This window comes from Nocardia sp. NPDC088792 (assembly GCF_044750615.1).
Classification (GTDB): Bacteria; Actinomycetota; Actinomycetes; order Mycobacteriales; family Mycobacteriaceae; genus Nocardia.
Map to the genome: position 1 here is coordinate 1 of NZ_JBIVKC010000009.1, position 115,343 is coordinate 115,343.

At 68.1% G+C, this 115,343-nt stretch carries 99 protein-coding genes, 1 pseudogene and 2 riboswitches; of the genes and pseudogenes, 43 read left to right on the forward strand and 57 right to left on the reverse strand.

The window, feature by feature from the left end; all coding sequences use genetic code 11:
• The first annotated feature begins 382 nt into the window (after positions 1 to 382).
• Positions 383 to 553 (forward strand): hypothetical protein, encoded by a 171-nt coding sequence (locus tag ACIP5Y_RS44910; protein ID WP_400359814.1) that lies wholly within the window; start codon positions 383 to 385, stop codon positions 551 to 553.
• A gap of 52 nt (positions 554 to 605) precedes the next feature.
• Here ACIP5Y_RS44910 and ACIP5Y_RS44915 read toward each other — a convergent pair whose 3' ends face one another.
• Positions 606 to 1,550: a hypothetical protein gene (locus tag ACIP5Y_RS44915; RefSeq protein WP_400359816.1), complete on the reverse strand. Its 945-nt coding sequence runs from the start codon at positions 1,548 to 1,550 to the stop codon at positions 606 to 608.
• 190 nt (positions 1,551 to 1,740) lie between these two features.
• Between ACIP5Y_RS44915 and ACIP5Y_RS44920 the strand changes: the two genes are divergently transcribed.
• Positions 1,741 to 3,597 carry an ArnT family glycosyltransferase gene (locus ACIP5Y_RS44920; RefSeq protein ID WP_400359818.1) on the forward strand — a complete coding sequence of 619 codons (1,857 nt, stop codon included), beginning with the start codon at positions 1,741 to 1,743 and terminating at the stop codon, positions 3,595 to 3,597.
• Between the two features lie 57 nt (positions 3,598 to 3,654).
• Here the strand turns inward: ACIP5Y_RS44920 and ACIP5Y_RS44925 are convergent, their stop codons facing one another.
• The 10 genes from ACIP5Y_RS44925 to ACIP5Y_RS44970 all read right to left on the reverse strand — a co-directional run bounded on the left by ACIP5Y_RS44925 (position 3,655) and on the right by ACIP5Y_RS44970 (position 13,652).
• A complete protein-coding gene (locus tag ACIP5Y_RS44925) occupies positions 3,655 to 4,041 on the reverse strand; it encodes a hypothetical protein (protein WP_400359820.1) in 387 nt (128 codons plus the stop codon).
• A gap of 182 nt (positions 4,042 to 4,223) precedes the next feature.
• Positions 4,224 to 5,846 carry a chaperonin GroEL gene (groL, locus tag ACIP5Y_RS44930; protein ID WP_400359822.1) on the reverse strand — a complete coding sequence of 541 codons (1,623 nt, stop codon included), beginning with the start codon at positions 5,844 to 5,846 and terminating at the stop codon, positions 4,224 to 4,226.
• A 294-nt stretch (positions 5,847 to 6,140) separates the two neighbouring features.
• Positions 6,141 to 6,446 (reverse strand): hypothetical protein, encoded by a 306-nt coding sequence (locus ACIP5Y_RS44935; RefSeq protein ID WP_400359824.1) that lies wholly within the window; start codon positions 6,444 to 6,446, stop codon positions 6,141 to 6,143.
• Positions 6,447 to 6,499: 53 nt separating this feature from the next.
• On the reverse strand, positions 6,500 to 7,261 hold the full coding sequence (locus ACIP5Y_RS44940) for a Clp protease N-terminal domain-containing protein (protein WP_400359826.1): 762 nt from the start codon (positions 7,259 to 7,261) through the stop codon (positions 6,500 to 6,502).
• A gap of 98 nt (positions 7,262 to 7,359) precedes the next feature.
• Entirely contained in the window at positions 7,360 to 8,463 is a 1,104-nt protein-coding gene (locus ACIP5Y_RS44945; protein ID WP_400359828.1) for an NAD(P)/FAD-dependent oxidoreductase, read from the reverse strand.
• Between the two features lie 105 nt (positions 8,464 to 8,568).
• Positions 8,569 to 9,474: an RNA polymerase sigma-70 factor gene (locus ACIP5Y_RS44950; RefSeq protein WP_400359830.1), complete on the reverse strand. Its 906-nt coding sequence runs from the start codon at positions 9,472 to 9,474 to the stop codon at positions 8,569 to 8,571.
• Positions 9,475 to 9,573: 99 nt separating this feature from the next.
• Positions 9,574 to 10,035, reverse strand: coding sequence for a hypothetical protein (locus ACIP5Y_RS44955; RefSeq protein WP_400359832.1), 462 nt, complete (start codon positions 10,033 to 10,035; stop codon positions 9,574 to 9,576).
• A 106-nt stretch (positions 10,036 to 10,141) separates the two neighbouring features.
• On the reverse strand, positions 10,142 to 10,492 hold the full coding sequence (locus tag ACIP5Y_RS44960; RefSeq protein WP_400359833.1) for a UBP-type zinc finger domain-containing protein: 351 nt from the start codon (positions 10,490 to 10,492) through the stop codon (positions 10,142 to 10,144).
• A complete protein-coding gene (locus ACIP5Y_RS44965) occupies positions 10,492 to 11,967 on the reverse strand; it encodes an ATP-binding protein (protein WP_400359835.1) in 1,476 nt (491 codons plus the stop codon). Before ACIP5Y_RS44965 ends, ACIP5Y_RS44960 begins: the two co-directional genes overlap by 1 nt.
• Positions 11,968 to 11,978: 11 nt before the next feature.
• A complete protein-coding gene (locus tag ACIP5Y_RS44970; protein WP_400359837.1) occupies positions 11,979 to 13,652 on the reverse strand; it encodes an FAD-dependent oxidoreductase in 1,674 nt (557 codons plus the stop codon).
• Between the two features lie 450 nt (positions 13,653 to 14,102).
• On the opposite strand from ACIP5Y_RS44970, the gene ACIP5Y_RS44975 reads away from it, so the two are divergent.
• A complete protein-coding gene (locus ACIP5Y_RS44975) occupies positions 14,103 to 14,555 on the forward strand; it encodes an SRPBCC family protein (RefSeq protein WP_400359839.1) in 453 nt (150 codons plus the stop codon).
• 17 nt (positions 14,556 to 14,572) lie between these two features.
• Positions 14,573 to 15,271 (forward strand): SIMPL domain-containing protein, encoded by a 699-nt coding sequence (locus ACIP5Y_RS44980; RefSeq protein WP_400359841.1) that lies wholly within the window; start codon positions 14,573 to 14,575, stop codon positions 15,269 to 15,271.
• Here ACIP5Y_RS44980 and ACIP5Y_RS44985 read toward each other — a convergent pair whose 3' ends face one another.
• The gene (locus ACIP5Y_RS44985) at positions 15,272 to 16,300 is read right to left on the reverse strand and encodes a beta-ketoacyl-ACP synthase III (RefSeq protein WP_400359843.1); all 1,029 of its coding nucleotides are present in this window, start codon (positions 16,298 to 16,300) and stop codon (positions 15,272 to 15,274) included.
• Between the two features lie 261 nt (positions 16,301 to 16,561).
• Here ACIP5Y_RS44985 and ACIP5Y_RS44990 point away from each other — a divergent pair, with 261 nt between their 5' ends.
• From ACIP5Y_RS44990 to ACIP5Y_RS45005, 4 genes are all read left to right on the forward strand, one after another.
• Complete coding sequence (locus ACIP5Y_RS44990; RefSeq protein WP_400360277.1) at positions 16,562 to 17,278, forward strand: phosphatidylserine decarboxylase; 717 nt, start codon at positions 16,562 to 16,564, stop codon at positions 17,276 to 17,278.
• A complete protein-coding gene (pssA, locus tag ACIP5Y_RS44995; RefSeq protein ID WP_400359845.1) occupies positions 17,278 to 18,189 on the forward strand; it encodes a CDP-diacylglycerol--serine O-phosphatidyltransferase in 912 nt (303 codons plus the stop codon). The genes ACIP5Y_RS44990 and pssA overlap by 1 nt, the downstream gene beginning before the upstream one ends.
• A 194-nt stretch (positions 18,190 to 18,383) precedes the next feature.
• A complete protein-coding gene (locus ACIP5Y_RS45000) occupies positions 18,384 to 20,654 on the forward strand; it encodes an AAA family ATPase (protein ID WP_400359847.1) in 2,271 nt (756 codons plus the stop codon).
• Positions 20,655 to 20,844: 190 nt separating this feature from the next.
• Complete coding sequence (locus ACIP5Y_RS45005; RefSeq protein WP_400359849.1) at positions 20,845 to 22,185, forward strand: hypothetical protein; 1,341 nt, start codon at positions 20,845 to 20,847, stop codon at positions 22,183 to 22,185.
• A 20-nt stretch (positions 22,186 to 22,205) separates the two neighbouring features.
• Here ACIP5Y_RS45005 and ACIP5Y_RS45010 read toward each other — a convergent pair whose 3' ends face one another.
• The 5 genes from ACIP5Y_RS45010 to ACIP5Y_RS45030 form a co-directional block, all read right to left on the reverse strand.
• Positions 22,206 to 23,552, reverse strand: coding sequence for a DUF5933 domain-containing protein (locus ACIP5Y_RS45010; protein ID WP_400359851.1), 1,347 nt, complete (start codon positions 23,550 to 23,552; stop codon positions 22,206 to 22,208).
• A 222-nt stretch (positions 23,553 to 23,774) separates the two neighbouring features.
• A complete protein-coding gene (locus ACIP5Y_RS45015; RefSeq protein ID WP_400359853.1) occupies positions 23,775 to 24,920 on the reverse strand; it encodes a glutamate--cysteine ligase in 1,146 nt (381 codons plus the stop codon).
• A 22-nt stretch (positions 24,921 to 24,942) separates the two neighbouring features.
• Complete coding sequence (sodC, locus tag ACIP5Y_RS45020) at positions 24,943 to 25,605, reverse strand: superoxide dismutase[Cu-Zn] (protein WP_400359855.1); 663 nt, start codon at positions 25,603 to 25,605, stop codon at positions 24,943 to 24,945.
• A 130-nt stretch (positions 25,606 to 25,735) separates the two neighbouring features.
• Positions 25,736 to 26,320: a LytR C-terminal domain-containing protein gene (locus ACIP5Y_RS45025; RefSeq protein WP_400359857.1), complete on the reverse strand. Its 585-nt coding sequence runs from the start codon at positions 26,318 to 26,320 to the stop codon at positions 25,736 to 25,738.
• Positions 26,321 to 26,348: 28 nt separating this feature from the next.
• Positions 26,349 to 26,690 carry a DUF3263 domain-containing protein gene (locus tag ACIP5Y_RS45030; protein ID WP_400359858.1) on the reverse strand — a complete coding sequence of 114 codons (342 nt, stop codon included), beginning with the start codon at positions 26,688 to 26,690 and terminating at the stop codon, positions 26,349 to 26,351.
• A gap of 183 nt (positions 26,691 to 26,873) precedes the next feature.
• On the opposite strand from ACIP5Y_RS45030, the gene ACIP5Y_RS45035 reads away from it, so the two are divergent.
• Genes ACIP5Y_RS45035 through ACIP5Y_RS45045 form a run of 3 tightly spaced genes read left to right on the forward strand, consistent with a single transcriptional unit; the run spans position 26,874 to position 29,312 of the window.
• Positions 26,874 to 27,476 (forward strand): peptide deformylase, encoded by a 603-nt coding sequence (locus ACIP5Y_RS45035; protein WP_400359860.1) that lies wholly within the window; start codon positions 26,874 to 26,876, stop codon positions 27,474 to 27,476.
• Positions 27,477 to 27,485: 9 nt separating this feature from the next.
• Positions 27,486 to 28,439: a GNAT family N-acetyltransferase gene (locus ACIP5Y_RS45040; RefSeq protein ID WP_400359862.1), complete on the forward strand. Its 954-nt coding sequence runs from the start codon at positions 27,486 to 27,488 to the stop codon at positions 28,437 to 28,439.
• A 57-nt stretch (positions 28,440 to 28,496) separates the two neighbouring features.
• Positions 28,497 to 29,312, forward strand: a complete 816-nt coding sequence (locus ACIP5Y_RS45045) for an exodeoxyribonuclease III (RefSeq protein ID WP_400359864.1) — start codon at positions 28,497 to 28,499, stop codon at positions 29,310 to 29,312.
• 71 nt (positions 29,313 to 29,383) lie between these two features.
• Here the strand turns inward: ACIP5Y_RS45045 and ACIP5Y_RS45050 are convergent, their stop codons facing one another.
• From ACIP5Y_RS45050 to ACIP5Y_RS45065, 4 genes are all read right to left on the reverse strand, one after another.
• Positions 29,384 to 30,022 (reverse strand): hypothetical protein, encoded by a 639-nt coding sequence (locus ACIP5Y_RS45050; RefSeq protein ID WP_400359866.1) that lies wholly within the window; start codon positions 30,020 to 30,022, stop codon positions 29,384 to 29,386.
• 164 nt (positions 30,023 to 30,186) lie between these two features.
• A complete protein-coding gene (locus ACIP5Y_RS45055) occupies positions 30,187 to 32,013 on the reverse strand; it encodes an acyl-CoA dehydrogenase (RefSeq protein WP_400359868.1) in 1,827 nt (608 codons plus the stop codon).
• A 128-nt stretch (positions 32,014 to 32,141) separates the two neighbouring features.
• Positions 32,142 to 33,095: an oxygenase MpaB family protein gene (locus ACIP5Y_RS45060; RefSeq protein ID WP_400359870.1), complete on the reverse strand. Its 954-nt coding sequence runs from the start codon at positions 33,093 to 33,095 to the stop codon at positions 32,142 to 32,144.
• Between the two features lie 88 nt (positions 33,096 to 33,183).
• Entirely contained in the window at positions 33,184 to 35,103 is a 1,920-nt protein-coding gene (locus tag ACIP5Y_RS45065; RefSeq protein ID WP_400359872.1) for an acyl-CoA dehydrogenase family protein, read from the reverse strand.
• Between the two features lie 155 nt (positions 35,104 to 35,258).
• Here ACIP5Y_RS45065 and ACIP5Y_RS45070 point away from each other — a divergent pair, with 155 nt between their 5' ends.
• The 4 genes from ACIP5Y_RS45070 (at position 35,259) to ACIP5Y_RS45085 (ending at position 40,889) form a co-directional block, all read left to right on the forward strand.
• Positions 35,259 to 35,885 carry a TetR/AcrR family transcriptional regulator gene (locus tag ACIP5Y_RS45070; RefSeq protein WP_400359874.1) on the forward strand — a complete coding sequence of 209 codons (627 nt, stop codon included), beginning with the start codon at positions 35,259 to 35,261 and terminating at the stop codon, positions 35,883 to 35,885.
• An 89-nt stretch (positions 35,886 to 35,974) separates the two neighbouring features.
• Positions 35,975 to 37,180, forward strand: a complete 1,206-nt coding sequence (locus tag ACIP5Y_RS45075) for a homogentisate 1,2-dioxygenase (RefSeq protein ID WP_400359876.1) — start codon at positions 35,975 to 35,977, stop codon at positions 37,178 to 37,180.
• A gap of 39 nt (positions 37,181 to 37,219) precedes the next feature.
• Positions 37,220 to 38,395, forward strand: a complete 1,176-nt coding sequence (fahA, locus tag ACIP5Y_RS45080) for a fumarylacetoacetase (protein WP_400359878.1) — start codon at positions 37,220 to 37,222, stop codon at positions 38,393 to 38,395.
• A 154-nt stretch (positions 38,396 to 38,549) separates the two neighbouring features.
• Positions 38,550 to 40,889, forward strand: coding sequence for an MMPL family transporter (locus ACIP5Y_RS45085; protein WP_400359880.1), 2,340 nt, complete (start codon positions 38,550 to 38,552; stop codon positions 40,887 to 40,889).
• Between the two features lie 35 nt (positions 40,890 to 40,924).
• Here the strand turns inward: ACIP5Y_RS45085 and ACIP5Y_RS45090 are convergent, their stop codons facing one another.
• On the reverse strand, positions 40,925 to 41,599 hold the full coding sequence (locus ACIP5Y_RS45090) for a TetR/AcrR family transcriptional regulator (RefSeq protein ID WP_400359882.1): 675 nt from the start codon (positions 41,597 to 41,599) through the stop codon (positions 40,925 to 40,927).
• 96 nt (positions 41,600 to 41,695) lie between these two features.
• On the opposite strand from ACIP5Y_RS45090, the gene ACIP5Y_RS45095 reads away from it, so the two are divergent.
• Both ACIP5Y_RS45095 and thiC read left to right on the forward strand, forming a co-directional pair.
• Positions 41,696 to 43,093 carry a lipase family protein gene (locus ACIP5Y_RS45095; RefSeq protein WP_400359884.1) on the forward strand — a complete coding sequence of 466 codons (1,398 nt, stop codon included), beginning with the start codon at positions 41,696 to 41,698 and terminating at the stop codon, positions 43,091 to 43,093.
• A gap of 72 nt (positions 43,094 to 43,165) precedes the next feature.
• A riboswitch (TPP riboswitch) is annotated at positions 43,166 to 43,274 on the forward strand.
• Complete coding sequence (gene thiC / locus ACIP5Y_RS45100) at positions 43,267 to 44,925, forward strand: phosphomethylpyrimidine synthase ThiC (protein WP_400359886.1); 1,659 nt, start codon at positions 43,267 to 43,269, stop codon at positions 44,923 to 44,925. It overlaps the preceding riboswitch by 8 nt.
• Before the next feature lie 66 nt (positions 44,926 to 44,991).
• Here thiC and cynS read toward each other — a convergent pair whose 3' ends face one another.
• Together cynS and ACIP5Y_RS45110 are read right to left on the reverse strand one after the other, a co-directional pair.
• The gene (gene cynS, locus ACIP5Y_RS45105; RefSeq protein ID WP_400359887.1) at positions 44,992 to 45,462 is read right to left on the reverse strand and encodes a cyanase; all 471 of its coding nucleotides are present in this window, start codon (positions 45,460 to 45,462) and stop codon (positions 44,992 to 44,994) included.
• 5 nt (positions 45,463 to 45,467) lie between these two features.
• Positions 45,468 to 46,079, reverse strand: coding sequence for a carbonic anhydrase (locus tag ACIP5Y_RS45110; protein ID WP_400359889.1), 612 nt, complete (start codon positions 46,077 to 46,079; stop codon positions 45,468 to 45,470).
• 125 nt (positions 46,080 to 46,204) lie between these two features.
• On the opposite strand from ACIP5Y_RS45110, the gene cynR reads away from it, so the two are divergent.
• Complete coding sequence (cynR, locus tag ACIP5Y_RS45115) at positions 46,205 to 47,098, forward strand: transcriptional regulator CynR (RefSeq protein WP_400359891.1); 894 nt, start codon at positions 46,205 to 46,207, stop codon at positions 47,096 to 47,098.
• Positions 47,099 to 47,110: 12 nt separating this feature from the next.
• On the opposite strand, the gene dmpI is transcribed toward cynR, so the two are convergent.
• Both dmpI and ACIP5Y_RS45125 read right to left on the reverse strand, forming a co-directional pair.
• Entirely contained in the window at positions 47,111 to 47,293 is a 183-nt protein-coding gene (dmpI, locus tag ACIP5Y_RS45120; RefSeq protein WP_397007250.1) for a 4-oxalocrotonate tautomerase DmpI, read from the reverse strand.
• A 178-nt stretch (positions 47,294 to 47,471) separates the two neighbouring features.
• Positions 47,472 to 48,353, reverse strand: coding sequence for a LysR substrate-binding domain-containing protein (locus tag ACIP5Y_RS45125; RefSeq protein ID WP_400359893.1), 882 nt, complete (start codon positions 48,351 to 48,353; stop codon positions 47,472 to 47,474).
• Between the two features lie 252 nt (positions 48,354 to 48,605).
• On the opposite strand from ACIP5Y_RS45125, the gene ACIP5Y_RS45130 reads away from it, so the two are divergent.
• A complete protein-coding gene (locus ACIP5Y_RS45130; protein ID WP_400359895.1) occupies positions 48,606 to 48,911 on the forward strand; it encodes a hypothetical protein in 306 nt (101 codons plus the stop codon).
• Positions 48,912 to 48,920: 9 nt separating this feature from the next.
• Here ACIP5Y_RS45130 and ACIP5Y_RS45135 read toward each other — a convergent pair whose 3' ends face one another.
• On the reverse strand, positions 48,921 to 50,069 hold the full coding sequence (locus ACIP5Y_RS45135) for a GTP-binding protein (protein WP_400359897.1): 1,149 nt from the start codon (positions 50,067 to 50,069) through the stop codon (positions 48,921 to 48,923).
• 78 nt (positions 50,070 to 50,147) lie between these two features.
• Here ACIP5Y_RS45135 and thiD point away from each other — a divergent pair, with 78 nt between their 5' ends.
• From thiD to ACIP5Y_RS45155, 4 genes are all read left to right on the forward strand, one after another.
• Positions 50,148 to 51,005 (forward strand): bifunctional hydroxymethylpyrimidine kinase/phosphomethylpyrimidine kinase, encoded by an 858-nt coding sequence (gene thiD / locus ACIP5Y_RS45140; RefSeq protein WP_400359899.1) that lies wholly within the window; start codon positions 50,148 to 50,150, stop codon positions 51,003 to 51,005.
• A 90-nt stretch (positions 51,006 to 51,095) separates the two neighbouring features.
• Positions 51,096 to 52,349: a glycosyltransferase gene (locus ACIP5Y_RS45145; protein WP_400359901.1), complete on the forward strand. Its 1,254-nt coding sequence runs from the start codon at positions 51,096 to 51,098 to the stop codon at positions 52,347 to 52,349.
• A gap of 154 nt (positions 52,350 to 52,503) precedes the next feature.
• On the forward strand, positions 52,504 to 54,525 hold the full coding sequence (locus ACIP5Y_RS45150; protein ID WP_400359903.1) for an ArnT family glycosyltransferase: 2,022 nt from the start codon (positions 52,504 to 52,506) through the stop codon (positions 54,523 to 54,525).
• A 95-nt stretch (positions 54,526 to 54,620) separates the two neighbouring features.
• A complete protein-coding gene (locus ACIP5Y_RS45155; RefSeq protein ID WP_397007266.1) occupies positions 54,621 to 54,776 on the forward strand; it encodes a hypothetical protein in 156 nt (51 codons plus the stop codon).
• On the opposite strand, the gene ACIP5Y_RS45160 is transcribed toward ACIP5Y_RS45155, so the two are convergent.
• The 7 genes from ACIP5Y_RS45160 to ACIP5Y_RS45190 are packed head-to-tail and all read right to left on the reverse strand — an operon-like array spanning position 54,777 to position 63,966.
• A complete protein-coding gene (locus ACIP5Y_RS45160) occupies positions 54,777 to 55,391 on the reverse strand; it encodes a TetR/AcrR family transcriptional regulator (protein ID WP_400359906.1) in 615 nt (204 codons plus the stop codon).
• Between the two features lie 6 nt (positions 55,392 to 55,397).
• Positions 55,398 to 56,180 carry an enoyl-CoA hydratase family protein gene (locus ACIP5Y_RS45165; protein WP_400359908.1) on the reverse strand — a complete coding sequence of 261 codons (783 nt, stop codon included), beginning with the start codon at positions 56,178 to 56,180 and terminating at the stop codon, positions 55,398 to 55,400.
• Complete coding sequence (locus ACIP5Y_RS45170; protein ID WP_400359910.1) at positions 56,180 to 57,343, reverse strand: acyl-CoA dehydrogenase family protein; 1,164 nt, start codon at positions 57,341 to 57,343, stop codon at positions 56,180 to 56,182. The genes ACIP5Y_RS45165 and ACIP5Y_RS45170 overlap by 1 nt, the downstream gene beginning before the upstream one ends.
• A 4-nt stretch (positions 57,344 to 57,347) precedes the next feature.
• Entirely contained in the window at positions 57,348 to 59,408 is a 2,061-nt protein-coding gene (locus ACIP5Y_RS45175) for an acetyl/propionyl/methylcrotonyl-CoA carboxylase subunit alpha (protein ID WP_400359911.1), read from the reverse strand.
• A gap of 9 nt (positions 59,409 to 59,417) precedes the next feature.
• A complete protein-coding gene (locus ACIP5Y_RS45180) occupies positions 59,418 to 61,022 on the reverse strand; it encodes an acyl-CoA carboxylase subunit beta (RefSeq protein WP_400359913.1) in 1,605 nt (534 codons plus the stop codon).
• Entirely contained in the window at positions 61,019 to 62,167 is a 1,149-nt protein-coding gene (locus tag ACIP5Y_RS45185) for an acyl-CoA dehydrogenase family protein (RefSeq protein WP_400360278.1), read from the reverse strand. The genes ACIP5Y_RS45180 and ACIP5Y_RS45185 overlap by 4 nt, the downstream gene beginning before the upstream one ends.
• 5 nt (positions 62,168 to 62,172) lie before the next feature.
• A complete protein-coding gene (locus tag ACIP5Y_RS45190) occupies positions 62,173 to 63,966 on the reverse strand; it encodes an acyclic terpene utilization AtuA family protein (RefSeq protein WP_400359914.1) in 1,794 nt (597 codons plus the stop codon).
• Positions 63,967 to 64,078: 112 nt separating this feature from the next.
• On the opposite strand from ACIP5Y_RS45190, the gene ACIP5Y_RS45195 reads away from it, so the two are divergent.
• A complete protein-coding gene (locus ACIP5Y_RS45195) occupies positions 64,079 to 64,231 on the forward strand; it encodes a hypothetical protein (RefSeq protein ID WP_400359916.1) in 153 nt (50 codons plus the stop codon).
• A 1-nt stretch (position 64,232) separates the two neighbouring features.
• Here ACIP5Y_RS45195 and ACIP5Y_RS45200 read toward each other — a convergent pair whose 3' ends face one another.
• The 6 genes and pseudogenes from ACIP5Y_RS45200 to ACIP5Y_RS45225 form a co-directional block, all read right to left on the reverse strand.
• Positions 64,233 to 64,997: an adenylate/guanylate cyclase domain-containing protein gene (locus ACIP5Y_RS45200; RefSeq protein WP_400360279.1), complete on the reverse strand. Its 765-nt coding sequence runs from the start codon at positions 64,995 to 64,997 to the stop codon at positions 64,233 to 64,235.
• 534 nt (positions 64,998 to 65,531) lie between these two features.
• Positions 65,532 to 66,287 carry an ABC transporter permease gene (locus ACIP5Y_RS45205; protein WP_400359918.1) on the reverse strand — a complete coding sequence of 252 codons (756 nt, stop codon included), beginning with the start codon at positions 66,285 to 66,287 and terminating at the stop codon, positions 65,532 to 65,534.
• On the reverse strand, positions 66,287 to 67,231 hold the full coding sequence (locus tag ACIP5Y_RS45210; RefSeq protein WP_400359920.1) for an ABC transporter ATP-binding protein: 945 nt from the start codon (positions 67,229 to 67,231) through the stop codon (positions 66,287 to 66,289). Before ACIP5Y_RS45210 ends, ACIP5Y_RS45205 begins: the two co-directional genes overlap by 1 nt.
• A gap of 171 nt (positions 67,232 to 67,402) precedes the next feature.
• On the reverse strand, positions 67,403 to 68,173 hold the full coding sequence (locus ACIP5Y_RS45215) for a thiazole synthase (RefSeq protein WP_400359922.1): 771 nt from the start codon (positions 68,171 to 68,173) through the stop codon (positions 67,403 to 67,405).
• A complete protein-coding gene (gene thiS / locus ACIP5Y_RS45220; RefSeq protein WP_400359924.1) occupies positions 68,166 to 68,378 on the reverse strand; it encodes a sulfur carrier protein ThiS in 213 nt (70 codons plus the stop codon). Before thiS ends, ACIP5Y_RS45215 begins: the two co-directional genes overlap by 8 nt.
• Positions 68,379 to 68,737: 359 nt before the next feature.
• Positions 68,738 to 69,925: pseudogene (locus tag ACIP5Y_RS45225) on the reverse strand (FAD-dependent oxidoreductase); the annotation flags it as partial.
• Between the two features lie 129 nt (positions 69,926 to 70,054).
• Here ACIP5Y_RS45225 and thiE point away from each other — a divergent pair.
• Positions 70,055 to 70,756 carry a thiamine phosphate synthase gene (thiE, locus tag ACIP5Y_RS45230; protein ID WP_400359926.1) on the forward strand — a complete coding sequence of 234 codons (702 nt, stop codon included), beginning with the start codon at positions 70,055 to 70,057 and terminating at the stop codon, positions 70,754 to 70,756.
• A 230-nt stretch (positions 70,757 to 70,986) separates the two neighbouring features.
• Here the strand turns inward: thiE and ACIP5Y_RS45235 are convergent, their stop codons facing one another.
• Together ACIP5Y_RS45235 and ACIP5Y_RS45240 are read right to left on the reverse strand one after the other, a co-directional pair.
• Entirely contained in the window at positions 70,987 to 73,161 is a 2,175-nt protein-coding gene (locus ACIP5Y_RS45235; RefSeq protein ID WP_400359928.1) for a molybdopterin-dependent oxidoreductase, read from the reverse strand.
• A 4-nt stretch (positions 73,162 to 73,165) separates the two neighbouring features.
• The gene (locus ACIP5Y_RS45240) at positions 73,166 to 73,840 is read right to left on the reverse strand and encodes an NUDIX domain-containing protein (RefSeq protein ID WP_400359929.1); all 675 of its coding nucleotides are present in this window, start codon (positions 73,838 to 73,840) and stop codon (positions 73,166 to 73,168) included.
• A 155-nt stretch (positions 73,841 to 73,995) separates the two neighbouring features.
• Between ACIP5Y_RS45240 and ACIP5Y_RS45245 the strand changes: the two genes are divergently transcribed.
• The 3 genes from ACIP5Y_RS45245 to ACIP5Y_RS45255 are packed head-to-tail and all read left to right on the forward strand — an operon-like array spanning position 73,996 to position 78,705.
• The gene (locus ACIP5Y_RS45245; protein ID WP_400359931.1) at positions 73,996 to 75,327 is read left to right on the forward strand and encodes a hypothetical protein; all 1,332 of its coding nucleotides are present in this window, start codon (positions 73,996 to 73,998) and stop codon (positions 75,325 to 75,327) included.
• Positions 75,324 to 76,343 carry a glutamate ABC transporter substrate-binding protein gene (locus tag ACIP5Y_RS45250; protein WP_400359933.1) on the forward strand — a complete coding sequence of 340 codons (1,020 nt, stop codon included), beginning with the start codon at positions 75,324 to 75,326 and terminating at the stop codon, positions 76,341 to 76,343. Before ACIP5Y_RS45245 ends, ACIP5Y_RS45250 begins: the two co-directional genes overlap by 4 nt.
• 1 nt (position 76,344) lies before the next feature.
• Positions 76,345 to 78,705 (forward strand): tetratricopeptide repeat protein, encoded by a 2,361-nt coding sequence (locus ACIP5Y_RS45255; RefSeq protein WP_400359935.1) that lies wholly within the window; start codon positions 76,345 to 76,347, stop codon positions 78,703 to 78,705.
• 21 nt (positions 78,706 to 78,726) lie between these two features.
• On the opposite strand, the gene ACIP5Y_RS45260 is transcribed toward ACIP5Y_RS45255, so the two are convergent.
• Positions 78,727 to 80,259, reverse strand: coding sequence for an FAD-dependent oxidoreductase (locus ACIP5Y_RS45260; RefSeq protein ID WP_400359937.1), 1,533 nt, complete (start codon positions 80,257 to 80,259; stop codon positions 78,727 to 78,729).
• A 103-nt stretch (positions 80,260 to 80,362) separates the two neighbouring features.
• Between ACIP5Y_RS45260 and ACIP5Y_RS45265 the strand changes: the two genes are divergently transcribed.
• Complete coding sequence (locus ACIP5Y_RS45265; RefSeq protein WP_400359939.1) at positions 80,363 to 83,941, forward strand: AfsR/SARP family transcriptional regulator; 3,579 nt, start codon at positions 80,363 to 80,365, stop codon at positions 83,939 to 83,941.
• Positions 83,942 to 84,280: 339 nt separating this feature from the next.
• On the opposite strand, the gene ACIP5Y_RS45270 is transcribed toward ACIP5Y_RS45265, so the two are convergent.
• Together ACIP5Y_RS45270 and pta are read right to left on the reverse strand one after the other, a co-directional pair.
• Positions 84,281 to 85,477 carry an acetate kinase gene (locus ACIP5Y_RS45270; RefSeq protein WP_400359941.1) on the reverse strand — a complete coding sequence of 399 codons (1,197 nt, stop codon included), beginning with the start codon at positions 85,475 to 85,477 and terminating at the stop codon, positions 84,281 to 84,283.
• Positions 85,477 to 87,552, reverse strand: a complete 2,076-nt coding sequence (pta, locus tag ACIP5Y_RS45275) for a phosphate acetyltransferase (RefSeq protein WP_400359943.1) — start codon at positions 87,550 to 87,552, stop codon at positions 85,477 to 85,479. Before pta ends, ACIP5Y_RS45270 begins: the two co-directional genes overlap by 1 nt.
• A 143-nt stretch (positions 87,553 to 87,695) precedes the next feature.
• On the opposite strand from pta, the gene ACIP5Y_RS45280 reads away from it, so the two are divergent.
• Positions 87,696 to 89,594, forward strand: a complete 1,899-nt coding sequence (locus tag ACIP5Y_RS45280; RefSeq protein WP_400359945.1) for an ABC transporter ATP-binding protein/permease — start codon at positions 87,696 to 87,698, stop codon at positions 89,592 to 89,594.
• A 59-nt stretch (positions 89,595 to 89,653) separates the two neighbouring features.
• On the opposite strand, the gene fgd is transcribed toward ACIP5Y_RS45280, so the two are convergent.
• Positions 89,654 to 90,664: a glucose-6-phosphate dehydrogenase (coenzyme-F420) gene (fgd, locus tag ACIP5Y_RS45285; protein ID WP_400359946.1), complete on the reverse strand. Its 1,011-nt coding sequence runs from the start codon at positions 90,662 to 90,664 to the stop codon at positions 89,654 to 89,656.
• Between the two features lie 166 nt (positions 90,665 to 90,830).
• Between fgd and ACIP5Y_RS45290 the strand changes: the two genes are divergently transcribed.
• Entirely contained in the window at positions 90,831 to 91,589 is a 759-nt protein-coding gene (locus tag ACIP5Y_RS45290) for an HAD-IIA family hydrolase (RefSeq protein ID WP_400360280.1), read from the forward strand.
• A 1-nt stretch (position 91,590) separates the two neighbouring features.
• On the opposite strand, the gene ACIP5Y_RS45295 is transcribed toward ACIP5Y_RS45290, so the two are convergent.
• From ACIP5Y_RS45295 to ACIP5Y_RS45315, 5 genes are all read right to left on the reverse strand, one after another.
• A complete protein-coding gene (locus ACIP5Y_RS45295) occupies positions 91,591 to 92,037 on the reverse strand; it encodes a MarR family winged helix-turn-helix transcriptional regulator (RefSeq protein WP_400359948.1) in 447 nt (148 codons plus the stop codon).
• Positions 92,034 to 92,672: a type 1 glutamine amidotransferase family protein gene (locus tag ACIP5Y_RS45300; RefSeq protein ID WP_400360281.1), complete on the reverse strand. Its 639-nt coding sequence runs from the start codon at positions 92,670 to 92,672 to the stop codon at positions 92,034 to 92,036. Before ACIP5Y_RS45300 ends, ACIP5Y_RS45295 begins: the two co-directional genes overlap by 4 nt.
• A gap of 96 nt (positions 92,673 to 92,768) precedes the next feature.
• Positions 92,769 to 93,983, reverse strand: coding sequence for an O-succinylhomoserine sulfhydrylase (locus ACIP5Y_RS45305; protein WP_400359950.1), 1,215 nt, complete (start codon positions 93,981 to 93,983; stop codon positions 92,769 to 92,771).
• A gap of 43 nt (positions 93,984 to 94,026) precedes the next feature.
• Entirely contained in the window at positions 94,027 to 94,449 is a 423-nt protein-coding gene (locus ACIP5Y_RS45310) for a rhodanese-like domain-containing protein (protein WP_400359952.1), read from the reverse strand.
• 15 nt (positions 94,450 to 94,464) lie between these two features.
• Positions 94,465 to 94,580: riboswitch (SAM riboswitch) on the reverse strand.
• A gap of 48 nt (positions 94,581 to 94,628) precedes the next feature.
• Entirely contained in the window at positions 94,629 to 95,066 is a 438-nt protein-coding gene (locus tag ACIP5Y_RS45315; RefSeq protein WP_400359954.1) for a hypothetical protein, read from the reverse strand.
• 258 nt (positions 95,067 to 95,324) lie between these two features.
• On the opposite strand from ACIP5Y_RS45315, the gene ACIP5Y_RS45320 reads away from it, so the two are divergent.
• From ACIP5Y_RS45320 to ACIP5Y_RS45335, 4 genes are all read left to right on the forward strand, one after another.
• On the forward strand, positions 95,325 to 96,737 hold the full coding sequence (locus tag ACIP5Y_RS45320) for an FAD-dependent oxidoreductase (protein ID WP_400359956.1): 1,413 nt from the start codon (positions 95,325 to 95,327) through the stop codon (positions 96,735 to 96,737).
• A 73-nt stretch (positions 96,738 to 96,810) separates the two neighbouring features.
• Positions 96,811 to 97,680 carry an amidohydrolase family protein gene (locus ACIP5Y_RS45325; protein ID WP_400359958.1) on the forward strand — a complete coding sequence of 290 codons (870 nt, stop codon included), beginning with the start codon at positions 96,811 to 96,813 and terminating at the stop codon, positions 97,678 to 97,680.
• Between the two features lie 199 nt (positions 97,681 to 97,879).
• Positions 97,880 to 98,683, forward strand: coding sequence for an LLM class flavin-dependent oxidoreductase (locus ACIP5Y_RS45330; RefSeq protein ID WP_400359960.1), 804 nt, complete (start codon positions 97,880 to 97,882; stop codon positions 98,681 to 98,683).
• Between the two features lie 132 nt (positions 98,684 to 98,815).
• On the forward strand, positions 98,816 to 99,913 hold the full coding sequence (locus ACIP5Y_RS45335; protein ID WP_400359962.1) for a CaiB/BaiF CoA transferase family protein: 1,098 nt from the start codon (positions 98,816 to 98,818) through the stop codon (positions 99,911 to 99,913).
• Between the two features lie 94 nt (positions 99,914 to 100,007).
• Here ACIP5Y_RS45335 and ACIP5Y_RS45340 read toward each other — a convergent pair whose 3' ends face one another.
• Complete coding sequence (locus ACIP5Y_RS45340) at positions 100,008 to 100,544, reverse strand: YceI family protein (protein WP_400359964.1); 537 nt, start codon at positions 100,542 to 100,544, stop codon at positions 100,008 to 100,010.
• A 101-nt stretch (positions 100,545 to 100,645) separates the two neighbouring features.
• On the opposite strand from ACIP5Y_RS45340, the gene ACIP5Y_RS45345 reads away from it, so the two are divergent.
• The 4 genes from ACIP5Y_RS45345 to ACIP5Y_RS45360 all read left to right on the forward strand — a co-directional run bounded on the left by ACIP5Y_RS45345 (position 100,646) and on the right by ACIP5Y_RS45360 (position 105,780).
• Positions 100,646 to 101,467, forward strand: coding sequence for a helix-turn-helix domain-containing protein (locus ACIP5Y_RS45345; RefSeq protein WP_400359965.1), 822 nt, complete (start codon positions 100,646 to 100,648; stop codon positions 101,465 to 101,467).
• Positions 101,468 to 101,557: 90 nt separating this feature from the next.
• Complete coding sequence (locus tag ACIP5Y_RS45350; RefSeq protein WP_400359967.1) at positions 101,558 to 104,173, forward strand: LuxR C-terminal-related transcriptional regulator; 2,616 nt, start codon at positions 101,558 to 101,560, stop codon at positions 104,171 to 104,173.
• A gap of 229 nt (positions 104,174 to 104,402) precedes the next feature.
• On the forward strand, positions 104,403 to 105,431 hold the full coding sequence (locus tag ACIP5Y_RS45355; protein ID WP_400359969.1) for a hypothetical protein: 1,029 nt from the start codon (positions 104,403 to 104,405) through the stop codon (positions 105,429 to 105,431).
• A 16-nt stretch (positions 105,432 to 105,447) separates the two neighbouring features.
• A complete protein-coding gene (locus tag ACIP5Y_RS45360) occupies positions 105,448 to 105,780 on the forward strand; it encodes a hypothetical protein (RefSeq protein ID WP_400359971.1) in 333 nt (110 codons plus the stop codon).
• A 74-nt stretch (positions 105,781 to 105,854) separates the two neighbouring features.
• Here the strand turns inward: ACIP5Y_RS45360 and ACIP5Y_RS45365 are convergent, their stop codons facing one another.
• Both ACIP5Y_RS45365 and ACIP5Y_RS45370 read right to left on the reverse strand, forming a co-directional pair.
• Positions 105,855 to 106,415, reverse strand: coding sequence for a methylated-DNA--[protein]-cysteine S-methyltransferase (locus ACIP5Y_RS45365; protein WP_400359972.1), 561 nt, complete (start codon positions 106,413 to 106,415; stop codon positions 105,855 to 105,857).
• A gap of 78 nt (positions 106,416 to 106,493) precedes the next feature.
• Positions 106,494 to 106,796 carry a hypothetical protein gene (locus ACIP5Y_RS45370; RefSeq protein ID WP_400359974.1) on the reverse strand — a complete coding sequence of 101 codons (303 nt, stop codon included), beginning with the start codon at positions 106,794 to 106,796 and terminating at the stop codon, positions 106,494 to 106,496.
• 61 nt (positions 106,797 to 106,857) lie between these two features.
• On the opposite strand from ACIP5Y_RS45370, the gene ACIP5Y_RS45375 reads away from it, so the two are divergent.
• Positions 106,858 to 108,351 (forward strand): PLP-dependent aminotransferase family protein, encoded by a 1,494-nt coding sequence (locus ACIP5Y_RS45375; protein WP_400359976.1) that lies wholly within the window; start codon positions 106,858 to 106,860, stop codon positions 108,349 to 108,351.
• Positions 108,352 to 108,429: 78 nt separating this feature from the next.
• Here the strand turns inward: ACIP5Y_RS45375 and ACIP5Y_RS45380 are convergent, their stop codons facing one another.
• Positions 108,430 to 109,719, reverse strand: a complete 1,290-nt coding sequence (locus ACIP5Y_RS45380) for an adenylosuccinate synthase (RefSeq protein ID WP_400359978.1) — start codon at positions 109,717 to 109,719, stop codon at positions 108,430 to 108,432.
• A gap of 274 nt (positions 109,720 to 109,993) precedes the next feature.
• Between ACIP5Y_RS45380 and ACIP5Y_RS45385 the strand changes: the two genes are divergently transcribed.
• Together ACIP5Y_RS45385 and ACIP5Y_RS45390 are read left to right on the forward strand one after the other, a co-directional pair.
• Complete coding sequence (locus ACIP5Y_RS45385; RefSeq protein ID WP_400359980.1) at positions 109,994 to 110,653, forward strand: hypothetical protein; 660 nt, start codon at positions 109,994 to 109,996, stop codon at positions 110,651 to 110,653.
• A gap of 85 nt (positions 110,654 to 110,738) precedes the next feature.
• Positions 110,739 to 111,524 carry a site-2 protease family protein gene (locus tag ACIP5Y_RS45390; protein ID WP_400359982.1) on the forward strand — a complete coding sequence of 262 codons (786 nt, stop codon included), beginning with the start codon at positions 110,739 to 110,741 and terminating at the stop codon, positions 111,522 to 111,524.
• Positions 111,525 to 111,635: 111 nt separating this feature from the next.
• Here ACIP5Y_RS45390 and ACIP5Y_RS45395 read toward each other — a convergent pair whose 3' ends face one another.
• Entirely contained in the window at positions 111,636 to 112,730 is a 1,095-nt protein-coding gene (locus tag ACIP5Y_RS45395; protein WP_400360282.1) for an aromatic acid exporter family protein, read from the reverse strand.
• Positions 112,731 to 112,797: 67 nt separating this feature from the next.
• The gene (locus ACIP5Y_RS45400; RefSeq protein ID WP_400359984.1) at positions 112,798 to 113,232 is read right to left on the reverse strand and encodes a DUF3151 domain-containing protein; all 435 of its coding nucleotides are present in this window, start codon (positions 113,230 to 113,232) and stop codon (positions 112,798 to 112,800) included.
• Between the two features lie 874 nt (positions 113,233 to 114,106).
• On the opposite strand from ACIP5Y_RS45400, the gene ACIP5Y_RS45405 reads away from it, so the two are divergent.
• Positions 114,107 to 114,556, forward strand: a complete 450-nt coding sequence (locus tag ACIP5Y_RS45405; RefSeq protein ID WP_400359985.1) for a hypothetical protein — start codon at positions 114,107 to 114,109, stop codon at positions 114,554 to 114,556.
• The last annotated feature ends 787 nt before the right edge of the window (positions 114,557 to 115,343 follow it).

Here is a 115,343-nt window from a genome sequence, read left to right on the forward strand (position 1 = left end):
GAGTTCTCAAAGAACACACGCACAAACGAACTCCCGGGCGCTTGTCCCGTTCGTATCGTGAGGCAACTTTTACAGCTTAGACCAGCCCTCACAGCGGAACCAAATCCGCTGGTCAAGGTGGAACCAGTGTGATCATCAGGCGCTCCTCGTCCAACCTCGTTTCCCAGGCCCTTGGGGCTCCGGGTCGGTGTCCGTGTCGCTCTGACCTGGAATAAGTTACGTGTCGCCGCGAACCAATGTCAAATCGGCTGGTCAGCGGTCTAATTGGGGGGTGTACGTCTGCGATGGGTCGATAACGAGTGCAGTCGTCGGCGAGTTCGCGGAGCGACTTCCCGGCCACAAAGAAACCGACTGGCGCGTTAGCTGGTTGCCGGGTCGGCTCGTGACCAAGGAACAAGCCATTGCCGCCATCGAACTCGTCGAACTCCTCTACGACCCGAGCCGATCGAACGACGCCGATACCCGAGCGGTCGTAGCCGCCACCGCCGCACGCCTCGGCATCCGGCCCATCGACGCCGCCATCACCCTCTCCGAACGACATCCCCACCCCTGAGTACAGCGAAGGCCGGTCCACCAGCGGTGGACCGGCCTTCGCGCGTCGAACGTCAGAATCCGGCGCGCTGCATGAACTGCCGTACTGCGTCGACACTCTGGAACTGGTTGATCTCGAAATAGAGGTTCGAGGCCGGGACGAAGATCTCCAGGGTGGCGGTGTTCTCCGAATACTGGTTGCCCGGATCGATATGAACCACCCGCGCACCCTCGTCCGTCGTCATCTGCGGATCCACCGTCTGCCAGATGTGCTCGAGTTGAGCCGGGTCCTTCACGAGGTACGCCTCGGGGAAGTAGTCGTTGTCCGGATAGTGCATCAGTCCCTGCAACAGCGGATCGTGCGCGTTGAGCGTGAACTGGGCCTTGGCGTCGTACCCGCCGTTCAACGTGGCATCGCCCGGCCGATCCCGTATATCCCGCTTCAGCACAGATTTCCGCAGCGCGGCGGGCAGTGCGTCGACCGTCGGCTGCAGATCCGCCGGCACCGCGGCCGGCGCCTTCGTCGTCGTGGTCGCCTTGGCGGAACTCGTCGTGGCCGAGGCACGCGTGCTGGTCGCGGCGCTCGGCGTCGTGGTCGGCGCGGACGCGCTGGAATTCTTGGAGTCGCCACCGCGAGTCGCGAGCACGATGCCGAGCACGATCACCAGCACCAGCACGACCGCACCGGCACCCAGCACAATCGGCGACTTCCAGACCGGCCGCTGCTGCCCGGGGCCACCGGGACCCTGCGGCGGCATATCTCCCGGCTGCGGATACCCACCTTGCTGCGGGTACCCCTGGACCGGTGCGCCAGGAAGGAAGCCCGGACCGCCCTGCGGCGCGAATCCCTGCTGCGGCGGGTAGGGCTGCGACTGATACGGCTGCGGCTGCTGAGGTGAAAAACCTTGCGGCGCTTGTGGTTGCGACGAGTACTGCGGTGGCGGGGCACCGTAGCCGGGTGGTGGCGGGCCCTGCGGGCCGGAAGCGCCCGGGTTCGGGCCGTGCGGTGGATAGGTCATCAGGTATGTCCCCTCACTGTCTCGAGCCGGACCCCCGTCACGACTCGCACGGGTGACGGTACCGAGCGCCGGGATCCATCTCCGACCCCGGGATGACGGCAGCGCCGAAAGCTTCACCCCGCGAGGGAAATCCGTCCGCCACGAGTGGAATTCCTTTGACAGCGCCCGCGTCGAAGCTCAGATTGGGGCTGTGACAGGTGCACTCGCAGGAGAAGTCACCCTCCTCGCACACTCGCGCACCGAGCGCCCGCGGTGGCGGCAAGGGCTGCGGTGGCTGCGCGGGCCCGCCGGCCAGCCGGCCTGGGCGCGCCCCGCGCTCCTCGGGATCGCCGGACTCGCCGGAGTGCTCTACGCGTGGGGCATCGCGAGCCAGGTTCCGCACCTCTACTACTCGGCCGCCGTGCGCTCGATGTCGATGAGCTGGCACAACGCCTTCTTCGCCGCCTTCGACCCCGACGCCACCATCAGCATCGACAAACTGCCCGGCGCGTTCTGGGTGCAGGCACTGTCGGTGCGGATCTTCGGGCCGCACGTCTGGGCATTCATCCTGCCGCAGGTCATCGAGGGTGTACTGACCGTACTGGTGCTGTACCGGGCAGTTCGCAGGCTGTCGGGTCCGGGCGCGGCCCTCATCGCGGCCGCGGTGGCGGCGGTGACGCCCGCGACCGTCGCGCTGAATCGGGGCAATATCTCGGACACGCTGCTCGTACTGCTGCTGGTGCTGGCCGCGGATCAGGCGGCGGCCGCCGTACAGACCGGTCGCCACCGGCACCTGCTGTACTCCGGACTCTGGATAGGGCTCGCCTTCCAGGCCAAGATGGTGCAGGCCTGGTTCGTCGTGCCGGCCGTCGCGGCGGCAGTACTCCTCGCGACGCCACGAAACCTGTTGCGGCAGCGCATCATCGGCGTCCTCGGCTTCGGAGCCGTCACCGTCGCCGTGTCACTGAGCTGGATGACCATCGTCAGCCTGCTCCCCGCCGGACATCGGCCCTACGTGGACGGCAGCCGGGACAACTCACTGTTCGCGCAGGTCTTCGTCTACAACGCGGCCAGCCGGACCGATAGCGGATTCAGCGTCGGCGCGGCCAATTTCGCCACCACCTCCAGCGGACCCGGATACCGGAACTCGCTCGTACTCGGACCGGACAATCACTTCGACCACCTCTTCGGCGGCGGTGGCGGCCGCGAGGCCGGCTGGCTCGTCCCCCTCGCACTGCTCTGCCTCGCCGCCCTCGCCTGGGCCGGCCGCCGGCGCCCGCGCACCGATCCCGGCACCGCCGCACTCACGCTGTGGGGCGGATGGCTGCTCATCCACCTGGCCGTCTTCCTGGCCATCGGTACGGTCAACCCCTACTACCTCGCGGTACTCACCCCGGCCACCGCGGCACTGATCGGCATGGGCGCCATGGCATTCCGGCACTCCACCGATCGACGCGTGCGCATCGGCGGCACGATCGCCATCGCCGCCACGGCCGGTTATGGCTGGTGGCTGCTCACCCCCGCACCGGGCTGGGTGCGCGTCACGGTGGCCGTCCTCACCCTCGTGGCCGGGCTGCTCGCGGTGTGGGCCCGAGGCACCCGGGCACTGGCGCTGCTGCTCGCCACGGCCCTCACCGCGCCGGCGGCGGCCGCCCTGTCACTCGTCGCCGACGGGTACGGGCCGCTGGACATGCCCTTCGAATCCGCGCAGACCCGGCAGGTCACCCAGGTCTTCATGCGCGCGGGCCTCACCTCGGCCGGGCAGTTGAACGCACAACTCGCGAAAATGCCGAGCCACCCACGGTATCCGCTGGTCACCTACACCTCGGTGCTCGCCGGACCGTTCATCCTCGACAGCGGGCAAGAGGTGCCCAGCATCGGCGGATTCACCGGCATGGCGCCCGTACCCACCACCGCCGACATCGCCCGGCTGGTCGAGACCGGGCAGATCGGGATCGTCCTGGCCAGCCCGGCCGACGACGAGCGCCTCACCTGGATCCAGCGGCACTGCCGCAAACTACCCAACGACGATTCGGCCATCGCCGTCTACGACTGCAGCCGCCACTGACACCCGCCGGAACACGACGGCGACCTGCTCACCGAATTCGGCCTGCCCGCTCGACGATCAGGCGATGGGCTCGTCGGTGGAGCAGACCTTCCAGACGCCCTCCGAACGGGCGAGGCGGAACCGGACCTGCTGCGGCGCAGGGGAATCCGCGCGGGACAGCACGGCCTCGATCGTCGCGGTATCGCCGTCCATCCGGGTGGCCGCGAAACCGTCCACGCTGAGGCGGGCGCGCCGGGACGGCTTGCCGCGCACCAGGGTGACCGCGACCAGCGGACCCAGGGTCTCCAATTCCTCGACCATGCAGCCACACTCGCTGTTGCGGTGCCGCGCGCGGTCGACGGCGTTCGCGGCGGCGACGTAATCGCGCACGGCCTGTTCGACGATCGGCGGGCGGCGGCGCGCCGCAACCCCGGTGTGAGCACGCTTTCTACTGATCAACCTCATGGATGCATCCGCCCCTGCACTCGAGCAAATAATTGGCTACTCGAGAATTCTGCGGGGTGCCGACAGGCCCGCGCAAACGGATGCGACCACCATCACAACCCCCGGCCGCGGAAACGCCGGAAGCCGGCCCACCCGCAGGTGAACCGGCTTCCGGTGCGAAAAGAGTTGCCTGGAGGCAGGACTCAGAAGTCCATGCCACCCATGCCACCGGTCGGGTCGCCCGCGGGGGCGGCCTTCTCCGGCTTGTCGGCGACAACAGCCTCGGTGGTGAGGAACAGAGCCGCGATGGAGGCCGCGTTCTGCAGGGCCGAGCGGGTGACCTTGACCGGGTCGGCAACGCCGGCGGCCAGCAGGTCGACGTACTCGCCCGAATCGGCGTTCAGGCCGTGGCCGGCGGGAAGGTTCGAAACCTTCTCGGCCACAACGCCCGGCTCCAGGCCGGCGTTGAAGGCGATCTGCTTCAGCGGAGCCGAGAGCGCGACGCGCACGATGTTCGCGCCGGTGGCCTCGTCACCGGTCAGGGACAGCTCGTCCAGGGCCGGAGCCGACTGCAGCAGGGCCACGCCACCACCGGCGACGATGCCCTCTTCGACGGCAGCCTTGGCGTTACGCACGGCATCTTCGATGCGGTGCTTGCGCTCCTTCAGCTCGACCTCGGTCGCGGCGCCGGCCTTGATGACCGCAACACCGCCGGCCAGCTTGGCCAGACGCTCCTGCAGCTTCTCACGGTCGTAATCCGAGTCCGAGTTCTCGATCTCGGTGCGGATCTGCGCGACACGGCCCTTGATGGCCTCCGGGTCGCCCGCGCCCTCGACGATGGTGGTCTCGTCCTTGGTGACGACGACCTTGCGGGCCTGGCCCAGCAGCTCCAGACCGGCGGTCTCCAGGGAGAGGCCGACCTCTTCGCTGATGACCTCGCCACCGGTCAGGATGGCGATATCGGCCAGCATGGCCTTGCGACGGTCACCGAAGCCCGGGGCCTTGACGGCGATGGACTTGAAGGTGCCACGGATCTTGTTCACGACCAGAGTCGAAAGCGCTTCGCCCTCAACGTCTTCCGCGATGATCAGCAGCGGCTTGCCGGCCTGGATGACCTTCTCCAGCAGCGGCAGCAGGTCCTTGACGGTGGAGATCTTGGAACCGACCAGGAGGATGTAGGGATCCTCCATGACCGCTTCCTGACGCTCCGGGTCGGTCACGAAGTAACCGGAGATGTAGCCCTTGTCGAAGCGCATGCCCTCGGTCAGCTCCAGCTGGAGACCGAAGGTGTTGCTCTCCTCGACGGTGATGACGCCTTCCTTGCCGACCTTGTCCATGGCCTCGGCGATCAGCTCACCGATGGACGAGTCGCCCGCCGAGATACCGGCGGTGGCAGCGATCTGCTCCTTGGTCTCGACCTCCTTGGCGGTCGCAAGCAGCTTGGTGGTGACGGCCTCGACGGCCTTCTCGATGCCGCGCTTCAGGCCCAGCGGGTTGGCGCCGGCGGCCACGTTGCGCAGGCCCTCGCGCACGAGCGCCTGGGCGAGCACGGTCGCGGTGGTGGTGCCGTCACCCGCGACGTCGTCGGTCTTCTTCGCAACTTCCTTGACGAGCTCCGCGCCGATCTTCTCGTACGGGTCCTCGAGCTCGATTTCCTTCGCGATGGAGACACCATCGTTGGTGATGGTGGGGGCGCCCCACTTCTTCTCCAGCACGACATTGCGGCCCTTGGGGCCAAGGGTCACCTTGACAGCGTCGGCGAGGCTGTTCAGGCCACGCTCGAGTCCGCGGCGAGCCTCTTCGTCGTACGCAATTGTCTTGGCCATTGCGTTGAGATCCTCCAGATCAGGGGATTGACATGATCTGGTCAGGTTCGGTGCCCGCGACGGACGACCGGTTGACCGGTCTCACCGTTCCGACCTAGCACTCAGGGGTCCGGAGTGCCAAACCCCTTTCTAGCACTCCCCACCAGGGAGTGCAAGGTTGGGGCTGCGCCCTGAAGCCCGAAAAAGGAGGCGGGGCCAAGCCCCCGAAACCCCTCAGGGCTACACCCGTCCATAGCCCGGCGACGGAATCATGGCCGCGCGAGTCCCTTCTCGGCGGCCGGGTAGGACGGGCTTCTATAAGCCGAAGCCGGCGCGGTCGTCGACGCGTAGCAGGAGGGCGATCAGGGCGTCGGTGCGGCGTTCCTCCGGGGTGCGCGGCTCGCCGTGTTCGATATTGACGAGTTCGGCGTCCTGGAGGAGGAGTTCCGCTTCGATGCGCATGATGGCCCGGACGAACGGCGGCGCTACCTCGGGAGGCAGGTCGCCGTTCACTATGTAGCCGCCGTCCGGCGTGTCCTCGGTAGTGACATAACTCAGCGCGCGCAGCAGGTCAGCGCGCAGTTCCCCCGCTATTAGGTCGGAACCTTCGTCGTCCGCCATGCCGATATCGTATCGGGCGCTCGCTCCGGAACGCGGGAGCTGTGCGCGCAGAACTACTGCGGATCCGCAGATTCCGAGGTGGGGGCCGCTTTCTGGGCGACAATCGACGCGAGCAGGGTGGTCAGATCGGCCGACAACTCATCCTTGTCGAGGCCCAGACCGGACAGCACGCCGGTACCGGCCTCGAGATCCAGCAGGGCAAGCAGGATGTGCTCGGTGCCGATGTAGTTGTGACCCAGCCGCAGCGCCTCACGGAAGGTCAGCTCGAGGGCCTTGCGGGACTGGCCGTCGAACGGGATGAGCGCGGGTACGGCCTCGCCCGAGGCGAGTGGCAGGGCGTTCACGGCGACGCGGCGGACGGCCTCGTCGGAGACGCCCTTGGCATTGATGAGCTTCACGGCCAAGGAATCCGGCTCGGCCAGCAGGCCGAGGATCAGGTGCTCGGGCGTGATCTCGAGATTGCCGACCGAACGCGCCTCCTCCTGCGCGGCCACCACCACATTGCGAGCACGTGGGGTGAAGCGGGCGAAGCCGTCCTTGGGATCCATGATCGCGGCTTCCAGATTGCTGGAGGACTTGGCGACGAAGCGCTTCTGGGCGGCCTGCTTGGTGACGCCCATACTCTGGCCGATCTCGGTCCAGGACGCGCCGGAACGGCGGGCCTGGTCGACGAAGTGGCCGATCAGGTGATCGGCCACCTCGCCCAGATGGTTGGCGGCGACGACGGCGGCGTTGAGCTGTTCCAGGACATCGTCGGGGAGGGCCTTCTTGATGCCGTCGATCAGGTCATCGAGGCGGATATGCGGGTTCGTCATATCGTCAACGATAGGTTGACCACACTACGATGGTCAACCATTAGTTGACGATAGTTCCACTTCCGAGACCCTCCGGGGCAAGCCCCTGAAACCCCTGATCAGAGCTTGGCGACGCGACCGACGCCGCGGACGATCTGCTCTTTCACGAAGACCGCCGGACGGCCGGTGAGGACCAGGCGGGCCATGGAGTCGTCCGCGTGGACGTGCTGGATGACGGCGTCGCGGCGGCCGAGGCTGATGCACTGCAGGATGTACCAGCCCTTGTGCGGGGCGGGGGTCTTGCCGCGGAGGCGGGTGGCGACGGCCTTGCCGAGGTAGGCGCCGGCGGGCATGGCGGTGGCGCAGGCCATGCGGAGTTCGCGGCCGTCGGGGCCGTGCATGGCGGCGGCGTCGCCCACCGCGTAGATGTTCTCGCGGTCGAGGACGCGCAGGTCGGGGCCGACCAGCAGGCGGCCGTGCGCGTCGACGGGGAGACCCGAGCGAGCCGCCACATCGGGCACCGCGAAACCTGCTGTCCAGAGCACGATGTCGGCCGGTATGTGCTCGCCGCCGACCAGTTCGAGACCCGCGGCGGTCACCTCCGCCACCTTGACATCGGCGTGCACCTGCACGCCGAGCCGCTGCAGGGTGACGCGAATGTGGTTGCACGCCTTGGCCGTCAGCCAGCTGCCCGGCTCGTTCGAACTCACCAGGATCACGTCCAGGTCCGGCCGGGATTCGGCGAGTTCGGCGGCGGTCTCGATGCCGGTCGGGCCGCCGCCGACCACGGCGACCCGGCCGGCGAGGGCGGGCATGGCGGGCAGATCCTCGGGAGTTGCCACGGCATGGGCGAATTCGGCCGCGCCCGGCACCGCGGTGCGGTCGCCGCGGCTGCCGAGCGCGTAGATCAGGGTGTCGTATTCGATGCAGTCGGGTGTGGCCCCGGCGTTCGCGGCGGCGGTCAGTTCGATGCGGCGGGCATCGGGGTCGATGCGGGTCGCGTACGCGTTGACGAAGTGGATTCCCTTGGGCTCCAGCGCGTTTCGAAGATCGATGCGCTCGACGGGCTGGCCCGCGATGACCTGGTGGAGGCGGACGCGGGAGAGGAATTCGGTGCGGGCGTCGATCACGGTGACCTGTGCGCCCTGCGCCTTGGCCGCTTCCTTGGCGGCCGAGAGTCCGGCGTACCCCGCGCCCAGGATGACGATGCGATGTGCGGTCATGAGAGTGGTCCTTCCAAGCTGTCCGACACCCTCTAGACCGGACAGCCGCGCGATCCCTGACAGCTCCGCGCTGTGTCCTGCGTCACCCCCGTCGGGAGGCGCGGTTCAGCCGGCGATCTCGCCGGCGCGCGCCTGCTCGACGCGCCGGAAATACACCAGCTTGTCCGGGTTCACGACCACCTGTGCCGCCGCGATCGAATCGCCGATGAACTCGGCGAACACGACCCCGACCACCTGACCGCCGGCCCGGGCCACCACCGCCGGCGCGCCGTTGATCTCCTCGATACCGAGGGCGAAGCCCGGCAGGTCGACGGTGCAGAGCTTGACGAGGTAGTGGGCCACCCGGCCCAGGCCCACGATCGGACGGCGCGCCGCATTGAGCTTGCCGCCGCCGTCGGCGGTCGCCATGATGTCGGCGGTGAACATCGCCTCCAGGGAGGCCACATCACCGGATTGCGCGGCGTTCAGGAACTTTTCGAGCAAGGCGAACGAGTGCGCGGGCGCCGGATCGAAGCGGGCGCGATCCTCGCGGACCCGCTGGCCGGCGCGGCGGTAGAGCTGCTGGGAGTTGGCCTCGGTGAACCCGAGCATGTCGGCGATCTCGCGGTGGGCGTAACCGAACGCCTCGCGCAGTACGAAGACCGCGCGTTCGGCGGGGGTCAGGCGTTCCGACAGGGCCAGGAACGCGATGGACACCATTTCGCGCTGTTCGGCGGATTCCAGCGGGCCGAGTTCGCCACGGCCGGTGGGGACGGGCTCGGGTAGCCAAGGGCCGACGTAGGTTTCGCGGCGGGCGCGGGCCGACTCCAGCCAGGTGCGGCACAGGTTCACCAGCACGGTGGTCAACCAGGCTTCGGCGGAACGGATTTCGGTGCGGACGGTGGCGTCCCAGCGCAGGTAGGTTTCCTGCACGGCGTCCTCGGCCTCGCTCGCCGAACCCAGCATCCGGTAGGCGAGCGCGAACAGGCGCGGGCGGTGCCGCTCGAATTCCACCAGCCCGTCGGCGTCCATGGCCTCCACCCCGTTCTCGCGTCACATGATCGGCGCCATGTCACATAGTCGTTCCGCGACAATACGCCTGGGCGTGAGGTGGGCGAATGCGCGCCCGGGCTATTTCGCGGCGCCGATGGCCACGGCGACAGGGCTTTTCGCGTAGTCGGCGACGGTGCAGGCGAGCCGGGCAGTGCCGAGCGCCACATTCGGGCTGCCGTCGAACTTGGAACCCGGGTTGGCGGCGAGGATCTGGCCGATCACCTGCTTCTCGGTGTCCTCGGTCAGCTGGAGGAAGTCGTGGCAGTCGGTCTGCGCGCCGTTCGGGGCGGTGGTCTGCTGCGCCACGGACGCGGTGACGGGCGCGGCGGCGGGCGGTTCGATCAGGGGCGCCGCCGATGTGGTGGCCGCGGCGGTGGTGGGGAGGACCGGGGCCGAGTTCGCGGTCGAGGCCGTTTTCGCGGCGGTGGTCGAGGTGGCCTGCCGGACCCCATCGGCCGGGGTGGATTTGCCCGACCCGCAGCCGGCGAGACTCAACACCATCGCGCCTGCCGCGAGGGCGACGATCGAAGAACGTTTCATACCCTGCTTCCCGAACTCTTTCCGCTACTGCAGGCGCGGGGCGGGCCCGGCGCTCGCAGCAGCGTACCCGGGCTCGCCGAGTCCCGGAAGAGCTCGTTCGCAGAGGTCAGTGAACGTGCTGCTGCCAGTCGGCAGGCACCCGCTCCCGCGGGCCCGGCACCGTCTGATTCAGCGGGTGATGCTGCGGCGGCGCCAATTCCGGGCCCTCGTACATGCCCTCGTCCTGGAAGTTGTAGAACCAGTCCTCCCCCGGCTCGAAGCTCTGCACGAAGGGATGACCGGAGCTCTTGAAGTGCTTGGTGGCGTGCTGGGACGGGGAACTGTCACAACAGCCGACGTGCCCGCACTCGGCGCATCGGCGCAGATGCACCCACCAGCCCTCGGCCGCTTCGCATTCCACGCAACCGGTGCCGCTGGGGGCGACGCTCGGATCGATTCCGGGAATCTGCTCGGACATCAATTACCTCCTGTATTCGATTGTGCTGCTTCGCCTTCGGCGACCTCCGGGCTCTCCAGCGGCAGGCGAACGATGAAACGCGTATTGCCGGGCTCGGATTCGACACGGATATCGCCGTGATGCTTGTTCACCACGATGCGGAACGAGATGTCCAGGCCCAGACCGGTGCCCTCGCCGACCGGCTTGGTGGTGAAGAACGGCTCGAAGATGCGATTGCGGATCTCCGCGGGCACGCCCGGGCCGGTGTCACCGATCTCCACCGCGACGCATTCGTTCTCGCGGTAGGTGCGGATGGTGAGAACGCCGTGCCCGCCCATGGCGGAGACCGCATTGTCGATCAGGTTGGTCCACACCTGATTCAGTTCGGCGGCGAAGCAGGGCACGGGCGCCAGCCCGCGGTCGTACTCCTTGACCACCTCGATATCGTCGCCGATCTTGCGGGCCAGCATGACCAGGGTGCTGTCCAGCAGTTCGTGGATGTCGACCACCTGGAAGGGCGCGCGATCCATCTGCGAATACTGCTTGGCCGCGTTCACCAGCGAGGAGATGCGGTTGGTCGAGTCGGTGATCTCGTTCATCAGCAACTCGGTCTCGACCGTGTAGTTGAGCCAGCGGATGGCGCCCTCGAAAACATCGGGGCCGCAACCGGACAGGGTGCCGTGCACCTTCTCCATCCAGTCGATATCGAAGCCGGCCTGCACGAAGTTGGGCGCCAGGTCCCAGCCGTTGTCGATGGCGTGGTCCGCCAGCCAGTCGCCGATCTCGTCCTCGCGGTCGGCGGCCTCCATCGAGGTCAGGGTGGGGGCCTTGAGCACCTGCGCGGCGGCCTCCTCCTGCAGCTGGGCCAGGGCCTCCATGGTGTTGGAGTCGAACTTGCCGTGCGCCATCATCTTCAGCTTGTGCCGCATGCCCGCGACGCGGTCCCGCAGCGAGGAGGTGGCGCGCACCGCGGCGGCGGCCGGATTGTTCAGCTCGTGCGTGAGGCCCGCCGACAGCGAACCCAGCGCGAGCAATCGCTCACGCTGACCGAGGATCTCGTTGGTATTGCGATTGCCGAAGAACAGGCCCTCCAGCAGGTGCAGGGCCATCGGGAACCATTCCTTCATCATCTTCGCGAAGGAGGCGGCATCCAGGACGAAGAAGGTGGCCGGCGTGACGACGTTCATGGAACCGGCGTAGTGCTGGTCCACCTTGTCGCCCATGTAGGCGGTCCACGCGCCGGAGTACGAACCGCGGTGCGTGGTGCGCACCAGTTCGATCTGCTCGCCGCCGGAGTTCTTGGTGAGCACCAGCTCACCCTCCATCAGCACATAGAAGCAGGTGGCCGGTTCGCCCTCGGCGTAGACGGGCCCGGGTTCGAACCGCTCCACCCGGCCGTCCCTGCAGAGCCACGCCAGCTGTTCGTCGTTCAGCTTCTCGAACAGGAACAGCGTGCGCAGTTCATTGGGATCACAGATCAATCGGGTATTGCCCATTCCGGCCACTCCTACTGTTTCGCCAGGTAGCGGTGCACGAGCATGACGGCCATGGCGCCCTCGCCGACCGCCGACGCCACCCGCTTCGCGGATTCCGACCGCACGTCGCCCGCCACGAACACGCCGGGCACGCTGGTCTCCAAATGCTGTGGCGGCCGCGGCAATTCCCAGCCCGCCGGGCGCTCGCCGTCCACCATGAGGTCGGGGCCGGCGAGCACGAAACCCTTGTCGTCGCGGTGCACCTGATCGTCCAGCCAATCGGTTTCCGGTGCGGCGCCGATGAACAGGAACAGGCGTTCCGTGTCCACCTTCTCCTCGGCACCGGTCTTGTTGTCGCGCAGCACGATTCGCTCCAGATGATCGTCGCCGTCGGCCGCGACCACCTCGGTGCCGGTGTGCACGGTGATATTCGGGATCTGCTCGATCTGCTGAATCAGGTAGTGCGACATGGACGCTTCCAGCGAGGCGCCGCGCACCAGGATGTGCACCGAGCGCGCGTTCCGGGACAGGAACACCGCCGCCTGGCCCGCCGAGTTGGCGCCGCCCACGATGTAGACATCGCGTTCGGCGCAGTCGCTGGCCTCGGTCATGGCCGAGCCGTAGTAGACGCCGCGGCCGGTGTAGTCGTCCACGCCCGGCGCCGGATGGTGCCGGTAGTTGACGCCGGTCGCGATGAGCACCGAATGCGCGGCGATACTGCCGCCGTCGGCGAACTTCACCACGCGCGCCGAACCGCACTGCTCCAGCGCCACCACTTCACGGGCGGTGATCAGTTCGGCCCCGAATTTCACGGCCTGCCGCCGCGCCCGATCCGCCAGCTGGGCGCCCGAGAGACCGTCCGGGAAGCCCAGATAGTTCTCGATCCGCGAACTCTGACCCGCCTGCCCGCCGGTCGCGGTGCGCTCGACGAGCACGGTGCGCAGCCCCTCCGACGCGCCGTAGACCGCCGCGCCCAAACCGGCCGGGCCGCCGCCCACCACGATGAGGTCGTAGAAGTCTTCCGCCGGTGCGGTGTTCAGGCCCACGCTCACCGCGAGTTCCGCGTCGGTGGGCATGATCAGCACGTCACCGGTCGAGCTGATGATGACCGGGCACTGATCCTCGTTCGCGCCGGCCGCGGTGAGCAGGCGGGCGCCCTCCGGCTCGTCGAACTGATACCAGCGGTAGGGCAACTGATTGCGCGCCAGGAATTCCCGCACCTCCGAGCAGCGCGCCGACCAGCGGTGCCCCACCACCTTGGTCTCGGTGACCGGCTTGTGCGCGTCGCCGCGCCACGCCTCCAGCAGGGAGTCGACGACCGGATACAGCTTCTCCTCCGGCGGATCCCACGGCTTGAGCAGGTAATGGTCGAGGTCGACCACATTGATGGCCTCGATGGCCGCATTGGTGTCGGCGTAGGCGGTCAGCAGCACGCGCCGCGCGTACGGGTGCAGGTCCATGGCCTGCTCCAGGAATTCGACGCCGTTCATACCGGGCATCCGGTAGTCGGCGATCAGCACCGCGACCGGCTGGCCGCGCAGTTTCATTTCCCGCAAAGCCTCGAGCGCGTCCGCCCCCGACTCCGCCCGCAAGATCCGGTAGTCCGCGCCGTACCGGCGGCGCAGGTCGCGGACGACGGCGCGCGAGACACCCGGATCGTCGTCGACGCTGAGGATGGCCGGTTTGGCGGCAGCTGGTGAAGTCACCTAAGCAGTATGAAGTGGGTTGGCAACCTGGCGCATGACCTGTTCGCCACGGGCATACCTCCGGGGGCCTCAAATTCGATGATGCTGAACCAGGTCGAGCTCACTCGGGGTCAGCAGGCGTTCCAGCTTCTCTTCCAGCGCACCGTTCGGCTTGCGCCGGGCTTTGCGGGGATGCCGGAGAGGGACTGCGGAATCGCCGGACTCTGCAGGGGGGAGGAGCGGAACAGCTCTTGCCTTGCGATGCAGGAGCGAGCGCAGGTTCACGGCCGATCACCTCACGTTTCCCGGTCAATCGGAAGTTGGTGGCGGTGTCTGTTGCTTCGTCTATCCCTTATTGTGCGCCGCTCATTACATTTGGCCCATCGACATCACCGGAATGTGATCTAGTTGATTTTCACCCCCCGGAACTAGGATTCCTCGTAGAACACAGGTCCGAACCCGGAGGCAGCGTTGCCGAAACCCCTCGAAGCCAGCATCGATATCGCTGCGACACCCGAACAGGTCTGGGGCATCGTCTCCGATCTGAAACGTATCCCGGAGTTCAGTCCCGCCACGCTGCGGATGCAACCGCTCGGGCGGGTGCACACCGGCACCTGGACGGTCCACCTGAATCGCGCCCAGCACTACGTGTACCCGACCACCGGCCGGGTCGTGCGGTACGAGCCCAACCGGGCGATCGCCTTCCGGATCAACGAGAACCGGACCATCTGGAGCTACACGCTCGAACCCACCGCCGACGGCGGCACCCATGTCGTGCAACGCCGCGACATTCCGCGGGGCGTCAGCTGGTTCTCCCGCAAGGCCACCGACGCGGCACTGGGCGGGGAACAGCCGTTCGAGGCGGCATTGATCGCCGGAATGGAAGAGACTCTCCGCAATATCAAGGCCGCACTCGAACACTGAGCGCGTAGGTTCGGGCCATGGGACGACTGACAGGGATCTGTGCCGTGGCCGCCGGTGTCGCGCTGCTGCTGACCGGATGCGGCAGCTCCGACTCCTCCGGCGATCGGACCGTGACCGTGACCGGCACCGGGAAGGTGCAGGGCACGCCCGATGTGCTCAATGCCGACCTCGGCACCGACGTGAACGCCGCCGACGTGTCCAGCGCGGTGGATCAGGCCAACAGCAAGGCCAAGGCGATCAGTGACGCCATGGTCGCTGCGGGCGCGAAACAGGCGGACATCAAGACCAGCGACCTGTCCGTGCAGCCCACCTACGGCCCGGACGGGCAGAACGTCACCGGTTATCGCGCAACCAATTCCATGCAGGTGGCGGTGCGGGAGCTGCCGAAGGCGTCGGCGATTCTGTCGGCCGCGGTGCAAGCCGGCGGCAATGACACCCGGATCAACTCGGTGTCCTTCGCGCTGGAGGACAACACCAAGCTGCTGTCGGACGCGCGGGCGCGGGCTTTCGATGACGCGAAGAGCCGTGCGCAGCAGTACGCGGATCTATCCGGCCTGAAGTTGAAGACCGTCAAGACGATCAGCGAAAACGGCAGCGACACAACGCCGCCGCCGACTTTCCGTCAGAATGCGCCGTCCGCCGCGCCGAACATCAATCTCGAACCAGGCCAGCAGACGGTCACTTTCACCGTGACCGTCGCATGGGACCTCGGTTAGTCACTTCCAGTTGGGCAGGGTGACGCACTGGGCGGCGTAGGACAGGCCCGCGCCGAAGGCGATGAGCAGGGCCGTGCCACCGGGTTTGGCGTCGCCCTTGCGCATCATGGCCTCCATGGCGAGTGGGATCGACGCGGCGGAGGTATTGCCGGTCTCCTCGATGTCATTGGCGAGGGCGCAGCTCTCCGGGAGTTTCAGGACCCGGGCCATGATGTCGATGATGCGGCCGTTGGCCTGGTGCGGCACCATGGCGTCGAGATCCTCGGGGGTGAGGCCGGCGCGTTCGATGGCATCGCGGCACACCGTCTCCAGAGAGTGTGCGGCCCAGCGGAATACGGCCGTGCCCTCCATGGCGAGATAGGGGCGGACCGCGTCGAGCCCCTTCTCCTCGATCTCGGCGAAGAACTGCATCCAGTCCTTGTCCTGGCGGATGGCGTGATGCTGGGTGCCGTCGGAACCCCAGACGGTGGGGCCGATTCCGGGTTCGTCGGAGGGGCCGACCACCACCGCGCCCGCGCCGTCGGCGAAGAGGAAGGCGGTGCCGCGGTCCTTCGGGTTGACGGTGTCGGTGAGGCGTTCGACGCCGATCACCAGGACATGCCGGGCGGTGCCGCCCTTGACCAGGTCGGAGGCGAGCGCGACGCCGTGGCAGAAGCCCGCGCAGCCGGCCGAGATATCGAAGGCCGCAACGTTTTTCAGGCCCAGCTCGGTCGCGATCTGGGGTGCGGCGGCCGGGGTGAGCAGCAGCCAGGTGGAGGTGGCGACGATGACGCAGTCGATCGCACCGGCTTCGATCTCGGCGGCTTCGATGGCATCGCGGGCGGCGGCCGCGCTCATGCTGATGATGGTTTCCCGCGGCGAGGCGAAGCGCCGGGTGCGGATGCCGGAGCGGGTGCGGATCCATTCGTCGCTGGAATCGATCGCCCCCGCGACCTCATCATTGGTGACGACTCGCTCCGGGCGGTACACGCCGAGCCCGAGCATTGCCGTGTGCTCTGCCCCAGTGATCGAGGCAAGTCGAGCAGCCATGGTGCTTCTCCTATGTACTGCGCGTCGAACGTGACCTTCATCGGGTTCCTCACCCCCACGGACCGAGCCCGCCACAGACATGAGGCTGCCTCATATTAATCGAGATACCGTGCCGTCCGAGTGCTTATGCTCACAATCGAACCGGCCTGCCAGACGGATCACCACCGCTTCCGGTCACCGAGAGCGCGAGCCCCGCGCCGCATTCCCGTATCGTGTGATCGCGGTCCTGACCGCACTTACCCGCGCATGAAAGAGGAGCTTGTGGCCCGCCGTCCCACCCCGCCCGGCACCCCCGAACGCACCGGTCTCGGCCATGTGGCCGACCTGGTTCGCAAAGCCGTTCCTCCGCTGCATCCGGCCGGACTGCCGTTCGTCGCGGCGCCGTTGACCGTTGCCGCACTCGGCATCCGGCACAAATGGGTACGCCGCGCGGGTCTGCTCGCAGCCGCGGCCACCGCAACCTTCTTCCGGCATCCGCATCGGGTGCCGCCGAATCGCGCCGGTGTCGTGGTCGCGCCCGCCGATGGTGAGGTGGCACTCGTGGATACCGCGGTGCCGCCGGCCGAGCTGGCGCTGGGCGATCAGCCGCTGCCGCGCGTGAGCATCTTCCTGAGCGTGCTGGACGTGCACGTGCAGCGCACGCCGGTGTCGGGTCTGGTGACCGAGATCGTCTACAAGAAGGGCGAATTCCTCTCGGCCGACCTACCCGAGGCGAGCGACGCGAACGAACGCAACAGCATGGTCCTCGAGACCGAGACCGGCCGCCGGATCGTGGTGGTGCAGATCGCCGGCCTGCTGGCGCGCCGGATCGTGTGCGAGGCCAAGGTCGGCGACAAGCTGACCATCGGAGATACCTACGGCCTCATCCGATTCGGATCGCGGGTCGACACCTACTTCCCCGTGGGCACCAAGCTGCTGGTCGCGCCGGGACAGCGCACCATCGGCGCGGAAACGGTGCTGGCCGAACTGGATTCGTGATGGAGCAACTCGCGCCCGCGGAGTCCGAGCGCCGCCGTAATCGCACCATCCGGCTGTTGCCGAGCATGGTGACCATCCTGGGCCTGTGCTCCGGATTGTCGTCGGTCAAGTTCGCCATGGAGGGCACGCTGGGGGTGTCGCTGGCGTTGATCGCCGCGGCCGCCGTCTTCGACATGCTGGACGGCCGCATCGCCCGCATGCTGGATGCCACCACCAAGATGGGCGCGGAACTGGATTCGCTGTCCGACGCCATCGCCTTCGGCGTCGCGCCGGCGCTGGTGCTGTACGTGACCTTCCTGCACTCCGACAGCGTGGGCTGGATTCTGGCGCTGATGTTCGCGGTGTGCATGGTGTTGCGGCTGGCCCGCTTCAACACCCTCATGGACAACGACAACACGCCGGATTGGCAGCGTGAGTACTTCGTCGGCGTCCCGGCGCCGGCGGGCGCGCTGATCGTGCTGCTGCCCATCGCGCTGTCCGAGCAGTTCCACGACGGCTGGTGGGTGAGCTTCCCGGCGGTGGCCACCTGGACGGTGCTGACCGGGCTGCTGTGTGTGAGCACGCTGCCGACGCTGGCGGTCAAGTCGGTGTCGGTGGCCCCGCGCACCGCGCCGATCCTGCTGGTGCTGGTCGGCCTGGCCGCCGCGCTGCTGGTCACCTACCCGCTGATCCTGATGATCGCCCTGGTGACGCTGTACCTGATCCACATCCCGTTCGCCGTGCACTCGGCCCGCTGGGTGGCCGCGCGACCGGAGACCTGGAACCACAAGCCCGCCGAACGCCGCGCGCAGCGCCGGGCCCAGCGCCGGCAGCGGCCGCCGCTGGCCCGCGTCCCGCGGGTCTCCACCGCCCGGCTGCGGCTGCGCCGGCCCGGCTCCCGGGATCGCTACATCGAGAACATCAAGCGCTGAAATCGGCTGCCTCAGCGGCTCTACCGGCCGCTGGGTGATCACCACGATCCGACGGGTCGTCACCGCTGAACGAGGCCGCCGCCGGGATATCCGGCGGCGGCCTCGCTGCTCTTGCCCGGTGATGTGTTCGCCGGTGCGGCCCTTTTCCCCGGCGGCCCGGTCGTGGACCGGGCGGTCCGGGCAGAATTGACTGCGTGCCGGAACTCGCGCTGACCGCGCAACGCAATACCTCGTCCGCCGACGCCCGCTGGGGGCTGGTGCGGTTGCATCCGAAGGCGCTGGCCGCGCTGGGGTTGCAACCGGGGGACGGGGTCACGCTGACCGGCACGCGCCGGACGGCGGCAGTGGTGGCGGCCTTCACGCCCGCGCATCGGGTGGGGGCCGCCGCCGATCCGACCAAGGTGGCCTTGCTGGACGAGGTGACGCTCGGGAACGCGCGGGTGCGCGAGGGTTCGGAGGTGCGCATCGAGCCGGCCGTCGAGGCTCCGGCGCAACGCATTTCGCTGATCGGATCGGCGCTGGCCACCGCCCATATTCCGGAAGCCACGCTGCGGCAGGCACTGCTCGGGAAGGTGGTCACCGCCGGGGACACGGTGACCCTGCTGCCGCGCGATCTGCGGCCGAACGAACCGTGGTCGGCGATCAGCCCGTCGGTGGCCCGGAAGGCCTTGTCGGGACTGGGGATCGCGTGGACGTCGGAGGTGCTCACGGTGACGGGCACGCATCCGAACGGACCGGTGACCATCCTGCCCAGCACCTCGGTGGTGTGGGATACGGGCGCGGCCCTGTCGGATATCCCGCAGTCGCAGTTCGAGCAGACCGCGCCCGCGGGGCCGGCCCTGCGGGAGCGGCCGATGTCACCGGCGCCCATGACTGCGGTGGCGGTGGCGGATCTGGCCGGGGTGCAGGCGCAGGCCGCGAAGCTCACCGAGTGGCTGAATCTCGCATTGGACGAGCCGGAACTGCTGAAAACCCTTGGCGCGACCTCACAATTGGGCGTGCTGGTCACCGGCCCGGCGGGAGTCGGGAAGGCGACGCTGGTGCGGGCGGTGGCCGGGCAGCGGCGCCTGGTGGAGCTGGACGGTCCCTCGACGGGCGCCCGCGAGGCCGGGACCCGGCTGAACGAGGTGCACCGGGTGGTGGGCGAGATCTGTTCGGGCGCGGGCGGAATCCTGCTGATCACCGATGTCGACGCGCTGCTGCCCGCCGAGGCGGAGCCGGTGGCGACGATGATCCTGGACCAATTGCGTGCGGCGGTGGCCAGTCCCGCGGTGGCGATGATCGCGACCACGTCGAACGCGGTGGGTGTGGATCCGCGGCTGCGGGGACCGGACCTGTGTGATCGCGAGGTATCGCTGCCGTTGCCGACGGGACGGGTGCGCGCCGCGCTGCTGGAGCAGTTGCTGCGGAAAGCTCCGGCGGACGAGCTGAAGCTGGACGAGATCGGCGCGCGGACACCGGGATTCGTGGTGTCGGATCTCGCGGCGCTGGTGCGGGAGGCGGCGCTGCGGGCGGCCGCGCGGGCCAGCCGGGAGCACAGCGAACCGAGGCTGCGGCAGGAGGATCTGACGGGTGCGCTGGAAGTGATTCGGCCACTGTCGCGTTCGGGATCGGCGGAGCTGGCCGTCGGGAATCTGAGCCTGGACGATGTGGGCGATATGACCGAGACCAAGCAGGCGCTGACCGAGGCGGTGCTGTGGCCGCTGCAGCATCCGGATTCGTTCGCGCGACTGGGTATCGAGCCGCCGCGTGGAGTGCTGCTGTACGGGCCGCCCGGATGCGGGAAGACGTACCTGGTGCGCGCGCTGGCGGGTTCGGGGCAGTTGAGTGTGCACGCGGTGAAGGGCGCGGAGCTGATGGACAAGTGGGTGGGTTCGTCGGAGCGGGCGGTGCGGGAATTGTTCCAGCGCGCACGCGATTCCGCGCCGTCGCTGATCTTCCTGGACGAGGTGGACGCGCTGGCGCCGCGGCGCGGGCAGTCGAGTGATTCGGGTGTGTCGGATCGGGTGGTGGCGGCGCTGCTGACCGAACTGGACGGGGTGGAGCCGCTGCGGGATGTGGTGGTGGTCGCCGCGACCAACCGGCCGGAATTGATCGACCCGGCCCTGACCCGCCCCGGCCGTTTGGAGCGCATGGTCTTCGTACCGCCGCCGGATGCCGCCGCACGGGCCGAAATCCTGCGCACCGCAGCCAAATCCGTGCCGCTGGCCAAGGATGTGAATCTGCGCAAGCTGGCGCAGGGCCTGGACGGCTACTCGGCCGCCGACTGTTCGGCGCTGCTGCGCGAGGCGGCCCTCGCCGCCATGCGCCGGGATGTGGACGCCGCGGATGTGACCGCGGCTGATGTCGCGGCCGCGCGGGCCGCGGTCCGGCCGTCGCTGGATCCGATGCAGGTGGAGTCGCTGTGCCTGTATGCCGAGCAGCGGGTGCCGGGCCCGGCGGGCACCGCGGAGGGCTATGTCTGACCGGGAATCGGAACGCAACGGCTGATTTCGCGAGGCTCCGGGTAACTCCCCGGGGACGCCCGAAATCGGTTCGGCACCCGACCGCAGGTGCCTGGCCAGCGCAGACGGCACTCCGCCTGGCGCTTAAGTTTCGGGGAGGCGGCAGAGTGTCGGACTGGTCGGTACGGCTTCCGGCGGTATTTTCACCCAGGTGAAGTCGTATCAGATCGCCGCCGAGACGATCACGGCTCTGGTCACAGCCACGGTTGCTGGACTGGCGCTGGCCTTGCCGATCGACTTCGGCTGGACCTCACAGACTTCCGCCCTGCAACTCGACCTGCTCGCCTACAGCCTGCCCCGCGCGGTGGCCGCCGGCGTCATCATCGCCATGATCGTGGCGGTGCTGATCACCACGCTGGCCAGTACCGTCGCGGCCTGGGGCACCACCCTGGGCGGGCTGCTGGTGCTGCTGATCAATCACGTCTTCGGGCATGCGGCGGATCCGGCGTCCTCACTGTCCACCATGAACTTCATCGACTCCTTCGCGGGCGGGGTCATTCTGGGCGCGCTGGGCGCGGCCGTGCTGCATCACAAGTTGTCCGCCTATGCCTGGACCCTCGGCGTCCTGATCAGCCTGCTGCTGGGTTCGGTGAACCCGCTGCCGCACGTGGGCGGCGGCACCCTGGACGAGACGCTGCCGGACCATTGGCAGGCCACCGATATGCCGCCCATGTGGATGATCGAGGTGTCCCTGGTGCTGGTGGTGGCCGGGCTGCTGTGGAATCGCAATCGCCCGCCGGCGGATCGCCCCTCGATCGAACTGCCCATGGCCCCGATCCTGGCGGGCGTGGTGCTGGTGCTGGTGACGCTGGCCAGCGCGGAATGGCTGGCGCGGCACGGGGACTCGCTGGCCGGGATCGTGCTCGCGGTGACCACCGCGGTGGTGACCGCGTTCATCGCGGCCATGCTGCTGCCGGGTCGCGACGGCGAACTCGTGCTGACGACCACGGCCGTGAGCTCGGTGGGCGCGGCCACGCTGGCGGTGGCCTTGCCGGCCTGGGCGATTCCGGTTTCGGTGGCGATCGCGGCGGTGGGCATGTGGTACGGCAGCCGGCGGCATGCGCCCATCGCCTGCCTGGCGCTGTTGATGGTGCTCGGCCTGGTCACCGCCTGCACCTCGGATACCGGGCGGGCCTGGATCATCGTGGGCAGCACCATGGTGCTGGCCTGGCTCTACGGTTTCGGGCTCACCGCGGCGCGGACGCGCTATGTGCCGAGCCGGGTGCTGGGCAGCATGGTGGTGTTCGTGCCGTCCGCGGTGCTGGGCATGCGGGATTACGTGGCGCGCGGGCATTACGCGCTGCAGACCTCGGATCATTCGGTGGTGTGCACGGTGGCCACCGAGGCCACCTCCTCGCCCGCGTGGACCGCGTTGCTGGTCACGGCGGGCTGTCTGGGCGGAATTCTGGTGCTGCGCAGGAACCGTCCGCTGCCGGATCCGGCCGAGTCGGAAGGCGGCGAATCCGGGAGCGGCGCAGGGCTTTCCGCGTAACGCTCGGATCCGTGTGACGCTCAGACGCGGGCCGGGAGCTCCGGTGTAGCCGGGGCGGGCAGCTGCGCGAACCAGGTGCGGTAGAACGCCGTGACGAAGGCGGCCAGCAGGCCGAGCACGATGAATCCGGCGGGCAGCGGGTGCGCGGCGTAGAAGTCCGAGACGTACCGGTAGGACAGCAGCAGCGCGCCGAACAGCACGGCCCCGGCGCCGACCAGCCGGATGCGGGCCGGGTCCCAGCCGCGTTCGGGCGCCCGCAGCGCGGATTCGATGGTCAGGCACAGCACCGCGCCCGCGACCAGGTCGGCGCCGTAGTGGTAGCCGAAGCCGAGGGTGGCGGACAGGGTGGCGAGCAGCCAGAACGCGCCGCCCCAGCGCAGCCAGCGGGGTGCGGGATTGCCTTCGGTGTCGCGGCGGGAGTGGATGAAGATCGACAGCGCCCACGCGGTGTGCAGGGACGGCATGCAGTTGCGCGGCGTGTAGTGGTCGAACGGCAGCGCGCCCGGATTCGGGTTCACCGGCGGCACGACGTTCGGCCAGTAGTCGCCGAGGGAGAAGGCGCCGCCGTCATGGCCGAACGCGAACATGGGCCCGACGACCGGGAACACGATGTAGAAGATGGGCCCGATCAGCCCGATGGTGAGGAAGGTGCGGACCAGGTAGTGCCGCGGCCACTCCCCCGTCTTGACCACGTTCCGCAGCTGCCAGATGGTCACGATCATGGCGCCCATGGGTAGCTCGATGTAGACCCAGTGCAGGACGGCGGACGGCGCCGAGCCGAGCCAGGCGAGCAGCTGCCCCATCATCCAGGAGGGGTCGCCGAGGGCGTGGTCGACGAGCACGATGTGCTGGTCGAGGACCTTGGGTCCGGCGAGCACGGTGATGCCGAGCCAGACGTCGGCGATCTTGCTGGACAGCACCAGCAGAATGCCCAGTGCCGCAGCGTGAACGGCGTTGCCGCGGTCCTTGCCGTCCCATTTCCAGGCGGCCAGCACGATGAGGCCGGTGAGCACGATGACCGGGCCGTTGCCCATGGCCAGCGGTCCGCCGTCGAGGGATCGGAAGGCCTGATAGATCAGGTCGATGCCGAGTGCGGCGCCGGCGGCGAGGAAGCGCCGCCGCCAGGACAGCCCGATGAGGGCGAGCCCGAGCCCGGCCCACGGCACGGTGAAGGATTTGGGGGTGCCCGTGTAGTCGGCCCAGAGGCTTTCCAGGGGCCCGGTGAAGTGGTGGCGGGCGGCGACGATCTGCAGTGCGATGAGTACGACGGCACCGGCGGACAGCACGGCGGTGGTCCGGACGCGTGTCGACGACCTCGGACTCCGGCGTGCCCCACCTACGCCGGAACGCGGATCGTCGAGCAACACCCCGCCATAGTAAACGCAGCATGAACGCCAACCTGGTGAGCAGTTGAACGAGACCCCCGTCACCGTGTGAACAGGTCCCGCTCAGCCGCATGTAGGCGCTGGCCAGGCCGTACGCCGTACGCACAGGCGGGTAACCGAAATCACACAGCGGGCGCCCAGGAAAAGTCCGGAATCCGCGACCGATCGGTTTCCAGCGAACCGGCGCGAGCAAGCCGGGCGCGGCTAGTTCTCGAGTTCGTGCACCAGCGAGTCGACGACGGCCACCAGATCGCCCTGCGCGGCCGCGGCCACCCGCCGCTGCCGTTGGTAGGAAGCCCCGCGCTTCGGGATCTCGGCGACGAGGGCGAGTTCGTTCTCGCAGCCGAGGCTCTTGGCGGTGGGTTCGAGGCGGTTGAGCATCTCGGACAGGTCGTCGGTGATGAGCCGCTCGTTGCTGTCGGCGTCGGTGATGACGATGGCGTCCAGCCCGTATCGCGCTGCCCGCCATTTGTTTTCCTGCACATGCCACGGGGGCAGCGGCGCGGGTAGCGCTTCTCCGGATTCCACGCGGCGGTCGAGATCGACTATGAGGCAATGGATCAGCGCCACGATGGCGGCGAGTTCGGTCTTGGTGGGCGTGCCGTCGCACACCCGGACCTCGATGGTGCCCCATTTGGGGGCGGGCCGGATGTCCCAGTGCATGCCGCCGAGTTGTTCGAACACACCGGTTTTGATCTGGTCGTGCGCGAAAGCCTCGAACTGCCGCCAGTTTTCGAATTGGAAGGGCAGTCCGGCGGTGGGCAGCTGCTGGAACATGAGCGCCCGGTTGGAGGCATATCCGGTGTCGACGCCGGCCCACATGGGTGAGGAGGCGGACAGCGCCAGCAGGTGCGGGTAGCTGGTCAGCAGCCTGTTGAGGATCGGGAAGACCTTCTCCGGATGCGAGATGCCGACGTGCACGTGCACGCCCCAGATGAGCATCTGCCGGCCCCACCACTGGGTGCGTTCGATGAGTTCGTCGTAGTGCTCGCTGCGCGTGAGCAGCTGCGTCGACCATTGCGCGAAGGGATGCGTTCCGGCGCAGAAGATGTCGACGCCGAGCCGGTCGGCGGCGCGGCGCACGGCGTCCTGGGTGGCCCGCAGTTCGTCGACCGCTTCACCGACATTGTCGTGCTTGCCGGACACCAGTTCCACGGTGTTGCGGAGCAGTTCCTTGGTGATCTGCGGGGTGCCGTCCCAGGCGCGCAGATCACCGACTTCCTCGAAAACCGCTGCGGCGGTGTTGGAGAGGTCGCGTGTCTGCTTGTCGACGAGCGCGACCTCCCATTCCACGCCGAGCGTGGGCCGGGGCGAGGAGTTGAAGGGGACCTTCCGGATTGCCCCGGCCATGGCTCACCTCTGGTTAGGAGGGTCAGGAAATAACGCCGCAGGCGACCCGCGCGCCGGCGTCACCGGTTGCGAGGGTCTCCGCGTCCGGTGCGGGCGCGTAGCGGGTGGGGATATTGCCGAAGTTGTCGGCGCCGGCGTGGATGATCAGGGACTTGTCCTTGATCTGGTCCACGGTGAAGGCGTCGGTGGTGGTGACCAGCTTGGCGGTGCCGTCGGAACGCACCTCCAGGGAGGTCAGGTCGCCGCTCTGCGGGTGCATGCTCATATCGCCGGCCTCGAAGTGACCGCCCGCGGAGAGGAAGTCACCGGGCGCGCCGCCCGCGGGTGCGACCGAGTTGGCCTCGCACTTGCCGACCGAGTGGATGTGCAGGCCGTGGAAGCCGGGCTTGAGGCCGTGGGCGTCGACGGTGACCTGCACGAAGTTGCCGGACTTGGCGAAGGTGGCGGTGCCGACGGGCTGCCCGTTGGAGTCCTTCAGCGTGGCGCTGACGGAGTCGCTGGGCGGGTTGGCGAGACCGCTCTCCTGACCGGCGGGCGCGCCGGAGCTGGTGAACACCGGCGGGGTGGTTCCCTTGACGTCACTCGACGATTGACCGTTGGAGCACGCCGCGAGGCCGAGCGCCGCGACCGCGAGCACCGGGGCGACGATCCGCCAGGACGGGCGACGTGTGGGGGACGGGGCCATCGGGGAACTCCTTTACGAGTACCGAGTTTACGGGTAAAGCCGGTTGGACATAGTTCGTACCGGACAAGATGATGCCAGAGGCACCGGTGCGTTCCGTGGAGGGGCCGCCCGGGGTGTTCGGGAAGTGCTTTCAGTTACCGGTGACGATGACGACGACGCCCGGGGACGAGTCGCCGAGTCCGGAGAACTTGGGTTCGGCCGCGCAGCCGAGTTCGGCGGCGATGGCCTGCGCGACCGCCTGCTCCTGCGGCGAACTGCCGTAGTACACGGTCGTTTTGGGGATGACGCCGTTCGGGTAGTTACCGGTTCCGGTCACATTGAATCCGTCGGCGGTGAGCTGGCTGCCGGTCTTGGCGGCCAGGCCGGAGACGGTGCTGTTGTTGAGGACCTGCACGGGAACGGTTTTGTCGAGGGCGGCCGAGGTGGTGGTGGGTGCGGCGGTCGTGGTCGGCGCTGCCGTGGTGGTGGGCGCTGCCGTACTGGACGGTGCCGTGGTGGCGGCCGGGGCCGTGGCCGGGGCGGGCGAAACCGGCTGCGCCGCAGTCGTGGTGGGCGCGGCGGCGGGGCTGGAGGTGGTGCTGCCGGAGGCCGAGCTGGAGTCCGAACTCGACAGGGACATCGCGCCCAGGCCGGCGAACACGATGGCCAGGGCGATCAGGACCATCGCCAGCGCGCGCAGTGGCGGGCCGCCGGACGGCGAATTCGGATTGCTCACGGCCTGCAGCCTAGTGGGTACCGGTTGCTCACACCTGGAAGCCGAGTCGGCGTGCGGCCCTGGTCTTCTGGCGGCTGGCTCGCAGCCGGCGCAGGCGCTTGACGAGCATCGGGTCGGCCGAGAGGGCTTCGGGCTTGTCGACGACCGCGTTCAGGACCTGGTAGTAGCGGGTGGGTGAGAGGTCGAACAGTTCCCGGATGGCTTCCTCTTTGGCGCCGGCGTATTTCCACCATTTGCGCTCGAAGTCCAGGATGTCGAGTTCCCGGCGGGAAAGGCCGTGTGCGCCTTCACCCTCGTGTGCGGCGGACCCCTCGCTCGCGGCAGATCCGTCCTCGCTTGCGGAAATGTTCCAGGCCGCTGCGCCGTCCATAATGCTCCCTCGCCGAGTTACCACCAGACGAATATGGTGCTTGTACGTCGCCGATCATTCAACCACGGGCCGCGACCTTCCCGATGCGTACCGCTCGGCGTGTTTCCACCCCGATCGTCCGGCGTGTCGCAGCGCCCACGGGGTGTGATCGGTGCCCCGCAATCACCCAGTAGGCTGCTCAGCATGGCTATTCTCCCGATCGTCATCGTCGGCGACCCGGTTCTGCACAATCCGACCGAAAAGGTCACGCAGACTCCTGAGGAACTGGCCGGGCTGATCGCCGATATGTTCGAGACCCTCGACGCCGCCAATGGGGTGGGCCTGGCCGCCAATCAGGTGGGTAAGTCCCTGCGGCTGTTCGTGTACGACTGCCCCGACGAGACCGGGGACGGCAGCAAGATGGTGCGCCGCCGCGGCGTCGTGGTCAATCCGGTGCTGGAGACCTCGAAGCTGCCGGAGACCATGCCGGATCCGGAGGATGACGAGGAGGGCTGCCTGTCCGTGCCGGGCGAGCAGTTCCCGACCGGGCGCGCGGAGTGGGCCCGGGTGACCGGCACCGACGAGAAGGGTGAGCCGGTCGAGCTGGAGGGCGAGGGTTTCTTCGCCCGCATGCTGCAGCACGAGGTGGGCCATCTGGACGGCTTTCTCTATACAGATGTGCTGATCGGCCGGAATGCGCGCGCGGCCAAGAAGGCCATCAAGCGGAACGGCTGGGGCACACCGGGACAAAGCTGGATTCCGGGCACGGTGCCGGACCCGTTCGGGCACGACGACTTCGAGGACTGATCACCGACCGTGACCGCTGACTCCGGGCTGCCGCCGATCGGGCAGCGGGTGGTGGTGCGCTACCGCCTGCCCGAAAGCTATCCGCAGCCGCTCACCGACGTGATCGGCGAACTCCTGGCGACCGATCCGCTGACCGTGCGCACCGGCGACGGTCAGGTGCTGTCGATCGCCCTGGATCGCGTCGTCGCATGTAAAGCGGTGGGCCCCAGGCCGATTCGCACCAGCGAGATCCGCGCCCTGGAGGCGGCCGCCGCCGACGGCTGGCCCGGCCTGCAACGTTCCTGGGTGGACGGCTGGCTGCTGCGCGCCGGGCAGGGCTACACCAATCGCGCGAATTCGGCTGTGCCGCTGGGCGGCCCGGACGGCCACGCGCTGCTGTCCGATGACGCCCTGCAGGGGATCGCCGAATGGTATGCGGCACAGGGACTGCCGTTGCAGCTGATGCTGCCGGACCGGCTGGCGCCGGTGCCGCCGGGCTGGCGTACCTGGAGCGAAACCCTGGTGCTGGCAGTGGATATCGAGAATGTGGTGCTGCCGCAGGGCCCGCCCATGGTGCGGTTCACGACCGAACCGGATGGCGGCTGGCTGTCGGTGTACCGGCATCGCGGCGGCGATTCGGATGTGGCGCCGATGCCGGTGGTGGACGTGCTGACGGCGGTCCGGGACGGCGAGGTCGGTTTCGCGGCGCTGGGTTTGCCCACTCCCCTGGCCATCGGCCGGGCGGCGGTGACGACCGCGCCGGGTGGCCTGCGCTGGGTGGGTCTCACCTGTGTGGCGGTGATGGCCGGGCATCGCCGGCACGGACTGGGTTCGCTGGTGTGCGCGGAGATGCTGCGCTGGGGTCGGGCCCGCGCGGCGACGCACGCCTACGTCCAGGTGCAGGCGGACAATGAGGCGGCGCTGGCGCTGTACCGCGAGCTGGGTTTCGTGGAACACCATGCCTATCGGTACGCGGCGCCTTGACATCCCGCGCCTGACTGCTGATTACCCTGAAAGACACTATTGCTGAAAGGTTCTCCCGTGCGGCTCGCTACCTGGAACGTGAACTCCATCCGGACCCGAGTCGATCGGGTGGTGTCCTGGCTGGACCGCTCCGACATCGATGTGCTGGCCATGCAGGAAACCAAGTGCAAGGACGAGCAGTTCCCGTTCGAAGCGTTCGAGGCGGCCGGGTACGAGGTCGCGCACGTCGGCTACAACCAGTGGAACGGTGTGGCCATCGCGTCCCGGGTGGGTATCGAGGATGTGGAACTGTCGTTCCCGGATCAGCCGGGCTTCGACAAGGACGCGGGTGAATCACTGCTCAGCACACCGGTTGTGGAGGCGCGGGCGCTCGGCGCGACCTGCGGCGGGGTGCGGGTGTGGAGCCTGTACGTGCCGAACGGCCGGGCCCTGGACGATCCGCACTACACCTACAAGCTGGAGTGGCTCGCGAACCTGCGTACGGCGGGTGCGAAGTGGTTGTCCGAGGACCCGAATGCGCAGATCGCCTTGGTCGGCGACTGGAATATCGCGCCGACCGACGTGGACGTGTGGTCCCCCGAGTTCTTCGAGGGCAAGACCCATGTCTCCGAGCCGGAGCGAAATGCCTTCGACGCCTTCGGCGAAACGGGTTTCTCGGACGTGATGCGGCCCTTCCATCCCGGGCCGGGCGTCTACACCTACTGGGACTACACCCAGCTGCGTTTCCCCCGCAAGGAAGGCATGCGCATCGACTTCATCCTCGCCTCCCCCGACCTCGCGGCCCGCGTCACCGAGGCGAATGTGGACCGCGAGGAGCGAAAGGGCAAGGGCGCCAGCGATCACGCACCGGTGTTCGCCGAGATCGCGGACTAGCACCCCGATCACATCAGCACAGCAGCCCCCGCACTACAGTGCGGGGGCTGCTGGTTTGTTTTCAGTGGCCGTTATGTCGGCCGCGCCTTGATGGCGTCGCGGGAGATGAAGACGTCGTAGCTGCCGTTGATGGCGATGACGGCATTGCCGTAGGCGGACTTCACGAATGGCTTGGTGTACCAGGACTGGTCCTTCATGTCCTTGAAGAAGTCGCCGTCGCCGCCATTGAGGAAGATCTGATTCTGCTTGGTGGCGATGCCGTCCAGGCGCTGCCCGTACAAGCGGGTGATCTTGTATCCGGAGTTGAATCCCAGTGCGTTGACCCAGGGTTCGAGTTCGACGATATCGGCCTGCAGGACCCACATATCGCCCTCGACCTTGTAGGTCAGGTGCTGTTCGCCGTGGTCCTTGTCGCCGTAGAGGGTGAGGTCCACGTTCATCTCGTGGTCCTGGCCCGCAATGGGTGTCGCGACGATGTGCGCGGCTTTCACCTCGCCGGTGAGTCCGAGGAATGTTTGCAGCAGTGTGGTGATCCAGAGGATCACCACAGCGACGAGCACGAGCCCGACCGCCCCGGCGCCGCGGCCCGCGAGTACTCGCAGACCGACCTTGCGCGCCTTGAACACCGCGGTCACCAGCAGCGCGAGAGCGCCGACAGCGAGCACGATCAGCAGGATCTGTATCCAGCCGAATGTCACCGGGAAGACCATGCGGTAGTTGTACCCGGTACGACCGTCACAATTCGCGAGGTCGCAAACAGAAGCCGCGTGTCACACCGGCGCGCCTCCAAACACGCCGACCGCCACCACTTCTCTGAAAAAACAATCCGGCCCCCGCACCTTTGGTGCGGGGGCCGGGAGGCCGGGAGAGAAGGTCAGAAGGCGGCTTCGTCCAGCTTCATGATGTCGTTGTCGATGTTCTCGACGACCGAACGCACGCCGCTGATCAGCGGCAGCTTGTTCTTCGCGAACCAGGACGCGACACCGACCTTGCCGACGTAGAAGTTCTTGTCCTTCTCGGCGGCGCCGTTGTCCAGGGCGGCCTGGGCGATGGTGGCCTGTTCCAGCAGTCGCCAGGCGATGACGAGATCGCCGACGGCGTACAGGAATCGGACCGACCCGAGGCCGACCTTGTAGATCTCGTCGACCTGTTGCTGCGAGGCCATCAGGTAGCCGGTGAGGGTGGCCGCCATGGCCTGCACGTCGGCGAGGGCCGCGCCGAGCAGTCCACGCTCGGCCTTGAACTGGTCCGGTCCGGAGTCGACGAACTTCTGGATCAGCCCGGCGACGTGGGCCAGCGCCGCGCCCTTGTCGCGAATGATCTTGCGGAAGAAGAAGTCCTGCGCCTGGATGGCGGTGGTGCCCTCGTACAGCGAGTCGATCTTGCAGTCGCGGATGTACTGCTCGATCGGGTAGTCCTGCAGGTAGCCGGAACCGCCCAGGGTCTGTAGCGATTCGGTCAGGCTCTCGTAGGCCCGGTCCGAGCCGCAGCCCTTGACGATCGGCAGCAGCAGGTCGTTGACCCGCTCGGCCAGCTCGGCGTCGATACCGTAATTGGCCTGCGCCACATCGGCGTTCTGGTGCGAGGCGCAGTACATGTACAGCGCGCGCAGACCCTCGGCGTACGCCTTCTGGGTGGCCAGCGAACGCCGCACGTCCGGGTGGTGGGTGATGGTGACGCGCGGGGCGGCCTTGTCGGTCATCTGTGTCAGGTCCGCGCCCTGCACGCGCTGCTTGGCGTATTCGAGGGCGTTCAGGTAACCGGTGGACAGCGCGCCGGTGGCCTTGGTGCCCACCATCATCCGCGCGTTCTCGATGACCTTGAACATCTGCGCGATGCCGTTGTGCACATTGCCGACCAGGTAGCCGATGGCGGGCTTGTCGCCGCCGAAGGTGATCTCGCAGGTGGGCGAGGACTTGATGCCCATCTTGTGCTCGACGCCGGTGACCAGCGCGCCGTTCTTCTCGCCGAGTTCCATTGTCTCGGAGTCGAACAGGAAGCGCGGCACCACGAACAGCGACAGGCCCTTGGTGCCGGGTCCGGCGCCCTCGGGGCGGGCCAGCACCAGGTGGAAGATATTGGCGGCGGTATCGCCGACGTCGCCGCCGGAGATGAAGCGCTTCACGCCTTCGATGTGCCAGTCGCCGTTGGGCTGCTGCACGGCCTTGGTGCGGCCCATGCCGACATCGGAGCCGGCGTCGGGTTCGGTGAGCACCATCGTGCCGCCCCAGCGGTTCTCCCAGGCGTGCGCGGCCCAGCGCTGCTGCTCTTCGGTGCCCTCGTCGAAGAGGACCTTGTGCATGAGCGGGCCCATATTGAAGAAGGAGGCCGAGTTGTTGGCGGCCACGATCATTTCCTGGATGCCCCAGATGACGGCGTTGGGTGCGGGCACGCCACCCATTTCCTCGGACATACCGAGTCCGGAGTAGCCGGCTTCGTTCACCGCGGCGACGGTCTTGCGCAGCAGCGGCGGCACGGTGATGGTGTGCTGCTCCGGAATGAATTCGACGGGGGTGCGGTCGCCTTCGATGAACGACTCGGCGATCGGTCCCTCTGCGAGGCGCTTGGCCTCGGTGAGCATGTCGCGGACGGTTTCGCTGTCGAGGTCGCCGTAGGCGCCTGCGTCCAGCAGTTCCCCGATTCCCAGTACTTCGAACAAGTTGAACTCGATGTCACGCAGGTTCGCCTTGTAGTGGGACACGGACGGGCCTCCTCGCCGTAAGTCTTGATGATCAAGCGCAGGTTGCCGTACGCTCGTTCGGTTACGCAACCGTAGGGATTGCGTTTTACGGTGAAAAAACCCGTCCGACCGGGCAAATCACGAATTGGTCACCCTGCGCTCCGGGCCTGTCGCCCGTACCTTTCCCTGGCCTCGCGCGGGGTCACCGTGACCGGGTGCTCCGGGACGCCGGCCCGCATGTGTTCCTTCAGCAATCGCCCGGTCATGCGGCCGATGAAGTGCTCGGCCACCTCGAGTTTCAGGCGGTCGCTGCGCAGTGCACCCATGGCCGCGCGCACGGCCGGCGGGTAGGCGGCGTCGAGTACGCCGGGCTGATCGAAACCGCCTGTGACACGCATCCATTCGGGCAGCGTGGCAATGGCGGCGGGGGCGACCAGGCGGCTGCCGGCCCACAGGCTCAGGCCCTTCTCCGAGGGAGTGAAGAGCAGGTAGTGCATGCCCTGGCGGGCGCGTTCCGAGGTGCAGAGTTTCGGCCGCACGCCGGCGAAGTACTCGCGAACCTCGGTGCGGGACCGCGGGACATCGGACGGCTTGCAGGTCTGCAGTTCCGCGGCGATGACGCATTCGGCCCAGTACCGCTGCTCCTCGGCCGGGCTCAGCGGGCCGGGACCGTACATCTCGTAGCACTTGAGCACCGAATGCCAGCCGGTGACGTGGATCCACAGCTGGGAGTCGGGATTGTTTGCGCTGTAACGGTTTCCGCTGATCGGCTCGATACCGGTCGCCTTGGCATGCACCTGCATGAGGTGCTCGGAGGCCTCGATGGCCATGCGGCTGTCGGCCACGGCGGCGATGAGGAAGTAGGCGAAGGTGTGGTCGAGCCGGCCGCGGGGGTCGCTGTAGATGCCGCCGACATCGGCGACCGCCGCGGTCAGGTCCGGGTCGAAGTGCTCGAGGGTCACCGCGCGCTGGAAACCGATCAGGGCGGTCGGCGCGGTCCATACCTTCCAGGTGGGCGAGCCCGGCCCGAAGAAGCCGTAGTCCACCTCACGGATGGTGCGGGCAGGTGCGTCGAATTGGGGACGCGTGTTCGCTGCCGTCATCGTCTGCTCCTTTGCAGGTGACGCGGGCCGGAAAGACCCTTTCATTCACGAATGTAGCAAATGTTCGTTAGCTCGGCTACGAACAAGGTCAGGGGTTCATTTCGTAGCCGCCGGCCAGGGCCCGGACCTGCGCCGTCACCCGATCGAAGCGGCCCTGATCGGCCACCGGGCGCCGGACCAGATCCAGTGCGCGCGTCTGCTGCGCCTTCGTGGCGGCGGGCTTGCTGTGCAGGGTCAGGGCGTGCTTGGAGAGGTCGCGCACGAAGATGTCGAACAACTGGTCCAGCACATCCACACTCGTGCCGTCGAGCTTCGCCTGCTCCAGGATGAGCTGGGCGTACGGCACCAGCGTGAAGAGTTCACCGAGGCCGAACAGGAAGTCCACATCCGCCTGCTGTTCGGCGGTCGGGGTGGCGGCGGCCAGCAGCGTCTGCAGGGCGAGGGCCTGTTCCAGGAACACGGCCACGTTCGGGATGTGCGAGAAGTGCTCGAACACCGGACGCCAGTCGGTGAAGCGGATCTTGCCGAGCCCGCTGCTCGGACCCTGCCGGAACAGGAATTCGTCATCGGCGGCATCACGGCGCACCGGCACGGGAGCGTGTGCGGCACGGGCGAATTCGGTGCGCAGCTTGGGGACGGCCTTGGCGGCGGGGCCGGTGGCGCGGCGGCTGGTCCAGCTGAGGACGCCGGAGACGGCGCGCACCGCGGCGGCCGGGGCGGCGCCCGCGCCGGGCAGGTAACGGAGCGCGGCCAATCCGGCATCGGCGGGATGGAACATGTAGTTGGGCATGAACTTCAGCGAGAGCGCCATGTTCACGTGCACGGTGCCTTCGAGGCGCGGCAGGCCGAACATGCCGACCATGGCCATGGGGAAGTACATATCGTTCTCGAAGCCGCGCGCCGCGATGACATCGGCGAGATCCTCGTACAGCTTCTGGCCGTTGCGGGTGACGGACATCTTCTCGATGGCGTTGAAAAGCAGGTAGCGGCGATCGTTCTCGTCGGCGGAGCGCAGGTAGTCGATGGCGCGCTCGCTGTAGAGCTTCATGCCGACGAGTCGCGCGTAGCTGTCCGCGAGCAGCGACTTCACCTGCGGGAACTCGGTCACGCGGTGCCCGAACAGAATTCGGCTCTCGGCGTGCGTGACGGCCTCGAACATGGCGTGCTCGCAGGCGCCGACCGCGCCGAAGCCGAGGTTGAACTTGCCGACATTGACGGTGTTCATGGCGGCGTCGAAGGCGGCGCGGCCGGTGTGCAGGATGTCGGCCTCGTCGACCGGATAGTTCTCCAGATCGAATGCGGCGACGTACATCTGGGAGTCGACGACGTTCTTGCGCAGCTTGTAACCGGCATGCCGGGAGTCGGCGGCGAAGAACAGGTAGCCCGAGTACTCCTCGTCGGTCATCTTCCGCATGAAGTCCGACGAGTCGATGATCGGCCTGTCGGCGCGGCGGCCGAAGACGGAGACCATGGCGGCCTCGTTGCCGTTGCCGATGTAGTACTTGCCGCCGGTGGCGGCGAAGCCGCCGTTGCCGGTGGGCTCGAGGACCATATCGGTGGAGTAGATGTCGGCGCCGTGCGCCTGTTCGGAGAGGCCGAAGGCGAAGATCTCGCCGGAGTCGAGCGCGGCGGCGGCGCGGGCCTTGGCGGCCTGGTTCGCGCTCTGCCAGATGGGTCCGAGGCCGAGGATGCTGACCTGCCAGACGTACCAGTACTGCATGCCGTAGAAGCCGAGGATCTTGCTCATCATGGCGATGCGCGCGGTGTCCCAGCGCTTGTTCGGATCGCCGGCGGCCTCGGCGGCGGGGGTGAGGAAGGTGGCGAAGACGCGTTCGCGCTTCACGAAGTCGAGGAAGTCGGAGTACCAGATGCGGTCGCGGCTGTCGGCGAGCAGGCGGACCTTGCCGCGGTCTTCGAACCAGGTGACGGTGGCGCGCAGCAGGCGCCGGGTCTCGCCGTCGAATTCGGCGAAATCGCAGGTCTTCGGGTTGAAGAGGGTGACGGTCATGGCTTCTCCTCGGCGGTGGCGGCCTTGCCTTCCGGTGACCTCCGCGGGTCGTCCGGACTTTTCATTCGTGACTGTAACATTTTCATTCGCGGCTGTAGGAAATGATCTTGCGACCCAGGTGGCGCGGGATTCGCACGCTGCTATCGTCGGTGGGCATGGGTACCGAATCGGCCGTGCGACCACGGCAGCGCGCACAACATCTCGGTCCCGGACGCCGCCGTCCGCAAGTGCTCGACACCGCCTTGGAAATCGCGGTCGAGCACGGCATCGCCACCGTCACCATCGCGGCCGTGGCCGAGCGCATGCAGGTGACCCGGCCCGTCGTATACGCCTGCTTCGCCGATCGGGTGGAGCTCATCGAGGCCCTCATCCGCCGCGAGGAGGACTACCTCCTCGAAGGGGTGCTGGAGGCCCTCCCCCGCCGCCGGGTCGAGGCCGACGAGGCCGTATTCGTGGAGGGCTTCCGGGCGCTGCTGCACACGGTGGCCGCCCGGCCGGACACCTGGCGGCTGTTGTACGGCAATCCCGATCCGGCAGTGGCGGATTCGTTCGGCCGCGGTCGCGCGCTGGCTCTGGAACGCTGCACCCGCCGGCTGCGGCCGACCCTGCAGGCGTGGGGTACCGAGGACGCCGAGCGCAAGCTACCGGCGCTGGTGGAGCTGTGGGTTTCCGCCGGTGAGAGCGCGGTGCGCACCCAGCTCAGCGCGCCGGGCGACTGGACGCCCGACACCCTCGGCGAGTTCGTCGGCGCGGCCGTTTACCGCGCACTCCGGCATGCCTGAGCAGAAAGATAAGGAAAAGCTCGGATAGCTCGGCGATTCGATGGATACGATGAGGTAACGGGGACCATCCGTCCATCGGGAGGCCGAGGATGACGTTCTATCGACAAGTGGGTTCGGTGCCGCCCAAGCGGCACACCCAGCACCGCAACGAGCAGGGACAGCTCTACTACGAAGAGCTGATGGGAGAAGAGGGATTTTCCGGCGATTCGTCGCTGCTGTATCACCGCGGACTACCACCGGCCATCGTGAACTCGACGGTATGGAAGCTGCCCGAGCAGCGACTGGTCGCGAATCATCCACTGCAACACCGGCATTTGAAGCTGCACGAGCTGTTCCTGGGCGACAAGCCCGCCGACAGCGATGTGGTGACCGGCCGCCGGCTGCTGCTCGGCAACAATGATGTGCGCATCTCCTATGTGGCGGCGCTGCGGGAATCGCCCCTGTACCGCAATGCGATCGGCGATGAACTCGTCTACATCGAGTCCGGCTCCGGACGGGTGGAGACCGTGTTCGGCGTCATCCCTGTACGCCAGGGCCACCAGGTGCTGCTACCGCGCGCCACCACGCACCGGTGGATACCGGACGGCCCGGAACCATTGCGCGCGTATCTGATCGAGGGCAGCGGTCACATCACGCCGCCCAAGCGGTATCTCTCGAAATACGGTCAGCTGCTGGAACATTCGCCCTACTGCGAGCGCGATCTGCACGGTCCCACGGAACCGCTGCTCGTCGAGGGTGAAGAGGTCGAGGTGCTGGTCAAGCACCGCCCGGCGGGTGAGGTCGTCGGCACCCGGATGGTGTACGCGAACCATCCGTTCGATGTGGTGGGCTGGGACGGCTGCCTGTACCCGTTCACCTTCGATATCGCCGATTTCGAGCCGATCACCGGCCGCGTCCATCAGCCGCCGCCGGCGCATCAGGCGTTCGAGGGCAATAACTTCGTGGTCTGCAACTTCGTGCCGCGCAAGGTGGACTATCACCCGCTGTCCATCCCGGTGCCGTACTACCACTCCAATGTCGACTCCGACGAGATCATGTTCTATTGCGGCGGAAACTACGAGGCGCGCAAGGGATCCGGTATCGCGCAGGGTTCGGTGTCGGTGCACCCCGGCGGGTACGCGCACGGCCCGCAGCCGGGCGCGTACGAACGCAGTATCGGCGCGGAGTTCTTCGACGAGCTGGCGGTCATGGTCGACACCTTCCATCCGCTGCAGCTGGCGGAGGGCGCGCTGGCCTGCGAGGACCCGGGGTATGCGTGGACCTGGTCGGGACGCGGTCCCTCGGCATGGATTTGAGGCACGGCTACGTGGAGAGGATTCGGATGGGGTGCGGGAATGAATAGTCGCGTGCGTATCGAAGTGCCGGACGAGTCGGGCTTCGGCCTGTCACACCTGCCCTACTGTGTATTCCGGCCGCGTGGCGAGCAACCACGAGTAGGCGCGCGACTGGGTGATTCGATCATCGATCTGGCCGTGGCACTGGATGATCCGATGTTCGCCCGCCCCAGCCTGAACGCCTTCATGACGCAGGGGCCGCAGTGCTGGCGCGAGGTACGCGAACAGGTGCGCGCCGCCGCCGAATCGGAACTGCCGGCCGCGGCCGTGCACGCCATATCCGCGGTGCGGCTGGAGCTGCCGGTGGAGATCGGCGACTACGTCGACTTCTACGCCAGCCTGGAGCACGCCACCGCGCTGGGCCGCATGCTGCGGCCGAACGGGGATGCGCTGCTCCCCAATTGGCGGCATCTGCCGGTCGGGTATCACGGGCGATCCGGCACGGTCGTCGTCTCGGGCACGGATATCATCCGCCCGGCGGGGCAGCGGAAGACCGAATCGGGGGTGCCGGATTTCGGCCCGACCCGCCGCCTGGACATCGAGGCGGAACTGGGCTTCCTGGTGGGTGTGGGATCGGAGCGCGGAAAATCCATTCGCACCGCCGATTTCGCCGAGCATGTTTTCGGTGTGGCGCTGGTCGACGACTGGTCGGCGCGCGATATCCAGGCGTGGGAGGGGCAGCCGCTGGGCCCCTTCCTGGGCAAGTCGTTCGCGACCAGCCTGTCCGCGTGGGTGACTCCGCTCGAGGCGCTGGCCGCCGCCCGCATCCCGCTCCCGCCGCAGGAGCCCGAGCCGCTGCCGTATCTGAACGACGGCGAACTCTGGGGATTGGACATCGACCTGACCGTCACCTGGAACGGCCACCAGGTATCCGCGCCGCCGTATCGCCGCATGTACTGGTCCCCCGCGCAGATGCTGGCCCATATGACGGTGAACGGGGCCTCGGCGCGCACCGGCGACCTGTTCGCCTCCGGCACCATCTCCGGTGAGCAGCGCGAGGAACGCGGCTCGTTCATGGAATTGACGTGGGCCGGTACCGAGCCCGTGGATGTCGGCGGCGCGAAACGCACTTTCCTGGAGGACGGCGACGAGGTCACCATCACCGCCACCGCCCCGGCGGTCGGCGGCGGGCGGCTGACCCTCGGTGCGGTGCACGGCCGGGTGGTGCCCTCGTAACTCGTCGGGCGGCGGCGCGGGACCAGGCATTATTGCTCCATGAGCCCGCGCCATAGCCGACAGCTATCACCATGAGCATGATCACTGAAGGCTGCTCCGGGTAGTTGGGGAACGTTACCGTTCCGGTGGAGAAACTCCCCGGAGGGTGGCGTCGATGTTGACCAGTCTTGCCCGGTTCGCCATGACGCGTCCGCGTGCCGTCCTGGTGACCGCCCTGTTGCTGATGATCGTCTGCGGTGGCTTCGGCGCCACGGTCAAGTCCCACATGGTGGGCGGCGGCTATCTGACGAACTCGCTGGAGTCGGTGCGCGCCAACGACTTCATCGATCAGAACTTCCCCGGCGGGAACCCGAACCTGATCATCATGGTCAGCTCGGACGCCGGCGTGAACAGTCCGCAGACGCGCGCCGAGGCGCAGCGCATCACGGATCAGCTGACCGGCGACTCGGAAATCACCGGGGTGCAGTCCTATTGGACCAGTGGCACCGCCCGGCCCGATCTCGCCACCGCGCTGAAGAGCAAGGACGGGCATCGCGGGCTGATCATGGCCACCGTGACCGGCACCGACACCCAGGTGCAGAACCGTGCCGCCGCCCTGGGCAAGGACCTCAACGGCGACCGGGACGGCGTGCAGGTGCGGGTCGGCGGCATGGCCGGCACCTTCGCGGACATCAACGACCAGGTCGAGAAGGATCTGCTGCTGGCCGAGGCCATCGCGGTGCCGGTGTCCGGGCTGCTGCTGGTGCTGGTGTTCGGCAGTGTCGTCGCGGCCGCGCTGCCGATCGGCGTGGGCCTGTTCGCGATTGCCGCGACCATGGGGATTCTGCGGCTGCTCACCACCGTCATGGATGTGTCGGTGTTCGCACTGAACATGACCAGTGCGCTGGGCCTGGCGCTGGCCATCGACTACAGCCTGTTCATCGTCAGCCGCTATCGCGAGGAACTCGCGCAGGGGCGGGATACCCGCTCGGCCATTGTGCGTGCGGTGCAGACGGCGGGCCGGACGGTGGTGTTCTCGGGTCTCACCGTGGCCTTGGCGCTGGCGGCACTGGCGGTGTTCCCGCAGCCGTTCTTCCAATCGTTCGCCTATGCCGGTGTGGCCGTGGTGATCGCGGCGGTGGGCGCGTCCGTCCTGCTGCTGCCCGCCGCGCTCATGCTGCTCGGGGATCGGGTGAATGCGTGGGATCTGCGGAAACCGTTGCGCCGCCTGCTCGGCCGGCCCGAGCCGGTCGCGAAGCAGCCGGAAGAGACGTTCTGGTATCGCTTGGTCACGTGGGTCATGCGGCGGGCCGTGCCGGTGGCGGTGATCGCGTCGGCCGTGCTGCTCGCGCTCGGATCTCCGTTCCTGAAGGCACATTTCGGGACCCCCGATGATCGGGTGATCGGTACCTTCGCCCCGGCCCGGCAGGTGGGCGACGCACTCCGTTCGGACTTCTCCGCGGATATGGCGTCGAGCGCGGTGATCGTGTTGCCCGGATTCCATGGCGCGCCTGCGCAGCTCGCCGGGTACGCGCACGACCTGTCGCAGGTCCCAGGGGTGCCTGCGGTGCTGTCCAGCGAGGGCGTCTTCATGAACGGCCAGAAGATGGCCGCGGGGATTCCGCAGATGACGGGACCGCAAGGCGCGTACCTGTCGGTCGGCACCAAGCTGGCGCCGTACTCGGCGGCCGGTAAGCAGCAGCTGGCCGAACTGCGGGCGGTGCCCGCGCCCGGGTCGACGCTGTTCGCGGGCGCGGCGGCGCTCAACGAGGACACCACCGATGCGGTCGTCGCGCGACTTCCGCTGGCGGCCGGGCTGATTGCCGTCATCACCTTCATCCTGCTGTTCCTGTTCACCGGCAGCGTGGTGTTGCCGCTGAAGGCGCTGCTGCTGAACATGCTGTCGCTGACCGCGACCTTCGGCGCCATGATCTGGATCTTCGAGCAGGGCCATCTGTCCGGGCTGCTGGGTTTCACCGCGACCGGCAATATCGACATGTTCATGCCGATCCTCATGTTCTGCCTGGCCTTCGGCATGTCCATGGACTACGAGGTGTTCCTGCTGTCCCGCATTCGCGAGGAGTGGCTGGCCTCGGATCGCAGCAAGGCGGCGAACACCCGGTCGGTGGCGCTGGGCGTGGCACGGACCGGCCGGATCTTCACCGCCGCAGCGGGTTTGATGGCGGTGGTGCTGCTGGCCGTGGCCACCTCCGAGGTCGCGCCCATGAAGCTGTTCGGCATCGGCCTGGCCCTCGCCGTCATCTCGGACGCCACCATCATCCGCGGCCTGCTCGCGCCCGCGCTCATGCGGCTGATGAGCACCGGCAACTGGTGGGCGCCGAAACCGCTTGCGGCGCTGCACGAGCGGATCGGCCTGGAGGAGTCACCGGCGGACGCGGTAGCCGGCGGCCACCGTGCCGGCGATGAGCGCGACCAGCGCTCCGACGACACCGAGTCCGACGCCCAGGCCGTCGGTGAACGCGATGGGGTGGCGAGCTCCGCCGGCCGTGTGTGACGCCAGGCGAGAACGCTGCGCGAGCTGATGCTCGCTCAGCGTCCGGCGGTCCGTCCCGCGTCGACCACTGCCACGAAGTGATTCAGGTCGGCGACGAGGGTGTCGACGGAATCCGGTGCGCCGCCGTCGTCGTGGTGGTGTAGCCAGTCGGCGACGAGTTCGAACATGCCGCCGATGGTGGCCAGGGCGAGGGCCAGTGATCGCGGGTGTTCGGCGGGATTGTCCGGACCCCATTGGTAGGCCAGGAATTCCGCCGACCAGCGGCGATTACTGCGGCGCTGGGCCTCGACCGCGGGTGAGATGCCGCCCGCCTCACCGAAGGTGACCTTGGCCAGCCGGGGGTCGTCGGCGATGGCGTGCACGAAGGCCTCGACCACGGCGGCGCGGCGTTGCGGCCAGTCCTGCCCGGCGGTCGCGGCGGCCACCTGTGAGACGCGTTGCTGGATGCCGGTGCTCACCTGTTCCAGCAGGGCCCGGTAGCAGGCTTCCTTGCTGTCGAAGTGATCGTAGAAGCCTTTGGTGCCGACGAACGCCTGCTGGCAGATCTGTTCGATGGAGGTGCCCGAATAGCTGTGCTGGGCAAAGAGTTCGGTCGCCGCGGTGAGCAGTTGACGGCGGCGCTGCGCGCTGCGCTCGTCGGCATCGAGGCCGCGGATGCGACGCCGTGCGGGACTCCGGTCGGGCGCCGCGGCAGATTTGCTGCGGGACATGCCCAGACGATAGCCGAGCCGGTTTCAACAAGGCACCTTGTTGATAACTGGATGCCGTGTTGTAATTCTGATCACGTCGATGAGGAAGGGACAGACGTGGCAATCAAAGGGGATCGCCGACGGCGGGGGTGGCGGCGGCTCACCGCGGCCGCACTCGCAATGGCGCTGACCGCGGCCTGCGCCGCGCTGGTGGGCGGAGTCACGGCCGCACCGGCGAGCGCCGACCCGCTACCGATCGATGTGGACCCGTTCTATCAAGCGCCCGACGGCTTCGAATCCGCCGCGCCCGGCGCCATTCTGCGCAGCCGCGAGGTGCAGCTGGCCGTGCTCACCGTGCTGCCCGTACATGTGCGCTCGTGGCAGCTGCTGTACCGCACCACCGACCTGTTCGGGAAGCCCACCGTCGCGGCCACCACGGTCGCGGTGCCCATGGGGGCGAACACTTCTCACAGCCGGCCGCTGGTCTCGCACCAGTTCTTCTATGACAGCGCCGCGCCCAATTGCGCGCCCTCGTTCGTGCTACAGCAGGGCGGCGGGCTGCCCGCATTGGAGGGCATCCACTCCACCGCCGAGTACCTCGAACTCGCGGCGTCCATCAGCCAGGGCTACGCCATCAATGTGCCGGATTACGAAGGGCTGCACGGTCATCTGGCCGTAGCCAAGGAGCCCGGCTACATGGTTCTGGACAGCGTGCGCGCGGCCGAGGCGTTCCAGCCGCTGGGCCTGGACGGCGCGAAAACTCCTGTCGCACTGTGGGGTTACTCGGGCGGCGGTATGGGCAGCGGCTGGGCCGCCGAGATGCAGCCGACCTACGCGCCCGAGCTGAACATCAAGGGCATCGCGCTGGGCGCACCGGTCTCCGATGTCGAATCCCTGTTGCACGTCAACGGTTCCATGTTCGCCAGCCTCATCGGCGTGGGCATGGCCTCGCTGCGCAACGCGTATCCGAAGTTCGCGACGGCCCTCGATCAATATCTGACGCCCGAGGGCAAGGCCATCATGGATCGCACGAACAGCCAGTGCCTGGTGCGCAATGTGGTGGAACTGATGTTCACCGACTACCAGCGCATGCTGACCATCCCGATCGCGGATTTCCTTGCGCTGCCGGACATCAAGGAAGTCTTCGACTCGACGGTGCTGGGCAGTAATCCGCCGACCGCGCCCATGTTCGTCTATCAGGGCGTCTACGACGAGGCGGTGCCCTGGTACACCAACGACCGCATGGTCGGCCGCTGGTGCGACGGCGGCACCTCCGTCGAATACAAACGCGATCACCTCAGCGAACACCTGACATTGACGACGCTCGGCATGGCGGACGCCTTCAACTGGGTGAAGTCGCGGCTGCAGCCGGGCGCACCCGATCCGCAGGGCTGCCACACCGATGACGTGCTCACCATGCTCGGCAGTCTCGACGCCGTGAAGACGCAGACCGAGATCAATCTGAACGCCCTCTTCGGCGCGCTGGGCTGGCCCATCGGACCGACCGAGAACTAGCGCTCATCCGTATATCTTTCCCGGGCCGGCCGCACCCCTTGCGTCCGCGAGGTAAGGTCGGCCCGGAAAAGTACGCATGCCAACGGGGGCTCGCACCAGCGGGCTGAGAGGACGGCTAGGGCCGTCGACCGTATGAACCTGACCGGGTAATGCCGGCGTAGGGAGGATTCACAATGTCATCCAGTCGTGTTCCCAGTCAGGCAGCGCCTGTCGACACCGTGACAACCGGTCCCATTCAGGGCAGCGTCAAGCACTACGAGCAGGTCGAGGCCGACGGCATCACCCTGCGAGTTCCGGTGCGGCGCATCAACCTCACCAATGGCGACCACTTCGACGTGTACGACACCTCGGGTCCGTACACCGACGACACCGCCGAGATCGACCTCGAGGCGGGCCTGCCCAAGCTCCGCGACGAGTGGACCAAACCGCAGGTCGACGGGCCGCCCACCCAGCTTGCCTGGGCCCGGCAGGGCATCGTCACCCAGGAGATGCGCTACATCGCCGCACGCGAGGGCATGAGCCCCGAGTTCGTGCGCGACGAGGTCGCCGCGGGCCGCGCGGTCATCCCGGCCAACCACAAGCATCCCGAATCCGAGCCGATGATCATCGGCAAGCAGTTCGCGGTGAAGATCAATGCGAACATCGGCAACTCGGCGGTCAGCTCCTCCATCGCCGAAGAGGTCGAGAAGATGGTGTGGGCCAGCCGCTGGGGCGCCGACACCATCATGGATCTGTCCACCGGCAAGAACATTCACGAGACCCGCGAATGGATCCTGCGCAACTCGCCCGTGCCGGTCGGCACCGTGCCGATCTACCAGGCGCTCGAAAAGGTGAACGGCGATCCCACCCTGCTCACCTGGGAGATCTACCGCGACACCGTGATCGAGCAGGCCGAGCAGGGCGTGGACTACATGACCGTGCACGCCGGTGTGCTGCTGCGCTACGTGCCGCTGACCGCCAAGCGCGTCACCGGCATCGTGTCGCGCGGTGGATCGATCATGGCGGCGTGGTGTCTGGCGCATCACCAGGAATCGTTCCTGTACACCAACTTCCGTGAGCTGTGCGAGATCCTGGCCAAGTACGACATCACCTTCTCGCTGGGTGACGGCCTGCGCCCGGGTTCCATCGCGGACGCCAATGACGAGGCGCAGTTCGCGGAACTGCGCACGCTCGGCGAGCTCACCAAGATCGCGAAATCCTATGGCGTGCAGGTGATGATCGAGGGCCCGGGCCATGTGCCCATGCACAAGATCGTCGAGAACGTGAAGCTGGAGGAGGAACTCTGCGAGGAGGCCCCCTTCTACACGCTCGGCCCGCTGGCCACCGATATCGCGCCCGCCTACGACCACATCACCTCGGCCATCGGCGCGGCCATCATCGCGCAGGCCGGCACCGCCATGCTCTGCTACGTCACGCCCAAGGAGCACCTGGGCCTGCCCAACCGGGACGACGTGAAGGTCGGCGTGATCACCTACAAGATCGCCGCCCACTCCGCCGACCTGGCCAAACAGCACCCGCGCGCCCAGGACCGGGACAACGAACTGTCCAAGGCGCGCTTCGAATTCCGGTGGACGGACCAGTTCAACCTCTCGCTGGACCCCGACACCGCTCGCGAGTACCACGACGAGACGCTGCCGGCGGAGCCCGCCAAGACCGCGCACTTCTGCTCCATGTGCGGGCCGAAGTTCTGCTCCATGCGGATCTCCGCGGACGTCCGTGAGTACGCGGAGAAGACCGGGCTCACCAGTTTGGAGGCCATCGAGGCCGGAATGGCCGAGAAGTCGGCGGAATTCGCCGACGCGGGTAACAAGGTGTACCTGCCGGTCGTGTAAGAAATCTCCAGGGGCAGAACCCCTGCGCAGGGCGGCTGACTCGAAGTCAGCCGCCCTGCATCATTTTCAGAACGGCTTGGTCGGCAGGTATTTTCCGTCGAGGGTGATGACCGCGCGCTCGCCGCCCTCCGGATCGGCGACCTTCTCCACCTTCAGCTTGAAGTTGATGGCGCTGATGATGCCGTCACCGAACTGCTCGTGGACCAGGGCCTTCAGCGTGGTGCCGTACACCTGCAGCATCTCGTAGAAGCGGTAGATGGTCGGATCGGTCGGCACGCCACCGGGAATCGAGCCGCGGGTGGGGATCGTCTGCAGCAGCGCCGCGGCCGACTCGTCGAGGCCGAGCAGTTCGGCGACGGCAATGGCGGATTCGCGCGGCAGCGGGTGCTGGCCGAGGATGGCGGCGGTGGTGAAGGCGGGCGAGAGGCCGGACGCGTCCGCGAGCTGCTGCCAGGTGAGGTCCTTGGCCGTCTTGGCGGCGACCGCCTCGATGGCGAGCCGCTCGCGGGCCGTGGGATCGAACTGTGCGTGAACCATGGTGATCAGAGTCCTTTCGAGGTGAATTCGCCGGTGCCGGTGTCGATGTCCTCGACCGCGCCGGTGGCGATGTCGAAGACCCAGCCGTGCAGGGTGAGAGTGCGGGCGGCCAGTGCCTTGGCGACGGCGGGGTGGGTGGCCACGTTCGTCAGCTGTGCCGCCACGTTCCAGCGCACCAGATCGGCCACTTGCACGCCATTCGGGGCGGTGGATTCGGCTCGGGCCCGGGAGCTTTCGGCATTGCGGAGCCAGCCGGCGACGGCGGGCACCGCGGACAGGTCGTGGCCCTGCGCCAGTGCGGTCATGGCGCCGCACGCCGAATGCCCGCACACGACGATGTCGGTGACGCCGAGTTCGGCCACGGCGTATTCGATGCTGGCCGTGACGCCGTCCCCGGCGCCCGGCGCGTAGGCGGGCACCAGATTGCCGGCGGTGCGGATGACGAACAGTTCGCCCGGCTCGGCCGAGGTGATGAGTTCCGGCGGGACGCGGGAGTCGGAGCAGCCGATGAACAGGGCGGTCGGGTGCTGGGCGGTGGACAGCCAGGTGAACAGGTCCGCCTTGGCCGGGAAGACCTCGCGCTGGAAGTGCCGCACACCGTCGATGAGAGATTGCACGACCCGCTCCTTTCGGTGAGTGTCCGGCCCGTTCGAGCCGGTAACTACACCCTGCCGGAGCAGTCGCTATAGAGTCCAAGACTTGCTGTCCATGGTTACCATTGGTGCTGTCTATAGTCGAGCGTATGACCCCGGAACTGCGGCATCTGCGCTACCTGCTGGCGGTCGCCGAGCACGGCAACTTCACGCGCGCGGCCGCCGAACTGCATCTCTCGCAGCCGACCCTGTCGCAGCAGATCCGCCGGCTCGAACGACTGGTGGGCACTCCCCTGCTGGACCGCAGCGGGCGCGCGGTACGGCTCACCGACGCCGGGAGCGTGTACGCCCGGCATGCCCGGCGGGCGCTGCGGGAACTGGATCAAGCCGAACAGGCCGTGCACGATGTGGCGGACCTGACCCGCGGCCATCTGCGCCTGGCGGTCACGCCGACCTTCACCTCGTATCTGGTCGGCCCGCTGGTGGCCGAGCTGCGGGCCCGGCATCCGGGCATCACGCTGGAGCTGACCGAGACCAGCCAGGACGCACTGGAATCGAGACTGCTCGCCGATGAGCTGGATCTCGGAATCGCCTTCGTCCGAACCCATTTCGACGGTATCGCGGCGACACCCCTCGGCACCGAGACCTTGAGCCTCGTCCAGGCCGCCGACGGCACCGCCCGCCCCTCCCCGGTCTTCCCCGCGGATCTCGCCGAATACGAGCTCGCCCTGCTGAACTCGGACTTCGCCACGCGCGGCCATATCGACGACTACTTCCGCGCGCACGCGGTGATTCCCCGAATCGCCGTGGAGGCCAACAGTATCGAGGCGGTCATCGAGATCGTGCAGCACACCGCACTGGCGACGGTACTGCCGGACGCCGTGAGCGCCGATCGAGCGGGCCTGACCGCGATCGCACTGGATCCTCCACTCCCCGCCCGCACCGCCGCCCTGCTCCGCCGCGAGAACGCCTATGAAAGCGCGGCAGCCCGGGCCTTCACCAGGATCATCGAATCCTGGCCCGGCCCGGGCAATACCGAGTGACCTGCGCGGTGACTACTTGTCGGCAGTGAGGATGCCGCCGATGCCCCAGCTGTCGGTGGGGGTCTCCTGAATCCAGACCTGCACGGCCTCGGCCGGAATCTGGTAGGCGTCGACCATGGCGTCGGTCAGGCGACGAACCAGGTCGCGCTTCAGCTCGACGGTGCGGGGACCCTGCTGAACGGTAATGATGGGCATGACTGCTCTCCTCTACGGAAGGTGTGAATACCTTTGCCCGCCTCCGGTTTCCGTCTGCGACGGTCCGTTCGCGGCCTGAGAACAGTTCACCGCAACGCGGCGCGCCGACCAATGGCCGGATCTCGCACGCAGCGATAACGATGTCTTATCGCTGCGCGCCGGGGGCGATAAGGACGGCTTATCGCGCGAGCAGGGCGGCCAGCAGCGTGAGACCGGGTGATTTCGCGTCCGGGCGGACCGCGAGCCCGATGGGCAGCGTCATGCCGGGCTCGGCGAAGGGGCGGAACGCGACTCGCGTGTTGTGTACCGCGCGGGCATTCGAGGCGTACACGACCGTCCACATCGGCGTCCCGGATCCGATGGCCGCCATGGTGTCCTGCAAGGTGCTCGCGATGGGCGCGGGTGTCGGCTCGAAACCGGCACGCTGACATGCGTTCAGGACCAGATCCACCAGGGCCGGATGATTGCGGCGCTCGGTCAGCCGGACCGGCAGATCCGCCAGATCCGCGATGCGCAGGCTCTCCCGGGCCGCCAGCGGATGTCGCGCCGGCAGCGCCACCATCAGCGGATCCTCCCAGGCCGGAAGGAAATCCAGCTCCGGACTGTCACCGGGCGAGGGCGCGCGGATGAAGGCGGCATCGAGCGTGCCGTCCGCCACCTGCCGCAATCGCTCCTGCACGGGCAACGCGACCAGTTCCACCTGCGTCCCCGGCGCTCGATCGGAGAAACCGTCGAGCACCGTCTCCAGTCGTTCGCCCAGCCCGGTCACCGTCCCCAGCCGGAACACCTCGGCCCGGCTGCCCGCCAACTCCGCGACCACGGCTCGCGCCTGATCGGCCGCGGACAGTACCGCCCGCGCCTCCGGCAGAAACCGCAGTCCCGCCTCGGTCAGCCGCACCCGGCGCGGCGTCCGGTCGAGCAACTGCACCTTCAGTTCTCGTTCCAGCCGCTGTACTTGCTGGCTCACCGCAGGTTGCGCGATGTGCAGCCGTTCGGCGGCCCGCCCGAAATGCAATTCCTCCGCCACGGTCACGAAGTAGCGCAGCTGCCGCAGTTCCACGCGGGAAGCTTAGTCTCGCGAAACTTGTCAGGCTCGGGGCCGCCGGCGCTCCGCGAATTCGCCGGGCTCGGGCGGCGGGCCCGGGAGGTCGCCGGTGGCGGCCAGGCCCGTCGATGAGCAGGGCGAGGACGCGGCGGCGGAGTTGAGCCGCAGACTCTCGCCTATGCCCTCGCCGATTCACCGATCGGCCTGCTCGGCTGGAACGCACAGCTTTTCGGTGAGAGCCTGGACCCGGATTTCATCATCGGCAATGTGGCGGTGTACTGGCTGACCGGAACCGCGGGGTCGAGCATCCGTTTCTATTACGAGGACGCGCACGCCCCGCGGCAGCGGCCGGAGCCCACCACCGCGCCCACCGCATTGGCCATGTTCAAGGGTGATTTCCAGTCCATCCGGCGATTCGCCGAACGGGATCACAAGAACATCGTGCGCTGGAACTCCTACGACGTCGGCTCGGCGATCGGCGGACCCAATGACGCGGCGGGGCATTACGCCGCGCACGAGGCGCCGCGGGTATTGGTCGCCGATATTCGCGAATTCTTCGCTCAGGTACGGTAATTCACCGATTCACGCGTGCTCGTGGGTTTCACCCCACGACGGGAAGGGATCCGGGAGCCGCAGCCACGCGCGCGGCCCGGATTCCCATTCCTCGTCGGTGAGCAGGGCCGAGGTCAGCAGGTCCTGCACATGTGGGCGGTCCAGTTTCACGCCGATGAACACGATTTCCTGACCGGGCGGCATATCGAGGGCACTCCAGTAGGCGCCTGCTTCGAAGGTGAGGTTCGGCCCGGCCTGCGACCAGATGGCGGCCAGGTCCGGGCGGGTGGCCAGCCAGAAGAAGCCCTTGCTGCGCAAGAGCCGATGCAGTTGTGCCAGTGCGTTTTCCAGCCGTTCCGGATGGAAGGGGCGATCGGCCCGGAAGGTCAGGCTGCTGATGCCGTATTCCTCGGTTTCCGGGGTGTGGCCGCCCGCGAGTTCCTCGTCCCAGCCGTCGAATTGGGCGGCCAGGTCGGGGTTGCAGAGTCCGGTCCCCAGCACATCCGCGAGATCGACGATTCCGCGTTCGGCGCGAATGATGCGCGCGGCGGGATTCAGGCGGCGGATCGTGGCCTCCACCGTCCCGGCGGCATTCGCGCTCACCAGATCGGTCTTGTTGAGGATCAGCACATTCGCGAATTCCACCTGATCGATCAGCAGGTCGGCGATGGTGCGCGCATCTCCTTGTCCCGCTTGCATATTCCGCTCCGCGAGCGCCTGTCCCTTCACCACTTCGGTGAGGAAAGTGGAGGCGTCGACCACGGTCACCATGGTGTCGAGGCGCGCGATATCGCCGAGCTTGAACCCGTCCTCGAATTCCCATTCGAAGGTGGCGGCCACCGGCATGGGTTCGGAGATGCCGGTCGATTCGATCACCAGCTGATCGAAGCGGCCCGCGCGCGCGAGTTCCCCGACCGATTCGATGAGGTCCTCGCGCAGCGTGCAGCAGATGCAGCCATTGGTGAGTTCGACGAGTTTCTCCTCGGTGCGGTCCAGGTGGCCCTGGCCGGCGACGAGGGCGGCGTCGATGTTCACCTCGCTCATATCGTTCACGATCACGGCCACGCGGCGGCCGTCGCGGTTGGCGAGAATGTGATTGAGCAGGGTGGTCTTACCGGCCCCGAGGAAGCCGGAGAGCACGGTCACGGGCAGCTGGGGAGGCGTCTGGGCTGAAGTCACGGTCTAATGATAATGGTTTTCATTTACAGGGCCGGGTGGGGTGTCCACCGCCACACCCCGGGACATAGGGTCGAGACCGTGCAACTGCTTCCGCTCACCCCCAACGGTCAGACCCCGGTCCGCGCGCTCACCATCGCCGGGACCGACTCCGGCGGCGGCGCCGGCATCCAGGCCGACTCCCGCACCATGGCGCTGTGCGGCGTGCACGCGTGCGTGGCCGTGGCCGCCGTGACGGTGCAGAACACCTTGGGCGTCAGCGCTTTTCACGAGATCCCGCCGGAGATCGTGGCCGGCCAGGTGCGGACCGTGGTGTCCGACATCGGCATCGGCGCGGCCAAGACCGGCATGCTCGCCTCCACCGCCATCATCGAGGCGGTGGCCGGCGTCTGCCGCGAGGTCGGCATCGGCCGCGACGGCGGCATCCCGCTCGTGGTGGATCCCGTCGCCGCCTCCATGCACGGCGACCCGCTACTGCACGCCGAGGCCCTGGATGCGGTGCGGCACACCCTGATTCCGCTCGCCACCATCGTCACCCCCAACCTCGACGAGGTCCGGCTCATCACCGGCATCGACGTCGTCGACGACCGCACCGCCCGCAAGGCCGCCGAGGCGCTGCACGCGCTCGGACCGCGCTGGGCCATCGTCAAGGGCGGGCATCTGCGCACCTCGGAACAGAGCACCGACCTGCTGTTCGACGGCGAAACCTTCCACGAACTCACGGCGCAACGCATTGCCACCGGCAATGACCACGGCGGCGGCGACACCCTCGCCGCGGCCATCGCCAGCGCCCTCGCCCACGGCTATTCGGTGCCCGACGCGGTCGCCTTCGCCAAGGAGTGGACTTTCCGCTGCTTGGAGGCCTCCTACGACCTCGGCGCAGGACACGGACCGGTCTCGCCGCTCTGGCGTCTGCACCTGGGCATTTCCGGTCGGTAACGCCCTGGTCAAGACCTGAAGTCGATGCTCCCAGGAACCTCCCAGCTGCATGGCAGGCCGAGTTCAGTGTGATCGTCGAAGTTAGTGTTCATGACCGAGACAGTGACCGCCGTCCGGGCGGCGGAACAAGCAGAGGCAGTGACCGCGCCCGTCGTCGACGTGGTCATCCCTGTCTACAACGAAGAAGCCGACCTCGGACCGTGTGTGCGCCGTCTGCACGCCTTCCTGGCGCTCAGCTTCCCGTTCCCCGCCCGGATCACCATCGCTGACAACGCGTCCACCGACGCCACCATGGAGGTGGCCAACCAGCTGGTCGATCAGCTCGACGGCGTGCGGGTGGTGCACCTGGACCGCAAGGGCCGCGGCCGGGCGCTCCGCGAGGTGTGGCAGCACTCGGACGCGCAGATCGTCGCGTACATGGACGTCGACCTGTCCACCGACCTCAATGCGCTGCTGCCGCTGGTCGCCCCGCTCGTCTCCGGTCACTCCGACCTCGCCATCGGCACCCGCCTGGCCGCCTCCTCGCGAGTCGTGCGGGGACCCAAGCGCGAGTTCATCTCCCGCAGCTACAACCTGATCCTGCGCACCTCGCTGCAGGCCAAGTTCTCCGACGCCCAGTGCGGCTTCAAGGCCATGCGCACCGACGTCGCCAAGGTCGTGCTCCCGCTGGTCGAGGACGGCGAATGGTTCTTCGACACCGAACTGCTGGTGATCGCGGAACGCATCGGACTGCGCATCCACGAGGTGCCGGTCGACTGGATCGATGATCCCGACAGCAGCGTCGACATCGTCGACACCGCCCGCAAGGATCTGCTCGGCGTCTGGCGGGTCGGCCGGGCCATGACCACCGGCAAGCTGCCGATCAACGAGCTGCGCGCGGCCATCGGACGGGAGCCGCTCATGGAGGGCGTACCGCTGGGCATGGTCGGGCAGCTGGTCCGGTTCGGCATCGTCGGCGTGCTGTCCACCCTGGCCTACGCACTGCTCTACGTGCTGCTGCAGCCGGTCATGGGCGCCCAGGTCGCCAACTTCGTGGCGCTGCTGGTCACCGCGATCGGTAATACCGCCGCGAACCGCACCTTCACCTTCGGGGTGCGCGGCTCGTCCAATGTGGTCTCGCATCAGCTGCAGGGCCTGCTCATCTTCGGCTTCGGCCTCTTCGTCACCAGCGGTTCGCTGTTCACGCTGCACCACTGGTTCCCGAACTCGGCCGTGCACCTGGAACTGCTGGTGCTGGTGATCGCCAACCTGATCGCCACGCTGGCCCGATTCGTCGGACTGCGCTGGGTGTTCCGCAAGGCCGGCGCCGCCAACAAGACCGCACAGCAGGAAGCTGCCCGGTAAACACCTTCGGCCACAACCCCGGTCGAGCTTCTCCCTGAATACACGTAGGAGCGCGCCGAGTCAGGTACGGCGACCCGCCGAGCCCGACCCGGCGCGCTCTGCTGTGTCCCCCCACAAGGTTTGTGCCCAAAAGAAACGAAACAGGAGGTAGACGATGACAGCGACACTGGCTGAAGCTCGGCCTGTTTCGCCACCCGACGAGCCGCCCGCCACCCGCGAGCGCCGCTGGGAATACCCCGCCCTGGCCCTGCTGCTGGCCGGCACCGCGATCGCGTACATCTGGAACCTGTCCATCAACGGCTGGGCGAATTCCTTCTACGCGGCCGCCGTGCAGGCCGGTTCGGTGTCCTGGAAGGCGATGTTCTTCGGCTCCTCGGACGCGGCGAACTCGATCACCGTCGACAAGACGCCACTCTCGCTGTGGCCCATGGAAATCTCGGTCCGCATCTTCGGACTGCACAGCTGGAGCATGCTGCTGCCACAGGCGCTGCTCGGCGTGGGCGCCGTCGCCCTGCTCTGGGCGGCCGTGCGCAAACAGTTCGGGCCCGGCGCCGGACTGCTGGCCGGACTGGTGCTGGCCCTGACTCCCATTGCGGCCGTGATGTTCCGGTTCAACAACCCGGACGCCATGCTGGTGTTCCTCATGGTCGCCGCCGCCTGGGCCATCACGAAGTCGCTCACCGATCTGCGCTGGCGCTGGATCCTGTTGAGCGGCCTGTTCGTCGGCCTCGGCTTCCTGACCAAACAGCTCCAGGTGTTCCTGGTGATGCCCGCACTCGCACTCACCTACCTGATCGCGGGCCCGCCGAAATTGGGCCGGCGCATCGGGCGGATGATCGGCGCCGGACTGGCCGCGGTGGCGGGCGCCGGGTGGTGGCTGCTCGTCGCCGAATTCTGGCCCGCCGGTGATCGCCCGTATTTCGGTGGCTCCCAGGATAATTCGATCCTCGGATTGACCTTCGGCTACAACGGTATGGGCCGCCTCAACGGCGACGAGACCGGCAGCACCGGCGGCGGCCGCGGCTGGGGCCAGACCGGCATCCTGCGACTGTTCCAGCCCGAGCAGGCCGGTCAGATCGCCTGGCTCATCCCGGCGGCACTGATCCTGCTGGTGGCCGGGCTCGCACTGCGCGGGCGACTGCCGCGCACCGACCTTCAGCGCGCGGGACTCGTACTGTGGGGCACCTGGCTGCTCGGCACCGGACTCACCTTCAGCTTCATGAAGGGCATCTTCCACCCGTACTACACGGTGGCGCTGGCCCCGGCCGTGGCCGCGCTCGTCGGCGGCGGATCGGTCATGCTGTGGCAGCATCGCGACCGGGTGTGGGTGCGGCTCGTATCCGCGCTCACCATCGGAGCGACCACCGCGACCGCGTGGATCCTGTTGTCCCGCACCGCATCATTCGTACCGTGGCTGCGCTGGGTGATCCTGGCCGGCGGCATCGTCGCCACCCTGGCACTGCTGATCCGCTTGCCGCGCAAGGCCGGACTGGTTGTCGCTGCGCTCGCGGTGATCATCGGACTCGGCGGGCCGACGGCGTACGCCGTGGACGGCCTGGTCACCGCCCACCAGGGCGCCATGCCCTCCGCCGGGCCGATGGTGCGCGGCGGCTGGCCGGGCGGACCGGGCGGTATGCCGGGACGGCATAACGGTGCGGGCGGACACAATGGCCGGACCAGTGGCGCGAACCCCGGCGGCGCAGGCAATCCCGGTAACGCGGGCAATCCCGATGCCGGCGGCAAGGGCGGATTCGGCGGCGGCGCCGGTGGATTCGGTGGCGGCGCGGCGGGTGGCGTGATGAGCGCGAGTAACCCGAGCGCGGCGGTCACCGCACTGCTGAAGGCCGACGGCACCGAATACAACTGGGTGGCGGCCACCGTGAGCTCCAATTCCGCGGCCGGCTTCCAACTCGCGACCCAGCTGCCGGTCATGCCGGTCGGTGGGTTCAACGGCACCGATCCCTCGCCGACCCTGGCGCAGTTCCAGGAAGACGTGCAGGAGGGCCGGATCCACTACTTCATCACCGGTGAACAGGGCGGTGGCGGCGGCTTCGGCGGCGGCCGGGAGAATACGACCACCCAGGCCACCCTCATCACCCAGTGGGTCAAGGACCATTTCACGGCCACCACGGTGGACGGGGTCACGCTCTACGACCTGACCTCGCCGAATCCCTGACAGCGAGATCAACTAAGCAACAAGCGAATACAACAGGGGCCCGCTTCCGTCCGGAAGCGGGCCCCTTCGCCGTATACACAGCCCTAACCTGAATTGTGACGTCCTATCCACATCCCATTCACGAAGACCACCGGGAAGCGTTCTGGCGCAGGGTCGGCTGGTCACCGGAACTGCCCGAGCACGAACGCGCCGTCATCGAGGAGCGCTGGGACGACGAATCCATAGAAATGGCCGAGGTTTTCGGCTGGTGATCAGCGCCGCGCGGCCAAGGCGGTATGCAAGGTCGAGGCCCACTGCTGCACGATCTCCTTGCGGCGCAACGAATCGTCGGTGAGGACGTCGGCGAGGCCGAGGCCGCGGGCCAGGTCGAGGGTGGCCTGCACCAGGTGGTGGGTGACCGGGTCGGCGTCGTCGACGCCGAGGGCTTCCACCGCCATGCGGTGTGAGATGCGGCCGAAGCGCGCCTCCATGGGGACGATTCGTTCCCGGAGGACCGGGTCGGCGGCGGCGTGCGTCCACACCTGCAGGGCGGCCTTGAACAGCTGGGTGGTGTAGGACTCCACGAGCCCCGCCACCACCGCCTCCGTTCGCGCGACCCCCGCCGCGACCGCGGCCATGCTCAGCGCATCCGCCTTGGCCTGGGCCATGCGGGTGTCGAACATGTAGTCCAGGGCGGCGGTGATCAGGTCTTCCCGGGTCGGGAAGTGATGTTGCGCCGCACCCCGCGACACCCCGGCGCGTTCGGCGACCACGGCCACCGTGGCGGCGGCCCAGCCCATCTCGGCCAGGCAGTCGATGGTCGCCTCCAGCAGCCGCTGCCGGGTGGCCCGGCTGCGGTCCTGCTTGGGTTCGTGGGGTGTCGCCATGGTGTCCTATTCTGCCCAGCTGGGCGGGCGGCGCTGCAGGAAGGCCGTCATGCCCTCGATCACCTGCGGCGTCCCGAAGAAGCTCGCCGATCGTTTTGCCAGTTCCTCGGCCGAGCGGTCGAGGGTGGCGAGCAGTTCGGCATTGACCAGCCGCTTGCTCTCGGCCAGCCCCTGCGGGGCGCCTTTGCGCAGCTCCGCGCACAACCGCGCGGTCTCGGCCGCCGGATCGTCGGCGGCCACCGTGATGAGCCCGATGCGTTCGGCCTCGGCGGCGTCGAAGGTCTCACCGGTCGAGAAGTAGCGCGCCGCCGCCCGCGCGGACATGCGCGGCAGCAAGGTCACCGAGATAATGAACGGGGCCAATCCGATCCGTACCTCGGTAAGTCCGAAACTGCTGCTCCGCCCGGCGACCGCGATATCGCAGGCAGCGAGGATACCCATACCGCCCGCCCGCACATTGCCGTCCACCTGTGCGATCACGGGTTTCGGCATTTCCAGCACGCTGCGCAGTACCGAGAGCATCCAGCCGGTGCGGATATCCGCGGCGGCCGCCGGGTCGGCGTCCACCGCTTCCTTGAGGTCCGCGCCCGCACAGAAGGTATTGCCGGTGTGGGTGAGCACCACGCCGCGCACCGCGTCATCGGCCGCGGCCCGCTCCAGACCTGCGAGCAGTTCGGTGATCAGCCGCGAGGACAGCGCGTTCCTGTTGTGCGGGGAATCCAGTGTGAGCGTGGCGAATCCGCCCGCCACCGCATAGCGGACGAACGGCCCCTCGTGCGCTTCGGCCATCAGTAGGACCTCGGCAGCCCCAGCGAATGCTGCGCCACGAAGTTGAGCACCATCTCCCGGGACACCGGTGCCACGCGGCCGATGCGGGCGGCGGCCAGCATGCCCGCCAGGCCCACATCCGCGGTGAGACCGGAACCGCCGTGCGTCTGGATGGCCTGATCCAGGGCCTTGATACTGGCTTCCGCCGCAGCGTATTTCGCCATATTGGCGGACTCGGCGGCGCCGAAGTCGTCACCCGAGTCGTAGAGGAACGCGGCCTTCTGCATCATCACCTTGGCCAGTTCCAGTTCGATCTTGACCTGCGCGAGCGGATGCGAGATGCCCTGGTGCGAACCGATCGGCGCGCCCTTCCACACCGTGCGCTCCTTGGCGTAGGCGACCGCGCGGTCGATGGCGTAGCGGCCCATGCCGATCGCCATGGACGCGCCCATGATGCGTTCCGGGTTCAGGCCGGCGAACAGCTGCGCGATGGCGGCATCCTCCTGGCCGACCAGCGCCGTGGACGGCAGCCGCACATCGTCGAGGAACAGCGTGAACTGGTTGTCCGGTTCGATGATGTCCATCTCCTGCTTCGTCTTCACGAAGCCGGGGGCGTCGGTCGGCACGATGAACAGGGCGGGCTGCAGATTGCCGGTCTTGGCGTTCTCGGTGCGGCCCACGATGAGCACCGCCTCGGCCTGGTCCACGCCGGAGATAAAGATCTTGCGGCCGTTGAGGATCCAGTCGTCGCCGTCGCGGCGGGCGGTGGTGGTGATCTTGTGCGAGTTGGAGCCGGCATCCGGTTCGGTGATGCCGAAGACCATCTTCGCGGAGCCGTCGGCCAGCTTGGTCAGCCACTCCCGCTTCTGCGCCTCGGTGCCGTACTTGGTGATGATGGTGCCGCAGATGGCCGGGGACACCACCATGAGCAGCAGGCCGCAGCCCTGCGCCGCCAGCTCCTCCATCACGATGGCCAGCTCGTAGATGCCCGCGCCGCCACCGCCGTACTCCTCGGGCAGGTTCACGCCCAGGAAGCCGAGTTTGCCCGCCTCGTCCCACAATTCGTCGAATGGCTCATTGCGGCGCGCCTTCGGCCCGGCGTAGTCGCGGAAGTTGTACTTGGCGGCCAGCTTGGCGACCGCGGCCCGCAGCGCCTTCTGTTCGTCGGTTTCGATGAAGCTCACTGGGTTACTCCTGACCTTCTGCGCTCTCGGAGGGACTGTCGTCGGGATGGACCACGGCGAGGACGGCGCCCACATCGACCTGCTGTCCCGCGGTGACATTGAGTTCGGTGAGCACACCGGTCGCCGGCGCGGCAATGGTGTGCTCCATCTTCATGGCCTCCAGCCACAGGATCGGCTGCCCCTTCTCCAGGCGGTCGCCCACCTGCGCGCCGAGCCGGATGACCGCACCCGGCATGGGCGCCAGCAGCGAACCCTCGGCCACCTGATCGGCCGGATCCTCGAAGCGCGGCAGGCGCTTCAGCGCGACCGGGCCCAGCGGGGAATCGACCGCCACCAGATCGCCGTAGCGGGCGATCTCGAAGGTGCGGCGCACCGTGCCGCGCTCGCCCGGCACCAGCAGCACCACGGAATCCGGGGTGGCATCGACCAGTACGAGACCTTCGAAGCCCTCGACGTCCAGACCCGCACGCGTAATGCGGTAGTGCACTTCGTGTTTGCCGGTGACGCGGCTCTCGTACGACTTGGACTGCGGCTGCGACGGCAGATTCCGCCAGCCACTCGGCAGACCCGCGCCGATGCGCGCGGTGGCGCGATTGGCCGCCGCATCCGACAGCGCGGCCGCGACGATGGACAGCTGCTCGTCCCGCTCGGAAACCAAAGGCGCGGAAAGCTTGTCGAGGCCGTGCGTGGCGAAGAACGCGGTATCGGTGTCACCGGCCAGGAAGGCCGGATGCCGCAGCACCCGGACCAGCAGGTCACGGTTGGTCACCAGGCCGTGAATCTTGGCCCGCTGCAAGGCCGAGGCCAGCAGATGCGCGGCCTCGTCCCGGGTCTCGGCATAGGAGATGACCTTCGACAGCATGGGGTCGTAGTGCACGCCCACCACGGAACCGTCCACCACGCCGGTGTCCAGGCGCACGCCCGGCTCGGTCAGCACGGTGAATTCGCCTCGGGTGCCGGGGATGTCGAGCTTGTGGACCGGGCCGGACTGCGGCTGCCAGTCGTGCGCGGGATCCTCGGCGTAGAGGCGCACCTCGATGGAATGGCCGTGCAGGCCCGGCTGGTGCGCGGGCAGCGGGCGGCCGGACGCCACCTGCAACTGCAACCGCACCAGATCCAGGCCGGTGACCTGCTCGGTGACCGGATGCTCCACCTGCAAGCGGGTATTCATCTCCAGGAAGAAGAAGTCACCCTTCTCGTCCGCGAGGAATTCGACGGTGCCCGCGCCCTCGTAGCCGATGGCCTCCGAGGCCAGCCGGGCCGCCTCGAAGAGCCGCGCCCGCATGCCGTCGATCTTCTCGACCAGCGGGGACGGGGCCTCTTCGACGACCTTCTGGTGGCGGCGCTGAATCGAGCATTCGCGCTCGCCGACCGCCCACACCGTGCCGTGCGTGTCGGCCATGACCTGCACCTCGATGTGGCGGCCGGTCTCCAGGTAGCGCTCGCAGAACACGGTCGGATCGCCGAAGGCCGATTCCGCCTCGCGCTGCGCGGCTTCGATCTGGCCGGTCAGCTCGGACAGGTCGCGCACCACGCGCATACCGCGGCCGCCACCGCCCGCCGACGCCTTGATCAGCACCGGGAGCATGTCCTGGGTAACCTCCGCCGGGTCCAGCTGCTTGAGCACCGGGACGCCGGCGGCGTCCATCATCTTCTTGGACTCGACCTTGGAGCCCATCTGCTCGATGGCGGCGACCGGCGGGCCGATCCAGATCAGGCCCGCTTCCAGGACAGCCTTCGCGAATTCCGCGCTCTCGGAAAGGAATCCGTAACCCGGGTGGATCGCGTCGGCACCGGCGGCCAGGGCGGCCGCGATGATCAGCTCACTGCGCAGGTAGGTCTCGCCCGGGGTGTTGCCGGGCAAGCGGATAGCCGCATCCGCCTCAGCCACATGCGGTGCCGCGGCATCCGCATCGGAATACACAGCGGTCGTGGCGATTCCCATGCGCCGGCACGTAGCGAAAACGCGTCGCGCGATCTCGCCGCGATTGGCGACCAGGACGTTCGTGAGCCCACCCGTCGCCCGGCCGCCGCCCCTCACGGAATCACTTCGTGATGCTGTCATAACTCGACCTCACATCCGGAAGACGCCGAAGCCCTCGGCGCCCTTGATCGGGGAATTGTGGATGGCGGACAAGGCCATTCCCAATACCGTGCGGGTGTCGCGGGGATCGATGACGCCGTCGTCGTACAGGCGGCCCGACATGAACATGGGCAGCGATTCGGCCTCGATCTGCGCCTCGATCATGGCGCGCATCCCGGCATCGGCCTCCTCGTCGAACGGCTGGCCCTTCGCCTCGGCGGCGGCCCGGCCCACGATCGAGATGACGCCCGCGAGCTGCGCACCACCCATGACGGCGGATTTCGCACTGGGCCAAGCGAAGACGAACCGCGGATCGTAGGCGCGACCGCACATGCCGTAGTGGCCCGCGCCGTAGGACGCGCCCATGAGCACCGAAATGTGCGGCACCTTCGAATTGGAGACGGCATTGATCATCATCGCGCCGTGCTTGATGATGCCCTTCTGCTCGTACTCCTTACCGACCATGTAGCCGGTGGTGTTGTGCAGGAACAACAATGGCGTATCCGACTGGTTGGCCAGCTGGATGAACTGCGCCGCCTTCTGCGCCTCCTCCGAGAACAGCACGCCGCGCGCATTCGCGAGAATGCCGATCGGATAGCCGTGCAGCTCCGCCCAGCCCGTGACGAGGCTGGAACCGTAGAGCGGCTTGAACTCGTCGAAGTCGGAGCCGTCCACCACGCGCGCGATGACCTCGCGCGGATCGAACGGGATCTTCAGGTCGGTCGGCACGATGCCGAGCAGCTCGTCCTGGTCGTACAGCGGCGCGATCACCTCGGCCACCGGACGCGCGGCCGGGCCCTGCTTCTTCCAGTTCAGGCGCTTGACGATGGAACGGACGAGGCGGATCGCATCCGGCTCGTCCACGGCCAGGTAGTCGGCCAGACCCGAGACGCGAGCGTGCATTTCGGCGCCGCCCAGCGATTCGTCATCGGACTCCTCACCGGTGGCCATCTTCACCAGCGGCGGGCCGCCCAGGAACACCTTGGAGCGTTCCTTGATCATGACCGTGTAATCCGACATGCCCGGGATGTACGCGCCACCCGCCGTCGAATTGCCGAAAACCAGTGCGATGGTGGGGATTCCGGCGGCCGACAACCGGGTCAGGTCCCGGAACATGCGGCCGCCCGGCACGAAGACTTCCTTCTGCGTCGGCAGATCCGCGCCGCCCGACTCCACCAGGCCGATGACCGGCAGCCGGTTCTCCAGCGCGATATCGTTCATGCGCAGGTTCTTGCGCAACGTCCACGGATTCGAGGTGCCGCCGCGCACGGTCGGATCCGGCGCCACGATCATGCATTCGACGCCCTCGACAATGCCGATACCGGCGATCACGCTCGCGCCCACATGGAAGTCGCTGCCCCAGGCCGCGAGGGGGGCCAGCTCCAGGAACGGCGAATCCTCGTCGATGAGCAGCTCGATGCGCTCGCGCGCGGTCAGCTTGCCGCGCTTGCGATGCCGCGCCATCTTGTCCGGGCCGCCGCCCGCGATGTTCTTGGCGTACTCCGCCTCCACCTCGGCCAGCTTCGCGGTCATGGCGTCCGCATTGGCCTGATAGTCCGCCGACTTCGGATCCACGGAACTGCGCAATGTGCTCAAGACTGGAACCCCAATCGCTTGGCCGCGAGGCTGGTCAGGATCTCGTTGGTGCCGCCGCCGATACCCAGGATGCGGACATCCCGGTAGTGCCGCTCCACCTCGGACTCACGCATGTAACCGAGGCCGCCGAACAGCTGCACCGCCTGGTGCGCAGCCCATTCCGCGGTCTCCACCGCGGTGTTCTTGGCGAAGCACACCTCGGCGATCAGATCGGTATCGCCCTGCGCCGCCCGCTCCACCACATGATGGGTGTACACGCGCGCCACATCGATGCGCCGCGCCATCTCCGACAGCGTGTTCTGCACGGCCTGCCGGCTGATCAACGGGCGGCCGAAGGTCTCCCGATCCCGGCACCACCGCAGGGTCAGGTCCAGGCAGCGCTGGGCGTGCCCGTACGCCTGCGCGGCCAGGCCCACGCGCTCGCTCACGAAAGCCTGTGCGATCTGCGCGAATCCGGAGTTCTCCGGACCGACCAGATTCGACACCGGCACCCGCACATCCACATACGACAGCTCGGCGGTATCGGAGGCCAGCCAGCCCATCTTCTCCAGCTTGCGGCTGACCGTGAAACCGGGCGTGCCCTTCTCCACCACCAGCAGCGACACACCCGCCGCGCCCGGACCACCGGTGCGCACGGCCGTCACCACGAAATCGGCGCGCACACCGGAGGTGATGAAGGTCTTCGAACCGTTCACCACGTACTCGTCGCCGTCCCGCACCGCGGTGGTGCGCAGATGCCCGACATCCGATCCGCCACCCGGCTCGGTGATGGCGAGGGAACCGATCTTCTCGCCCGCCAGGGTCGGCTTCACCCAGCGGTCGATGTGGTCCTGATTACCCGAGGCGATAATGTGCGGCACCGCGATACCGCAGGTGAACAGGGAGGCGAACAACCCACCCGAGCAGCCCGCGTAATGCATCTCCTCGCACACGATGGCGGCATCCAGACCGTCACCGCCGGAGCCGCCCACGGCCTCCGGGAACTGGATGCCCAGCAGTCCCAGCGCCCCGGCCTTCTTGTGCAGGTCGCGCGGGATCTCGCCCTGGCGTTCCCAATCGTCCAGGTTCGGAAGCACCTCGCGTTCGGCGAAACCGCGCACGGTCGCGCGCAATTCCCGCCGTTCCGGTGTCTCCCAAGGGTTCACATAGCTCATGGCTGTTTCCTCTCGGCCGCGAACAGGGGGCCTCCGTGGTTACACTGCGCTGCCGCCTCCGGCCCCTGACTGTTCGCGGCCAGAAGCTCCACGGGGATATCGATGTGCCGGGCGCGGAGCCATTCCCCGAGCCCCTTGGCCTGCGGATCGAAACGCGCCTGATAGGCCACGCCCTCACCCAGCAGGCCCTCGACAATGAAGTTCACGGCCCGCAGATTCGGCAGCACGTGCCGGACCACGGGCAGTTTCGCGGTCTCGGGGAGCAGCAGGCGCAGCGAGTCGACGGTCAGCGCGTGCACCAGCCACGCGAACTGCTCGTCGGTGCGCACCCAGACGCCGATATTGGCATTGCCGCCCTTGTCGCCGGAGCGGGCCAGCGCGATCGTGCCCAGCGGGGCCCGCTTCGTCGCGCCGGCCGGAAGCGGCTGCGGCAGTTCCGGTTCCGGGACCTCCGCCAGCTCCAGGGTTTCGGCGGCGGGCGCGATGGCGACCTCGCTGCCGTCGGCCAGCACCGCGGTGTGCGGGATTTCCTTCGCATCCACGTAGCCCGGCTTGTACACACCGTAGGGTCCGCCGTTTCCGGGCGGCGCGGTCAATGAGAAGCCCGGGTAGCTGGCGAGGGCCAATTCGACCGCGACACTGGAGAATCCGCGGCCCACCTTGTTCGGGTCCGGATCGCGCACCACGCAGCGCAGCAGCGCGCTGGCCTGTTCCTCGGTCTCGGCGTCGGGCCGGTCCAACCGCGCGAGGGTCCACTCCAGCTCCGCCGGGCGGACCGGCAGCCACGACTCCAGTTGCCGCTCGGCGAGATCCGCCTTCGCCTCGATATCCAGACCGGTGAGGATGAATGCCATCTCGTTGCGGAAGCCGCCGATGGTATTGAGCGACACCTTGGTTCGCGACGGCGGCGCCTCACCGGTCACGCCGCTCACCAGGACCCGATCCGGGCCCTCCTGGGTGAGGTGAATGCTGTCCAGCCGGGTGGTCACGTCCGGCCCGGCGTAGCGCGGGCTCTGGATCTCGTACATGAGCTGCGCCTCGACCGTGTCCACGGTGACCGCGCCGCCGGTGCCGGCCTGCTTGGTGATGACACTGCTGCCGTCACGCCGCACCTCGGCGAGCGGGAATCCCGGCCGGCCGATATCCCCGAGCTCGGTGAAGAACGCGAAGTTACCGCCGGTCGCCTGCGTACTGCATTCGATGATGTGGCCCGCCACCACCGCACCGGCGAGGGCGTCGTAATCGGTTCGGCCCCAGCCGAAATGCGCGGCCGCGGGTCCCACCACCACCGACGCGTCCGTGACCCGCCCGGTCACCACGATGTCGGCGCCCGAATTCAATGCCTCGACGATGCCCCACGCGCCCAGGTAGGCATTGGCGGTCAGCGGCGTCCCGAGCTCCAGCTCCCCCGCCCGCGCCAGCAGATCGTCCCCCGTGACATACGCGATTTTCGGTGCGAGCCCGAGCTTTCCGGCCACCTCGCCGACCCGCTGCGCCAGCCCGGCGGGATTCAGCCCGCCCGCATTGGTGACGATCTTCACGCCCTTGTCGAGGGCGAGTCCCATACAGTCCTCGAGCTGCTTGACGAAGGTCTTGGCATATCCGAGATTCGCGTCCTTCATGCGATCCCGGCCCAGGATCAGCATGGTGAGCTCGGCGAGGTAGTCGCCGGTGAGCACATCGAGCTGCCCGCCCTCGAGCATCTCCCGCATGGCGCTGAACCGATCGCCATAGAACCCCGAACAGTTGCCGATCCGGATGAGCTCCGGGTCTTCGGCGAGCCGACTCATACTGGGCCTCCCTGTGCGCCGCTGCAGTCGCTAACAGGGTCACATCAGGGCCAGAAAAAATCAAGCCCGCGTGCTTGTTATTGATCCATGGCGTGTCATGGATACTGACCGGGTGAAAGACCTAGCCCCGGTGTTGCTGCTCGCCCTCGCCGGTTTCCTCTTCGGCGGCGCCTACTCCATGTGGAAGACCACGCGCCCGGCAGCCATCGGACTCGGCGTCTGCGGAATCCTGGCGATAGCGGGCGCGATTCTCTGGCTCGTCTGACCTATTCGGCTTCCAGCCGGAAGATCCGGAGATCCTCGGGCACACCGCTCAGCGGGGCCGCGAAGAAGCTACGGCGGTAAGGGCGCACGCCGAAACCGAGTTCCTCGAGGGTCTCGGGCTTCAGGGCATCCAGGGTCGACGAAGACAGCATGGTGTTGCCGTTACCGCCAGCCTCCATGACCCGGGCGGCGACATTGACGTCGATACCGAGCCAGTCGCCACCGATCTCGCGGGGGCTGCCCGTATGGAGTCCCATGCGCATCTGGGGGCGGTAGCCGTCGATGGTGACGGTGCTCAGGTTCTCCTTCGCCGCCACCGCGGCACGGATGGCGCGGTCGGCGGAGGGGAAGACGGCCATGACGCCGTCGCCCATGCGCTTGACCACCTGGCCACCGCGATCCACGATCGGGGGCTCGATGGCCTTGGCCACCCGGCGCAGCAGGTCGAGGGTCACCTCATCGCCGACGGCGAGGGACCAGCTGGAGAACGCGACCAGATCGGTGAACATGATGGTGATCTCCGCATTGCCGCGACCCTTGCCCATCCGTTCCAGCATGGCCTGCCAGACCTGCAGGGCGCCCAGGCCCAATTCCCGCGCGGCACTGGGGGAATCGCCCACCAGCTTGTCCGCGGCGCGGGCCACCGCACGCACGCCGCCGGGGCCGGATACGGACAGCGGATCACCGAAGGCCGGATCGCCGGGCAGGTTCTCCCGGGCCTTGCGAATCGCACCGATGAGATCCCCGCGCTGATTCGCGGCATTCACGAGCGCCGACAGCTGACCCGGGATTCGACCGCCACGGCGGCGGCCCTGATCGGAATCGGGCTCGTCCGGAGACTGCCCGGTGGGAACCAAGGGGATGACCACATCGGGGTCGATGCTGCGCGGTTCCAAGCGACGCCCCCCGTCCGCATCCTGCGACCGGTTGCGATCGTTCCCCAAGCCGTCAGTGCGTGCTTCGCGAGGCGCGCGCTCACCGCCGTCGGAGGGTCGTTCGCTCACGCCCAGAGCGTATCTCAGCCCTTGATCCTCGGATGGATGAATGATTGCCACCTGACACCTCCCGATCGGTGCGAGCGGCCACATCATTGAGCCCGCGCGATTGCTCGAGTGTTTTGGTTGCTGACGCGATGCTACCCACCACCCCCGAGGTGTGCCAGGCCCTTCCACCCGGAAGCGACACTATTCACACGACGTTTCCACAACCCGCGTATGACATCGGCCCGATACGGAAATCCGTATCGGGCCGATGTGCGCTGCCGGCCGGGCAGTGGCCGGCAGCTTCCCCGGGCAGGGTCTCTAGGCGTCGCGCTTGTTGAGCACGACCATGGCGGCGGTGAACACGATGCCGACGAAGACCGCGAAGTAGATCAGGCTGCCCCACGGGCCCCAATGCCAGTGCGCCGACGAACTCGTCATGGAGAAGAATCGTTGGCCGTTCGCAAAAGGCAACAGCGGGCCCACATTCCGTCCGAAACTGCCGAACGAGCTCAGCAGCGTCTCGATCACCAGCGGCCACAGCACCAGCAGGGAGATGGCCGCCGCCGACTGCCGCAGCAGCACCCCGACCGCGACGGCCAGGATCACGCACAGCAGCACGTACACGGGCACACCGAGCAGTGCCCGCCACTCTTCGGAGGTGGACAGCGCCAGCTGCGGCGACGAACCGTAGACGGCGCGGGCGATCAGGTAGGCGAGCACGCACAGAATGCCGGTCAGCACGGCCGCGTAAACGCCGAGCAGGACGGCCTTGACGGCGATGACCCGGGTGCGCTGCGGTGTCGCCAGGAAGGTGGTGCGAATGATGCCGAAGCGGTATTCGCTGGTCACCGACAGGGTGGCCATGATCATCAACACCATGACACCGAAGCCACTGACGCCGACCACGGCCGTCGAGACATCGAATTGCTGGGTGGTTGCTGAGTCCTTGGCGGAGCGCGTCACGCCCGCGATCAGCGCCGCCATGCCCAGCCCCAGCGCCACCACGATCGCCGAGCACCACCACGGCGACCGGGTAGAGGTGAGCTTGATCCGTTCCGCTGTCACCACGCCCATCAGAGCACACCTCCCATAACGTCTTCGAAGCCCGCACCGTGGTACTGCACCGCACCACCGGTCATGCGCATGAACGCCTCCTCCAGCGAGGCCCGCTGCGGCGACAACTCGTAGAGCGTGATGTCGTTGGCGCCGGCCAGCTTTCCGACCACGTCACTGCTGACACCGGCCACGACCAGGGCCGCGGCATCCGCGTCCGCGCTGTCCTCGCGCACGGTCATACCGTTCGAGGTGAGCAGGCTGCGCAACTGATCCAGCTGCGGACTGCGCACGCGCACAGACTGTTCCGACGACTTCTCGATGAATTCCTGCGTGGTCAGATCCGCGATCAGGCGACCGCGGCCGATCACCACGAGATGCTCTGCGGTCTGCGCCATTTCGGACAGCAGGTGACTGGACACCAGCACCGTGCGGCCCTCCGCCGCCAGCCGCTGCATGAAGCGGCGGATCCACAGAATGCCCTCGGGATCCAGGCCGTTCACCGGCTCGTCGAACAACAGCACCTGCGGATCACCCAGCAGGGCGCCCGCCAGGCCGAGCCGCTGCGACATGCCGAGCGAGAAACCGCCCGCGTTCTTGCCCGCCACCTCGGTGAGGCCGACCAGGCGCAACACCTCGTCGACGCGCGACAGCGGAATATCGTTCGATGCGGCCATCCAGCGCAGATGCGAACGCGCCGAACGGTTCGGATGCACCCACTTGGCATCCAGCAGCGCACCCACCGACTCCAGCGGACGCTTCAGCTCCCGATACGGCTTACCGTCGATCAGCGCAGTGCCCGAGGTCGGATCGTCCAACCCCAGGATCATCCGCATGGTGGTCGACTTACCCGCCCCGTTCGGGCCGAGAAAGCCGGTCACCAGACCCGGACGGACCGTGAACGAAAGATCCGACACCGCGACGGTCTGGCCGTAGTGTTTGGTCAGGCCCCTCAGTTCGATCATGGTGACCAGTCTTCCCGAATAACGCGCCCGGCACTATCGATCAGAGGTCGCGCGTCCGATCGTCCTGGAGGATGACCGGACCCCGCACACACCCCCTGTGCCACTACTACGAACGGCTTACCTGCGGGGTTCGATCGAAACGCCCGCAGTATACGGGGAAAACCCTGAGTGTCAGAGCGACGGAGAAGACGCCTGCGCCCAGAAACGCTTGGGAATCCGACCGGCGCGCCGCGCCAGATAACCCGCCTCCACCGCACTCGCCATGGCGGTGGCCATGCGCGCGGGATGCTGCGCGCGGGTCACCGCGGTGGCCAGCAGGACCGCGGCACAGCCGAGTTCCATGGCCAGGACGGCATCACTCGCGGTACCGATGCCCGCATCGAGAATCACCGGGACCTGCGCGTCGGCGACGATCATTTCGATATTGTGCGGATTACCGATACCCAGACCGGTGCCGATCGGCGAACCCAGCGGCATGACGGCCACACAGCCGGCCTCCTCGAGGCGGCGGGCCAGCACCGGGTCATCGGTGGTGTAGGGCAGCACGGTGAAACCGTCGTCCACCAATTGCTCGGCGGCGCTGAGCAATTCTATGGCGTCCGGGAGCAGGGTGCGCTCGTCGGCGATGACTTCCAGCTTCACCCAATCGGTTTCGAGCGCCTCCCGGGCCAGCCGGGCGGTGAGCACGGCCTCGGCGGCGGTCCGGCAGCCCGCGGTATTCGGCAGCGGGGCGATCTCCAGGCGCTTCAGCAGATCCAGCACGCCGGTGCCGCCCGCGGCGTCCACCCGGCGCATGGCGACCGTGGTGAGCTCGGTGCCCGAGGCCACCAGGGCCTCCTCCAGCACCGACAGGCTCTCCGCCCCGCCGGTACCCATGATCAGCCGCGAGCCGAAACTGCGCCCGGCGATGACCAGGGGCTCGATATCCGCCGAACTAGCCACCCTGCACCGCCGTCAGGACCTCGATCGACCAGCCACGCTGCACCGGCTCGTCCCACAGCGACTTCGGGAACACCGCACCGTCCACCGCCACCGCAATGCCCTTCGACGGCAGGCTCAGCCGCTCGAGCAGCTCACGCACCGTGGGCGCCTCCGGGAACGAATGGTCCTCGCCATTGACGGTGACGCCGACCGGGATCGCGGTCATCGCACTCCTCCTGTGGAAAACGGTGCGGCAGTGGATGTTTGCCGCGTTGCGGCAGCGGGTGCCTGCCGGGGGTCCGCGGGCTGTGCGCCTGCGTTGTCCAGCGCACTCGCGGGGGCAGCGGCGGGCGCGGAAGTTACGGCGGGCGCGGAAGTTACGGCGCTCGCGGGGGTAGCGGCGGGCGCCGGGGTTGCGGCGCTCGCGGGGGTTTTTCCTTGCGTGGCCGGTGCGGGCGCGGCCTGCTTGCTCGCGGGGGCCGGATGCGGTTCGGCCGCACCCGTTCCGGAACCCGTACCGCCCACGGTGGTCACCACGCAGTGCTCACCGGTCACCGTCGATTGCCCAGCGCTGGAAGGGATTTCGAAGCGGTGCGGGTTCGCCCCGCGGGCCTCGGCCAGCTCACCGCCCGCCAGCAGTTCGACGACCGCGGCGGCGGTCAGCGGCACGCCGAGCACGCCGTTGCGGCCGTGGCCGGTGGCGGCGATGACGCGCTCGTCGAGATAGCCGATGAGCGGCAGATTGTCCGGGGAACCGGGGCGACAGCCCGCATTCACCTCGGCCAGTTCGTATTCGCCGATTCCGGGGAACACCACCTCGGCGTCGGTGATCAGATCGCGGACACCCGCGACGGTGACGCAGGTGTCGTGACCGGCCTCGTATTGCGTTGCGCCGAGCACGATTCCATCGGGGCGGGGCACCAGGTAGACCGGACGCCCGTGCACGCGAGCACGAACCACCCGGGTCGGGGCCTCGGGCGCGCTGGACCGGCGCTTCAGCCGCAGGATCTCGCCCTTCACGGGGCGGACCGGCAGGCCCGGCCAGAGTTTCGCCACGGCGGCGCCGGTGGCCAGCACGATCCGGTCCTGCTTCAGGTCGGACAGCTTGCGGACCTTCTCCGGACGCAGTTCGGCGCCCGCCTTACCGCAGGCGGCTCGCAGGGCGGTCACCAGCAGCCGATTGTCCACGGCCGGTTCGGAAGCGGCCAGCAGACCGGCCCGCACGCCGCGGCCGAGGCCGGGCTCGGACTCGCGCACCCCGGCGCGGTCCAGCAGGCGTAGTCGCCAGGCCGCGTGGCGCGCTTCCTCGGAGTCGGTGGCGGCGAGCGAGCCGTCCGGCGCCGCATCGCGGGCGGCATCGGTGGTTGTCGCACCCGTCGCATCGCGCGCGCCGGCGTGCGGCAGGCTCGGGATGCCGAAGGCGGGGAGGTCGCGCGCGTTCACCCAGTCGTGGATGGTGCGAAGGTCGGCGGCGTCGGCGCTGTCCAGCGCGACGGTCAGGGTTGCGCCGGCGGTGAAGACGTCCGCGCCGGTGACGGCCTGCAGGCGGGCGCCGAACTCGGGCCAGCGGGCCAGGGAGGCGGCGCCGAATTCGAAGGCGGCGTCCTCGCCGGGCCAGCCCTCCGAGAGGGGAGCCAGCATGCCACCGGCCACCCAGGAGGCGCCGGAGCCGATATGCGGGTCATACAGGGTGACGGTCCAGCCGGCTTCGGCGGCACGCCATGCCGTCGACAATCCGATCACCCCGCCGCCGATGACGGCCAGAGTCCCCATCCGTTCCACCTCATCTCGGCCCGGAACTACCGGGACCAGCACTTACTTAACGCTCCGGCGCGCCTCCGCATCCATCTGAGGACGCGCCTCGGTTTTCCTACTCACGGTAGCGCGCCTAAGGTCGAGCCCGTGCAACCGTCCCACCCCAACCGTCCGGTACCACCGCGCGAGCGCCTGGCCGCCGCCCGGCTCTACCTGTGCGTCGACGCCCGCCGCGAGAAGGGCGACCTGGCCGAATTCGCCGAAGCCGCCCTGGCCGGCGGGGTAGACATCATCCAACTGCGGGACAAGGGTTCGCCCGGCGAGAAACAGTTCGGCAGCCTCGAAGCCAAGGCCGAACTCGGGGTGCTCGCCGAACTGAAGGCAGCCGCCCGCCGGCACGGTGCGCTGTTCGCCGTGAACGACCGCGCCGATATCGCGCTCGCCGCCGGCGCCGACGTGCTGCACCTCGGCCAGGGCGACCTGCCGCCCTGGTACGCACGCCGCATCCTCGGACCGGACGTGGTGCTGGGCCGTTCCACCCACAATCGCGCCCAGGCCGGGCTCGCGGCCGTGGACGAGCACCTCGACTACTTCTGCACCGGCCCGGTGTACGCCACCCCCACCAAGCCGGGCCGCACGCCCGCCGGCATCGACCTGGTCCGCTCCACCAGCGATTCCCACACCTCGCGACCCTGGTTCGCCATCGGCGGCATCGACGACCAGCGGCTGCCGGAAGTGCTGGCCGCGGGCGCGACCCGCATCGTCGTCGTCCGCGCCCTCACCGACGCCCGCGACCCGGAGAAGGCCGCGCGCGAACTCAAACAGCGCGTCCTGGAAAACGCCGGCTGACGACAAACTGATCGCTGCCCCGGCCGGCTGCACCCGCCGTCAGCCCGGGCCGCACACATCCCCGCCCGGGCCGCACATGTCAACGGCCGGGGCGGAGAGATATATGTTCCGCTCCGCCCGCAGGCGTCCATCGTCGCGATTCGCCCCGCCCACAGACATCCGTGGTTGCGGGAGCGGATGACGCCGCCGAGATATATCGATACCGAAACATCGACGGAAGTCCCTGCGGCTCAGGCCGGGTCGAGGCGGATGGCGACGCCGTTCAGGTGGGACATGCCCGCCAGGCGTTCGATATCGGCGAGGTCGGTCGACATGAGGTCGTTGACGTTCGCGCCGCCCGCGGCATTCGCGCGCTGCCAGCCGCCGCGGTGACCCCAGCCGTGCGGGATGGCGACGGTGCCCTCGACCATGTCGTCGGTGAGGCGGGCCGTGACCTCGATCGCGCCGTGCGGGGAGGTCACGCGGCAGCGGGAGCCGTCGGAAATACCCGCTACCGCTGCGTCTTTGGGGTGGATGCGGGCGGCATGCTCGCGGTCGCCGCGCATGAGCGGCTCCACATTGTGCATCCACGAATTGTGGGACTTCAGCTCCCGCATGCCGATCACGCGCAGCGGGAAGCCCGGGTCGACCGTGGGAGCGGTCAGCGCTTGCAGCTCGGTGATGATCTCCCGCGGCGCCAGCCGGACACGGCCACCCTTGTGCTGCACCACTTTCGGCAGTACCCCGGTCGCGATCGAATCGGCCAGCACCAGCCCGTGCGGGTGGCGGCGCAGCATGCGGAGGCTCAGGCCACCGCGGCGCAGGCCGAACAGGTCACCGTAGGGGCCGGTGCGCAGGGCGAGATCGACCAGCAGGGTCGGGGTGGGGCGGACGCGGGCGGCCGGGACGCGACGACGCAGCGCGCTCACCGCGCGGCCGAGCAGGTGCGGGCCGATCATGAAGGGCTGCACGCCGATCCGGGTCGCGAGATCGTCGATGATCCGCCATTCCTCGCGGGCCTCGCCGTAGGGTTCCACCACCCGCTCGGTGTACTGGGTGTACGGCGTGGGGGACAGCGCGGTGAACGGGAGCGGAATGTCGTCGCGCTCCAGGAAAGTAGTGGCAGGCAGGATGTAATCGGCCAACCGGTTGGTGTCGTTGACATATATATCTATGGAGACGAACAGATCCAGCCGCGCCATGGCCGCGGCGAGTTCGCGGCCGTTCGGGACCGACGAGATCGGGTTGCCCGCCGAGGTGAACAAGGCCCGCAACTGCCCCGGACCGGGCGTGGCGATCTCCTTCGCCATCACCGCCGCGGGGAAAGTCCGCAGTACATCCGGGAAATCGCCGATGCGCGAACGATGCCGGCCGTAGCCGACGAGACCGAGCCGCGCGTTCAACTCCGATACCGCCACCAGCTCCTTGCCGAACACCGAACCGCCGGGCACATCCAGATTGCCCGTGACCAGGGACAACGCGTCGATGAGGAAGGCGACCAGCGTGGCATGCCTGCCGAGACAGGTACCGGTGCGGCCGTACACCGCGGCGGAATCCGCGCGGGCCAGGTCACGCGCCAGCGCCCGCACCCGGTCCGGCTCCAGACCGGTGATCGACGCGGTGCCCTCCGGGGTGAATCGCGCTACGGCGGCGCGCAGTTCGCGTACGCCCGCGGCCTGCCGCCGCAGGGCCCGCGCATCCTCCAGGCCCTCGTCGAAGATGACCTGCAGCAGCGCGGCCAGCAGCCAGGCATCGGTGTCGGGGCGCACGCCGACATGCTCGAACAGTCGCGCGGTCTCGGTGCGCCGCGGGTCGACCACCAGCACCCGGCCGCCGCGCTTCGTGATGGCGGTGAGCTTCTCGCGAATTCGCGGCACGCTCATCACACTGCCGTGCGACACCACCGGATTCGCGCCGATCATGAGCAGGAAATCGGTGCGGTCCAGGTCGGGCACCGGAACCGAGGTCGGCGACCCGTACAGCAGCGCGCTGGCCACGAAACGATTGTTTACGTCCTGCGAGCCTGCGGAATACACATGGTGCAGACCCGCCGCGAGCTGGAATCCCAGCATCCACAAGGTGTGTGAATAGGAGAACGAGGACGGATTGCCGAAATACCAACCCAGACTTCCCCTCCCGTGCTCCGCGATGATGCCGCGCAGCCGTTCGCCGATCTCGTCCAGCGCCGTATCCCACGAAACCTGCTCGAAGGAGCCGTCTTTCGCGCGCCGCAATGGGTGCAGCACCCGATCCGGGTCGTTCTGGATCTCGGTGAAGGCGATCCCTTTGGGGCAGGCATTGCCGCGGGAGAGGGGATGTTCCTTGTCGGCGCGCAGGCGCACCAGCTTCCCGTCCTCGACGGTGGCGATCAGTCCGCAGAGCGGTTCGCAGATCCGGCAATAGGTGGGTAGCTCACGCGTGCTCACGCCCTCAAGACAACACCTGATCCAGAGTGAGGAACAACACATTTCCGGCCAGATCGGGCTCGTCGGCGGCCGTTTCGGCGGCGCCGATCCGCGCCGGGCGGCTGTGACCGTTGCCCTGCTCGGACAGCCAGACGAAGCCGTGACCGGCCAGGTCCAGGGTGCGCGGCAACGCGGCCGCCACCGCCTCCGGATCGGCGACACCGTCGAGACTGACGCGGGCCGGGGCGGCCCGCAGGGCGGGCCAGGCGGCGGCGAAGCCCGGATGCAGCCGACGGGACTCCACCTCGTCCTCGGGCACCCACACCAGCGCGGCGGACTCCCGATTGCCGACGGTGCGCAGCCGATCGGCGGCATCGGCGATGACCGTGGTGTAGGTCCAGCCACTGGGTGCGGTCGCGGTCACGCGGGTGCCGCGCACCCGGATCGAGCCCGCCGCGATACCGGCTTCCTCCTCGGCCTCCCGGACGGCGGCGTGCACGGTGGTCTCGTGGCTGTCGCGGGCGCCGCCGGGCAGCGCCCAGGTACCGCCCTGATGACTCCAGAAAGCGCGATGCTGCAGCAGTACCGCAGCGCCCCCACCCGCGAGCGGCGCGCGCAGCAACAATCCGGCAGCCCCGTACTTGCCCCACTGGCGGCTGCCATCGGGGCTTTCCGCCCAGCCGTCGCCGTCACCACGCATATTCGCAATCCCATCGATCCCATCGGCGGCCCGTGCCGCACGGTCCGCGCCACGATCACGGCGGGTGTTCCCGCGTCACGGCACCGGTACGTCCACAATAAGCTCAACCGACAGCGAGTAGTCGGTCGTTCGGAATCGGTCGGTAGGAGGTGAGCATGGCGCGCACCGAGCAGTTGAGCCTCGAGGAACTGTCGCCCCGCGCTGCCGCCTCGGCCTGGCGGGAGCGGCTCGCCAGCGGCGAAATGCGGGCATTCGCCTACTCGTCACCGGCCAAACTGCTGGCCGTCGGGCTGGTACTACTGGCCATGTGCCTGGCGGCCGGGGCGGTCACCGAGAGCACGGTGACCAACCGGCAACACGCCCTGGACAATCTGCTGGATCAGTCGGAACCCGACGCCTATTCGGCGCAACGGCTCTACACCTCGCTGTCCGTGGCCGACGCGTCCGCCGGGACGGCGTTCATCTCCGGCGGGCTGGAACCGGCGGCGGTCCGGGATCACTACAACCAGGCCGTCGGTGAGGCCGCGGCCGAACTGGTGGCGCAATCCAATCGGACCGGCGCGGATCAGGACAGCCGGCTCCGCACCGGGATATCCACCGGTTTGCCGGTGTACGCCGGGATCGTGGAGACCGCGCGCGCCGACAATCGCAGCGGATTACCGGTCGGCGCGGCGTATCTGAGCGAGGCTTCCAATCTCATGCAGTCCACCCTGCTGCCGATGGCGGAGGAACTGCAGCAGCATCGCGCCGACGCCATCACCCAGACCCAGCGCAATCATGTGCGGCCGCCGTGGGCGGCCATCATCCTGCCATTGCTGGCGGTGGCGGCTCTCGTTGCGGCGCAACTGTTCCTGTTCCGGCGGTGGCATCGCGTGCTGAACGCCGGACTGCTGCTGGCCACCGCGACCATGGTGGTGCTGCTGTCCTGGACGGTCGCCGCGGGCGTCATCTCGGCGGTGGACACCACGCATTCACGGGATCGGGGCAGCACGCCGACCACCGCGCTCACCGAGAGCCGCATTCTGGCGCAGCAGGCCCGCACCGCCGAAACCCTCAAACTGGTGCGCCGCGATACCAGCGCCGCCTACGACAACACCTACGACGCCGCCATCGGCAAGCTCGGAAAACTGCTGTCCGGCTACCGATCCGACGCGCCCGGAGCGAGCGAGGTGAAGACCGCCACCGCCGCGCTCGACAAATGGCGTGCGGCACATCAACGCATGAACGACGCCCTGTCCAAGGGTGATTTCATCGGCGCGGCGGCAGTCGCCACCGGGCCCGGCGCCGACGAGGCCACCACCCAGGTCACCGCGCTGGACCACGCCCTCGGCGACGGCATCGCCGCCACCCGGGACCAGTTGCGCGACAATGCCTCCCACGGCGCCCGCACCCTGGACCTGCTGGCCCCGGGCGCGCTGGTGCTCGCCACCGCCGCGGCCGTGTTCGTCGCCGCCGGACTGTGGCCGCGACTACGGGAGTACCGATGAGCGGGCGGTCCACGGGCGGAATCCGCGTGCCGCAGCGGCTGTCCCGGCTGCGGCGGCCGATGACCGCGGGCCTCGTGGGGCTGGCCGTGGCCGTGAGTGCCGGATGCGGGTCGGACACCGCGCCGGTCGCGCCGGCCACACAGGGGACCTATGTCGAGCCGCCGCTGCCGTCGGGAGCCGTGCCGGCGCAGACGCAGACGCCGCCACCGCCGGTGAACGACAGCTGCGGCGATCCGACCGCGAGCCTGCGGCCGAACGGGATCAAGAGCGGGCCGGATATCGACGCGATCCGGGCGCGCGGGCGACTGCTGGTCGGTTTGGATCCGGGCAGCAATCTGTTCAGCTTCCGGGATCCCACCACCGGCATGCTCACCGGTTTCGATGTGGATATCGCGCGGGAATTGGCGCGGGATCTGCTGGGTAATCCCGATTCCATCGAATACCGGATACTCGGGTCCGCGGACCGCGAGCAGGCCTTGCAGGAACACACCGTCGACGTGGTCGTGAAGACCATGACCATCAATTGTGATCGGCGGCAACGGGTCACGTTCTCCACCTCGTATCTGCAATCGCATCAGCGGCTGCTGGTGGTGAAGGATTCCGGCATCGGCACGCTCGCGGATCTCGCCGGGAAACGGGTGTGCGTGGTGCCCGGCACCACCTCCCTCGATCTGGTGCGGCGGGAGCAGCCGGCGGCCTCCATCCTGACCGTGCCCAGCTGGGCGGACTGCCTGGTGGTGCTGCAGCAGCGGCAGGTCGAGGCGGTCAGCACCGACGACACCCTGCTGGCGGGGCTCGCGGTGCAGGATCCGGCGACCGCGGTGGCCGGACCCAACCTCGATACCGAGCAGTACGGGATCGGCATCTCCAAGGGCTCGGACGATCTCGTCCGTTTCGTCAACGGGACGCTGGAACGCATTCGCTCCGACGGGACCTGGAACCGGCTCTACAACCGCTGGCTGGCGGGCGAACTCGGCGACGCCGCCATCCCGCCGCCACCGAAATACCAGGACTGACATGAGCCGACCCCCCGAACCGGAGCCCGCCACACCCGACGGCGAACCCACCCGCGCCACCGCACACCTCGGCGACGGGGCGGCGGCGAATCCCGGTACCCAGGCGTATCCACGCACCGAGGCGACCGTCCGCACCGAGCTGCCCGCCGGGCCCGCACAGCCGGCCGGGACGTCCACCGCGGGCGGTGAGCCGAGGATCCCCACCCGGCCGTCACAGCGGACCGCGCGAATGATGCGGTCCCGGCCACTGGTTCGGCGCCTGGGAGCCGGGCTGGTGCCGATCCCGGCGGTGGAACCGACCGATCCGGAACAGGCGGTCCTCGCCGATCCGATGGTGGCGGAGGGCCGCCGCTACTGCTGGCGCTGCGGGAAACCCGTCGGGCGGGCCACCGCGAGCCATCCGGCGAACACCGCCGGCACCTGCGAAACCTGCGGCGCGCCTTACGATTTCCGGCCGTCACTGCATATCGGCGATATCGTTGCGGGACAGTACGAAATCCAGGGCTGCATCGCCCACGGCGGGCTCGGCTGGATCTACCTCGCCATCGACCGCAATGTCAGCGACCGGTGGGTGGTGCTCAAGGGCCTGCTGCACGCCGGCGATGCCGAAGCGCAGGCGGTGGCGGTGGCGGAACGCGAATTCCTCGCCGAAGTGGTGCATCCCAGCATCGTCAAGATCCACAACTTCGTGGAACACGCCGCACCCGGCGGCGCACCCATCGGGTACATCGTCATGGAATACGTGGGCGGGCATTCGCTGCGCGAAATGCTCGACCAGTACGCCAAACCCGAACGCATGCCGGTCGCCGAGGCCATCGCCTATGTGCTGGAAGTACTGCCGGCGCTGGAGTACCTGCATTCGGTGGGGCTCGCCTACAACGACCTCAAACCCGACAACATCATGGTCACCTCCGACCGGGTGGAACTCATCGACCTGGGCGCGGTCGCCCAGTTCGAGGCGTACGGAAACCTGTACGGCACCAGGGGATTCCAGGCGCCGGAACTCTCGAAGACCGGGCCCACGGTGGCGTCGGACATCTACACGGTGGGGCGGACCCTGGCCGTCCTCATCCTGGACATGCCGATGGAGCAGGGCGCCTATATCGACGGCATCCCCGATCCCGCGACCCAGCCGGTGCTGGCCCGGCACGAATTCCTGCACCGGCTGCTGCTGCGCGCCACCGATCCGGATCCGGACCGCCGCTTCGGATCCGCGCGGCTGCTCGCCAATCAGCTCACCGGCGTCCTGCGGGAAATCCTCGCGGTGGAGACCGGCACCGAGCATCCACAGTTGTCCACACTGTTCAGCCCGCCGCGCACCAGTTTCGGCACCGAGGAGCTGATCGGCCAGACCGACGGCATCATGGACGGCGTCGCCCGCAATATCCTGCTGCGGCCCCGCGATGTGGTGTCGGCGCTGCCCGTGCCGATCATCGATCCCACCGACCCCTCCGCTCCCCTGCTCGCGGGCGCCGCGCACCCGGAAGCCCGGCACGTCCTCGACGAACTCCGGCATGCCCGCCAGCGCGCCGCGGCCGAACCCGGCGGCGCCCCCGACACTTTCGAGGTCGAGGTGACCCTCGCCGAGGCCCGCGCCCACCTCGACCTCGACGAACCCGCCGCCGCCCGCATGCTGCTGGACCGGCTCGCCGAATCCGAACCGGCCCGCGACTGGCGACTCGACTGGTACGTGGGGATGACGGAACTACTGGAACTGGAATACGAGCGCGCCTTCGCCCGCTTCGACGAGGTTCTGCAGGCGCTGCCCGGTGAGATCGCACCCAAGCTGGCGCTCGCCGCCACGGCGGAATTGATTCTGCAGCACTGGGAATCGCCCGATCCGGACCAATGGCGCACCTACGCCGAGACTTATTACGCCACCGTCTGGCGTACCGACCGCGGCGTGGTCAGCGCCGCCTTCGGGCTGGCGAGGCAGCTCGCGGCAGGCGGCAATATCACCGCCGCCGTACACGCGCTGGATCAGGTGCCGCCCGCCTCCCGCCACTATGCGGAGGCGCGCATGACCGCGATCCTGCTGCTGCTGACCAGTTCCGCCGCAACCGATCTCGACGAATCGACGCTGCAGGTGGCCGCGGCGCGGGTGCAGGGACTGCCACCGGGTGAGAGTCGCGCCGCGCAACTGCGGGTCCTGACGCTCGGTATCGCCCTCTCCTGGCTGCAGGCGGGCCACGAACCCAAATCACCCGAATCCCGGCTGCTCGGCTCGACGTTCACCGATCGGGACCTCCGGCGCGGCATCGAGACCGGATTGCGCGGGCTGGCGCGGTCGGCGCCCGCCCGCGGCCACCGGTACGCGCTGGTGGACCTGGCCAATGCGGTGCGGGCCAAGTCCTGGTTCTGAGCGCCGCACCGGATTCTCTTGTCACCGTGTGTGATTCACCAGGACCGGGCTGCCGAACCATCGGCCGGCGACCTGCTCGAACGCCTCACGATCGGGGCCGCCGTCGGCCGCCCAGGCGACCGTGCCGTCGGGCCGGACGAGCACGGCGGCCAACCCGAGATCGTTTCTCGCAGTACCGGTTACATACCGGATCCGGCCCTCCCAGCCTGCCGTCGCATCGCGCAGGCTGCCGTCGGCGCTGAAGTCGAGCACGAGGCCGCGACCGTCCCGCAGCAGCTCGCCCACGCGAGTGCCGTCCGCCAGGCGAAGATCCGGGGCATTGCGGCCTACCAGTGGGTGATCGCTGCCGAGGTCGTAGCGGATCGACCAGCCCGACAGCTTGCCGAATACATCGGTGGTTCCGTCACGGGTTCCGAGCAGGTCGCGAACCACTCCCTGGGTCGCCTGCGCGTACGGGGACGGCCGCATGACCACCGCCTGCGCGCGCGTCCAGTCCAGGACCCAGGCGGCGACCGGGTGACGCTCGCTCGTGTACGTGTCGAGCAGTCCCTCCGGTGCGTACCCGCGCACGGTCGCCGCGAGCTTCCAGCCCAGGTTCACGGCGTCACCGATACCGGTGTGCAGGCCCTGCCCGCCGAGGGGTGAATGGATGTGCGCGGCATCGCCCGCCAGCAGGACGCGGCCCCGGCGGTAGGTCGTCGTCTGCATCGCGCGATCGGTGAAACTCGAGGCGAGACGGACATCGGTCAGCGTCACCTCGGTGCCGGAGACGCGACGCAGTACCTCTTGCAGATGCTCGCGCGTCGGCTCCTGCGAACGATCGAACGCGCCGCCGTCGAAATCCATCATGCCGAGGTGCCCGTCCGCGGGCAGCCGAAGGTAGAGGCCCGTCGGCGTGGGATTGAATCCGGGACGCAGACTTTCGAGATCCGGGACGTCGACGAGCATGACATACCCGGTGAATTGTGGCTCGGTGCCGACGAATTCGAAGCCCGCAAGGCCGCGCACCGCGCTGTGCCCGCCATCGCAGCCGACCACCCAGCGCGCCGGGTAGGCGTGCTCGCCGGCGTGCACGACCACGCTCTCCGCATCCTGCGCGATGGCCGAGACCGCTGCACCGCGCCTGATCTCCACGCCCAGCCTCCCGGCCTGTTCGGACAGCACCGACTCGACCGCTGCGAGGCTCGTCATCACGAATTCCGGTGCAGGGCCGGGAATCCGGTACGGCAGGGCGGCCACGTCGACATCGGCCGAATCGAGCATCATGCCGCCGAAATGCCCTACGGCATAAGGCGGAGCGAGCTCGTCCTCCTCGGAGTACGCGGCGGGAGCGTCCATGCCCGAGGCGGTCAGCAGCGCGGGCAGCAGGCCACGGCGGTCGAACGCCTCGACCGAAGTGGCGGACAGGCCCCGCAACCCGAGCGGCACCGCTCGCCACGGGGTGTGCGGGTCGGGCTCCCGCTCCAGGACCAGGACCGAGCAGCCCGCGAGACCGAGCTCGCAGGCCAGCATCAGACCGACCGGGCCGGCGCCCACTATCACTACGTCATGCATGAGAATTCCCCTTCCGAAGTGGCCTGATGTCTCCAGGCCCACCAAGACTGGAGCGAGCCGCTCACACCACGCACACACGGCGCTCATACGCGAGGATCGAGGAATGGACGGGACTGCACGGCTGCACGTCACATTGCTCGGGGCCTTCCAGGTCTCGTGCGGTGACACCGCCCTGCGGGTCGCCGGTACCCGCCTGCAAGCACTGGTCGTACGGCTGGCGCTGGCCGGCGGTCGCACCGTCGAGCAGGACGCGCTGGTCGATGCGATCTGGCCCGAGCACCCACCATCCGGCCCCGCACACGCCCTGCAGACCCTCGTCTCCCGCTTACGCCGAACCCTCGGCTCGGCCGACGCCGTCACCCAACTCGGCGGCGGCTACCGCCTGGCCGTGCACGCCACCGACGTGGACACCCTGCGCTTCGAGCACCTCGCCACCACCGGCCGCGACCACCTCCGCGCGAGGGATCCGAAAGCCGCCGCAGCCCTGCTCGGCGAGGCCCTGACGCTGTGGGCCGACCGTCCCGGCACCGAACCCACGATCGTCGCCGCCGTAGCGCCCGCCGCCGCGACCCGCCTGGCCCACGCCTCGATCGAGGCCGTCACCGATCTGGCCGAAGCCGAACTGGCACTCGGCCATGCCGATTCGGCCGCCACCCGCCTGACCGCCCTGCTCACCGAACACCCCGCGAACGAGCGGGCCGCCGCCCTTCTCATGGACGCACTCGCCGCCCAGGGCCGCGAGGCCGAAGCCCTCACCTGGTACGAGCGCGTCCGCGAAACCCTGGCCGACACCCTCGGAGCCGACCCGGGCGCCGCCCTCCGCCAACGCCACCTCCGCCTCCTACGCGCCGACCGACAGGTGATGTCCGGCAATGGAAATGCCGTCGACGAGCCTCCGCGCCCGTCCGGCGGACAAGCCGCGCGGCATCCCACCGATGCGGTGTGCGCGCCCGCCGGCAAGACGCGAACCGGGTCGGGCGACCTACCTGCGCCGGGCAACCTGCCCGCGCCGCTGACCAGTTTCATCGGCCGTGACCAGGACCTCGACCGCATCGACACGCTGCTCACCGCCGGCCGCCTGATCACCGTGGTCGGTCCCGGCGGCGCAGGCAAAACGCGCCTCGCCCTTGAGGCAGCCCACCGCCATCGGCACGAATATCCCGACGGCACATGGATGATCGACCTCGCTTCCGTCACCGAACCGGCCGAAATCGGCGCCACCCTGCTGGCCGCGATCGGCCTGCGCGGCTCGGCCCTCTTCGAATCCCCGGCCACGCGACGCGGCGTACTCATGAACTCCGGGCCACACGGCTCGACGCTGCCCGAAGCGTCCGCGGAGCCGCGCGAATCAGAACTGCCAGGCACCCCGCCCCTGCTGGGCGGCCCAGCACTGCCCGGAACTTCAGCCGGACCGCGCGACCCGTCGTCCCCCGGAGCCTCAGCAGGAGTGCACAACTCAGTGCTTCCTGAGGTCTCGGCCGAGTGCGGCGGTTCGGAGCTCGCGGGTTCGCCGGCCGGGTCGCGCGGCGATTCGGTCGGCGAGTTGGAAGTTCTGATCGAACAGTTGGGCGCGCGAGAGATGTTGCTTGTGGTGGACAACTGCGAGCATCTCATCGATGCTGTGGCCCAGCTGCTTTCGGGGCTGTTGACTCGGTGTGCGGGGGTGCGGGTGCTGGCCACGAGCAGGGAACCGCTCGCGGTCGATGGTGAGAGCCTGGTGCCGCTCGGGCCGCTCACGCTGCCCGAGGCGGACACGGATGTCGAGGAGGCCCGGCGGACGGCGTCCGTGCGGCTGTTCAGCGAGCGGGCGGCGGCGGTGCGGCCCGGGTTCGAGGTCGGCGAGCGGAATCTCGGCGCGGTGGTGCGCATTGTGCGCGGGCTGGATGGCATGCCGCTCGCGCTGGAACTCGCCGCCGCGCGGCTGCGGACACTCGCGCTGGGCGATCTGGCTGCCGGGCTGTCCGATCGGTTCCGGTTGCTGGGCAGCGGGCGCCGGACCTCCGCCCCGCGGCATCGGACGTTGCGGGCGGTCATCGCGTGGAGCTGGGATCTGCTGGAGGCGGATGCACGGACAGTTGCCGAGCGGGTTTCGGTGCTGCCCGGTGGGGTCACGCCGGGCTCGGCCATCGCGGTATGTGCCGGTACCGGGGTGCCCGCCGGGGAGCTGCCGGAACTGCTTGCGGGACTGGTGGATCGGTCGCTGTTGCAGCTTGCGCCGGAGAGCGGCAGGTATCGGATGCTGGAGACGATCCGGGAGTACGGGCTGGAACAGCTTGCGGCGCAGGATCTTCTGCCGGGGGTGCGGGGTCTGGCCGCGCACTGGTCCGGTGAGCTGGTTGCCCGCTGTGACCCGATGCTGCGCGGCCCCGAGCAGCTCGGCGCACTCCACGTGCTGCGCGCCGAGTACGACAATGTGCTTGCCGGTCTCCGGCATCTCTGCGATATCGGTGACTCCGAGGGCGCTGTGGCGCTCGCGGTGAATCTGACCTGGTATTGGCAGATGCTCGGGCGGCATGGGGACGCGGCGTTCTGGCTCGGTGAGGCGGTTGCGGTGCCGGTCGAGCGGACGAGCGTCGAGCGCGATATTGCCGAGGGGTTGTTGGTGTTCAGCAGCATTGCGACGCCGAGCATGCTGATCAATGACGCGTTCATGGCGCGGCAGGAGGAGTTGCGGAGCCTCGCGGATCGGCTGTCGGGCTATCCGGAGTTGCCCGGGCTGGGTGGAGCACTGACCGCGATCCGGCTGGCTTCGCTGGAGGATTCCGAGGCGTCGCAGCTGATCGTTCAGCGACTGGTCGATGGGCCGGATGGGTGGCTGGCGGGGCTGGCTCGCATGTTCCGGGCCGAATTCGCCGAGAACGCAGGACATCTCGAGCAGGTCCGCGGCGATGTGACGGCCGCACTGGAGTGCTTCGACCAGGCGGGCGACCGTTGGGGGCTGGCCTCGGCGCTGCCGCTGCGCGCGCAATTGCGGCAGTACGACGGCGATCTCGAAGGCGCGATGGCCGACCTGGAGGAGGCCAACCGGCTGGCCCGCGAGTTCGGGTCGCTCAGCCTCAGCGACGAGATCTTCATCGACCTGCGCTGGATCGATCTGCACGCGCGGCTCGGCGAAACCACGCGCGCGATCGAGATGATCGCCGCGATCCGTGAGCGCATATTGCGTTCGGCGGCAACGGAGATGGCGGTTTTCCTGGATGCCCGCGAGGCCGGGCTGTGGCTGCGGGCCGGAGACCCGGACCGGGCGAGCGCGCGGGTCGAGGCAGCCGAGGCCGGGCTGCTCGCCTTCGGCGGCAATCACGGCCGGGCGCTGGTCGGTGCGGTGCGTGGCGAGCTGTATCTCGCGCTCGGTGACGGACCGGGAGCAGCGGAGGCGCTGAGCCGGGCATACGCGGCAGCGGTCGAGAGCAGGGATCTGCCGATCGTGGCGACGGTGGCGGTGACCGTCGCGGGCCTCGCCGCTCTGTACGAGCGGTTCGACGACGTGGCCGTGCTGCTCGGCGCGGCGGCCCGCCTCCGCGGCGCCCACGACCACACCGACCCGCAGATCCGCGCACTGAGTGGCCGCGGCCGGGCCGCGCTCGGCACCAAACGCTTCGACGCGGCCTACGACATCGGCTGGCGGCTGGACGCCCCGGCGGCTATCACACGGGCCGATCCGGCGGAACTCCGGCGTCCTTGACCGATCCCGTGCCGCACCTGCGGTCACCTGCGAGGGCAGTCGTAGGCACGGGACCGGCGAGGGAATGGTTTCAGTCCCTGACCGCAGTGTGCGTATGCGACACGGTTCCGGTGGACCGGATACAACCCCGGTCCACGGACAACAGTGCCAGATGAACTATGAAGGGATCGTGATGTTTTCTTGAGTCCTCTCCGCCTGGCATGACAGAGATTCCTGGCTCAAACCACCTGACCGCTCAGCGAACGTTCAGGTCTTACGTTCTCGACACCAGCAGGGTTGAAACCAGCCCTGTTATAGCGCATTCGAATCTATCACCAGCGCCCGGCGCACGGCAGCGGTTCAGGCGACCAGGTCGGCGGCCGCGCGGGCGATGGCGAGTTCTTCGTTGGTGGGGACCACCAGGGCGGCCACCGGGGCGCCGGCCGGGGAGATGTAGCGGGCGGAGCGGTCTTTCCCGGTGTTGCGGGCCGCGTCCACCTGGATGCCGAAGTTTTCCAGGCCGGCCAGGGCGGCGGCGCGAACCGCGGCGTCGTTCTCGCCGACGCCGGCGGTGAAGGTGATGGCGTCCACGTGGCCCAGTTCGATCAGATAGGCGCCGATATAGCGGCGCAGGCGGTGGATGTAGACGTCGAAGGCCAGTTGGGCTGCGGCATCGCCGGTTTCGCGGAGGGTATCCAGTTCGCGGAAGTCGTTGACGCCGGACAGCCCCTTGAGGCCGGATTGCCGGTTGAGCAGGTCGTCCACATCGTCGACGTTCATCTCGGCGGTGCGGATGAGGTGGAAGATGATGCCGGGGTCCAGGTCTCCGGAGCGGGTGCCCATGACCAGGCCTTCGAGCGGGGTCAGGCCCATGGTGGTGTCCACCGCCTGCCCGCCGCGGATGGCGGACGCGGAGGCGCCGTTGCCGAGGTGCAGGACGATCTGGTTCAGCTCGGACCGGTCGCGGCCCAGGAACTTCGCGACCTGACCGGAGACGTAGTCGTGCGAGGTGCCGTGGAAGCCGTACTTGCGGACCCCGTGTGCGGCAGCGATCTTCGCGTCGATGGCGTAGGTCTTGGCGGCCGCGGGGAGCCGGTGGAAGAAGGCGGTGTCGAACACCGCGACCTGCGGCACCTCCGGCAGCAGCGCCCGCGCGCTCTCGATGCCCACCACATTGGCCGGATTGTGCAGCGGCGCAAGCGCGGACAGGTCCGAGATGGCCCGCACGACGCGGTCGTCGATCAGGGTCGGCTCGTAGAACACCTCACCGCCGTGCACCACCCGATGCCCGACGGCGGCCAGCTGCTCGTGCGCCAGATCGTGCCCGGACGCACGGAACAGGTCGAACACCACGCGCAGGCCCGCGGCGTGATCCGCGATCTCGCCGTCGTGCTCGAAAGTCTTTCCGTCACTCTTGTGTTCGACGGTCGGCGCACCGTCCGCGACCGGTTCCCCGATGCGCTGCACGATGCCCGAAGCCGCCACCGCACCCGACTCCGGGTCCAGCAGTTGATATTTGATGGACGAGGATCCGGAATTGATGACCAGAACCTTCATCACGCCTCCTGCTGCGCCTGAATGGCGGTGATCGCCACGGTGTTCACGATGTCGGCGACCAGTGCGCCGCGCGACAGGTCGTTGACCGGCTTGCGCAGGCCCTGCAGCACCGGGCCGATGGCCACGGCGCCCGCGCTGCGCTGCACGGCCTTGTAGGTGTTGTTGCCGGTATTCAGGTCCGGGAAGATGAACACCGTCGCCTGCCCGGCCACCACCGAATTCGGCAGTTTGGTCTTGGCGACCGTGGGTTCGATGGCCGCGTCGTATTGGATCGGGCCCTCCACCAGCAGTTCCGGCGCGCGATCGTGCACCAGTTTGGTGGCGGTGCGGACCTTCTCCACATCCGCGCCCGACCCGGATTCACCGGTCGAGTAGGAGAGCATGGCCACCCGCGGGTCGATGCCGAACTGGCTCGCGGTGCGGGCCGAGGAGATGGCGATATCGGCCAGCTGATCCGAGGTCGGATCCGGCACCACCGCGCAGTCGCCGTAGGCCAGCACCCGATCCGCGAGACACATCAGGAACACGCTCGACACGGTGGATACGCCCGGCTGCGTCTTGATGATCTCGAAGGACGGCCGGATGGTGTGCGCGGTGGTGTGCGCCGCACCCGACACCATGCCGTCGGCGACGCCCATATGCACCATCATGGTGCCGAAATACGAGATGTCGCTCATGAATTCGCGGGCCCGGTCCACCGTCATGCCCTTGTGGGCGCGCAGCCGCGTGTACTCCTCGGCGAACTCGTCCCGCAGCGGGCAGGTCAGCGGATCGAGCACCTCGGCGGAGTCGATGTTCACGCCGAGTTCGGCGGCGCGGCCGCGCACCGCGGCCTCGTCGCCCAGGATGGTCAGATCGGCGATCTTGCGCTGCAGGACGCGGCCGGCGGCGCGCAGGATGCGGTCGTCGTCGCCTTCCGGCAGCACGATGCGCTTGCGGTCGCCGCGGGCGCGTTCGATGAGCTGGTATTCGAACATCTGCGGGGTGACGATGTTCGGGATGGGAACCTCGATCTGCCGCAACAGTTCCCGCGCGTCCACCCGCTCCTCCATGAGAGCGAGCGCGGTATCCACCTTGCGGATACTGGACAGCCGCACCCGGCCACGGGTCTGCGACACCGCCTTGGCCGTCTCGAAGGTGCCCAGATTGGTAGCGACGATCGGCAGCTTCGGCTTCAGACCCGCCATCAGCCGTTCGATGGCCGGCTCCGGGCGCATACCGCCGTTCATGATGATGCCCGCCAGCGACGGAAAGCCCGCGGCCTCATGCGCATTCACCAGTGCGAGCAGCACATCGGAGCGGTCGCCGGGGGTGATGACGGCCATGCCTTCGGCGAGCCGCTCCAGAATGTGCTCGATGGTCATGCTGCCGACAATGACCTCCAGGGCCTCGCGCTGCATGAGTTCCGGGTCGCCGCTGTAGATCTGGCCATGGATGGACTGACAGAGCTCATCCATGGTGGGGGCGGTGAGCAGGGGCACCTCGGGTAGCGCCCAGGACGGCACGCCGCCGACCTTCAACGCGGCGGCGTCCTCGTCGAGCAGGGCCGGTTCGCAGCGGTTCGCGATGACGGCAACCAGTTTCGCGTGCTCGGATTTCAGCTCGTTCGCGCACAGGTCGACCACCTGGGCCAGCTCATTGGGTGACCGGCCCGCGCCGCGGACGACCAGCAGGACCGGCGCACCCAGGTTCACCGCGATGCGGGCGTTGAAGCGCAGCTCGCTCGGGCTGGCGACATCGGTGTAGTCGCTGCCCAGGATGAGCACGGCGTCGCACACCTTCGCCATGTCGTGATAGCGCATGACTATCTCGCTGATGGCGGAGTCGGGATCGGCATGCACCGCCTCGTAATTCACCCCGATCGACTGCTCGTAGTCGACGTCGGCGGTGGAATGCTCCAGCAGCAGTTCGACGATGTAGTCCCGTTCGATCGCGGACCGGGTGATCGGCCGGAACACGCCGACCCGCGGAGTCGTGGCGGCCAGTGCCTGCAGGACTCCGAGAGCGACCGTGGACTTACCGGTGTCGCCCTCAGGGGACGCGATGTACACGCTGGAAACCGCGGTGGCAGCCATGGTTGAGAGCGTACCGACAGGACATGCCGGTTAATCGACCACCCGTTTTGGTTACGGGCTCACAACAGCTGCGGCGACTCCGACTACATGTCGGAAGTTCAGTTGACCCGCGATTCCCAGGAACTGCCGTTACGCTGCCGCGCATGATCGGCGCTTCCGGACTCGATTGGGGTCACGAGCTCTTCCACAGCCTTTGGTGGATCGCGAAAGGCTTCGTGATCACATCAGCCATCTTCCTGGTGGTCGCGGCGGCCTTAGTCAGATTCACCGGATGGGGCCGCATGTTCTGGCGGATCACCGGCGGGTATTTCAAGGGCCGCCAGAGCTTGCCAGGCTGGGGCCTGCTGGCCATCGTGACCCTGCTCGCCGTGTACTCCGTACGCATCAGCGTGCTGTTCACTTACTACTACAACGATATGTATTCCTCGCTGCAGCTGGGCGTGCAAGCGCTGGCCGACCACGATGCGGCGAACATGACCCAGGCGAAAACCCTCTTCTGGCACAGCATCATCGTGTGGAGTGTGCTCGCCACCATCTCTGTGGTCATGTACATGGTTACGTACTGGTTGAACAACGCCTTCCAGATCCACTGGTGGAAGTGGCTGAACACGCGCTATCTCGACGACTGGATGACAGGCAAGGCGTACTACCGAAACCGGTTCATCGACAGGACTATCGACAACGCCGACCAGCGTATCCAGCAGGACGTACAGGACTTCGTGAACGGCATCTTCGCACTGTCGTTCGGCGGCAATGTCGGCCCGTACGGAGTCAGCGGCGGCGGCGTCATCGGCAGTGGACTGACAGTGGTGTCGTTTACCCCGATCCTCTGGAAGCTGTCCCTGCCGCTGGACATCTTCGGCCAGCACATCCCACGGGCTCTGGTCTTCTTGGTGTTCATCCTCACCTTGCTCTTCACCGTTGTTGCCTTCTGGGTCGGTCGTCCCCTGGTCCGACTGAATTTCTTGTTCCAGCAACGCACCGCCAACTACCGTTTCGGGCTGGTCCGACTGCGCGAAAATGCCGAGAACGTCGCCTTTTACCACGGTGAGCGCGAAGAGCGGGGTGGCCTGGACAACCGGTTCGACGCCGTCATCGAGAACACCTGGCGGCGCGTCTACCGGCTGGTCAAGTTCTACGGCTGGAACCAGCTGACCTCGTCGGTGTCGGGCGTCTTCGTCGGTGTGATCATGGGCCCTCAGGTACTCAACGGCACCACTACACTCGGCAATCTTCAACAGGCCGCCAACGCCTTCAGCAGCCTGCAGGCCGCGGTATCGATGCCACAGAACTCCTATGATGCATTCACCTATGTCCGCGCGACCCTGGTCCGACTCGACGGTTTGCAAGAAGCCGATGAAAAGGCCCGGGAGTTGCCGACCATCGGCACCGGCGAGCTGCTCGAGGGGCTCGAGTTGCAGGCCGTGAATGTCAGCAAGCCGGACGGCACGCTGCTGATCGGCGATCTGACGCTGCGGCTGGGCCCCGGAGACGCGCTGGTCGTGAAGGGCGATTCGGGCGTCGGCAAGACCACCCTGCTGCGCAGTATCGGCGAATTGTGGCCCTACACAGACGGATCCGTGCGGCGACCGCTGGGGAACGACACCCTGTTCCTGTCCCAGCGGCCCTACCTGCCGCTCGGCAACCTGCGCGAAGCCATCACCTATCCGGCCGCGCCCGACGCCGTCAACGATGCGACCCTGCGCGAGATCCTGGTCAAGGTCAACCTCGCGCACCTGGTGGATCGGCTGGACGAGGACGACAACTGGGGTTCGACGCTGTCACCCGGTGAGCAGCAGCGCATCGGTTTCGCGCGAATCCTGTTGCTGCAGCCCAAACTCGCCTTCCTCGACGAGGCGACCTCGGCCGTCGACGAGGGTCTCGAGTACATGCTCTACAACCTGGTGCGGACCGAGGCGCCGAACACCGTGCTGGTCAGCGTCGCGCATCGCAGCACGGTGGATCGGCACCACAATCAGCGGCTCGAGATCACCGGTGGCGGGGACTGGAACCTGTCGGCCCTCGACCCCGTGCCGGTCTAGAAGGCCCGCAGGACCGCGCGCACCGACGTCGAGCCGGTGCGCGCGGTCGGCTGAGCGGCTTATGCCAGCGCGCGCAGCCGCGGCGCGAGATCGCGCTCGAACAGGTCCAGGAAACGGCGCTGGTCGTGCCCGGGAGCGTGGAAGACCAGGTGGTTCAGGCCCGCGTCCAGGTAGGGCTTGATCAGCTCGACGGTCTCGTCCGGGTCGGAGGCCACGATCCAGCGCTTGGCGATCTGCTCGATCGGCAGCGCGTCGGCGGCGGCCTCCATCTCGATCGGGTCGGTGATGGAGTGCTTCTGCTCCGCGGTCAGCGACAGCGGCGCCCAGAAACGCGTGTTCTCCAGCGCCAGTGCGGGATCGGTGTCGTAGGAGATCTTGATCTCGATCATCCGGTCGATGTCCTCGACGGTGCGGCCCACCTTGGCCGCACCCTCCGCCACCGCTGGCATGAGCTTCTCGGTGTAGAGGTCCATGCCCTTGCCGGAGGTGCAGATGAAACCGTCACCGGCCCGGCCCGCGTAGCGCGCGACCAGCGGGCCACCCGCCGCGATGTAGACGGGGATGCCGCCCTTGGGCACGTCGTAGATCGAGGCGCCGACGGTCTTGTAGTACTCGCCGTCGAAGTCGACCCGCTCGCCGGTCCACAGCGCCCGCATGAGATCCACCGACTCGCGCAGCCGCGCGAAACGCTCCTTGAACTCCGGCCATTCACCCGTGTAACCGGTGGCGATCTCGTTCAGCGCCTCACCGGAACCCACACCGAGCATGATGCGATCCGGGTACAGGCAACCCAGGGTGGCGAACGCCTGCGCCACCACGGCCGGGTTGTACCGGAAGGTCGGCGTCAGCACCGACGTGCCGAGCTGGATCCGCTGCGTGCGCTCCCCCACCGCGGCCAGGAAGGCCAGCGAGAAGGGGGCGTGCCCGCCATTGTGCCGCCACGGCTGGAAGTGATCCGAGACCGTGGCGCTGTCGAGGCCGTGTTCCTCGGCCGCCACCGCCAGTTCCACCAGTTCCCGGGGGCCGAACTGCTCCGCCGAGGCCTTGTAACCGAGCTTGAGGTCCTTCACCTGCGCAACTCCTGTCGCTTGACTGCGCTCGTCTGTGGGCCCAACCTCCCGAAACGGAAGGTTAGTCCCCTTCGGGTGATCCTATGAGGCGGGTCACCCGCGGATAGCGGACAATGTGCTGGTGACGATCTCCAGTGAAGAGCCGATTCTGTCCTACCTCACCGATATGGACGGCGTCCTGGTGCACGAGAACCACATGGTGCCCGGGGCCGACAAATTCCTCGCGGAACTGCGCGACAACGAGATTCCCTTCCTGGTCCTCACCAACAACTCCATCTATACCGCGCGCGACCTCTCCGCGCGTTTGAAGCACACCGGCCTCGACATTCCCGTCGACGCCATCTGGACCTCCGCGCTCGCCACCGCGACCTTCCTGCAGGACCAGCGGCCCAACGGCACCGCCTACGTGGTCGGCGAATCCGGGCTCACCACCGCACTGCACGAAATCGGTTACGTACTCACCGATTCCGAGCCCGACTATGTGGTGCTGGGCGAAACCCGTACGTACTCATTCGAAGCCATCACCACCGCCATCCGGCTGATCGCGGCGGGCGCGCGCTTCATCGCCACCAACCCGGACGCCACGGGGCCGTCGCGTGAGGGCATTCTGCCCGCGACCGGTTCCGTCGCGGCACTGATCACCCAGGCCACCGGCAAGAAGCCGTATTACGTGGGCAAGCCGAATCCACTGATGATGCGGTCCGCGCTGCGGCGCATCGGCGCGCATTCGCAGTCCAGTGTCATGATCGGCGATCGCATGGACACCGATGTCATCGCGGGGCTGGAGGCCGGTATGCGCACCATCCTGGTGACCACCGGTATCTCCACGCCGGCGCTGGTCGAGCAGTTCCCGTACCGCCCGACCACCATCCTGCCGTCGGTCGCCGCGCTGGTCGGCAAGACCGAGGATCCGTTCGCGCAGTAGATCACTCGGATTCGAACACATCCAGGGCGGCCGAAAGATCGGTCAGCGCATCGACTATCTGCGTGAACCGCTCGACACCCAATTCGTCGGTGAGACGCGCCGCCATCTTGGCGTGCTGCGGGCCGATGCCGCGCACGGCGTCATAGCCCGCCTCGGTGATGGCCACCAGCTTGGCGCGGCGATGCGCCGGATTGGGCCGGTACTCGGCAAGACCCTTGGCCACCAGTAGATCCGCGATGCGCTGCACACTCTGCCGGGTGATGCCCATCTCGCGCGCGACGCCCGCCACCGGCAGGGGTTCGCGCTGTACCGCGCCGAGCACCTGCCACCAGGCGGCGGTGATACCGGCGGGTCTGGCCAATTCCTCGGCTATGGCGAGGAATTGGCCGTTCAGCTTGAACGACGTGATCGCCGCCGTGCTGAACAGTTCCTGTTCGGAGCGGGTCATTGCGCGGCCGCCGCGCGTTCCTGTTCGTACTGGAACAGGGTGTAAAAGCCTGCGGCGTCATTGTTTCCGTACAGCTGGTACCAGGCGTCGAGGACGTGCGGTTCGTAGATGCCGAGCCGGGTGAAGATCGCGCGCGCGAAATCCACCGGGCGCGTACCGGTTGCGGTGATCAGGTCGCCGTCGATGACCGCGGTCCGATCCTGCACGAAGTGGTCGGTGCCCGCGTACCCGCTCATGGACAGGTAGCCGATGTCATTGCTGGTATGCGGGCGATCATCGAGCAGGCCCGCCGCCGCGAGTCCGAAGGTCGAGCCGCAGATGCCGGCGACCGGTACGTCCGCGGTGAGGAATTCGCGCGCTTTCTCGCCGAAGTCGGCGAGCGCGCCCGACTCCCAGTTCGCCGCGCCGGGGAGGATCAGCATGGCGCTGTCCGCCGGCTTCAGGTCCGCGAGCGCGACATCGGGCGTGATCCGCAGCCCGCCCATCGAGGTGACCGGTTCGAGCGTCGGCCCGACCGTCTTGACCTGCCAGGTTCCGGGTTCGCGATGCCACAGCGGGCGATTGATGTGCGCAGTGGCGAATCCGGGCTCCCAATCGGAAAACGTGTCGTATACGGCCAAATGCACTGTTTTCATCATGACAGTATGCTGTCATATTTGACAGCATACTGTCAATACTTCGGGCAAGAGAAAACCCCGGCCGTATCGACCGGGGCTCTCGAATCCTTCGGATCAGCTCAGCGCCTGATCCAGATCGTTCAACAGGTCCTCGACATCCTCGAGACCGACCGACAACCGCACCACACCATCCGTGATACCCACGGCCGCACGGCCTTCCGGGCCCATCGCGCGATGCGTGGTGGTGGCCGGATGCGTGATCAGCGACTTCGCATCACCCAGATTGTTGGAGATATCGATGATGCGCAGGCCGTTCAGCACCTCGAAGGCCCGCTTCTTGGCCTCGTGCTCGGGGGCCTTCAGCTCGAAGGTGACCACCGTGCCGCCGCCCGACATCTGCCGCTGCGCCAGCTCGAACTGCGGATGCGACTCCAGGAACGGGTACTTCACCCACGCCACCGCATCATGACCCTCCAGGAAGCGGGCGATACGCAGCGCCGAATCCACCGACTGGCGGACCCGCAACGGCATCGTCTCCAGCCCCTTGAGCAGCGTCCACGCATTGAACGGGCTCAACGCCGGACCGGTGTGCCGCATGAGGTTCTTCACCGGGCCGTCGATGTACTCGTGCGACCCGAGGATCGCGCCGCCCAGCACCCGGCCCTGACCGTCGATGTGCTTGGTGCCCGAGTACACGGTGATATCCGCGCCCAGATCGAAGCCGCGCTGCAGCAGCGGGGTGGCGAACACATTGTCCAGCACCACCTTCGCGCCCGCGGCGTGCGAAAGCTCCGACACCGCACGCACATCCACCAGGGTCTGCATGGGATTGGACGGCGTCTCGAAGAAGACGGCCTGCGTGGGCACCGACAGCGCCTGCTCCCACTGGTCCAGATCCTCGCCGTCCACGAAGACCGTCTCCACGCCGAAGCGCGGCAGGATCTCGTTGCACACCACGAAGCAGGAACCGAACAGGCTGCGCGCCGCGACCAGGCGATCACCGTTGCCGACCACCGCGGCGAGCGCGGTGAACACCGCGGACATGCCGCTGGCCGTCGCGAACGCGGCCTCCGCGCCGTCCATCAGGCGCAGCCGCTCCTCGAACATGGCGACCGTCGGATTGCCGTAGCGGGAGTAGACGAAATGCTCGACATCACCGGTGAAGGAGGCTTCCGCCGCCTCGGCGCTCTCGAACACGAAGCCCGAGTTGAGGAACAACGCCTCCGAGGTCTCCTCGAAACCCGAACGGCGGGTGCCGCCGCGCACGCTGATCGTCGCGGGACCGACGCCTTCGGGTAGCGGCTTGTCGAACGAGCCACCAGAGATCATGACTGCCTCCGATCAGAGCGAGGTAGGTATCCGGCGGACGCGCTCACGACTGCCGCCACGGCAGCCCGTCGGCCCGCCAGCCGGTCCGGCCGCGATGCCCCTGCGCATCCAGCGCACCTTCGAAACCCTCGACGACATTGAAGGAAGGCGTGAATCCGGCGGCGGTGGCGGCCGTGGCCGCACCGATGGACCGCTGCCCGGAACGGCAGATGAAGATGACCGGCGCTTCCGAGTCCGCGTTCCGGTCGGCCAGCGCCTGCTTCAACTGGTCCCCGAACCGCGCGTTCGGCGTGCCCGTGGTGTCGACCCACTCGATCAACGCGGTCGGCCGCCCGATGCCGCTGGTGTCGGGTACCCCGACGAACCGCCATTCGGCTTCGGTCCGGACATCGACCAGTACCGCATCCGGATTGTCGCGCAACAGCTCCCACGCCTGCTCCGGCGTGATGTCACCTGCGTAGCTCACTTCGAACCTCCTGTGAATCCGCACTTGCCGCACCCGTTTTCGGTGCGAGGCCAGGTCGTCACCCGGAGCACCCCACCGCGGAGGAGGGTTGCCGACCAGCGAGCCGGGGCTTGATGCTGGTACTCATGACCTGGGAGAAGATTGCCCGGATTCGGGCCCGGCTGTCAAACGCCTGCTCACTATCCGGAATTGCAGACCAGCCAGGTACCCGCGTTTTTGGTGAAATGCCAGGTAGTGGTGTCCTCGCGGTCACCGGTACGGAAGGTGACCTGAGCGGTCGCCTTGTCGCCGTCCAGGGCCGGATCGGTGAGGCCCTCGAATTCGAAGGTCTTGCCGGTACCACCGGGGACATGCAGGGGAGAACGGTTCTCGTCGAAGTCCGGGCAGGCAGCGCCCGCCTTGGGAGTGTCGGTGCCGCTGCGGGATTGGATGAAACCGCGCGCCGCTAGGGACAATCGATCCGAATCTGTGACATTCTTCTCAGCCGGCGACACCAGGGCGGCGATCAGGATGCCGAGGATGACCAGCAGAATCAGGCTCGCGGCGGTCAGGAACGGCCACATCGCGCGCTTGTCGGTCTGGTCGATCCGGACCTGCTGCTCCTCCACGTCGCTCATGGCTAGATCATGCCTGGTCGGCGCGGGTGTCCGGCCGCCGGGATGGGAGTACGCGGAAGTGGGCTGCGACGCCACCGATAGAATCAACCGAATTGCCCGCGCGCGAGCGGGAATAGCCACACCACGCAGCAACGCTGCAGCGTCGGGGGTTCCAGGATGGCACCACCCGAGGCCCAGGGCGTCAACTTAGCCTAAGCTAAGACAGACGGCTGAGACCGACCGCCAAGTAGATTTTCGACCATAAGGGTGCGCGTAAGAATGACCGAACAGAGTGCAGCGACCCGCCCGCTACGCATTGCGATCGTGGGCGCGGGCCCGGCCGGCATCTACGCGGCCGACGCGTTGATGAAGTCCGACAGCCCCGCCGGTTTCGATGGGGTGAGCATCGACCTGTACGAGCGCATGCCCGCGCCGTTCGGTCTGATCCGCTACGGCGTCGCCCCCGACCACCCGCGCATCAAGGGCATCATCACCGCCCTGCACAAGGTGCTCGACAAGCCGCAGGTACGCCTGCTCGGCAATATCGACTACGGCGTCGACATCACCCTGCAGGACCTGCAGCAGTTCTACGACGCGGTCATCTTCTCCACCGGCGCCAACGCCGACCGCGCCCTGGAGATCAAGGGCATCGAACTCGACGGCTCCTACGGTGCGGCGGACTTCGTGTCCTGGTACGACGGACACCCCGACGTACCGCGCGAATGGCCCCTGGACGCGAAGAAGGTCGCCGTACTCGGCGTCGGCAATGTCGCCCTGGACGTGGCACGCGTGCTCGCCAAGACCGGTGACGAGCTGCTGCCGACGGAGATCCCGCCGAACGTGTACGAGGGCCTCAAGGAGAACCAGGCCCTCGAGGTGCACGTGTTCGGGCGCCGCGGTCCCGCCCAGGCCAAGTTCACTCCCCTGGAACTGCGCGAACTCGATCATTCGCCGACCATCGAGGTCATCGTCGATCCCGAGGACATCGACTACGACGAGGGCTCCGAGGCCGCGCGCCGGCATTCCAAGCAGGTCGACATGATCTGCAATACGTTGGAGCAGTGGGCCATTCGCGATGTCGGCGAGCGCCCGCACAAGCTGTTCCTGCACTTCTTCGAATCCCCCGCCGAGGTCGTCGGTGACGCCGACGGCAAGGTCGCGGGCCTGCGCACCGAGCGCACCGCCCTCGACGGCACCGGTAACTGCAAGGGCACCGGCGAATTCAAGGACTGGGACGTGCAGGCCGTGTACCGCGCGGTCGGCTACCTGTCACAGAACATCCCGGCCCTGCCCTTCGACGAGCAGGCCGGGACCGTGCCCAACGAGGCCGGGCGCGTGCTGGTGAACGAGGACGCCGACGGCAAGGATCGCTACCTGTCGGCTACCTATGTCACCGGCTGGATCAAGCGCGGACCGGTCGGCCTCATCGGCCACACCAAGGGCGACGCCAACGAGACCATCGCCTGCCTGCTCGACGATGTCGACGGCTTCACCCCGGCCGCCAAGCCGGAGCTCGACGCGGTGACCGGTTTCCTCGAGGAGAAGGGCATCCCCTTCACCACCTGGGCCGGCTGGTACCGCCTCGACGCCCACGAGCGGGCACTCGGCGAGCCGCAGGGCCGCGAACGCGTCAAGGTCGTCGAACGCGACGAGATGCTCGCCGCCAGTGAACCCGATAAAGTCGGAAACTAGTCCGACCTGGCCCGAGTTCATCAGGCGGACAAGGTAATCCACACTTGTCACCGTTCTGAGGCATGCTGATCACGTGTTCGATGCCCATGTCCACCTCATCGATCCGCGGTTCCCGCTGATCGAGAACGAGGGCTACCTGCCCGACCCGTTCACCATCGCCGACTATCGCAAGCGCATGTCCCGCTTCGATATCGACGGTGGTGCGGTGGTCAGCGGGTCCTTCCAAGGCTTCGACCAGGACTTCATGCGGGCCGCCCTCGCCGAACTCGGCGCGGGCTGGGTCGGCGTCACCATGCTGCGCGAGGACGCCGCCGATGCGGAGATCCTCGAACTGAACCGGGCGGGCGTGCGCGCCCTCCGGTTCAACCTCAAACGCGCCGGCGGGGACATCGTCGGACTCACCATGCTCGCCCTGCGCGCCTACGAGCTCGCGGGCTGGCATGTGGAGCTCTACATCGACGGATCCATGCTCGGCTCGCTGGAACCGGTCATCACCAAACTGCCGGTGCTGTCCATCGACCACATGGGCATGAGCGACGACTGCCTGCCCTACCTGCTCAACCTGGTCGACCGCGGCGCGAAGGTGAAGGCCTCCGGCTTCGGGCGGGTATCGATGAATGTCGGCATGGCGCTGCGCAAGATCCACGCCGTGAATCCCGAGGCGCTCATGTTCGGCTCCGACCTGCCCGGCACCCGGGCCGGACGGCCCTTCCTCGACCACGACATCGACATCATCGCCGATGCGGTCGGCGACGACCTGCACCGAGTGCTCGAAGACAATGCGCGGGCCTTCTACCGCCTGCCTGCCGAGCAGCGCCCGTCCCAGGATCCCGATCCCACCCTGCAACTCCCCGTCTCGCAGTCCCCGACCCTGCGCATCCCGCGCTCGGAGCTACCCAAGTCGCCGCCGGACACCCTGCCGCTACCGATCATCGAGCGGTAGATCACCGGCGCACCGGATGTTCCGAGGATCGAGCGCTGCGCGTTTCGAGCCTCCGGCACTGAGCGTTTCGGCCTTGGCCCCTGAGCGTTTCGGGCATCGATGTGAGCATCACAGCCATGGAAACGCTCACCGCGCCTTCCTAGCGTTGCAGGCAACGACGGTGAACACCTTGCCGCGCAGACCACAGATCGGACCAGCGATGACCCTCGAAATCGGCTTGATCCTCCCGACCTCCACCCCCGATCCCCGGCAGCCGATCCTCGGTGACGTGCGGGCCGCCGCGCGCCTCGCCGAACAGCTCGAACTCGAATCCGTCTGGTCCACAGACCATCTCATCGCCAGCGCGCCCATGGTGGACAGCACCGTCACCCTCGCGACCGCCGCGGCCGTCACCGACCACATCCACATCGGCTACAACGTCATGCTGCTCGCACTGCGCCCAGTGGCGTGGGCGGCCAAACAGATCGCCTCCCTGCAACACGTCTCCGGTGACCGCCTGCTGCTGGGCGTCGGCACCGGCAATCCGGCGCACGGCGATATCGGCTGGCGCGCAGCGGGAGTCACCTTCACCGGCCGCGGCACCCGCACCGACGAGGCGCTACGCGTCCTCCCCGGCCTGGTCACCGGCACACCCACCCTGGTGAACGGCGTCGAAGCAACCCTGAGCCCCGCCGCCACCATGCCGCCGATCCTGGTCGCGGGCAATGGAACTCGCGCCCGTCGCCGCGCCGCCGAGTTCGCCACCGGCTGGCTCACCATCGCTCCCGACCTCACCACCCTCCCCGCCGAACTCCGCGAACTACAAGAACTGGCAAAGGAATTCGACCGCCCCGCCCCCACCGTGACCGTGGTCGCCCCCGGCCTGTCCACCGACCTCCACGCGGCCGCCGACCAACTGGCAGCCCACCGCGAAGCCGGAGTCGAACGCGTCATCCTCGCCCCCACAAGTCCCGACTGGCAGTCCGACTACCAGCGCGCCGCCCAGCTGCGCGCCACCCTCTGACCCACGCCACGCCTCGAGCTCCGGCTGGGGTCGGGGGCTTGCCGGGCGGTGGCCGAGGGGAGTTATTGTCATAGCGTCAACACCGGGGGTGAGCCGGTGGGCACTGGGATCGACGATGAACCGAGGTAGGGCGTGAGCACTCCATCCACCGCCAAGCAGGGCCCGCTCGCGGGTATTCGAGTTGTCGAACTGGCCGGTATCGGGCCCGGGCCACACGCGGCGCTGCTGCTCGCCGACCTCGGCGCGGACGTGGTGCGGGTGCAGCGGCCGGGACAGTTTCCCGGGTTCATGGAGCGGCCGCAGTGGCGGGGGCGCACCATCGTCGAGGCCAACCTGAAGGATCCGGCGGATATCGAGAAGGTCCTGGGATTGGTCGAGAAGGCCGATGTGCTGCTGGAGGGGTTCCGGCCGGGCGTCACCGAACGGATGGGACTGGGTCCCGACGCGGCACTGGAACGGAATCCGCGGCTGGTCTACGGGCGGATGACCGGGTGGGGCCAGTACGGCCCGCTCGCGGATCGCGCCGGGCACGACATCAACTACATCTCAATGACCGGTGTACTGAATGCCATCGGCCGCAAGGGCGAACGCCCGGTGCCGCCGCTGAACATGGTGGGCGACTTCGGTGGCGGGTCCATGTTCCTGGTGTTCGGCGTCCTCGCCGCCCTGGTGGAACGGCAGACCTCGGGTAAGGGCCAGGTCATCGACGCCGCCATGATCGATGGCGCGCTTGCCCTCTCGCACATGATCTGGGGCATGAAGGGCATGGGCCTGTGGTCCGATGAGCGCGGCACCAACCTGCTCGACACCGGCATGGCGTTCTACGACACCTACGAGACCTCCGACGGCAAGTACATGGCCGTGGGCTGCATCGAACCGCAGTTCTACGCGGAATTCCTGCGGGGCCTGGAGATTTCGCCCGAGGGCCTGCCGCACCAGCTCGATCCGGCGGGCCAGGATCAGCTGCGAAAGCTGTTCGCGGACAAGCTCAAGACCAAGACCCGCGACGAGTGGTGGGCGGTCTTCGAGAACACCGACGCGTGCACCACGCCCGTGCTGACCTTCACCGAGGCGGAACAGAACCCGCACATTCAGGCCCGGACCGGCCTCATCGATATCGACGGCGTCGTCCAGCACGCTCCCGCGCCGCGTTTCTCGCGCACGCCGGGCGGCATCCCCACCCCGCCCCCGAACGCGGGCACGCCGATCGAACAGGTCTGGGCGGACTGATCTTTCGCGCACAGCCGAACGCCCCCGGTGGAATTCCTCCGGGGGCGTTGACTTTTCCGATGCTGCGGACGCTCGGTCCTGCGCCGGCGTCGAATTACGGCGCGACGAGCTGGATGTCGAGTTCGATGGCGATCTTGTCGCTCAGCATGGCGTTGGGCAGGCCGGGGGCCACCTCGAACTCGCTGCGCTTGATGGTGCCGGTGGCGTTGAAGCCGGCGTGCTCCTTGTTGTCCTGCGGGAAGACCTGCACGCCGCCCCACTCGACGGTGAGGGTGACGGGCTTGGTGATGCCGCCGATGGTGGCCTCGCCGACGACCTCGAACTCCTCGGCCAGCGCGATCGGCTCCGGGACGCGGAAGGTCAGGTGCGGGCGGTTGGCGACATCGAGGATGTCGGCGCTGCGGACGTGGCCGTCGCGGGCCTCGTTGCCGGTGTCGAAGGAGTCGAAGTAGATGGTGGCCTCGATGGCCGCCTCGCCGGCCTCGTTGACCACGAAGCCGGTCTCGAAGCGGTTGAAGCGGCCGCGGACCTTGGAGATGCCCAGGTGCTTGACGGTGAAGTTCACCGAGGAGTGGGCTGCGTCGAGGGTCCAGGCGCCGGGGGCGAGGGTGGTCTGCTCGGAAGTCGTCATGCCAGAAGACTAAGTGGACTCCGGTCCGCTTAGCCACACCTTCTTTATCCGGGGACTGGGAGGGCGCGGATAACAAACCTGGGACCGGGCACTATGGAGAGGTGTCAAGATCCGAATTCGCCGAGTTCCTCATCGCCCGCCGGGCCCAGCTACAGCCCGAGGACGTGGGACTTCCCGCCGGACGGCGCCGCCGCACCCCCGGCCTGCGCCGCGAAGAGGTCGCCGCGCTCGCCGGCGTGAGCGCGGACTACCTCGCCCGGCTCGAACAGGGCCGCGACAGCAATCCCTCCAGCGCGGTCCTCGCGGCCATCGCCGACGCCCTGCAACTCAACGAGATCGAGAAGCATCACTTCGGCATCCTCGCGCTCAGCCTGGACCAGAAACAGACCTGCCCGGCCAGCGGGCAGGCCCGCGAACAGGTCACCGACACCCTCCAGGCCGTCGTCGACGCCCTGCACCCGACGCCCGCCTTCGTCATCGGCCGCTGGCAGAACCTGCTCGCCTGGAACCCGTCCTGGCACGACTTCGCCGAACCCCTCGGCCTTTTCGACGACGCGGCACACGGCAACTTCGCGATCTACATGTTCGCGCATCCGGACGCCCGGAAATGGTTCCTCGACTGGCCCGCCGCCGCCGACATGGTGACCTCGTCCCTGCGCGCCGCCACCACCCGCTTCCCGGAGGATCCCTCGCTGACCCCGGTCGTCGCCGCCCTGCAGCAGTATCCGGAGTTCGACCGGCGCTGGCGCGAACACCGGGTTACCGACTACCGGTCGCTGAAACTACGCGTCGCGCACCCGCAGCGCGGTGAGGTCGAGATCGAGGTCGAGACCCTGGATCCGGCCGTCGACCAGTCCGTCATGGTGTGGCTGATCGATCGCCGGGCCGTCCGGGCACCCGGATTGCGGCTGGTCAACGAATAAAAGTTGCGGCCGGTCAACCAATGAACGCACGCGATTCGGACCGTTTCGTTCCCACCGCTCACGACCCGCGAGGGCTCTACAGTTGTTCTCATGGTTCGGAATTGGCCGATCGTCGAGCGTGAACACGAACTCGAAACGATCAGGTCGGCGCTGACCGGCGGAGACGTCGTCGGAGCAGTCCTCACCGGCGACGCGGGGGTCGGCAAGACCACACTGGCACGACAGGCCACCACCACCGTCGGCGGCCGGATCCGATGGGTCGCGGGCACCGAATCCGCCCGATCCATCCCACTCGGCGTCTTCGCGCACATGGTCGGCGTGTACACCGCGCACGACCCGGTCACCTTCATGGCCGCGGCCCGTGAAGCACTGCTCGCCGACGGGCACACCCTCATCGGCGTCGACGACGCCCACCTGCTCGACCAACTCTCCGCCACCCTGCTGCTGCAACTCGCCATCGACAAGGCCGCCCGCATCGTGTGCACCGTGCGCAGCGGCGTCCCCGTGCCCGACGCCATCACCTCGCTGTGGAAGGACGGGCATCTACTCCGGCTCGACCTGTCCCCGTTCACGCAACGGCAGAGCGTCGAACTGGTGGAATCCATGCTCGGCGGGCAGCTGGAAGGCTTCACCGCCAACCTCATGTGGGAATCCTCCGGCGGGAACGCGCTTTTCCTGCGGCACCTGGTCGAAGGCGCGCTGGAGGCGGGCACGCTGCGACAGGTGAACGGCGTGTGGCAGTTGCGCGGGCGCGCGGCCGTCACCTCGGAACTGGCCGCGCTGCTGGAGGATCGGGTCGAGCAGATGCCCGAACCGGTGCTGCGGGTACTGGAACTGCTCACCTTCTGCGAACCCATCGACCTGGACGTGCTGTCCGAGATCGCGGGCGAGGAAGCCGTCGAAGCGGCCGAATCACGCGGGCTCATCAGGATTGTCGAGCACAGCCATCAGCTGCTGGTGCGGTACAACCATCCCCTGTTCGGGGAGGTGATCCGGCGGCGGCTCGGCATCGCGTCGGCGCGACGGCTGCGCGGGCGCTTGTATTCGGCATTGAAGGAACGGCCCGTCCACTCCGCGTCCGATCGGATCCGGCTGGCCGAATTGGCCTTGGACAGTGACCGATCCGCCGACCTGGAACTCTTCCAAGCCGCCGCGAGCGACGCCATCGGATTGGCGAATCTGCCACTGGGAGAACGATTCGCGCGAGCCGCCGTGGAACGCCGGGGCGGTGTCGAGGCGGCGGATCTGCTGGCGCGGGCACTGCTGTGGCAGGGGCATCGCATCGAAGCCGAACGCACCCTCGCCGGGTTCGACCCGGACCAGTTGAACGAAGTACAGCTGGCGCGCTGGGGCAGTACCCGGGTGTCGAATCTGCTGTGGTCCATGGGCGATGCCGATCGCGCCGACGAAGTACTGGAATCGGTGCGCAGCCGGGTGAAACATCCGAAGGTGATCGCCACCCTCGACGGGCTGGCCTCCGCCTGCGCCGTCAACGAGAACAAACTCGACGAGGCCTTCACGCTCGCCGAACCCGTCATGGCGGCCGACGGCGCGCCACCCTGGGCGGTGTGGTGGGCGGCCTTCGGCGGCGGACTCGCCCTGGCGCTCATGGGACGCGGCGACGCGGCCCGGCAGTACGCGGCCCGCGGGCACGCGGTCGAATCGCATATCGACGGGCTCAACCAGTTCATGTCCACGCATGCGGAAGTGCTCGCCCTCACCTTCACCGGCGACCTCACGGCCGCACGGCGTTGCGCCAGCAGCCCTTACGCGTACTCGTCACCCGGGCAGTACCTGGCTTGGGGCATGAGCAAGATCCTGCAGGGCACCGTCGACGTGGCGGAAGGACATTTCCCACAGGGCATCGACAATCTGGAACAGGCCCTCGCCGCCCTCACCACGGAAGGCGCGGCGGCCTGGATGTTCCCCGCGAGACTCCGCCTGGCCGAAGCGTATTCGGCGCTCGGCCGCGCCACCGACGCCGCCGAATCCATCGCCGCCGCCATCGAACGCGGCGGCCGGCACAGCGCCGTCTACGAACCCATGCTGGAGATCGCCAAATCCTGGCAGGCCGCCGCGGAAGGCACTGCCACACCGGCCATCCGGCTCGCCCTCGGCGCGGCCGATGCGGCCGCGCGCTCCCACCAGCACGCCATCGAGGCCATGGCACTGCACACCGCGGCCCGTTTCGGCGACCACAGCGTCGCGGGCCGGCTCGCCGACCTGGCCGCCCGGGTGGACGGCCGCCTGGTGCAGGTCCAAGCCCGGCACGCGGTAGCGGTCACGGCACACGACGGCCCCGGATTGGACGCTGCCGCAGCCGAATTCGAAGCCATCGGCGTCCTGTTGTCCGCCGCCGACGCGGCCGCCCAAGCCGCCTCCGCCCACGAACGCTCCGGCGATCGCCGCCGCCTGCTCGAATCCGCCGCCACCGCAAACCGTTTGGCCGCGGCCTGCGGCGGAGCCAGCACCCCCGCCCTCCGCGAATCCGCGCAGCCCCTCCCCCTCACAGCGCGCGAACGCGAGATCGCCAACCTGGTGGTCGCCGGCCTCTCCAACCGCCAGATAGCCGACCGCCTGACGGTTTCGGTCCGCACCGTCGAGGGCCACCTCTACCGCGCCTGCATCAAACTCGACGTCACCGACCGCGAGGCCCTCGCCGAATTGATGCGCAGCGGGTCATCTTCCGGCAAATCCGAGAACTGACCCGAGAATCCGTGAGCCGACCAGTCAAACTCCACTGATCAGCTACGACCGAAGCGCTGTGTTGTTCGTCTCACTCCTCAACGTCCAGTGAATGATTCACCAGCCCAGTCCTGGAACTCGCAGCATCCCATCAGTTAACATCCCCGCCGAGCGGCCGTTCCGGCCCACACCGAACGGCCACACCCGGCCGTGGGGGACAGTTCCAATCTGATGAGGGTGGTGTATCGACGTGACCCGTCGGCATCGACAACTGAATTCCGGCGCGGCCCGCCGCGCCATCGTCGTAGGCGTCATCCCACTGGCCCTCGCAGTGGCCTGCTCCACCGCCACGGACCCCCAGTCCGCCACCAGTCCCTCGGCAAGCCCGACTTCCCAGCCGACCCCCGGCTCCCAGGCTCCCGGCACCACAGCCCCCGGCGCGACCACCATCCCCGGCAACGGCTCCCAGCCGTCCGCAGGCCGGCCCGGCGCAGCCACCCAGCCCGGCCTCCCGGGCACCGACAACCTCACCGGCCCCAGTGCCCCCCACTCGTCCCAGCCCGGCGTAGTGGCCCCCGCAACAGACAACGGCCCCCGCCCCGGCCCGGTCCAGCCCGGCGTCACCACCCCGAACCGCCCCCAGGCGACCCAGCCCGACTACCCGGTCCCCGCCAACTTCCGCCCCATCCCGGCCCCGGAAGCCACCCCCGGCATCAACTTCCAGAACCTCCACGCCCCCACCGCCGTGGACCCGGTCCTCCCCATCGCCCCGCCCCCGCGCACCCTCCGCATCGGCGCCTTCACCACCCCCGCGGGCGACAACATCCCGGACAACGTGCTCGTTCCGGTCAACGACGGCGCCGCCAACGTCGAAGCAGGCATCGCGACGGGCCTGAACTCCGTGGGCATCAACGCTTCCCGCTCCGACAAGATCGCCGGCCTCACCGTCGCCGGTGCTGTCGGCGGAGCAGTCGCGGGCGCCGCGTTGGCGGGTGTTCCGTTCGCACTCGCAGGCGCGGTTCCGGGCGCTGTGATCGGTCTCGGAGTCGGTACTACTGCCGGCGCGATCATCGGCGGCATCGTGACCGGTGTGCCGAGCGGTGGATCCGCTAGCGGCCCCGGCGCGCTCGCCGGCGCAGCCATCGGCGCGGCTGTCGGTACGGCCGCAGGCGCCGCCGCGGGCGCCGCCATTGTCGGCATTCCAGCGGCGATCGCCGGCGGCGTGATCGGTGGCGTACTGGGCGGCGCCGCCGGGACCGCCTTCGGCGCGGCTGTCTGAACATAGGAGGACAACGATGAAAGCTCTGCGCGCAACAGTTTCGATTTCCGGATTCGTCGCCATAGCCAGCATGCTCGGCGCCCAGACCGCCGCTGCTGACGCACCGGTGCCCACACCCGAACCCGGCGGCGTGATCCGGATGGATACCGCCCCGGGCGAGTGGTGGGAGTGCACCGGCTGGAGTCTCCAGCCGCCGTTCTTCCAGCAGTCCCCCGGACTGATGCAGTACGCGCTGGGACCAGAACCCATCTATCTGCGCTTCGCCCCCGGGGCCGACGTATGGGTGGAATGCGCCGGCACTGGCCTGCCGGTTATCTACTACGGCCCGATCGTCAAAGCGGGTCGGTAGCCCGCCGCTACGGATCGTTGTCAGGCGTCCACACCAATGGGATTGGTGTGGACGCTTTTTCGTTTCGGGGTGGGTCAGAAGAGGGTGGGTTCGCCGAAGCCGGGGGTGCGTTCTATTTCGAGGAGGCGTTGTTTCGTTGATAGGCCGCCGGGGGCGGAGAAGCCGTGGAGGGCGTGGTCGGCGGCCAGGACTCGGTGGCAGGGGATTATCAGGGGGATGGGGTTGCGGCCCAGGGATTGGCCGACCGCTTGGGAGCCGTGGGGGGCGCCTATGCGGGTGGCTATCGCGCCGTAGTTGAGGGTGTGGCCCGGGGGGATGGCTCGGGTTACCTCGTAGACGGCGCGGTCGAAATCGTTGAACTGGGTGGTGTTCAAGGGGATCCAGTGCAGGTCGTCGAGGTCGCCTGCCAGGTGGGCGCGGATGCTCGTTATGACCCTTGCGATTTCGTCGGTGGGGGTGGCTTCGCGGAGGTCGGCGAGGCGGTGGCGGCGCAGGATGTGGGAGAGGGTGGCGGCCGGGTCCGGCTCGGGGAGGGCGAAGCGGAGGACGCCGGAAGGGCCCCAGGCTATGGCGCAGGAGCCGATCGCGGTGTCGAAGAGGGCTGCCGAGGCTAGCGGGCGGGCCGGGGCGGACATGGAGTCAGTGTGCCTCAGGGGTACGACAACGTCTGGCGGGAAAACGTCACCTATTCCGAATAATGGAGGTCCAGTTGGTTAGAACTGGACTGATTCGCCGCGGCAGGGGATCTCGTCCAGGTGGGCGAAGGGGTGCGGCTTGGCGCCGCGGGATTCGGCCCGGCGGTCGGGGTCGGGGGATTCGAGGCGGGCACGGACGGCGGTCAGGTCCGAATATTGGCGTGCCGCATCATATTCGGCGACTGACCAGTCCGACATGGGAGCATGCGGGCGGTAGCGCTCCAGCATGCGGCCCCAGCGTTCACCCGGGGCGGGGGCGAAAACGTAGACGAGGCCGGCGAAGCCGGCGACGATCACGAGGGAGACGAGCAATGAGAGCATGGGTCCATAGTCGGCCCGGCTGGACTTGAAATAAATATCCAGTGCCCGGATACTGGCCTGTATGGCGACACGAGTGATCGGCGCGGCCAGCCTGACGCGCGACCTGGGACGGTGGCGGCACGACGAACCCGGCGCGGCCGACAATGCCAAACGACCCACCCGGCCCGCGTATGTGGCGCTCGCCGAAAGCATCCGGCTGCTCATCCACGACGGCCGCGCCCCACTCGGGGTCGCGCTCCCCAGTGAACGGGATCTGGCCACCAGCCTCGCGGTCAGCCGCACCACCGTCACCTCCGCGTACACGCTGCTGCGCGAACACGGCTACCTGATCAGCCGGCAGGGCTCCCGCAGCACCGTCGCACTGCCACCGAACGTGGTGCACGACGGCTCCAAACCCGCCCGCAGCATTCTCGCCATGATGGCGCAGCCCGAACTGCCCACCATCGACATGACCTACGCCGCCATGACCGCGCCCCTGGAACTCGAGGACGCGTATTCCGCTGCCCTGCAGGGCCTCCCGACCTACCTGGGCACGCACGGCATGGACCCGGTCGGTGTGCTGATCCTGCGGGAAGCCCTGGCGCGCAGGTACACCGAGCGCGGCCTGCCCACCGAACCCGATCAGATCCTCATCACACTCGGCGCACAGCACGGACTGCGCTTGCTGCTCAACGTCCTCACCACGCCCGCCGAACGCGTGCTCATCGAACACCCCACCTACCCGAACGCCATCGAGGCCATCCGGGATGTGGGTGCGCGGCCGGTGCCGGTGCCCATGCGCCCGGACGGCTGGGATCTGGACGGAATCCGCAGTGCCGCACGGCAGACCGCCGCCAGCGCCGCCTATCTGATCCCCGACTTCAACAATCCCACCGGCCTGCTGCTGGACGCCGAGGGCCGCGCCGAACTGGCCGCCATCGCCCGCGACACCCGCATGACGGTGATCGTCGACGAATCCATGGTGGACCTGGATCTCACCGACCGCGAATCCGCGCCGCCCGTAGCGGCTTTCGCGCGCGGCTCGGAGATCGTGACCATCGGCTCCGCGTCCAAGTCGTTCTGGGGTGGCCTGCGGGTCGGCTGGGTACGCGCCAATCAGCCGCTCATCACCAAACTGCTCGGCACCCGTTCCACGGTCGACCTCGGCACGCCGATCATGGATCAGCTGGCCACCGTGTACCTGCTGCAGAACGCGGACCGGATCCTCACCCGGCGCCGGGATCAACTGCGCGCCCGCCGCACCGTCCTGACCGAAGCCCTGGCGGAGGAGCTGCCCGACTGGCACATCAATCCGAGTGCGGGCGGTATGTCGCTGTGGGTGCAACTGCCTGCCCCGGTCTCCACGGCGCTCGCCGCGACCGCCCCCAACCACGGCGTATTGCTCGCCGCCGGACCACGTTTCGGCGTCCAGGGCGCGTTCGAACGCTTCATCCGCCTCCCCTTCACGCATGAGGAGCCCGACCTGCGCGTGGCGGTGAAATCGATCGCCGCCACCTACGCGGCCCTCACTCCCCGCGCCGCCGACCCCCTGGCCCCGCTCACGCCGCTCTACTGACCAGAACCCGGTAGAAAACTCTTCGCCCCACTACGGAAAACCGTAGTGGGGCGAAGAATTATGAACAGCCGCAGCCGATTACGCCAAGATATCGTGGCAGACGATCGTCTGGTCGCGGCCCGGGCCTACGCCGATGCACGAAATCCGCGCGCCGGAAAGCTCTTCCAGCCGCTTCACGTACGCCTGCGCGTTGGCGGGCAGATCCTCGAAGGTGCGCGCCCCGGAGATGTCCTCCCACCAGCCCGGCATCTCCTCGTAAATGGGCTTGGCGTGGTGGAATTCGGTCTGCGTGGTCGGCATCTGCTCGACGCGTTCGCCGTCGATCTCGTAGGCGACGCAGATCGGGACGGTGTCCAGGCTGGAGAGCACGTCCAGCTTGGTGAGGAAGTAGTCGGTGATGCCGTTGACGCGCGTGGCGTAGCGGGCGATCACGGCGTCGAACCAGCCGGTGCGGCGGGCGCGACCGGTGGTGACGCCGACCTCGCCGCCGGTCTTGGCGAGGTAGGTGCCGGACTCGTCGAACAGTTCGGTCGGGAACGGGCCGGAGCCGACGCGGGTGGTGTACGCCTTCAGGATGCCGAGCACGACCCCGATCTTGTTGGGGCCCACGCCCGCACCCACGGCCGCGCCCCCGGCGGTCGGGTTGGAGGAGGTGACGTACGGGTAGGTGCCGTGGTCGACGTCCAGCAGGGTGCCCTGCGAACCCTCCAGCAGCACGATCTCGTCGCGTTCCAGGGCCTCGTTGAGCAGCAGGCGGCTGTCGGCGATGCGGTGCTTGAAACCCTCGGCCTTCTGCAGCACCTCGTCCACCACCTGCTGCGGGTCCAGCGCGCGGCGGTTGTAGATCTTGACCAGCACCTGGTTCTTGAATTCCAGTGCGGCCTCGACCTTCTGGGTGAGGATCTTCTCGTCCAGCACGTCCGCGACGCGGACGCCGACACGGGCCACCTTGTCCTGGTAGCAGGGGCCGATACCGCGGCCGGTGGTGCCGATCTTCTTGTTGCCGAGGAAGCGCTCGGTGACCTTATCGATGGCCACGTGGTACGGCATGATCAGGTGCGCGTCCGCCGAGAGCAGCAGGCGGGAGGTGTCCACGCCGCGCTCTTCCAGACCTGCGAGTTCGGCGAGCAGCACGCCCGGATCCACCACCACGCCATTGCCGATGACGTTGGTCACACCGGGCGTGAGGATGCCGGACGGGATCAGATGCAGCGCGAAACTCTCGCCGTCGGGCAGGACCACGGTGTGACCCGCGTTGTTGCCGCCCTGGTAGCGGACAACCCACTGGACCCTGTCACCGAGCAGATCGGTCGCTTTGCCCTTGCCCTCGTCGCCCCACTGGGCGCCGATCAGCACGATTGCCGGCATTTCGAAGTCTCCTACGGGTTCGACACGCAGCACTCGCGATGCTGCAGCTACCCGCCATCAGAAGGCGGTGGCCGGAGGCACAGTCTAGTGGATGCCCGCATACCCCCTGGTGTGCGGTCCGGCCCGCGGGCAACCCGACGTAACGGATAGGCAGCGAGACCAGCGTGGCTATTGAGACGGGGCTATGGTGGCACGGGGAGAGGGACCAGGGGATCCACCGGAACACAGCGAGGCTATTGGTGTTGTTGTCAGGTCAGAGGAGGGTGTTCGGCAGTTGAGTACCCATGTTCTCCGCTGCGACGGCGCGCCGGTACCCATCGCGCTGGCCTCACTACCCACCACTCAGGCCTCGGCCATCCCGGATGCCACCGCGCTCGACGAACTCCTGCCGGTGATGGCCGCCGACAGCCTGCCGCGCCTCATCGTGCTCGGTGAGGATGCCGGGCTGGCCGCCGTGCTCACCCATCTGCTGCGCACCGAACGACTCGGCGTGGAACTCGGGTACGTGCCCGTCGACCGCACCTACGGGTCCCGCGCCTACGAGACCGGCACCGGATCCGCCGCCGCCAAGCGCGCGCTGGAGGGTAAGGCGCAGGAGACGCCGCTCGTCCGGGACGACACCGGCAGTGTGCTCATCGGCCGCGCCACCATCGTCGGCGAGCGCGGGCAGAAGCTCGAGGGCGAGGCCTACGTCGACGACACGCGACTGTTCACCGGAAAGGTCGCGGCCCTGCATATTTCACCCATGCTGGAACTGCCGGGCCTGCAGGCCACCGTGCAGCGTGGACTGCGGAAACGCCGGTGGATCGAGGGCCGCGCGCTGCAATTGGGCACCAGCGGTGCGATTGTCACGCGGGACGGCATCACCGCCGATCGGATCGTGAAGCGCTCCACGTTCTATCGACACCACGAGCCTTGGCTGCTGGTGCGGTGATCCGGCAGCAGAATGGTGGGGCGGCCACAATCAGGCCGACCAGTCGGGTGCGACCGCGCACCCCTCAGCCATGGGAGCCGCTGCAGTGAACTACCCCCGTGCGGTAGGCCGTACCTCGGGCGCCGTGCGCCCCAGCCCGATCTTCCTGCTGGTCGTGCTCGTCGCCGTGGGCGGCGGCGTGCTCGCCTGGAACAGCGATATTCATTCGCAGCAGGCCAAATTCGCGGTGTTCCTGATGGTGGTGGCCGGCTGGATCGTCTCCATCTGCCTGCACGAGTTCGCGCACGCGTACGTCGCGTACCGGGCCGGGGACCGCGAAGTGGAGCTGCGCGGATATCTGACACTGAACCCGCTGAAATACAGTCACCCGCTGCTGTCGATCGCGCTGCCCATCCTGTTCATCGCCATCGGCGGCTTCGCGCTGCCGGGCGGTGCGGTGTACGTGCATTCGCACGGCATGCCGCCGCGCACCCAGCGGCTGCTGAGCGGGGCCGGACCGGCCGTGAACGCGGTGTGCGCGATCGTGCTGCTGGTGGTGGTGAGCCTGTTCGGCAGCTGGGATTCGCATCTGACGTTCTGGTCCGGGCTGAGTTATCTGGCGTTCCTGCAGATCATCGCGACGATTCTGAATCTGCTGCCGGTGCCGGGCACCGACGGGTACGGGATTCTGGAGCCTTCGCTGAGCTACGAGACGCGGCGGTCGCTGGATCAGATCAAGCCGTACGGCATGTTGATCCTGTTCGCGCTGTTGATCGCGGTGCCGCCGGTGCGGGACGCCTTCTACGGCATCGTCAACGCCCTGTTCCAGCTGTCGGGTGTGCCGACGGCGTGGCGGGTGAACGGTGATGTGCTGACCCGCTTCTGGACGTAGCAGGGCCGGACTCCCCCCTCGCGAGCCCGGCCCTTGCTCGAACGTTAGAGCCGGGCAGGCGAATCGACGCGAGTAGCGGACTACGCGAAGATCGGGCGGCGCTACTCGCAGTCAGTCGATCGGCGTCACGTACGGGTGCGGGACCGTGGGCGGCAGCAGGGCCATGGCGGACAGCCGGCGCACCCCGCACACCTGCATGAGATCCACCACGATCGAACGCAACTGGGCGAAGACGACATGCGCGGAAATGCCCGCGCCGTCGACCAGATCCTTGGTGGCGGCCTTGCCGACCGAACGCAGGACGCGGGTCGCCTCGGCGGCGTCAGGTTGTTCGCCCGGATCGGCCAGCATCATCTTGCGCACCACTTCGATGGCCAGGCTCAGCTTTTCGACCTGCTGGATGAGGCGCGGGTCCAGGACCTCGTCGTCCTGCACCGAGCTCAAGGCGCGGCGCAGCAGGACACGGGTATTGCGGACCGCATTGTCGAGCGGGTCGGCGGTGGCGCGCAGGCGTTCGAGGCGGGCGCGAGAGTTCCAGTACAGCGGGGAGATTCGAATGATCTCCTTACTGCCTTCGAGGGTGTTGCGCAGAGAATCGATGGGCGCCTGGGTATTCCGGGCCGCGTCCAACCCCGCCTTGATCTTCTCGGAGTCGTGTTCGAGCAGGCCGTCCGCGCCCTGCTGCAGCGCCTTCGCCATCACGTCGAGAATGTCGGCCGCCTGCTGCCGTGCCCGGCGCACCGGATGCAGCGGAATCGCCGCGACCACCACGATGCCCACCAGGCCGCCTACCAGCGCGTCGATCATGCGCAAGCCGGAACCGCCGGTGCTGGGCGGGATCAGCGTCGCCACCAGGACCGCGGAACTGGCCGCCTGCATGGTGATCACCGGGCCGCCGTCCAGGAACACGGCCGTGCTCATGGCGATCACGACCAGCAGGCAGATCTGCCAGGTGCCGGTACCGACCTGGGAGACGAACAGGTCACCGACGCCGATGCCGAGCGCCACGCCGACGATCAACTCCACCGACCGCCGCAAGCGGGTACCGAACGACACGCCGATGGAGATCATGGCCGCGGTCGGCGCGAAGAACGGGCGCGGATGGCCGATGATCTCGTGCGCGATGAACCAGGCCAGCCCGGCGCCGACCGCGCACTGCACGATCGGCAGCAGCGACGAACGCACCCGCGTACCGGCATTGCGCATGCGGGCGATACTGCTGTCCTTGGCGGCGTCGAAGGTTTCGCCTAGACCACTGCTCAAATCGCGGATCTCAGTCCAGGCCGAGCTCGGCGGCAGCGCGCGGATCGCAATCCTCGAGCAGGTCGAGGCAGCGCGCGTACTCCTCGGTCTCGCCGACGATGCGGGCCGCGCGGGCCAGCGCGCCGACACTGCGCAGGAAACCGCGGTTGGGTTCGTGGCTCCACGGGACCGGGCCGAAACCCTTCCAGCCATTGCGGCGCAACAGGTCCAGGCCGCGGTGGTAGCCGGTGCGGGCGAACGCGTACGCGGCGACGGTGTCGAGGTTGATCTCGTCACCCCCGCGTTCGAGCGCGGCCTCGGCGAGATACGCCCAGGCGATGGAGGCCGAAGGATGCGCCGCCGCGACCTGCACCGGGTCCCGGTTCTCGAGCAGCGCGTCCTCCGCGTCAGTGTTTTCGGGAAGCAAGACAGGCTGCGGTCCGAGCAGATCACCGAAGGAGGTCATGCCGATCATTCTGCACCGCCGCCCGGAATGCTCAGTAGGCTGACCGTCTGAATCACCAGTTCCGCCGAAGTGAGGGGTATGCGCGTGTCCGACTCGAAAGACGACCAGCAACGGCACAACCCGGCCGGCCGACCCGCCGAGCCCGCCGATGCTGCCCAGGACACCACCACCCCCGCCGACGCCACCTCCCCCACCGAAGTGATCCGCACCCCCGGCAAACCGGGCACACCGGCCCGCGACAGCGACTCCGGCGGCGCGAGCGGATCCGGCTTCGCCACCATCAACTACGACGCGGCCCGGCCCGCCGCCCCCGGCGGCCCCACCGCCCGCATCCAGAACGCCAACCCCAACCGCCCGACCACCCCCAACGCAACCCCCCAATCCGCGGACGCCCCCACCCAGATCTTCGCCGTCCAAGGAAAACCCCAGCCCCCGAACCCCTCCGGACCCGACGCCGGCACCACCCGCATCGACATGCGCCAAGCCGGCCTCGGCAAGAACGGCCCGGGAAACGCCGGCGAACAAGGCGATTCGAGCCGCACCCCCAACCCGCCCGCCGCAAGCCGCCCCGCCCCAGCCGGTGGCGCCGCACCGCAGTACCGGCCAGGAATCGTCGGCAACCCGAACACGCCCGGCAACGCCGGCAAGCGCGGACCGGGCAACGCCGCTCAGCCCGGCCCCATATTCGCCCGGCAGAGCGGCTCCAACCGACCCGGCCCGGCTGGACAGCAGGGCAGCGCAGGAAATCAACCCGGACAGACGGCCGCTGCGTCGACAGACCGACCAGGCGGACAAGGCAGCTCGGGCGCACCGAGCGGCGGTCCGGCCGGCGGCGGAAACCGTCCCAGCCAAGGCGATTCGGTAGCCGCAGCGGGTGCCGCTGCGGCTACCGGCGGTGGAGCCCCCGCAGGTGAAGGTGCAGGACAAGGCAGCTCGAGCGGGCCGGGAGCCGGACAGGCAAGCGGCGGAAACCGGCCTGCCCAGGATGGCAGCGCAGTCGCATCCGGAAGCGCACAGAGTCGGCCGGGCGACGCCGCACCGGGCAGTGACGGGGTCGCTGCGGGCGGAAGTGCAGGACAAGGTGCCGCCACTGGCTCGCCGCAAGGTAGTCGGACTGCGGGCGGGGCGACAGCCGGGCCCGCTGGACCAGGATTGGCAGGCGGCGGAAACCGGCCTGGCCGAAGCGGTTCGGCAACCGCGACCGGCGGCGGACAGAGCGAGCCGGGTGGCGCTGCCGGCGCTGCAGGCGGAAGCGCGGGGCAAGGGCAGTCGGGTGGCGCGGGGCAACGCGCCGTTGGTGGCTCGCCGCAAGGTGATCAGTTAGGTGGGGCGACCGCCGGACCAGGCGGACCGGGATCCGCAGGCGGACAAGGCCGTTCCAGCGAGCCGGCGGGCGCAGTGGGGACCGGACAGGCAGGCGGCGGAAGCCGGCCTACTCAGGACGGTCCGGCAGCCACGAGCAGCGGTGGACAGAACCGACAGGGTGGCGCGGGAAATCAATCCGGGACCTCCGGGCCGGGATCGGCTGGCGGACAAGGTCGCTCGAGCGGCTTGGCTGGTGCGCCGCAGGTTGGGCAGGAGGGCAGCGGGAAACCGGCTGTCCAGGATGGTGCGGCGAGTGCATCCGGTGGTGGACAGAACCGGCCGGGTGATGCCGGGGCGGGCAGTGGTGGGGCAACTGCGGGCCGAGAGGTGGCCGGCGGATCGCCGGAAGGTGGTCAGGCTGTGGGCGGGGCAACCAGCGGGGCTGGTGGATCGGGATCGGCCGGCGGACAAGGTGGCGCGGGAAAGCAGGGGGTGCGTGCGCCTGGTGAGTCGGGAGATGGTGGAGGAGAAGGGCGTTCGGGGCAGGGGTCCGGTGGCGGGACGGCGGCCGGAGCCGCTGCCGTAGGGGCTGCTGCGGCGGCTGGGGGTGCTGCTGTAAGTGGCGCGGCGGCGGATGAGAAGGCCGGGCGCGACGGGGCTGCGGCGGGTGCTGGAGCCGAGCAGCAGGGGGCCGAGCCGGGGAAGGGGAAGGCTGGGGCTGCGGAGGCGGAAACTGTTGCTATTCAGCAGGTTCCGGGGGTGGATGATGCGCCTACGACGATGATGCCGGTGGTTACGGGGGATCA

Coding starts and splice junctions, on each gene's coding strand:
- ACIP5Y_RS44915 (WP_400359816.1), bottom strand. CDS start 1,550: ATGACCTATCCACCGCACGGCCCGAACCCGGGCGCTTCCGGCCCGCAG.
- ACIP5Y_RS44925 (WP_400359820.1), bottom strand. CDS start 4,041: ATGAGGTTGATCAGTAGAAAGCGTGCTCACACCGGGGTTGCGGCGCGC.
- groL (WP_400359822.1), bottom strand. CDS start 5,846: ATGGCCAAGACAATTGCGTACGACGAAGAGGCTCGCCGCGGACTCGAG.
- ACIP5Y_RS44935 (WP_400359824.1), bottom strand. CDS start 6,446: ATGGCGGACGACGAAGGTTCCGACCTAATAGCGGGGGAACTGCGCGCT.
- ACIP5Y_RS44940 (WP_400359826.1), bottom strand. CDS start 7,261: ATGACGAACCCGCATATCCGCCTCGATGACCTGATCGACGGCATCAAG.
- ACIP5Y_RS44945 (WP_400359828.1), bottom strand. CDS start 8,463: ATGACCGCACATCGCATCGTCATCCTGGGCGCGGGGTACGCCGGACTC.
- ACIP5Y_RS44950 (WP_400359830.1), bottom strand. CDS start 9,474: ATGGACGCCGACGGGCTGGTGGAATTCGAGCGGCACCGCCCGCGCCTG.
- ACIP5Y_RS44955 (WP_400359832.1), bottom strand. CDS start 10,035: ATGAAACGTTCTTCGATCGTCGCCCTCGCGGCAGGCGCGATGGTGTTG.
- ACIP5Y_RS44960 (WP_400359833.1), bottom strand. CDS start 10,492: ATGTCCGAGCAGATTCCCGGAATCGATCCGAGCGTCGCCCCCAGCGGC.
- ACIP5Y_RS44965 (WP_400359835.1), bottom strand. CDS start 11,967: ATGGGCAATACCCGATTGATCTGTGATCCCAATGAACTGCGCACGCTG.
- ACIP5Y_RS44980 (WP_400359841.1), top strand. CDS start 14,573: ATGGGACGACTGACAGGGATCTGTGCCGTGGCCGCCGGTGTCGCGCTG.
- ACIP5Y_RS44985 (WP_400359843.1), bottom strand. CDS start 16,300: ATGGCTGCTCGACTTGCCTCGATCACTGGGGCAGAGCACACGGCAATG.
- pssA (WP_400359845.1), top strand. CDS start 17,278: ATGGAGCAACTCGCGCCCGCGGAGTCCGAGCGCCGCCGTAATCGCACC.
- ACIP5Y_RS45015 (WP_400359853.1), bottom strand. CDS start 24,920: ATGGCCGGGGCAATCCGGAAGGTCCCCTTCAACTCCTCGCCCCGGCCC.
- sodC (WP_400359855.1), bottom strand. CDS start 25,605: ATGGCCCCGTCCCCCACACGTCGCCCGTCCTGGCGGATCGTCGCCCCG.
- ACIP5Y_RS45030 (WP_400359858.1), bottom strand. CDS start 26,690: ATGGACGGCGCAGCGGCCTGGAACATTTCCGCAAGCGAGGACGGATCT.
- ACIP5Y_RS45035 (WP_400359860.1), top strand. CDS start 26,874: ATGGCTATTCTCCCGATCGTCATCGTCGGCGACCCGGTTCTGCACAAT.
- ACIP5Y_RS45050 (WP_400359866.1), bottom strand. CDS start 30,022: ATGGTCTTCCCGGTGACATTCGGCTGGATACAGATCCTGCTGATCGTG.
- ACIP5Y_RS45060 (WP_400359870.1), bottom strand. CDS start 33,095: ATGACGGCAGCGAACACGCGTCCCCAATTCGACGCACCTGCCCGCACC.
- ACIP5Y_RS45065 (WP_400359872.1), bottom strand. CDS start 35,103: ATGACCGTCACCCTCTTCAACCCGAAGACCTGCGATTTCGCCGAATTC.
- ACIP5Y_RS45070 (WP_400359874.1), top strand. CDS start 35,259: ATGGGTACCGAATCGGCCGTGCGACCACGGCAGCGCGCACAACATCTC.
- ACIP5Y_RS45075 (WP_400359876.1), top strand. CDS start 35,975: ATGACGTTCTATCGACAAGTGGGTTCGGTGCCGCCCAAGCGGCACACC.
- fahA (WP_400359878.1), top strand. CDS start 37,220: ATGAATAGTCGCGTGCGTATCGAAGTGCCGGACGAGTCGGGCTTCGGC.
- ACIP5Y_RS45085 (WP_400359880.1), top strand. CDS start 38,550: ATGTTGACCAGTCTTGCCCGGTTCGCCATGACGCGTCCGCGTGCCGTC.
- ACIP5Y_RS45090 (WP_400359882.1), bottom strand. CDS start 41,599: ATGTCCCGCAGCAAATCTGCCGCGGCGCCCGACCGGAGTCCCGCACGG.
- thiC (WP_400359886.1), top strand. CDS start 43,267: ATGTCATCCAGTCGTGTTCCCAGTCAGGCAGCGCCTGTCGACACCGTG.
- cynS (WP_400359887.1), bottom strand. CDS start 45,462: ATGGTTCACGCACAGTTCGATCCCACGGCCCGCGAGCGGCTCGCCATC.
- cynR (WP_400359891.1), top strand. CDS start 46,205: ATGACCCCGGAACTGCGGCATCTGCGCTACCTGCTGGCGGTCGCCGAG.
- dmpI (WP_397007250.1), bottom strand. CDS start 47,293: ATGCCCATCATTACCGTTCAGCAGGGTCCCCGCACCGTCGAGCTGAAG.
- ACIP5Y_RS45145 (WP_400359901.1), top strand. CDS start 51,096: ATGACCGAGACAGTGACCGCCGTCCGGGCGGCGGAACAAGCAGAGGCA.
- ACIP5Y_RS45150 (WP_400359903.1), top strand. CDS start 52,504: ATGACAGCGACACTGGCTGAAGCTCGGCCTGTTTCGCCACCCGACGAG.
- ACIP5Y_RS45160 (WP_400359906.1), bottom strand. CDS start 55,391: ATGGCGACACCCCACGAACCCAAGCAGGACCGCAGCCGGGCCACCCGG.
- ACIP5Y_RS45165 (WP_400359908.1), bottom strand. CDS start 56,180: ATGGCCGAAGCGCACGAGGGGCCGTTCGTCCGCTATGCGGTGGCGGGC.
- ACIP5Y_RS45175 (WP_400359911.1), bottom strand. CDS start 59,408: ATGACAGCATCACGAAGTGATTCCGTGAGGGGCGGCGGCCGGGCGACG.
- ACIP5Y_RS45190 (WP_400359914.1), bottom strand. CDS start 63,966: ATGAGTCGGCTCGCCGAAGACCCGGAGCTCATCCGGATCGGCAACTGT.
- ACIP5Y_RS45205 (WP_400359918.1), bottom strand. CDS start 66,287: ATGGGCGTGGTGACAGCGGAACGGATCAAGCTCACCTCTACCCGGTCG.
- ACIP5Y_RS45210 (WP_400359920.1), bottom strand. CDS start 67,231: ATGATCGAACTGAGGGGCCTGACCAAACACTACGGCCAGACCGTCGCG.
- thiS (WP_400359924.1), bottom strand. CDS start 68,378: ATGACCGCGATCCCGGTCGGCGTCACCGTCAATGGCGAGGACCATTCG.
- ACIP5Y_RS45240 (WP_400359929.1), bottom strand. CDS start 73,840: ATGCGTGGTGACGGCGACGGCTGGGCGGAAAGCCCCGATGGCAGCCGC.
- ACIP5Y_RS45245 (WP_400359931.1), top strand. CDS start 73,996: ATGGCGCGCACCGAGCAGTTGAGCCTCGAGGAACTGTCGCCCCGCGCT.
- ACIP5Y_RS45250 (WP_400359933.1), top strand. CDS start 75,324: ATGAGCGGGCGGTCCACGGGCGGAATCCGCGTGCCGCAGCGGCTGTCC.
- ACIP5Y_RS45255 (WP_400359935.1), top strand. CDS start 76,345: ATGAGCCGACCCCCCGAACCGGAGCCCGCCACACCCGACGGCGAACCC.
- ACIP5Y_RS45260 (WP_400359937.1), bottom strand. CDS start 80,259: ATGCATGACGTAGTGATAGTGGGCGCCGGCCCGGTCGGTCTGATGCTG.
- ACIP5Y_RS45265 (WP_400359939.1), top strand. CDS start 80,363: ATGGACGGGACTGCACGGCTGCACGTCACATTGCTCGGGGCCTTCCAG.
- ACIP5Y_RS45270 (WP_400359941.1), bottom strand. CDS start 85,477: ATGAAGGTTCTGGTCATCAATTCCGGATCCTCGTCCATCAAATATCAA.
- pta (WP_400359943.1), bottom strand. CDS start 87,552: ATGGCTGCCACCGCGGTTTCCAGCGTGTACATCGCGTCCCCTGAGGGC.
- ACIP5Y_RS45280 (WP_400359945.1), top strand. CDS start 87,696: ATGATCGGCGCTTCCGGACTCGATTGGGGTCACGAGCTCTTCCACAGC.
- ACIP5Y_RS45290 (WP_400360280.1), top strand. CDS start 90,831: ATGGACGGCGTCCTGGTGCACGAGAACCACATGGTGCCCGGGGCCGAC.
- ACIP5Y_RS45295 (WP_400359948.1), bottom strand. CDS start 92,037: ATGACCCGCTCCGAACAGGAACTGTTCAGCACGGCGGCGATCACGTCG.
- ACIP5Y_RS45300 (WP_400360281.1), bottom strand. CDS start 92,672: ATGAAAACAGTGCATTTGGCCGTATACGACACGTTTTCCGATTGGGAG.
- ACIP5Y_RS45305 (WP_400359950.1), bottom strand. CDS start 93,983: ATGATCTCTGGTGGCTCGTTCGACAAGCCGCTACCCGAAGGCGTCGGT.
- ACIP5Y_RS45315 (WP_400359954.1), bottom strand. CDS start 95,066: ATGAGCGACGTGGAGGAGCAGCAGGTCCGGATCGACCAGACCGACAAG.
- ACIP5Y_RS45320 (WP_400359956.1), top strand. CDS start 95,325: ATGACCGAACAGAGTGCAGCGACCCGCCCGCTACGCATTGCGATCGTG.
- ACIP5Y_RS45330 (WP_400359960.1), top strand. CDS start 97,880: ATGACCCTCGAAATCGGCTTGATCCTCCCGACCTCCACCCCCGATCCC.
- ACIP5Y_RS45340 (WP_400359964.1), bottom strand. CDS start 100,544: ATGACGACTTCCGAGCAGACCACCCTCGCCCCCGGCGCCTGGACCCTC.
- ACIP5Y_RS45350 (WP_400359967.1), top strand. CDS start 101,558: ATGGTTCGGAATTGGCCGATCGTCGAGCGTGAACACGAACTCGAAACG.
- ACIP5Y_RS45360 (WP_400359971.1), top strand. CDS start 105,448: ATGAAAGCTCTGCGCGCAACAGTTTCGATTTCCGGATTCGTCGCCATA.
- ACIP5Y_RS45365 (WP_400359972.1), bottom strand. CDS start 106,415: ATGTCCGCCCCGGCCCGCCCGCTAGCCTCGGCAGCCCTCTTCGACACC.
- ACIP5Y_RS45370 (WP_400359974.1), bottom strand. CDS start 106,796: ATGCTCTCATTGCTCGTCTCCCTCGTGATCGTCGCCGGCTTCGCCGGC.
- ACIP5Y_RS45375 (WP_400359976.1), top strand. CDS start 106,858: ATGGCGACACGAGTGATCGGCGCGGCCAGCCTGACGCGCGACCTGGGA.
- ACIP5Y_RS45380 (WP_400359978.1), bottom strand. CDS start 109,719: ATGCCGGCAATCGTGCTGATCGGCGCCCAGTGGGGCGACGAGGGCAAG.
- ACIP5Y_RS45395 (WP_400360282.1), bottom strand. CDS start 112,730: ATGCGCAATGCCGGTACGCGGGTGCGTTCGTCGCTGCTGCCGATCGTG.
- ACIP5Y_RS45400 (WP_400359984.1), bottom strand. CDS start 113,232: ATGACCTCCTTCGGTGATCTGCTCGGACCGCAGCCTGTCTTGCTTCCC.